General features: G+C 65.6%; 107 protein-coding genes, 2 tRNA genes and 3 pseudogenes (2 of these 112 running past the window's edge). 66 read left to right on the top strand and 46 right to left on the bottom strand.

Annotation, left to right across the window (positions count from 1 at the left end; all coding sequences use genetic code 11):
* The 3 genes from FQS62_RS14455 to FQS62_RS14445 all read left to right on the top strand — a co-directional run.
* Positions 1 to 2,154: the 3' portion of a S9 family peptidase gene (locus FQS62_RS14455; protein ID WP_099589838.1), read on the top strand. Its footprint begins 309 nt before the window's first position; only the last 2,154 of its 2,463 coding nucleotides appear in the window; its start codon lies off the left edge, out of view; the stop codon is at positions 2,152 to 2,154.
* A gap of 121 nt (positions 2,155 to 2,275) precedes the next feature.
* Entirely contained in the window at positions 2,276 to 3,031 is a 756-nt protein-coding gene (locus FQS62_RS14450) for a hypothetical protein (RefSeq protein WP_226053543.1), read from the top strand.
* Positions 3,032 to 3,149: 118 nt separating this feature from the next.
* Positions 3,150 to 3,470 carry a hypothetical protein gene (locus tag FQS62_RS14445; RefSeq protein ID WP_049445591.1) on the top strand — a complete coding sequence of 107 codons (321 nt, stop codon included), beginning with the start codon at positions 3,150 to 3,152 and terminating at the stop codon, positions 3,468 to 3,470.
* 13 nt (positions 3,471 to 3,483) lie between these two features.
* Here the strand turns inward: FQS62_RS14445 and FQS62_RS14440 are convergent.
* Positions 3,484 to 4,468, bottom strand: a pseudogene (locus tag FQS62_RS14440) (hypothetical protein).
* A gap of 138 nt (positions 4,469 to 4,606) precedes the next feature.
* Between FQS62_RS14440 and FQS62_RS14435 the strand changes: the two are divergent.
* Positions 4,607 to 5,572, top strand: a complete 966-nt coding sequence (locus tag FQS62_RS14435; RefSeq protein ID WP_208042945.1) for a DUF2268 domain-containing putative Zn-dependent protease — start codon at positions 4,607 to 4,609, stop codon at positions 5,570 to 5,572.
* Between the two features lie 49 nt (positions 5,573 to 5,621).
* Complete coding sequence (locus tag FQS62_RS14430; RefSeq protein ID WP_208042944.1) at positions 5,622 to 6,410, top strand: SGNH/GDSL hydrolase family protein; 789 nt, start codon at positions 5,622 to 5,624, stop codon at positions 6,408 to 6,410.
* A gap of 42 nt (positions 6,411 to 6,452) precedes the next feature.
* On the opposite strand, the gene FQS62_RS14425 is transcribed toward FQS62_RS14430, so the two are convergent.
* Positions 6,453 to 7,268, bottom strand: a complete 816-nt coding sequence (locus tag FQS62_RS14425; protein ID WP_226053541.1) for a LysR family transcriptional regulator — start codon at positions 7,266 to 7,268, stop codon at positions 6,453 to 6,455.
* 103 nt (positions 7,269 to 7,371) lie between these two features.
* On the opposite strand from FQS62_RS14425, the gene FQS62_RS14420 reads away from it, so the two are divergent.
* Positions 7,372 to 8,505, top strand: a complete 1,134-nt coding sequence (locus FQS62_RS14420) for an agmatine deiminase family protein (protein ID WP_208042942.1) — start codon at positions 7,372 to 7,374, stop codon at positions 8,503 to 8,505.
* 6 nt (positions 8,506 to 8,511) lie between these two features.
* Here FQS62_RS14420 and FQS62_RS14415 read toward each other — a convergent pair whose 3' ends face one another.
* Positions 8,512 to 9,057, bottom strand: coding sequence for a thioesterase family protein (locus FQS62_RS14415; RefSeq protein WP_049445578.1), 546 nt, complete (start codon positions 9,055 to 9,057; stop codon positions 8,512 to 8,514).
* Positions 9,058 to 9,126: 69 nt separating this feature from the next.
* Between FQS62_RS14415 and FQS62_RS14410 the strand changes: the two genes are divergently transcribed.
* The 3 genes from FQS62_RS14410 (at position 9,127) to FQS62_RS14400 (ending at position 10,911) form a co-directional block, all read left to right on the top strand.
* Positions 9,127 to 9,702 (top strand): TetR/AcrR family transcriptional regulator, encoded by a 576-nt coding sequence (locus FQS62_RS14410; RefSeq protein ID WP_208042941.1) that lies wholly within the window; start codon positions 9,127 to 9,129, stop codon positions 9,700 to 9,702.
* Between the two features lie 52 nt (positions 9,703 to 9,754).
* A complete protein-coding gene (locus FQS62_RS14405; RefSeq protein ID WP_088479845.1) occupies positions 9,755 to 10,138 on the top strand; it encodes a nuclear transport factor 2 family protein in 384 nt (127 codons plus the stop codon).
* A gap of 254 nt (positions 10,139 to 10,392) precedes the next feature.
* Entirely contained in the window at positions 10,393 to 10,911 is a 519-nt protein-coding gene (locus FQS62_RS14400; protein ID WP_088479867.1) for a hypothetical protein, read from the top strand.
* Between the two features lie 45 nt (positions 10,912 to 10,956).
* Here FQS62_RS14400 and FQS62_RS14395 read toward each other — a convergent pair whose 3' ends face one another.
* From FQS62_RS14395 to hutI, 6 genes are all read right to left on the bottom strand, one after another.
* Positions 10,957 to 13,068 carry a TonB-dependent receptor family protein gene (locus FQS62_RS14395; protein WP_208042940.1) on the bottom strand — a complete coding sequence of 704 codons (2,112 nt, stop codon included), beginning with the start codon at positions 13,066 to 13,068 and terminating at the stop codon, positions 10,957 to 10,959.
* A gap of 189 nt (positions 13,069 to 13,257) precedes the next feature.
* Entirely contained in the window at positions 13,258 to 14,694 is a 1,437-nt protein-coding gene (locus FQS62_RS14390) for a serine hydrolase domain-containing protein (protein ID WP_208042939.1), read from the bottom strand.
* 188 nt (positions 14,695 to 14,882) lie between these two features.
* Complete coding sequence (hutU, locus tag FQS62_RS14385; protein ID WP_049448568.1) at positions 14,883 to 16,550, bottom strand: urocanate hydratase; 1,668 nt, start codon at positions 16,548 to 16,550, stop codon at positions 14,883 to 14,885.
* Positions 16,547 to 17,401 carry an N-formylglutamate deformylase gene (gene hutG, locus FQS62_RS14380; RefSeq protein ID WP_208043231.1) on the bottom strand — a complete coding sequence of 285 codons (855 nt, stop codon included), beginning with the start codon at positions 17,399 to 17,401 and terminating at the stop codon, positions 16,547 to 16,549. The genes hutU and hutG overlap by 4 nt, the downstream gene beginning before the upstream one ends.
* Positions 17,398 to 18,939, bottom strand: coding sequence for a histidine ammonia-lyase (gene hutH, locus FQS62_RS14375; protein WP_208043230.1), 1,542 nt, complete (start codon positions 18,937 to 18,939; stop codon positions 17,398 to 17,400). Before hutH ends, hutG begins: the two co-directional genes overlap by 4 nt.
* Positions 18,936 to 20,159, bottom strand: coding sequence for an imidazolonepropionase (gene hutI / locus FQS62_RS14370; protein ID WP_208043229.1), 1,224 nt, complete (start codon positions 20,157 to 20,159; stop codon positions 18,936 to 18,938). The genes hutH and hutI overlap by 4 nt, the downstream gene beginning before the upstream one ends.
* Positions 20,160 to 20,226: 67 nt before the next feature.
* On the opposite strand from hutI, the gene FQS62_RS14365 reads away from it, so the two are divergent.
* A complete protein-coding gene (locus FQS62_RS14365; protein WP_208043228.1) occupies positions 20,227 to 21,597 on the top strand; it encodes a formimidoylglutamate deiminase in 1,371 nt (456 codons plus the stop codon).
* A 28-nt stretch (positions 21,598 to 21,625) separates the two neighbouring features.
* Complete coding sequence (hutC, locus tag FQS62_RS14360) at positions 21,626 to 22,354, top strand: histidine utilization transcriptional repressor HutC (RefSeq protein WP_088481130.1); 729 nt, start codon at positions 21,626 to 21,628, stop codon at positions 22,352 to 22,354.
* Between the two features lie 102 nt (positions 22,355 to 22,456).
* Here hutC and FQS62_RS14355 read toward each other — a convergent pair whose 3' ends face one another.
* From FQS62_RS14355 to FQS62_RS14345, 3 genes are all read right to left on the bottom strand, one after another.
* The gene (locus tag FQS62_RS14355; RefSeq protein WP_208043227.1) at positions 22,457 to 23,467 is read right to left on the bottom strand and encodes a restriction endonuclease; all 1,011 of its coding nucleotides are present in this window, start codon (positions 23,465 to 23,467) and stop codon (positions 22,457 to 22,459) included.
* A 238-nt stretch (positions 23,468 to 23,705) separates the two neighbouring features.
* Positions 23,706 to 24,197 carry a phasin family protein gene (locus FQS62_RS14350; RefSeq protein WP_208043226.1) on the bottom strand — a complete coding sequence of 164 codons (492 nt, stop codon included), beginning with the start codon at positions 24,195 to 24,197 and terminating at the stop codon, positions 23,706 to 23,708.
* Positions 24,198 to 24,277: 80 nt separating this feature from the next.
* The gene (locus FQS62_RS14345) at positions 24,278 to 24,553 is read right to left on the bottom strand and encodes a polyhydroxyalkanoic acid system family protein (RefSeq protein WP_005417302.1); all 276 of its coding nucleotides are present in this window, start codon (positions 24,551 to 24,553) and stop codon (positions 24,278 to 24,280) included.
* A 125-nt stretch (positions 24,554 to 24,678) separates the two neighbouring features.
* On the opposite strand from FQS62_RS14345, the gene FQS62_RS14340 reads away from it, so the two are divergent.
* The 4 genes from FQS62_RS14340 (at position 24,679) to aroA (ending at position 29,488) form a co-directional block, all read left to right on the top strand.
* Positions 24,679 to 25,485: an FHA domain-containing protein gene (locus FQS62_RS14340; RefSeq protein WP_049448556.1), complete on the top strand. Its 807-nt coding sequence runs from the start codon at positions 24,679 to 24,681 to the stop codon at positions 25,483 to 25,485.
* Between the two features lie 282 nt (positions 25,486 to 25,767).
* Positions 25,768 to 26,853 carry a 3-phosphoserine/phosphohydroxythreonine transaminase gene (serC, locus tag FQS62_RS14335; protein ID WP_208043225.1) on the top strand — a complete coding sequence of 362 codons (1,086 nt, stop codon included), beginning with the start codon at positions 25,768 to 25,770 and terminating at the stop codon, positions 26,851 to 26,853.
* A 45-nt stretch (positions 26,854 to 26,898) separates the two neighbouring features.
* On the top strand, positions 26,899 to 28,104 hold the full coding sequence (gene pheA / locus FQS62_RS14330; RefSeq protein WP_170935769.1) for a prephenate dehydratase: 1,206 nt from the start codon (positions 26,899 to 26,901) through the stop codon (positions 28,102 to 28,104).
* A gap of 76 nt (positions 28,105 to 28,180) precedes the next feature.
* A complete protein-coding gene (aroA, locus tag FQS62_RS14325; RefSeq protein WP_208043224.1) occupies positions 28,181 to 29,488 on the top strand; it encodes a 3-phosphoshikimate 1-carboxyvinyltransferase in 1,308 nt (435 codons plus the stop codon).
* 174 nt (positions 29,489 to 29,662) lie between these two features.
* Here aroA and FQS62_RS14320 read toward each other — a convergent pair whose 3' ends face one another.
* Positions 29,663 to 30,235 carry an energy transducer TonB gene (locus FQS62_RS14320; RefSeq protein WP_208043223.1) on the bottom strand — a complete coding sequence of 191 codons (573 nt, stop codon included), beginning with the start codon at positions 30,233 to 30,235 and terminating at the stop codon, positions 29,663 to 29,665.
* Between the two features lie 119 nt (positions 30,236 to 30,354).
* The gene (locus tag FQS62_RS14315) at positions 30,355 to 30,993 is read right to left on the bottom strand and encodes an energy transducer TonB (RefSeq protein ID WP_049448545.1); all 639 of its coding nucleotides are present in this window, start codon (positions 30,991 to 30,993) and stop codon (positions 30,355 to 30,357) included.
* Between the two features lie 113 nt (positions 30,994 to 31,106).
* Between FQS62_RS14315 and serS the strand changes: the two genes are divergently transcribed.
* The gene (gene serS / locus FQS62_RS14310) at positions 31,107 to 32,387 is read left to right on the top strand and encodes a serine--tRNA ligase (protein WP_208043222.1); all 1,281 of its coding nucleotides are present in this window, start codon (positions 31,107 to 31,109) and stop codon (positions 32,385 to 32,387) included.
* A gap of 87 nt (positions 32,388 to 32,474) precedes the next feature.
* On the opposite strand, the gene FQS62_RS14305 is transcribed toward serS, so the two are convergent.
* Both FQS62_RS14305 and FQS62_RS14300 read right to left on the bottom strand, forming a co-directional pair.
* Complete coding sequence (locus FQS62_RS14305; protein WP_208043221.1) at positions 32,475 to 32,825, bottom strand: ligand-binding protein SH3; 351 nt, start codon at positions 32,823 to 32,825, stop codon at positions 32,475 to 32,477.
* A 216-nt stretch (positions 32,826 to 33,041) separates the two neighbouring features.
* Positions 33,042 to 33,629, bottom strand: a complete 588-nt coding sequence (locus FQS62_RS14300; RefSeq protein ID WP_049448540.1) for an FMN-dependent NADH-azoreductase — start codon at positions 33,627 to 33,629, stop codon at positions 33,042 to 33,044.
* Between the two features lie 126 nt (positions 33,630 to 33,755).
* Between FQS62_RS14300 and FQS62_RS14295 the strand changes: the two genes are divergently transcribed.
* Entirely contained in the window at positions 33,756 to 34,748 is a 993-nt protein-coding gene (locus FQS62_RS14295; protein WP_005410175.1) for a LysR family transcriptional regulator, read from the top strand.
* Between the two features lie 55 nt (positions 34,749 to 34,803).
* On the opposite strand, the gene FQS62_RS14290 is transcribed toward FQS62_RS14295, so the two are convergent.
* Positions 34,804 to 35,874 (bottom strand): DUF4241 domain-containing protein, encoded by a 1,071-nt coding sequence (locus FQS62_RS14290; RefSeq protein ID WP_208043220.1) that lies wholly within the window; start codon positions 35,872 to 35,874, stop codon positions 34,804 to 34,806.
* Positions 35,875 to 35,998: 124 nt separating this feature from the next.
* Here FQS62_RS14290 and FQS62_RS14285 point away from each other — a divergent pair.
* Both FQS62_RS14285 and FQS62_RS14280 read left to right on the top strand, forming a co-directional pair.
* Positions 35,999 to 36,088 (top strand) — tRNA-Ser (locus tag FQS62_RS14285).
* A gap of 347 nt (positions 36,089 to 36,435) precedes the next feature.
* A complete protein-coding gene (locus tag FQS62_RS14280) occupies positions 36,436 to 36,687 on the top strand; it encodes a hypothetical protein (RefSeq protein WP_135274248.1) in 252 nt (83 codons plus the stop codon).
* Between the two features lie 153 nt (positions 36,688 to 36,840).
* Here FQS62_RS14280 and FQS62_RS14275 read toward each other — a convergent pair whose 3' ends face one another.
* On the bottom strand, positions 36,841 to 39,594 hold the full coding sequence (locus FQS62_RS14275; protein WP_208043232.1) for a UvrD-helicase domain-containing protein: 2,754 nt from the start codon (positions 39,592 to 39,594) through the stop codon (positions 36,841 to 36,843).
* A 178-nt stretch (positions 39,595 to 39,772) separates the two neighbouring features.
* On the opposite strand from FQS62_RS14275, the gene FQS62_RS14270 reads away from it, so the two are divergent.
* Entirely contained in the window at positions 39,773 to 39,982 is a 210-nt protein-coding gene (locus FQS62_RS14270) for a hypothetical protein (RefSeq protein ID WP_088479769.1), read from the top strand.
* A gap of 69 nt (positions 39,983 to 40,051) precedes the next feature.
* On the opposite strand, the gene FQS62_RS14265 is transcribed toward FQS62_RS14270, so the two are convergent.
* Positions 40,052 to 40,372, bottom strand: coding sequence for a hypothetical protein (locus tag FQS62_RS14265; protein WP_208043219.1), 321 nt, complete (start codon positions 40,370 to 40,372; stop codon positions 40,052 to 40,054).
* A 128-nt stretch (positions 40,373 to 40,500) separates the two neighbouring features.
* Entirely contained in the window at positions 40,501 to 41,490 is a 990-nt protein-coding gene (locus FQS62_RS14260; protein WP_208043218.1) for an acrylyl-CoA reductase (NADPH), read from the bottom strand.
* A gap of 102 nt (positions 41,491 to 41,592) precedes the next feature.
* Between FQS62_RS14260 and FQS62_RS14255 the strand changes: the two genes are divergently transcribed.
* The 3 genes from FQS62_RS14255 (at position 41,593) to FQS62_RS14245 (ending at position 44,309) form a co-directional block, all read left to right on the top strand.
* Entirely contained in the window at positions 41,593 to 41,940 is a 348-nt protein-coding gene (locus FQS62_RS14255) for a winged helix-turn-helix transcriptional regulator (RefSeq protein ID WP_049448529.1), read from the top strand.
* Positions 41,941 to 42,088: 148 nt separating this feature from the next.
* On the top strand, positions 42,089 to 42,952 hold the full coding sequence (locus FQS62_RS14250; protein ID WP_208043217.1) for a Smlt3025 familytype IV secretion system inhibitor: 864 nt from the start codon (positions 42,089 to 42,091) through the stop codon (positions 42,950 to 42,952).
* 31 nt (positions 42,953 to 42,983) lie between these two features.
* On the top strand, positions 42,984 to 44,309 hold the full coding sequence (locus FQS62_RS14245) for a Smlt3024 family type IV secretion system effector (protein WP_208043216.1): 1,326 nt from the start codon (positions 42,984 to 42,986) through the stop codon (positions 44,307 to 44,309).
* 197 nt (positions 44,310 to 44,506) lie between these two features.
* On the opposite strand, the gene FQS62_RS14240 is transcribed toward FQS62_RS14245, so the two are convergent.
* From FQS62_RS14240 to FQS62_RS14220, 5 genes are all read right to left on the bottom strand, one after another.
* The gene (locus FQS62_RS14240; RefSeq protein ID WP_258012699.1) at positions 44,507 to 44,629 is read right to left on the bottom strand and encodes a hypothetical protein; all 123 of its coding nucleotides are present in this window, start codon (positions 44,627 to 44,629) and stop codon (positions 44,507 to 44,509) included.
* Positions 44,630 to 44,702: 73 nt separating this feature from the next.
* Positions 44,703 to 45,173 carry an outer membrane lipoprotein gene (locus FQS62_RS14235; protein WP_057500574.1) on the bottom strand — a complete coding sequence of 157 codons (471 nt, stop codon included), beginning with the start codon at positions 45,171 to 45,173 and terminating at the stop codon, positions 44,703 to 44,705.
* Positions 45,170 to 45,736, bottom strand: a complete 567-nt coding sequence (locus tag FQS62_RS14230) for a UDP-N-acetylglucosamine acyltransferase (protein ID WP_049458660.1) — start codon at positions 45,734 to 45,736, stop codon at positions 45,170 to 45,172. Before FQS62_RS14230 ends, FQS62_RS14235 begins: the two co-directional genes overlap by 4 nt.
* Before the next feature lie 491 nt (positions 45,737 to 46,227).
* Positions 46,228 to 48,369 carry a TonB-dependent siderophore receptor gene (locus FQS62_RS14225; protein ID WP_208043215.1) on the bottom strand — a complete coding sequence of 714 codons (2,142 nt, stop codon included), beginning with the start codon at positions 48,367 to 48,369 and terminating at the stop codon, positions 46,228 to 46,230.
* Between the two features lie 74 nt (positions 48,370 to 48,443).
* Complete coding sequence (locus FQS62_RS14220; protein ID WP_049448517.1) at positions 48,444 to 49,088, bottom strand: TetR/AcrR family transcriptional regulator; 645 nt, start codon at positions 49,086 to 49,088, stop codon at positions 48,444 to 48,446.
* An 82-nt stretch (positions 49,089 to 49,170) separates the two neighbouring features.
* Between FQS62_RS14220 and FQS62_RS14215 the strand changes: the two genes are divergently transcribed.
* The gene (locus FQS62_RS14215; protein WP_208043214.1) at positions 49,171 to 50,694 is read left to right on the top strand and encodes an FAD-dependent monooxygenase; all 1,524 of its coding nucleotides are present in this window, start codon (positions 49,171 to 49,173) and stop codon (positions 50,692 to 50,694) included.
* 8 nt (positions 50,695 to 50,702) lie between these two features.
* Here FQS62_RS14215 and FQS62_RS14210 read toward each other — a convergent pair whose 3' ends face one another.
* The 6 genes from FQS62_RS14210 to FQS62_RS14185 form a co-directional block, all read right to left on the bottom strand.
* Positions 50,703 to 52,406 (bottom strand): ATP-binding protein, encoded by a 1,704-nt coding sequence (locus FQS62_RS14210; RefSeq protein ID WP_208043213.1) that lies wholly within the window; start codon positions 52,404 to 52,406, stop codon positions 50,703 to 50,705.
* A 182-nt stretch (positions 52,407 to 52,588) separates the two neighbouring features.
* A complete protein-coding gene (locus tag FQS62_RS14205; protein WP_005410137.1) occupies positions 52,589 to 52,837 on the bottom strand; it encodes a hypothetical protein in 249 nt (82 codons plus the stop codon).
* Positions 52,838 to 52,934: 97 nt separating this feature from the next.
* Positions 52,935 to 53,180: a hypothetical protein gene (locus tag FQS62_RS14200; RefSeq protein ID WP_049448510.1), complete on the bottom strand. Its 246-nt coding sequence runs from the start codon at positions 53,178 to 53,180 to the stop codon at positions 52,935 to 52,937.
* Positions 53,181 to 53,303: 123 nt separating this feature from the next.
* The gene (locus tag FQS62_RS14195; protein ID WP_049448508.1) at positions 53,304 to 53,573 is read right to left on the bottom strand and encodes a hypothetical protein; all 270 of its coding nucleotides are present in this window, start codon (positions 53,571 to 53,573) and stop codon (positions 53,304 to 53,306) included.
* Between the two features lie 103 nt (positions 53,574 to 53,676).
* Positions 53,677 to 54,153: a hypothetical protein gene (locus tag FQS62_RS14190; RefSeq protein ID WP_208043212.1), complete on the bottom strand. Its 477-nt coding sequence runs from the start codon at positions 54,151 to 54,153 to the stop codon at positions 53,677 to 53,679.
* 94 nt (positions 54,154 to 54,247) lie between these two features.
* Positions 54,248 to 55,486: an NADH:flavin oxidoreductase/NADH oxidase family protein gene (locus tag FQS62_RS14185; protein WP_107379807.1), complete on the bottom strand. Its 1,239-nt coding sequence runs from the start codon at positions 55,484 to 55,486 to the stop codon at positions 54,248 to 54,250.
* An 89-nt stretch (positions 55,487 to 55,575) separates the two neighbouring features.
* On the opposite strand from FQS62_RS14185, the gene FQS62_RS14180 reads away from it, so the two are divergent.
* The gene (locus FQS62_RS14180; RefSeq protein WP_088479778.1) at positions 55,576 to 56,055 is read left to right on the top strand and encodes a MerR family transcriptional regulator; all 480 of its coding nucleotides are present in this window, start codon (positions 55,576 to 55,578) and stop codon (positions 56,053 to 56,055) included.
* 16 nt (positions 56,056 to 56,071) lie between these two features.
* On the opposite strand, the gene FQS62_RS14175 is transcribed toward FQS62_RS14180, so the two are convergent.
* Both FQS62_RS14175 and FQS62_RS14170 read right to left on the bottom strand, forming a co-directional pair.
* The gene (locus tag FQS62_RS14175) at positions 56,072 to 57,283 is read right to left on the bottom strand and encodes an MFS transporter (RefSeq protein ID WP_049448503.1); all 1,212 of its coding nucleotides are present in this window, start codon (positions 57,281 to 57,283) and stop codon (positions 56,072 to 56,074) included.
* Between the two features lie 126 nt (positions 57,284 to 57,409).
* Positions 57,410 to 57,829 (bottom strand): phosphohydrolase, encoded by a 420-nt coding sequence (locus tag FQS62_RS14170; RefSeq protein WP_208043211.1) that lies wholly within the window; start codon positions 57,827 to 57,829, stop codon positions 57,410 to 57,412.
* A gap of 130 nt (positions 57,830 to 57,959) precedes the next feature.
* Between FQS62_RS14170 and FQS62_RS14165 the strand changes: the two genes are divergently transcribed.
* From FQS62_RS14165 to FQS62_RS14085, 17 genes and pseudogenes are all read left to right on the top strand, one after another.
* Positions 57,960 to 58,217 carry a hypothetical protein gene (locus FQS62_RS14165; protein ID WP_005410128.1) on the top strand — a complete coding sequence of 86 codons (258 nt, stop codon included), beginning with the start codon at positions 57,960 to 57,962 and terminating at the stop codon, positions 58,215 to 58,217.
* A 36-nt stretch (positions 58,218 to 58,253) separates the two neighbouring features.
* Entirely contained in the window at positions 58,254 to 59,933 is a 1,680-nt protein-coding gene (locus tag FQS62_RS14160) for a type IV secretory system conjugative DNA transfer family protein (RefSeq protein ID WP_208043210.1), read from the top strand.
* A gap of 427 nt (positions 59,934 to 60,360) precedes the next feature.
* Positions 60,361 to 60,807: a hypothetical protein gene (locus FQS62_RS14155; RefSeq protein ID WP_012480646.1), complete on the top strand. Its 447-nt coding sequence runs from the start codon at positions 60,361 to 60,363 to the stop codon at positions 60,805 to 60,807.
* Positions 60,808 to 60,896: 89 nt separating this feature from the next.
* A complete protein-coding gene (locus FQS62_RS14150; RefSeq protein WP_208043209.1) occupies positions 60,897 to 61,955 on the top strand; it encodes a VirB8 family type IV secretion system protein in 1,059 nt (352 codons plus the stop codon).
* Positions 61,952 to 62,731, top strand: coding sequence for a TrbG/VirB9 family P-type conjugative transfer protein (locus FQS62_RS14145; RefSeq protein WP_057499284.1), 780 nt, complete (start codon positions 61,952 to 61,954; stop codon positions 62,729 to 62,731). The genes FQS62_RS14150 and FQS62_RS14145 overlap by 4 nt, the downstream gene beginning before the upstream one ends.
* Complete coding sequence (locus tag FQS62_RS14140; RefSeq protein WP_208043208.1) at positions 62,728 to 63,981, top strand: TrbI/VirB10 family protein; 1,254 nt, start codon at positions 62,728 to 62,730, stop codon at positions 63,979 to 63,981. Before FQS62_RS14145 ends, FQS62_RS14140 begins: the two co-directional genes overlap by 4 nt.
* 14 nt (positions 63,982 to 63,995) lie before the next feature.
* Positions 63,996 to 65,039 (top strand): P-type DNA transfer ATPase VirB11, encoded by a 1,044-nt coding sequence (gene virB11, locus FQS62_RS14135; RefSeq protein ID WP_088479781.1) that lies wholly within the window; start codon positions 63,996 to 63,998, stop codon positions 65,037 to 65,039.
* 15 nt (positions 65,040 to 65,054) lie between these two features.
* A pseudogene (locus FQS62_RS22290) lies at positions 65,055 to 65,519 on the top strand (lytic transglycosylase domain-containing protein); the annotation flags it as partial.
* Between the two features lie 637 nt (positions 65,520 to 66,156).
* Positions 66,157 to 66,504 (top strand): TrbC/VirB2 family protein, encoded by a 348-nt coding sequence (locus FQS62_RS14125; protein WP_229302304.1) that lies wholly within the window; start codon positions 66,157 to 66,159, stop codon positions 66,502 to 66,504.
* The gene (locus tag FQS62_RS14120; protein ID WP_080392955.1) at positions 66,497 to 66,805 is read left to right on the top strand and encodes a VirB3 family type IV secretion system protein; all 309 of its coding nucleotides are present in this window, start codon (positions 66,497 to 66,499) and stop codon (positions 66,803 to 66,805) included. Before FQS62_RS14125 ends, FQS62_RS14120 begins: the two co-directional genes overlap by 8 nt.
* A gap of 82 nt (positions 66,806 to 66,887) precedes the next feature.
* A complete protein-coding gene (locus FQS62_RS14115) occupies positions 66,888 to 69,335 on the top strand; it encodes a VirB4 family type IV secretion/conjugal transfer ATPase (RefSeq protein WP_049455396.1) in 2,448 nt (815 codons plus the stop codon).
* Positions 69,332 to 70,156, top strand: a complete 825-nt coding sequence (locus FQS62_RS14110; RefSeq protein WP_224328282.1) for a TrbJ/VirB5 family protein — start codon at positions 69,332 to 69,334, stop codon at positions 70,154 to 70,156. The genes FQS62_RS14115 and FQS62_RS14110 overlap by 4 nt, the downstream gene beginning before the upstream one ends.
* A gap of 76 nt (positions 70,157 to 70,232) precedes the next feature.
* Positions 70,233 to 71,342 carry a TrbL/VirB6 family protein gene (locus FQS62_RS14105; RefSeq protein ID WP_226053539.1) on the top strand — a complete coding sequence of 370 codons (1,110 nt, stop codon included), beginning with the start codon at positions 70,233 to 70,235 and terminating at the stop codon, positions 71,340 to 71,342.
* 44 nt (positions 71,343 to 71,386) lie between these two features.
* Positions 71,387 to 71,935, top strand: a complete 549-nt coding sequence (locus FQS62_RS14100; RefSeq protein WP_088479783.1) for a DUF4189 domain-containing protein — start codon at positions 71,387 to 71,389, stop codon at positions 71,933 to 71,935.
* Between the two features lie 1,698 nt (positions 71,936 to 73,633).
* Positions 73,634 to 74,170, top strand: coding sequence for a hypothetical protein (locus FQS62_RS14095; protein WP_049455020.1), 537 nt, complete (start codon positions 73,634 to 73,636; stop codon positions 74,168 to 74,170).
* Between the two features lie 57 nt (positions 74,171 to 74,227).
* Positions 74,228 to 75,235, top strand: a complete 1,008-nt coding sequence (locus FQS62_RS14090) for an XVIPCD domain-containing protein (protein WP_154349303.1) — start codon at positions 74,228 to 74,230, stop codon at positions 75,233 to 75,235.
* 99 nt (positions 75,236 to 75,334) lie between these two features.
* A complete protein-coding gene (locus FQS62_RS14085; protein ID WP_226053538.1) occupies positions 75,335 to 76,591 on the top strand; it encodes a hypothetical protein in 1,257 nt (418 codons plus the stop codon).
* 53 nt (positions 76,592 to 76,644) lie between these two features.
* Here the strand turns inward: FQS62_RS14085 and FQS62_RS14080 are convergent, their stop codons facing one another.
* The 3 genes from FQS62_RS14080 to FQS62_RS14070 are packed head-to-tail and all read right to left on the bottom strand — an operon-like array spanning position 76,645 to position 79,335.
* On the bottom strand, positions 76,645 to 77,979 hold the full coding sequence (locus FQS62_RS14080) for an XVIPCD domain-containing protein (protein WP_208043131.1): 1,335 nt from the start codon (positions 77,977 to 77,979) through the stop codon (positions 76,645 to 76,647).
* Entirely contained in the window at positions 77,976 to 78,629 is a 654-nt protein-coding gene (locus tag FQS62_RS14075) for a hypothetical protein (RefSeq protein WP_005413833.1), read from the bottom strand. The genes FQS62_RS14080 and FQS62_RS14075 overlap by 4 nt, the downstream gene beginning before the upstream one ends.
* 34 nt (positions 78,630 to 78,663) lie before the next feature.
* Positions 78,664 to 79,335 (bottom strand): hypothetical protein, encoded by a 672-nt coding sequence (locus FQS62_RS14070; protein ID WP_088479788.1) that lies wholly within the window; start codon positions 79,333 to 79,335, stop codon positions 78,664 to 78,666.
* Positions 79,336 to 79,595: 260 nt separating this feature from the next.
* On the opposite strand from FQS62_RS14070, the gene FQS62_RS14065 reads away from it, so the two are divergent.
* Positions 79,596 to 80,102, top strand: a complete 507-nt coding sequence (locus tag FQS62_RS14065; RefSeq protein ID WP_154349300.1) for a GNAT family N-acetyltransferase — start codon at positions 79,596 to 79,598, stop codon at positions 80,100 to 80,102.
* Positions 80,103 to 80,228: 126 nt separating this feature from the next.
* On the opposite strand, the gene FQS62_RS14060 is transcribed toward FQS62_RS14065, so the two are convergent.
* Positions 80,229 to 80,666, bottom strand: coding sequence for an acetyltransferase (locus tag FQS62_RS14060; RefSeq protein WP_208043130.1), 438 nt, complete (start codon positions 80,664 to 80,666; stop codon positions 80,229 to 80,231).
* Between the two features lie 68 nt (positions 80,667 to 80,734).
* Positions 80,735 to 81,502, bottom strand: a complete 768-nt coding sequence (locus tag FQS62_RS14055; protein ID WP_208043129.1) for an NAD(P)H-dependent oxidoreductase — start codon at positions 81,500 to 81,502, stop codon at positions 80,735 to 80,737.
* Positions 81,503 to 81,579: 77 nt separating this feature from the next.
* Here FQS62_RS14055 and FQS62_RS14050 point away from each other — a divergent pair, with 77 nt between their 5' ends.
* The 5 genes from FQS62_RS14050 (at position 81,580) to FQS62_RS14030 (ending at position 85,443) form a co-directional block, all read left to right on the top strand.
* On the top strand, positions 81,580 to 81,939 hold the full coding sequence (locus tag FQS62_RS14050) for a winged helix-turn-helix transcriptional regulator (protein ID WP_088479791.1): 360 nt from the start codon (positions 81,580 to 81,582) through the stop codon (positions 81,937 to 81,939).
* A gap of 75 nt (positions 81,940 to 82,014) precedes the next feature.
* A complete protein-coding gene (gene tadA, locus FQS62_RS14045; RefSeq protein WP_154349298.1) occupies positions 82,015 to 82,539 on the top strand; it encodes a tRNA adenosine(34) deaminase TadA in 525 nt (174 codons plus the stop codon).
* Between the two features lie 75 nt (positions 82,540 to 82,614).
* Positions 82,615 to 83,187, top strand: coding sequence for an oligoribonuclease (gene orn / locus FQS62_RS14040; protein ID WP_043402905.1), 573 nt, complete (start codon positions 82,615 to 82,617; stop codon positions 83,185 to 83,187).
* 125 nt (positions 83,188 to 83,312) lie between these two features.
* Complete coding sequence (locus tag FQS62_RS14035; protein ID WP_057501870.1) at positions 83,313 to 84,188, top strand: EcsC family protein; 876 nt, start codon at positions 83,313 to 83,315, stop codon at positions 84,186 to 84,188.
* A gap of 139 nt (positions 84,189 to 84,327) precedes the next feature.
* Positions 84,328 to 85,443 carry an alkene reductase gene (locus FQS62_RS14030; protein WP_088479794.1) on the top strand — a complete coding sequence of 372 codons (1,116 nt, stop codon included), beginning with the start codon at positions 84,328 to 84,330 and terminating at the stop codon, positions 85,441 to 85,443.
* A 134-nt stretch (positions 85,444 to 85,577) separates the two neighbouring features.
* Here the strand turns inward: FQS62_RS14030 and FQS62_RS14025 are convergent, their stop codons facing one another.
* Entirely contained in the window at positions 85,578 to 86,471 is an 894-nt protein-coding gene (locus FQS62_RS14025) for a mechanosensitive ion channel family protein (RefSeq protein WP_049444642.1), read from the bottom strand.
* A gap of 154 nt (positions 86,472 to 86,625) precedes the next feature.
* Positions 86,626 to 89,004: a phosphoenolpyruvate synthase gene (gene ppsA / locus FQS62_RS14020; RefSeq protein ID WP_049444640.1), complete on the bottom strand. Its 2,379-nt coding sequence runs from the start codon at positions 89,002 to 89,004 to the stop codon at positions 86,626 to 86,628.
* 144 nt (positions 89,005 to 89,148) lie between these two features.
* Between ppsA and FQS62_RS14015 the strand changes: the two genes are divergently transcribed.
* The 5 genes from FQS62_RS14015 (at position 89,149) to FQS62_RS13995 (ending at position 93,412) form a co-directional block, all read left to right on the top strand.
* The gene (locus tag FQS62_RS14015; protein WP_049444639.1) at positions 89,149 to 89,970 is read left to right on the top strand and encodes a posphoenolpyruvate synthetase regulatory kinase/phosphorylase PpsR; all 822 of its coding nucleotides are present in this window, start codon (positions 89,149 to 89,151) and stop codon (positions 89,968 to 89,970) included.
* 168 nt (positions 89,971 to 90,138) lie between these two features.
* A complete protein-coding gene (locus tag FQS62_RS14010; RefSeq protein WP_049444638.1) occupies positions 90,139 to 90,648 on the top strand; it encodes a DUF1249 domain-containing protein in 510 nt (169 codons plus the stop codon).
* 42 nt (positions 90,649 to 90,690) lie between these two features.
* The gene (locus FQS62_RS14005) at positions 90,691 to 91,179 is read left to right on the top strand and encodes an NUDIX hydrolase (protein WP_208043640.1); all 489 of its coding nucleotides are present in this window, start codon (positions 90,691 to 90,693) and stop codon (positions 91,177 to 91,179) included.
* Positions 91,180 to 91,303: 124 nt separating this feature from the next.
* Positions 91,304 to 91,933, top strand: coding sequence for a DUF2239 family protein (locus FQS62_RS14000; RefSeq protein WP_049444651.1), 630 nt, complete (start codon positions 91,304 to 91,306; stop codon positions 91,931 to 91,933).
* Positions 91,934 to 92,050: 117 nt separating this feature from the next.
* Positions 92,051 to 93,412, top strand: a complete 1,362-nt coding sequence (locus FQS62_RS13995) for an MATE family efflux transporter (protein WP_208043641.1) — start codon at positions 92,051 to 92,053, stop codon at positions 93,410 to 93,412.
* A 64-nt stretch (positions 93,413 to 93,476) separates the two neighbouring features.
* On the opposite strand, the gene FQS62_RS13990 is transcribed toward FQS62_RS13995, so the two are convergent.
* Entirely contained in the window at positions 93,477 to 94,127 is a 651-nt protein-coding gene (locus FQS62_RS13990) for a class I SAM-dependent methyltransferase (RefSeq protein ID WP_088480957.1), read from the bottom strand.
* Positions 94,128 to 94,471: 344 nt separating this feature from the next.
* Here FQS62_RS13990 and FQS62_RS13985 point away from each other — a divergent pair, with 344 nt between their 5' ends.
* The 10 genes from FQS62_RS13985 (at position 94,472) to FQS62_RS13940 (ending at position 104,633) form a co-directional block, all read left to right on the top strand.
* On the top strand, positions 94,472 to 95,086 hold the full coding sequence (locus FQS62_RS13985) for a CDP-alcohol phosphatidyltransferase family protein (protein ID WP_049444631.1): 615 nt from the start codon (positions 94,472 to 94,474) through the stop codon (positions 95,084 to 95,086).
* 22 nt (positions 95,087 to 95,108) lie between these two features.
* The gene (phaE, locus tag FQS62_RS13980; RefSeq protein WP_049444630.1) at positions 95,109 to 96,173 is read left to right on the top strand and encodes a class III poly(R)-hydroxyalkanoic acid synthase subunit PhaE; all 1,065 of its coding nucleotides are present in this window, start codon (positions 95,109 to 95,111) and stop codon (positions 96,171 to 96,173) included.
* Complete coding sequence (locus FQS62_RS13975; RefSeq protein ID WP_049444628.1) at positions 96,170 to 97,237, top strand: class III poly(R)-hydroxyalkanoic acid synthase subunit PhaC; 1,068 nt, start codon at positions 96,170 to 96,172, stop codon at positions 97,235 to 97,237. Before phaE ends, FQS62_RS13975 begins: the two co-directional genes overlap by 4 nt.
* A gap of 51 nt (positions 97,238 to 97,288) precedes the next feature.
* Positions 97,289 to 97,663: a YfeK family protein gene (locus FQS62_RS13970; RefSeq protein WP_049444649.1), complete on the top strand. Its 375-nt coding sequence runs from the start codon at positions 97,289 to 97,291 to the stop codon at positions 97,661 to 97,663.
* Between the two features lie 65 nt (positions 97,664 to 97,728).
* Complete coding sequence (locus FQS62_RS13965; protein ID WP_010484929.1) at positions 97,729 to 97,932, top strand: PspC domain-containing protein; 204 nt, start codon at positions 97,729 to 97,731, stop codon at positions 97,930 to 97,932.
* Positions 97,929 to 98,381 (top strand): hypothetical protein, encoded by a 453-nt coding sequence (locus FQS62_RS13960; protein WP_049444626.1) that lies wholly within the window; start codon positions 97,929 to 97,931, stop codon positions 98,379 to 98,381. The genes FQS62_RS13965 and FQS62_RS13960 overlap by 4 nt, the downstream gene beginning before the upstream one ends.
* 751 nt (positions 98,382 to 99,132) lie before the next feature.
* Positions 99,133 to 99,348 carry a hypothetical protein gene (locus FQS62_RS13955; protein WP_005410085.1) on the top strand — a complete coding sequence of 72 codons (216 nt, stop codon included), beginning with the start codon at positions 99,133 to 99,135 and terminating at the stop codon, positions 99,346 to 99,348.
* A gap of 207 nt (positions 99,349 to 99,555) precedes the next feature.
* Positions 99,556 to 101,943: a Tex family protein gene (locus FQS62_RS13950; protein ID WP_208042857.1), complete on the top strand. Its 2,388-nt coding sequence runs from the start codon at positions 99,556 to 99,558 to the stop codon at positions 101,941 to 101,943.
* 207 nt (positions 101,944 to 102,150) lie between these two features.
* Positions 102,151 to 104,340 carry a PAS domain S-box protein gene (locus FQS62_RS13945; protein ID WP_088480923.1) on the top strand — a complete coding sequence of 730 codons (2,190 nt, stop codon included), beginning with the start codon at positions 102,151 to 102,153 and terminating at the stop codon, positions 104,338 to 104,340.
* Positions 104,341 to 104,402: 62 nt separating this feature from the next.
* Positions 104,403 to 104,633, top strand: coding sequence for a hypothetical protein (locus tag FQS62_RS13940; RefSeq protein WP_049443534.1), 231 nt, complete (start codon positions 104,403 to 104,405; stop codon positions 104,631 to 104,633).
* A gap of 38 nt (positions 104,634 to 104,671) precedes the next feature.
* Here the strand turns inward: FQS62_RS13940 and FQS62_RS13935 are convergent.
* Positions 104,672 to 105,759, bottom strand: a pseudogene (locus tag FQS62_RS13935) (DUF5694 domain-containing protein).
* A gap of 111 nt (positions 105,760 to 105,870) precedes the next feature.
* Here FQS62_RS13935 and FQS62_RS13930 point away from each other — a divergent pair.
* Together FQS62_RS13930 and FQS62_RS13925 are read left to right on the top strand one after the other, a co-directional pair.
* The gene (locus FQS62_RS13930; RefSeq protein WP_226053633.1) at positions 105,871 to 106,455 is read left to right on the top strand and encodes a GNAT family N-acetyltransferase; all 585 of its coding nucleotides are present in this window, start codon (positions 105,871 to 105,873) and stop codon (positions 106,453 to 106,455) included.
* Between the two features lie 254 nt (positions 106,456 to 106,709).
* On the top strand, positions 106,710 to 108,536 hold the full coding sequence (locus tag FQS62_RS13925) for a methyl-accepting chemotaxis protein (RefSeq protein WP_208042858.1): 1,827 nt from the start codon (positions 106,710 to 106,712) through the stop codon (positions 108,534 to 108,536).
* On the opposite strand, the gene FQS62_RS13920 is transcribed toward FQS62_RS13925, so the two are convergent.
* The 3 genes from FQS62_RS13920 to FQS62_RS13910 form a co-directional block, all read right to left on the bottom strand.
* Positions 108,533 to 109,972 carry a GGDEF domain-containing protein gene (locus tag FQS62_RS13920; protein ID WP_099589147.1) on the bottom strand — a complete coding sequence of 480 codons (1,440 nt, stop codon included), beginning with the start codon at positions 109,970 to 109,972 and terminating at the stop codon, positions 108,533 to 108,535. The two genes, FQS62_RS13925 and FQS62_RS13920, sit on opposite strands and share 4 nt — an antisense overlap.
* 197 nt (positions 109,973 to 110,169) lie before the next feature.
* The gene (locus FQS62_RS13915; protein ID WP_226053634.1) at positions 110,170 to 110,631 is read right to left on the bottom strand and encodes a GNAT family N-acetyltransferase; all 462 of its coding nucleotides are present in this window, start codon (positions 110,629 to 110,631) and stop codon (positions 110,170 to 110,172) included.
* A 70-nt stretch (positions 110,632 to 110,701) separates the two neighbouring features.
* Positions 110,702 to 110,787 (bottom strand) — tRNA-Leu (locus tag FQS62_RS13910).
* 132 nt (positions 110,788 to 110,919) lie between these two features.
* On the opposite strand from FQS62_RS13910, the gene FQS62_RS13905 reads away from it, so the two are divergent.
* Positions 110,920 to 111,300 (top strand): response regulator, encoded by a 381-nt coding sequence (locus FQS62_RS13905; RefSeq protein ID WP_049443545.1) that lies wholly within the window; start codon positions 110,920 to 110,922, stop codon positions 111,298 to 111,300.
* Positions 111,301 to 111,310: 10 nt separating this feature from the next.
* On the opposite strand, the gene FQS62_RS13900 is transcribed toward FQS62_RS13905, so the two are convergent.
* Positions 111,311 to 111,892 carry the 3' portion of an SOS response-associated peptidase family protein gene (locus tag FQS62_RS13900; RefSeq protein ID WP_049443547.1) on the bottom strand. Its footprint extends 375 nt past the window's final position, so 582 of the gene's 957 nt are visible here — the last part of the coding sequence; its start codon lies beyond the right edge, outside the window — the gene reads right to left on this strand; its stop codon occupies positions 111,311 to 111,313.

Genomic DNA, 111,892 nt, shown 5'->3' with positions numbered 1-111,892 from the left:
GCCGACTTCACCCTGGTCGACATCGGCAGTGGCAAGGAGACCAAGGTCAACCTGCCGCAGGGCTGCGCCACCGGTGCGCTGTGGTCGGCCGATGGCAGCCACTTCGCCTTCCAGAATGCGGTCGATACCAGCGTGCAGCTGTGGGTGGGCGATGCGGCCACCGGGCAGGTGAAGCAGATTCCGAACGTGCAGTTGAACCCGATCTTCGGCAACACCGTGCAGTGGCTGGGCGGCAGCCAGAACCTGCTGGTGAAACTGGTGCCAGCCAACCAGGGCCCGGCGCCGTCCAATGGCGGTGTGCCAACCGGCCCGGATGCGCAGGAGTCGCTGGGCAGCAGCGGCGAGAGCAGCACCTACGAAGCCCGCGACACGCTGACCAGCGCGCATGACGAGAAGCTGTTCGCTTATTACGGCGCCTCGCAGCTGGCCGTGGTCGATACTGCCGCCGGCAGCGTGCGTCCGGTGGGACAGCCGGCGTTGTTCAACGACGTCAGCGCTGCACCCGATGGCGTGCATGTACTGACCGAGTCGATCAAAGCACCGTATTCGCATGCGGTGACCTACCAGCGCTTCGCCAACGACGTGGCCGTGCTGGACATCAGCAATGGCCGCAGCACGCCGATCGCCAGCCTGCCGCTGGCCGACCGCGTGCCGGTGCACGGCGTACCGGAAGGCCCGCGCGGTTTCGACTGGCGTGCCACCGATCCGGCCACCCTGGTCTATGCCGAAGCGCTGGACAAGGGCGACTGGAAGGTGAGCGTGCCGCATCGTGATCGCGTGCTGATGCTGAAGGCGCCGTTCAACGGCAAGCCGACCGAAATCACCCGCACCGCGCAGCGCTTCGAAGGCTTCGCGTGGACCTCCGATCCGGCCGTGGCGTTCCAGTACGAGAATGACGAGAACCGCCACTGGATGCAGACCCGCATCGTCGATGTGGACCAGCCGAAGAAGGAAGGTCGCCTGCTGTGGGACATGTCCAGCGATGAGTTGTACGGCAACCCCGGCAACCTGGTCTTTACCCGCCTGCCGAATGGCGCGCAGGTCGTGCGCCGTGAGGGCGACCATGTGTTCCTCAGCGGCCGTGGCGCCTCGCCGCAGGGCGACCGTCCGTTCCTGGACCGCCTGGATCTGGGCACGCTGAAGAGCGAGCGCCTGTTCCGCAGCAGCGCCGACGCCTACGAGCAGTTCCTCGGTTTCAGCAGCACGCCGGGCCGCTACCTGACCTGGCACCAGTCGGTGATCGATCCGCCGAATGCCTTCATCCGCCAGCAGGGTGAGGCGGTGGCTGACGCGAAGACCGGCGAGGCACAGTTCGCCTCCACCACGACCGCGTTGACCAAGCTGGTCGACCCGACCCCGGAAGTGCGCCAGATCAAGAAGCAGCTGGTGACCTACAAGCGTGCCGACGGCGTGGACCTGTCGTTCACCCTGTACACGCCGCCGGGCTACAAGGAAGGCCAGCGTGTGCCGGCGATCCTGTATGCGTACCCGGCCGACTTCGCCAACGCCGCGCAGGCCGGTCAGGTGTCCGGTTCGCAGCAGACCTTCACCCGTCTGCAGCCGTACCGCCTGATGCTGCTGGCCGGCTACGCGATCATCGACAACGCGTCGTTCCCGATCGTGGGCGACCCGAAGAACGCCTATGACACCTACCTGGAGCAACTGGAAGCCGATGCCAAGGCAGCGGTGGACAAGGCGGTGGACATGGGTGTGGTCGACCGCAACCGCATCGGCGTGACCGGTCACAGCCACGGTGGCCTGATGACCGCCAACCTGATCGCGCACACGAAGCTGTTCAAGGCCGGCGTGGCGACCAGCGGTTCGTACAACAAGACCTTTACCCCGTTCGGCTTCCAGAACGAACGCCGCTCGGTGTGGCAGGCGCAGGATGTGTACCTGAAGGCGTCGCCGTTCTTCTATGCCGACAAGATCAAGCTGCCGCTGCTGCTGGTCCACGGCGAGGACGATGCCAACCCGGGCACCGAGCCGTTCCAGTCGCGCAAGCTGTACCAGGCGATCCGCGGTAACGGCGGCACCACCCGCCTGGTGATGCTGCCGAACGAACCGCACTGGTACACCGCGCTGGAGTCCAACGAGCAGCTGGTGGCGGAAATGCTGAACTGGTTCGACACCTACGTGAAGAACGCCAAGTAGCGTCGAGCTTGCTCGACTGCTTTGCACAAGGCCGCCTTCGGGCGGCCTTCCTGCATCCTGCGGAGCCGGGCCATGTTCGGCTGCTGTTCGACAGAGATAGGAAAGTCTCATGAAGGCAAGGATGTTGGCGCTGGCCATGTTGTTGATTTCTCCCGTGGCAATGGCGGTCCAGCCACGGATGAGCGTGCACGTGACGTACGATTGGTCTGGCTGGGGTTCTGTATCTGAGCGCTGGGTCATCCGGCGCGATGCCTATGGGTTGACCACCCGTGTACAGGTGGTTGACACGCCCGACGTCCAGCCGCGCTTGCCGGAGCTTCTGCCGATCGGTGCGCTGTCAGCGTTCGAGGCCGCGCTGCAGGCAGCACCGTTGACCAGGGACGCCACGGTGGATCTGATCACTTCGCGGCTGGACCGGCCCGCGATACTGAAGCTGGATCCGGAGCTGCGCAGCATGCCGGCGGCCACATGCTCGTTTGCCCAGCAGCAGGCTTGGGCACGGCAAGCTCTGGCCGGGCAGGGTCTGCAGGAGCGCGTTGCAAAACACTTCAACGGTCTCTGGACCGATGACTATCCCATCATGACCGTGGTCGTATCCCGGCCGGGCCGCCCGGATACCGTCCTGGTCTCCACCTCCCAGTACACGATGATGCTGCCATGGAAGCGCCTGTCGTCGGCGGACTTCGATCAGCAGGATCTGGAAGGTGCTCAGGAAGAGTGGCGTCCGGCGTTGAGCGATGCATTGATGGGGCTGCTACCTGCGGGAGAACCCACACGCGAACGCTTCAAGATCGCTTGGTTTCAGAACAGATTACGCGGCGATCTTGCCTCGGAGGCGCTGCGTTGTGGAACCCAGCGCAATGAAACGGCAGATTGATCATCCGTGGATGCTCTGCAATCAACTGTGGAGACTCGGTAACGACGTGTTACCGGCACATTCGCACGCCGCGCAAATGATCTAGGCTGGACCCGATCGCTCGTTCCAGGTCGGTGCAATGAAAGCCATTCTCCTTGCTGCAACGTTGTCGTTGGCCCTGGTTTCAACGGCATATGCTCAGTCGTTTCCTGCCGAGCTGACCCGATTGGGCATTGTCGCCGGCATGCCTTACGCCAAGGCCAAGCGCCTGCTGGATGCGGCAGGTTGGCAGGCGAGTCCGGCACAGGGCGCCCCCGAGTCACTTGAGGGCTTTCCGGAAGTCGGATGCCAGAAGGGCGGAAAGCAGTGCGCGACAACCTTCGAGAAGGGCGGGCAGCAGGTCGCGGTGCGGCTGGGCACTACCCTGGCAGGGCAGCCGTTCGTGCAGGGCGCTGACTGAGCGTCTGCTGCACTCACGCCAGCGGTAGGCGATCCAGCGCGTGCGACAGCCGGTCATGCAGGTCGCGCACATGCTCGGCCTTGGCATGCACCCGGGAGGTATCACCGAAACTGCGCAGATAGGCACACGCGGCGAAGCCGGCACTCTTTTTTTTCGTACTCGGCAATCCAGGCCAGTCGATCCGGATTGTTGGCCTGTTCGGCTGACCAGGCGGCCACCGGCGGGCGGATGCGATAACGCAGTCCGACGCGCCACGGCTTCGGTGTCAGCCGCGCACGGAAGCAGTGCTGCAGCCGGCACATGCGCGCGTACAGGGAATCGGTGCCGAGTGCCTTGAAGAACGCCTGCAGCTGCTCGTCCTCGGGCGAGAACGTGGCATGCATGGCCAGCACGCGCAGTCCGGCTGGCGTGCGGTAGGCGCGCAGATGCCAGTCGGGATGCTGTTCGCTGAAGGTCGCGATCCGCTGCAGCGCCACACCTTCGGCGCCACCGGCGGCGGCCAGCCGCCGCTTGCGCTGCATCAGCATCGCGCCATTCACCAGCACGACGGCCGCCACGCCCAGTACCAGTCCCACCAGCCAGTGCCACAGCAGGGTGCCGACGATGGCACCAGCGAACAGCAGCGCTGCGGCGATGACTGCAGGCATCACGCAGCCAGCCGGCGGCTGCGCATGGTCGATGTCGGCGAACAGCACGTCGGGGCTGTTGAGGCACAGCGCGCCATAGCTGTTGCGGGTAATGACGACGTCGCCGTCGCGCTGCACGATCTGCTCGCGGATCGGCACCCCCTCCACGCCGTAGTTGCTGCGCACTTCGCGGCGCGGCAGCGCCTGTCCGGCGAGGATGGCATTGAGCGCTTCGTTGGCGCGGCGGTCGGCATGCACCTGCGCCTCGGCAGAGCCCTCGTCGGACCAGCCGAAGCGGCGCACCACCACCGGCCGGCCACGGAAACGGGCCTGCAGGCGGGCTTCGGCCCAGTAGGCGGGAACGATCATCATCGCAGGGTGCTCCATCTTCCGTGGCAGGTGCCGAAGCGAGTCTGGCACAGCGCCGGGGCGCCCGCATCCGCCTGCTGCGGTGGGCCGGGCGGAGTGATAGATTGCGCGCTTCGCATGCACTCCACCAAGGACGGAGCGATGTCCATGATTCTGCGCGGCCTGTTGGCCCTGGCCTGTGCCGGGGCGGCAAGCGTGGCCACGGCAGCGGTTCCGGCCGGGCCACAGATCGTCACCGAGGATGTCAGTCGTTTCTACGCGCTTTATGACAGCGCTGGCAGTAAACCCAGCGTTGCGCAGTTGCGGGGATACATGGCCGAGGGTTCGACGGGCCTGGCCGAGCTGGCGAAGGCACGCCGGGTCACCCCCGAGCGCATTGCCGAGTCCATCGCCAACCAGCCGGAACTGTATGCGCAGGGACGACGCTGCCTGGCCGAACTGCCGGCGGTGAAACAACGCCTGACGCAGGTGTTTTCCAACCTGCAGGCCATCTACCCGCAGGCCGCGTTTCCGCCGGTGACCATCGCGGTCGGCCGTGGCCGTCCGGTCGGGCTGACCTCGAAAAGCGGCGTGATCATCGGCCTGGAAGCGCTGTGCGCAGCCGATTTCATGAATCCCAATGTGCAGGATCGCTTCGTCCACGTGATCGCGCACGAGTACGTGCATATCCAGCAGACCGGCCTGACCGACTTCGAGCCGGGCGACCCGCATGCGACGGTGCTGCGTGTATCGCTGGGCGAGGGCATCGCCGAGTTCATCGCCGAGCTGATCTCCGGCAACGTCGGCAACGGTCGCCACGCGGCCTGGACCCGTGGCCGGGAAGTGCATATCGAAAGCGCCTTCGCGCTGGATCTGGACAGCACCGATCTGTCGCCGTGGCTGTACAACTACAAGCCGGGCTCGCAGGAACCTTACGACCTGGGCTACTGGGTGGGTTACCGCATCGCCAAGGCCTATTACCTGCAGGCCAAGGACAAGCGTGATGCGGTGCGTGCGCTGATCCAGCAGGACAACCCGAAGACGATCCTGGCCGCCAGCGGTTGGACGCCGGGCATGTGGATGCCGGCGAAAGTCACGGGTGTGGCGGCGCGTACGGCAGCACGCTGAGCACTGGGCATGGCGTTAGACTGCGGAAGATGATTTCAGGAGTACTCGCATGCGTGGATCTGTTGAGCTTGCCGCTGCCATCGTCGTGACGCTGGGCCTCGCGTTGGCTTTTCCGCTGGGCGCTGCGGAAGCCGTCGCAGTCAATCCGCTGCTGCAGACGCCGATCGACCAGCTGCGCCTCGACGAAGTTCGTTTCATGCAGCAGCGCCTGGCCGATTGGCCGCAGCTGCAACGCTATCGTGACGCGAACGCGCGACTGCCTGCGGCAGTGCCGGGCCAGCCACGCGTAGTGTTCTTCGGTGACTCGATCACCGAAGGCTGGGGCAGAGAAGGCAGTGCCGGTTTCTTCCCCGGCAAGGGCTGGCTCAACCGTGGCATCAGCGGCCAGACCACGGCGCAGATGCTGGTGCGCTTCCCGCAGGACGTGCTGGCACTGGAGCCACAGGTGGTGGTGATCCTGGCCGGCACCAACGACATCGCCGGCAACACCGGCCCGTCCACGCAGGCGATGATCGAAGACAATCTGCAGGCGATGGTGGACCTGGCCCGTGCACATGGCATCGCCGTGGTGCTGGCATCGGTGCTGCCGGTCAGCGATTACCCGTGGCTGCCGGGCACGGCACCTGCGCCCAAGGTGCGCGCATTAAACACGGCATTGAAGCGCTATGCCGATGCGCAGCAGCTGGTCTATCTGGACTACTACACGCCGATGGCCAATGCCGCTGGAGGGCTGGATCCGCAGCTGGCCGACGACGGCGTGCATCCAACGGCAAAGGGCTATGCGGTGATGGCGCCGTTGGCCGAAGCGGCGGTCAAGCGCGCGCTGCAGCAGAAGTAGCTCCCGCGGGCAGGCTCGCCAGCAGCCACTCACAGAAGCTGATCACCAGCGGATCGGCTGCGCTGTCTTCATGCACCAGCCAGCTCCAGCGCGGGCCGCGCACGCGTGCCTCATCCAGCGGCTGCAGCAGGCCCTTTTCGCAGGCGCTTGCCGCCAGCAGCTCGCTGACCAGCGCGATGCCCAGGCCTCGCACGCGGCATCCAGCAGTTGGCCGGGCTCGGAGAAATTCATGCCCTCGGGGCGCTGGCCGACATCGGCGCCACCCTGTACCTGCCACTGGCTCCAGTCCATCTCGCGCTCGCCGTGCAGGGTCAGGCGTTCGTGCACCGGCGTGGCGAGCAGGGCTGGATGGCAGGCCGGAAAGAGGCGATCCTGCAGCAGCACGCGATGCTGGCACTGCGCCTGTGAGTCGAGGTCATCGCGTACCGCCACGTCCAGCGTCTGCGTGGTCATATCCGGTGCCTCCTCGCTGGTCAGCAACCACAGGTCGGCGTCGGGATGCAGGCGGTGGAAGCTGGCCAGGCGCGGTACCAGCCAATGCCGGGCAAAGGCTGGACTGGTGTTGACGATCAGTTGATTTGGCTTGCGGTACTGATCGAGCCGGCGGATGCCACTGGCCAGCTGCCGCAGCAGCGACTGGGTGGTTTCCAGCAGGTCGATGCCGGCGTCGGTAAGGGTGACGCTGCGGCCCTGCCGGAAAAACAACGGCTGCTGCGGCGAGGCTTCCAGGCCCCGGATCTGCTGGCTGATGGCCGACTGGGTCAGGTGCAGTTCCTCGGCCGCCCGGTGGAAGCTGCCCAGGCGGGCGGCGGCTTCGAAACCCCGCAGCGCGTTCAGCGGTGGCCAATGCTTGAGCATTTCGGATTAGTAAATCTGTTCAATTGATCGCTGAATCTATCGTTTGTTCTTATGGATCGGCAAGCGCAGCATGGCCTCCATCCCACCGGCCCTGGAGCCCGTCATGAGCAGCCGTCGTCATTTCCTCACCCAACTGGCAGGCGCCGCTGGCCTTGGCGGGCTGGCCGCCCTCGGCCTGGCGGGGTTGCCGGCTCGCGTCTCCGCAGCGGGGCCGGGCGCGGGTGTCTGGCGTATGCCGGACGAGCACGGTCCGCAGGAACGCGTTTTCCTGGCCTTCGCCGCGCAGCCTCGGGTCTGGGGCGCGCAGGCCGATGCGGTGAACACCGCCGTGGCCCGGCTGGCCCGCACCATCGCCCGCCACCAGCCGGTCAGCGTGCTGTGCCGGCCGGCGCAGCGGAAGCAGGCGCAGGACCGCTGCGGCCGCGACAACATCGAGTTCCTCGAAGTGCCGCTGGATGACATCTGGGTGCGCGATTACGGCGGTTGCTTCGTCACCGATGGCCAGGGCGGACTGGGCCTGGTCGACTTCAACTTCAATGGCTGGGGCGGCAAGCAGAGCGCGCGCAACGATGGTGCCGTGGCACCGTGGCTGGCGCAGGTGACCGGCGCAACGCTGCTGGAAAGCGATCTGGTGGGCGAGGGCGGTGGCATCGAAGTCGATGGCCATGGCACCGCGATCCTCACCGAAAGCTGCTGGGTGAACCGCAACCGCAATCTGGACGGGTCGCGCGCGGATATCGAGGCCGAGCTGAAGCACCACCTCGGCCTGCGCAAGGTGATCTGGCTGCCCGGCATTGCCGGCGAAGACATCACCGACGCGCATGTGGATTTCTATGCGCGCTTCGTTCGCCCCGGCGTGGTGATCGCCAACCTGGACAACGATCCGGAGTCCTACGACTACGATCTGACCCGCGAGCATCTGGACATTCTGCGCGGGGCCACCGATGCCGATGGCCGCCGCCTGCAGGTGCACACGCTGCCGCCGCCACTGGACGGGCGCGACAACGTGCATACCCGCGGCAACGATGATCTGGCGACGGGCTATATCAACTACCTGCCGATCAACGGCGCGGTGGTCGCGCCGCAGTTTGGTGACAACGCAGCCGATGGCTACTGCCGTGAACTGCTGGAAGACCTGTATCCCGGTCGCATGATCGAACAGGTGGACATCGATGCGATCGCCGGCGGCGGTGGCGGCATCCATTGCGTGACCAAGAACATGCCAAAGGTAGGCTGAGGTGCCTCAGGCATCGTCCTGCTTCAATGCCGCATCGGCGGCCAGCAGCGCCTCGGCGGCTGCACTGAGCGGTGGCGAGGGTGGGGCGACCACGTCGATCGCTTCCATCATCTTCGGCATGCCCAGGAACTGACGTGCGCGACGGTCGTAGATGCCGGTGACCAGCAGCGCACGGGTGGCGATCTTCTGCTCTGACCCGATCAGCACGCGCTGCTCCATGATGCCGCGCGAGCCGACCCAGCCCACCAGGCGCGTTTCCAGGGTGAAGCGCTGGAACGGCTTCAGCTCGCGGCGGAACTGGATGGTGCCGGCGCCGACGATCGGTGCCCACTTCTCGCGCAGCGCCACCCGGCCCAGGCCCATGCGCAGGATCAGGTCCAGCCGGCCCAGATCGAAGATGTTCCAGTAGCGGCCGTTGGTCATGTGCAGGTTGCTGTCCAGGTCGTTGGGCAGCACCCGGAACTGCAGGCGCGAGACCCCGAACGGGGCCTCCAGCTTTGGCCGGAACAGACTGCACAGCAGCAGGTGGAGCAGGCGGAACCAGAGATTCATGGTTATGACGACTGTTATAGAATCGCCGGCACGCTAATCTATGACGACTGTCCTGGCAAGGAGCCGGCCGTGAGCCCGCGACCCTCTGATGCGCCTCAACGCGTGATTGATGCTGCTGCACAGATGCTGGCACGCGTGGGCCTCAATGCCACCAGCATCCGTGAGGTGACCAAGCTGGCCGAGGCGCCGCTGGGATCCACTTACCATCACTTTCCCGGCGGCAAGCAGGAGCTGCTGGCGCGCGCCACCTGCATGGCTGGCGACAAGGTGGAGGCGCTGCTGGTGGAGCTGTTGAACGGCGGCGCAGTGCAGGGCCTGCAGCAGTTCCTGGCGATGTGGCGCGAGCGCTTGCTGCGCTCCGGGTTCCGTGCCGGCTGCCCGGTGCTGGCTGCTGCCGTGGAGGAACCGGTGGAGGCGGTGCCCAGCCAACCGCGGGCGGCCGCTGCGGAGGTGTTCGCGCGTTGGCAGGGCCATCTGGCCGCAGCGTTCGTCGCCGACGGCCACGACCCGGCCGCCGCGGGCGGGCTGGCCAGTCTGGTGATTGCCAGCGTGGAGGGTGCGGTGGCGATGAGCCGCGCACTGCAGGACATCGCTCCGTTCGACCAGGTGGCCGCGCAGTTGCTGAAGGCCACCGCGCCTCCTTGATCCGGCGGCACGCTCGCGGGAGACTCGGCGCAGGCCCTGACCGGACGCCGCCATGGACGAATCGCACTGCCGCTACCTGATCGAGCACTACCTGCAGGCCTACAACCGCTTCGACATCGAGGCCATGCTGGCGGTGCTGGCGCATAACGTGCGTTTCGAGAACCACAGCGGCAGCCAGCTGACGGTGGTCACCGAAGGCATCGATGCCTTCGGCGAACTGGCACGGCAATCGGCGCCGTTGTTCCGCGAGCGCGAGCAGCGGTTGCTCGAGCTGACCTTCAAGGATGGCGTGGCGCTGGCTAGCATCGGCTGGCGTGGCGTGTTCGCGCAGGACATTCCCGATGGTCCCAGCGCGGGCACGGAACTGGCACTGCAGGGACACAGCGAGTTCGCTTTTGAGGATGGTCGCATCGTGCGGATCGTCGACCGCAGCTGATGATCGATGGCCTCGGCCCGGCGTCTGGACAGCGGCCCCGACCGCGGTAGAATCCGCGCAACACCGCCCACGCGTGCCCGGCAAGGATGTCCGCATGCTGTATCAGGTTCTTGAGCTTCCAGGCTCCACGGGCTGTAGCGGCGCATGTGGATGGCCGAGCTCGGTTTTTCGTTCCTGGCCTGCCCTGCGCTATGATCCGCGCCAAGGCCAAGGTATGTGGCCGGCTGTCAACCACCACGAATGAGGAAAAGCGCATGGACGTCGCTACACACCGCAACAGGACGTTGTTTCGTTGGATCATGGTGACGCTGCTGGCGGTGTTGTTGCCGTTTGCAGCGCTGGCACAGCCCGCAGCCGGGCAGGCCGATGGCGCCGAAGCCGCCACTGCCGCGGAAGAGGCGCAGTGCCGCGCCTGCAGCTATGAGCGTATCGGGCACAAGGTCGATATCGGCCTGGTTGCACTGGTGTCGCTGCTGGTGGTGGGGCTGCTGGTAGCGGTGTCCCGCGAGTGGGGTACCACCTCGCAGCGCTGGACCTGCCGCACGCTGGCCCTGCTGCTGGTGGGCATCGGCCTGGCGTTGCTGTGGTGGGCTGGCAGCGTCGTCTACCTGGGCTACAACCCGTGGCAGGAAATGGCCGCCCCTGTCGATGGCTCGCTCACCTCGACATTGCTCAATACTTCACCGAAGTGGCTGGCGGCGCTGACGTTGATTGGGTTCGCGCCTTCCATCTGGAAGCGCAGCGAACGCCTGCCGGCCTGGCGTATCGGCTGACCCTGGAACGACGGCGCCGGGCCACACCGGCGCCGCCCGTGGCAATCAGTCAAAGCGCCAGCGCACGCCCGCATAGACGCCACGGCCCTCGCCCGGGGTCGAGCGCGCGACATCCTTGCCGGCGTCGTCGTAGCCCGGCGTGACCGTGGCGGCGTAGTGGCGGTTGCCGATGTTGCGCAGCTCGGCCCAGGCCTGCCAGCGGCCACCGGGTGCGTCGTAGCCGATGCGGCTGCCGAAGATCACATGGCTGTCGGCCCAGTAGCTGTTGGCGTAGTCCACGGCGATGCGCGAGGCGTATTCGGTATTGAGCGCGGCGTACAGGCCGGATGCATGATCGAAGCGCAGCTCGGCTTGATACGCGTGGCGCGGCAGGCCGGGCAGGCGGTTGCTGCCGAAACGCGCGTCGTGGCGGTAGCGGAAATCGCTGAAGGTGTACGCCTGGCGCAGCGACAAACGGCCCGGTGCAGCCTGCCACAGCGTGCTGTCCAATCCGGCTTCGATGCCGCGGTGCACGGTGGGGCTGGCGTTGTTCTCGGCGATGAACAGGTTCGGCACCGGTTGCAGTTCGACGCTGAGCAGTTCGTGGTTTAGGTGCGCGTAGTAGCCGGTCAGTTCCCAGCGACCCAGCGCCGCGTCACCGCGCGCACCCAGTTCCAGCGTGGTGGCTGTCTGGTTCTGCATTGGCACCGGCGCGCGCTGTCGGCCGGTGGACGGGCCATTGCCCGGCCCGAAGTACTGGTTCGAGCCCCAGATCATCGACCACGGATGCGGCGCTTCCACCGACCGGCTGAGGTTGCCGAACCACTGCGTCTGCGCGCTGTGCTGCCAGGTGAAACCCAGTCGCGGCGCGTAGTCCCAGACATGGTCGCGCAGGCGGCCGCCGCTGCTCGGCCAGGTCACCTGCACCTCGCGGCGGGTGTTGATCAGTGCCAGCCCGGTCTGCATGCGCAGGCGTTCATTGAAGGCGAGGGTATTGCTGACGTGCAGCGTGCTGTCGGTGCCGTGGTGGCGGAAGTCACGCGTGCGCGTGCCGGCAGCGTAGCCGTTGCTGGCAAAGCGCAGCGACTCGCGCACATCGGCGTCCAGATCGTGGGTGACGCGCAGGCCGACCGTGGTCTCGCTGTCCAGACCGAACAGCCGGTGGCGGCGGCGATAGTCCAGCGTGGCGTTGAGGTTGGCGTAGTCCAGCTGCTGCCGGTACAGGCTCTCGTTCAAGTCCATCGGGTACGTGTGATAGACCAGCCCGGCCTGCAATGAGGAGTCCTCATCGATCTGCAGCGTGGTGACGTTGCCCACCCAGGTGCTGCCCGGCTGCGGGCGACGCGCATCGATGGCCAGGTTGGCCGCGTTCGCGGCACGCGGATCGTTGCGGATCTGATCGCGGGTCAGGCGGCCGGGCGTTTCATGATTCGTTTCGCGATAGCGCACGAAGAAACGCGTCTGCAGGTCGGGGGTGATCTGCCAGCCGATGTTGGCCATCGCACCCTTGCCGTCGCCGCGTGCATGACGCTGGTAACCGTCGAATTCGGTATCGGTGTAGGCCAGGAAGTAGTCGACATCACCACTGACGCCGCCCCAGCTGATGCCGCGTTTCTGGTAGCCACGACTGCCGGCTTCGTAGTGCAGCTGCACGCCCGCCGAATCACGACCGCTGCGGCTGACGTAGTCGATGGCACCGCCCAGCGCCAGCGCGCCGCGCTCGAAGCCGTTGGCGCCGCGCAGCACTTCGACGCGCGACAGCCACAGCGGTTCCAGCAGCTCGTAGGGCGTGCCACCCGGGCCGGTCAGTGGCAGACCGTCGATCGACACAGCGATGCCCGAGGCGTGCGCGCCCGGACCGCGGTTGATGCCCGAGCCACGGATCGAGATCTTGGTGCCTTCGTTGCCCGGAGACTGCGCGCTGATGCCCGGCTGGTAGGCCAGCACATCGGCACTGCTGGACAGTCGGCTGCCGGCCTTGGCCACGTCGATGACGTTGCTGGCGCCGGGCACCCGCTTCAACGCCTCGCGCGCCTGAGCGCTGGCATCGGTGGCAGCGGTGACCTGCACGGCATCCAGCGTGGTGGCCTGCGGGGCCGCAGCGGCGGTGGAAGCTAGGCCGAGGGAAACGGCCAGGAACAACAGTGATCGGGTGGGACGGTACGACGAGAGCGACATGCAGGAGTGCTGTAAACCACGAAAGTGGCGCGCAAGTTAACAGGTCGGTGGCCCCCACGTCACCCTCCACCTGCGTATGGCCACCTGTGGTGGCCCTGTAGAGCCGAGCCCACGCTCGGCTATCGCGCGCAGCGCGGGTTCTCTGCGATCGCCACGAAGAACAGCCGAGCATGGGCTCGGCTCTACGGTTTACCGCGAAGGCTTCGCCAGCGCCTTGGCCTTCGCGTACAGCGCCTTGGCAATATCTGCATCGCCCAGCGCCGCATGGCATTCGGCCAGGCTGTCCCACGCGTTGGCCGAATCCGGATACAGCTCGGCGTTGAGCGCGAACACCTTCAGTGCCTTGCGTGCACCCAGGCTTTCGCGGATGGCGTAGCCATCGGCATTGATCGCGCGTTCCAGTTCGCCGGTGGGAACGCCATTGCTGTCGCGCAGCCAGCTATGCATCAGCGGTTTCGCATCGGCGCTGTCATCCAGCGCGTAGCCGATCAACCGCTCGGACAGCACAGCGTGCGGAAACTCCTGCGGCGCGGCCACCGCCATCGCGCTCTCCACCAGCGTGCTGGACCAGACATTGCGGGCGCTGCCGTTGGTCAGGTACACGAATACCCAGTAGCCACTGGCCAGCGTGCCCTTGTAGGCCAATCGCGCACGTACACGGGTGCCACCATCGTGACCGACCTGGGTGTAGCCGTCGCTTCGGGTGGTGTCCCAGCCGGTGGAGAAGAAATTGCTGCCGCCACCGGCCAGTTTCTGCGGCTGCCAGAGTGTTTCCAGGGTCGCCGTGCGCAGCAGCCTGCCAGTCGCCAGCGCCTGCAGGAAACGGTTCATGTTACCCACGGTGGTCTGCAGATCGGCATGGCCCCAACCGTAGTCCGGCCAGGGATCTTCATTGGCCGGCTGCAGCTGGGCGTCCTTGCCGATGTAAGGCACCGCCGCGCGCGTGGCTGGCACGCTGGTAACGCCCCATGAGGTGCTGGTCATCTTCAGCGGCTGCAGGATGCGTTCGCGCGCGATGGCCGGGTAGGGCTTGCGGTAATGCGCTTCCAGCAACGCGGTCAGCACCAGGTAGTTGGCCTGGGTGTACTGCACGCGGCTGCCGGTGGCGAACTGCATCGGTGTCGCGCCGGCCACCTTCAGTGCAGCGCCAAGGTCAGGCGCTACACCGAGGTAGCCCTTGCTCACCCAGCGGTTGTTCACGCGGTCGTAGTACTCACCGATACCTGAGCTGTGGTTGAGGAAATCGCGCACGTGGATCGCCTGCCATGCTGTGGGCAGGTCCGGCACATAGCGGCTGGCTGGTGCATCCAGATCTACTTTGCCCTGATCCACCAATTGCATCACCAGCGTGCTGGTCAGCAGCTTGGCCATCGACTGCGCGGCGAAGATGGTATCGACGGTGACCGGTGCATGGGTAGCGGGATCACGTTCACCGCTGGCGCCCTGATAGAGCACCTGGCCGTTGTGTGCGACCAGTACCGCCTGGCCGGCGATGCCGTAACGTTCACGGTTGGTCTGCAGCTGGGTGTCGAGCTGGGTAGAGAGAGCGGCGGGGACGTCACGCGCCGAAGCGGGCGGAATCACCAATAGCGTGCAGAGCAATGCGGCAGCGAACGTGAGGTACATCGCGGTGATCCATCAGCGGTGATGGCGCATGTTGGTCAGCGTCGGACACTGGGTCAAGCATGCAGAGCCGAGCCCATGCTCGGCTGCCTTCCGGTCAGGCGTCGTGACCCCGGAAGCATTGAGCCGAGCATGGCTCGGCTCTACAGGTGCCTTGCGGTAGTGCCGGCCGCTGGCCGGCACCCCTGCGATCAGCCCAGAATCCCCGGCAGATCCAGCCCCTTCTCCTTCGCACACTCCACCGCGATCTCATACCCCGCATCGGCATGGCGCATCACGCCGGTGGCCGGGTCGTTCCACAGCACACGCCCAATCCGCTTGGCTGCCGCCTCCGTGCCGTCGCAGACGATCACCATGCCGGCGTGCTGCGAGAAGCCCATGCCCACGCCACCGCCATGGTGCAGCGACACCCAGGTCGCGCCGCTGGCGGTGTTGAGCAGGGCGTTTAGCAGCGGCCAGTCGGACACCGCATCGGAGCCGTCGGCCATCGCTTCGGTTTCGCGGTTCGGCGAAGCGACGCTGCCGCTGTCCAGGTGGTCACGACCGATCACCACCGGCGCCTTCAGTTCGCCGTTGGCGACCATCTCGTTGAAGGCCAAGCCCAGGCGGTCGCGGTCACCCAGGCCGACCCAGCAGATGCGCGCCGGCAGGCCCTGGAACTTGATCTTCTCGGCGGCCATGTCCAGCCAGCGGTGCAGGTGCGGGTTGTCCGGAATCAGTTCCTTCACCTTGGCATCGGTCTTGGCGATGTCTTCCGGATCGCCGCTCAGCGCGGCCCAGCGGAACGGGCCGATGCCGCGGCAGAACAACGGGCGGATGTAGGCCGGCACGAAACCGGGGAAGTCGAAGGCATTGGCCACGCCTTCCTCCAGCGCCATCTGCCGCAGGTTGTTGCCGTAGTCCACGGTCGGCACGCCCAGTGCGTGGAAGCCGAGCATGGCGCGGATGTGGTTGGCCATCGACGCGCGCGCGGCCTTCTCCACTTCCTTGGGGGCGGAAACGCGCTTCTCATCCCACTGCTCGACGGTCCAGCCCTGCGGCAGGTAGCCGTTCACCGGGTCGTGCGCGGAAGTCTGGTCGGTCAGCAGGTCCGGCTTGATGCCGCGCGCCAGCAACTCAGCCAGCACATCGGCGACGTTGCCGAGCAGGCCCACCGACGTCGGTGTACCGGCCTTGCACGACTCGTCGATCAGGCGCAGCGCTTCGTCCAGATTGTCGGTCCAGGTATCCAGGTAACCGGTGCGCAGGCGCATGTCGATGCTGCTCTTGCGGCACTCGACGGCCAGGCAGGAGGCGCCGGCCATCACGGCAGCCAGCGGCTGTGCGCCGCCCATGCCGCCCAGACCGCCGGTGAACAGCCACTTGCCGGTCAGGTTGCCACCGAAGTGCTGGCGGCCCATTTCCACGAAGGTCTCGTAGGTGCCCTGCACGATGCCCTGCGCGCCAATGTAGATCCAGCTGCCGGCGGTCATCTGGCCGTACATGGCCAGGCCCTTCTTATCCAGCTCGTTGAAGTGGTCCCAGTTGGCCCAGCGCGGCACCAGGTTGGAATTGGCGATCAGCACGCGCGGCGCATCGGCGTGGGTGCGGAACACGCCCACCGGCTTGCCCGACTGCACCAGCAGGGTCTGGTCATCGTCCAGGCGCTTGAGCGTTTCGACGATGGCATCGAAGCTTTCCCAGTCGCGTGCGGCGCGGCCGATGCCGCCGTACACCACCAGTTCCTGCGGGCGTTCGGCCACGTCCGGGTGCAGGTTGTTCATCAGCATGCGCAACGGCGCTTCAGTCAGCCAGCTCTTGGCGTTGAGCGTGGTGCCGGTCGGCGCGGCGATGGTGCGGGACGGGTCGTTGCGGGTCATGCGGCGCTCCGGTTCGTAGCGAATTCAAGGCAGGCGTTGAGCACCTGCGCCAGGGTATGGCGCAGCGGTGCGGCGTGGTCGGGGTCGAGCGGGGTGGGCCAGCTGTGTTCGTCCACCTGGTCCGGCAGGGGTTCGTGCATGTAGCCACGGCAGGCCAGCTCCATCTGCAGGCTGTGCACGCCACCGGCGACGTTGCTGTAGTGGCGGGTGATCCAGCCGCCCTTAAAGCGGCCGTTGCGCACCTGGCTCATGCCGCTGATCTTCAGCAGGTTCTCCACCACATCGCTCAGCGCGTTGTCGCAGGAGGTGTCCGGAGCACCGGAGGGACCGGCGGTGCCGAGGTTGAACTGCGGCAGCTCGCCGTCGAACAGGTGCGGGATATGCGAGCGGATCGAATGCGCGTCGTACACCACCACGGTGCCGTGGCGTTCACGCAGGCGCGTGATCTGCGAAGCCAGCGCATCGTGGTAAGGCAGGAAATACGTGTCGCGGCGACGGGCGATTTCCGTTTCATCCGGCTCGCGGCCCGCGTGGTACAGCGGCTGGTTGTCGAAGGTGGTCAGCGGGCACAGGCCGGTGGTGTTCTGGCCTGGGTACAGCGACACACCGCTGGGATCACGATTGAGATCGATCACCGAACGTGAGATCGCCGAGCGCACCGTGGTCGCGCCCATGCCACGCACGAAGTCGTACAGTTCGTGCACCCACCAGTCGGCATCGCGGCGGGCCAGCCACGGCGAGTGGTAGTCGCCGATCAGGTCGTGCGGCAGCTCGCTGCCGGTATGCGGAAAGCTGACGATCAACGGGGCATCACCTTCGTGCACCGTCAGCCATTCAGGGCGGGCATTCATGCCTGGGGCTCCACGGTTGGCAACAGATCGGACAAGCCCTGCGCCAGCGCGCCGCTGCGCACCAGGTTGGTGGCGGTCACCATGTCAGGATGGAAGTAGCGGTCTTCTTCCAGCGTCGGTACCTGCGCACGCAGGGTGGCGCGCACGGTTTCCAGCGCGGCGCTGGAGCGCAGCGGTGCGTGGAAGTCGCAGCCCTGCGCGGCGGCCAGCAGCTCGATGCCGATAACGTTGGCGGCATTTTCGGCCATCTGCATCAGGCGGCGTGCGCCATGCGCGGCCATCGACACGTGGTCTTCCTGGTTGGCCGAGGTCGGAATCGAGTCGACGCTGGCCGGATAGGCGCGCTGCTTGTTCTCCGAGACCAGCGCGGCAGCGGTAACCTGCGGGATCATGAAGCCGGAATTCAGGCCGGGGCGCGGGGTCAGGAACGCAGGCAGGCCCGATAGCGCCGGGTCGACCAGCATCGCCAGGCGGCGCTCGCTGATCGAGCCGATCTCGCATACCGCCATCGCCAGCATGTCGGCGGCGAAGGCCACCGGCTCGGCGTGGAAATTGCCACCGGACAGCGCTTCACCGGTCTCGGTGAATACCAGCGGATTGTCGGAGACGCCGTTGGCTTCGATTTCCAGCGTGGTCGCTGCCTGGCGCAGGATGTCCAGTGCCGCGCCCATCACCTGTGGCTGGCAGCGCAGGCAGTACGGGTCCTGCACGCGCACGTCGTTGTCGCGGTGCGATTCGCGGATGCCCGAGTCCAGCATCAAGCTGCGCAGGGTGGCAGCGGTTGCGATCTGACCGCGCTGCCCACGCAGCGCATGGATACGCGGATCGAACGGCGTATCCGAGCCCTTGGCCGCTTCCACCGACAGCGCGCCGGTGACCAGTGCGGCCTGGAACACGGTTTCGATTTCAAACAGGCCGGCCAGTGCGTACGCAGTGGAGAACTGGGTGCCGTTGAGCAGGGCCAGGCCTTCCTTCGCGCCCAGCTCCACCGGCTGCAGGCCGGCGCGTGCCAGTGCGTCCACGGCGGGCAGGCGTTCGTCTCCGATGAAGGCTTCGCCCACGCCCAGCATCACGCTGGCCAGGTGCGAGAGCGGCGCCAGATCGCCGGAGGCACCGACCGAGCCCTGTGCGGGCACTACCGGCAGCACGTCCTTGACCAGCATCGCTTCCAGCAACAGCAGGGTCTCCTCGCGCACGCCCGAAGCGCCCTGGGCCAGGCTCACCAGCTTCAGCGCCATCATCAGCCGCACCACGTTGGCCGGCATCGGCTCGCCCACGCCGGCGGCATGCGAGAGCACGATGTTCCGCTGCAGGGTGGCCAGGTCTTCGCGCTCGATGCGCACGCTGGCCAGCTTGCCGAAGCCGGTGTTGATGCCATACACCGGCGCGCCCTTGGCGACGATGGCAGCCACGGTCGCGGCACTGGCACGCACGGCCGGCAGCGCGGCCGGGTCCAGTGCAAGCGGTGCACCGCGATAGGCCTGCCGCCACTGGGCGAGGGTGACATGGCCGGGGCGAAGAACCAGGGTGTTGCTCATGTGTTGCTCCAGGAGGCAGGCAGGTCGGGCTGTCCGCGCACCACGCGCGCGTGCAGCGGGTTGAATCCAATGCGATAGACCAGGTCGGCGGGGGCGTCGATGTCCCAGATCGCCAGGTCGCAGTCCAGGCCCACGGCCAGTCGCCCGATGCGCTCGCCATGGCCCAGCGCGCGCGCCGCTTCACGGGTGAAGCCGGCGATGCACTCGTCCACGGTCAGGCGGAACAGCGTAGCGCCCATGTTCATCGCCAGCAGCGGGCTGGTCAGTGGCGAGGTGCCCGGGTTGCTGTCGGTGGCCAGCGCCAGTGGCACGCCGGCCGCACGCAGCGCGGCGATCGGCGGCAGGGAGGTATCGCGGGTGAAATAGAAGGCACCGGGCAGCAGCACGGCGACGGTGCCGGCGGCGGCCATCGCGGCAATGCCGGCGTCGTCCAGATGTTCGATATGGTCAGCCGACAGCGCACCGAAGCCGGCCGCCAGTTCGGCACCATGCTGGTTGCTCAACTGTTCGGCATGGATCTTGATCGCCAGCCCGTGCGCGCGCGCTGCTTCGAAGACCTGACGGGCCTGTGCCGGCGAAAACGCGATGTTCTCGCAGAAGATGTCCACGGCCTCGGCCAGGCCTTCGGCGGCAATGGCCGGAATCATCACCTCGCACACTTCGTCGGTGTATTCCTGCGCCTCGCGGCCCGGCGGAATCGCGTGCGCGCCGAGGAAGGTGGTCACCACGTTGACCCGGCATTCCTCGCCCAGCGCGCGCGCCACCTGCAGCTGCTTGCGTTCGTCTGGCAGGGTCAGGCCGTAGCCGGACTTGATCTCGATCGTGGTCACGCCTTCGGCACGCATCGCCAGCAGGCGCGGCCGGCTTTCGCGGGCCAGCTGTTCCGGGGTGGCAGCACGGGTGGCGCGTACGGTGGAGACGATGCCACCGCCGGCACGGGCGATGTCGGCATAGCTGACGCCCTGCAGGCGCTGCTCGAACTCGTTGGCGCGGTTGCCGGCGTAGACCAGATGGGTGTGGCAATCGATCAGGCCGGGCGAAATCCAGCGGCCTTCGCCATCGATGCGGGTGGTTGGCTGCAGCTGGGCATCGCTGCCGGCTGGACCGACATGGACGATGCGGCCGTCAGCGCAGGCCAGTACGCCATCGCGGATGACACCCAGCCCTTCGCCATCGAGGGTGATCAGGTGAACGTTGGACCATAGGGTATCGACGTGCATGGCATCCACAACGCGGCTGTGCTTATATGTCTATACAATATAGGCGTCCATTTCGGGTTGTCCAGCCATGTCCGATTCGCGTTCCCCGCACTGTTTCCATGCCGCCCACGTCCTGCTGGCCGACGGCTGGGCCCGCGATGTCCGCCTGCAGGTGCAGGACGGCCGCATCACGGCGATCCACCCGGGGCAGGGCGGCCAGCACGGCGACACCCGCGTCGGTATCCTGGTGCCGGGCCTGCCCAACCTGCACAGCCACGCTTTCCAGCGCGGCATGGCCGGCCTGACCGAGATCGGCGGCGGCGACGGTGACAGTTTCTGGAGCTGGCGTGAGCTGATGTACCGCTTCCTGGCCCATCTGCGCCCGGACGCGGTGCAGGCCATCGCCGCCCAGGCCTACATGGAAATGCTGGAAAGCGGCTTCACCCGCGTCGGCGAATTCCACTACCTGCACCACGACGCCGATGGCCATGCCTATGCCAACCGCGCCGAAATGAGTGCGATGATCGCGGCGGCGGCCGACCAGACCGGTATCGGCCTGACCCTGCTGCCAGTGTTCTATGCACATGCCGATTTCGGCGGCGCGCCGCCGAATCCGGCGCAGCGACGCCTGATCCATGATGTAGAGGGATTTGCGCAGTTGCTGGACGCCGCCAAGCCGGCACTGGCCGCGCTGCCCGACGCGATACTCGGCATTGCCCCGCACAGCCTGCGTGCAGTCACCGGCGAGGAATTGAGTGCATTGCTGCCGCTCACCGGCGGTCCGGTACACATCCATATCGCCGAGCAGGTGCGCGAAGTCGAGGCCTGCCTGGCCTGGAGCGGCCAGCGTCCGGTGCAGTGGCTGTACGACCATGCACCGGTCGATGCGCGTTGGTGCCTGGTGCATGCCACCCACATCACCGATGACGAGCGCGCGGCCATTGTGGCCAGCCGGGCGGTGGCCGGCCTGTGCCCGATCACCGAAGCCAACCTGGGTGACGGTCTGTTCCCGATGCAGGCGTTCGCGCGCGAGGGCGGGCGCTTCGGTGTGGGCTCCGATTCCAATGTGCTGATCGACGCGGCCGAAGAACTGCGCCTGCTTGAATACGGTCAGCGCCTGACCCTGCGCGGTCGCAACGTGCTGGCGCCGGATGCCACCCGCAGCACCGGTCGCTTCCTGTTTGAAGGCGCACTGCACGGGGGCGCACAGGCCCTGGGCGTGGCCGCCGGCCTGCAGGTGGGGGCCAGTGCCGACCTGGTCGAGCTGGATGCTGAGCACCCCGCGTTGCAGGCGCGGCAGGATGACGCATGGCTTGACAGCTGGGTGTTCGCCGCACGTAATGGCGCGCTGCGATCGGTCTGGCGCCATGGCCGCCAATGCGTGGCCGAGGGCCGCCACCTGCAACGCGAGGCGATCACCACCGCCTTCGCCGCTGCGCTGAAGGGCGTGCTGGGCTGATCGCCTCCCGCCACAGAGACCCCATTACGTGAAGGCCAGCAAGTCCGCCACGCTCAACCAGCGTATCCGCAGCGATCTGGAAAGCCGCATCCTCAGCGGAGAATGGGCGCCGGGCTTTCGTATTCCGTACGAACACGAGCTGATGGAGCAGTACGGCTGCTCGCGGATGACGGTGAACAAGGTGCTGACCGCACTGGCCGAGAGCGGCATGATCGAGCGTCGCCGCCGCGCAGGTTCGTTCGTGGCGCGGCAGCCGCCGCACCTGGAGCAGGTGGCGCTGGAGATTCCCGATATCGCGATGGAGGTCGGCTCGCGCGGCCATCAGTACGCCTATCGTCTGCTGCAGCGCGAGCTGCGCCTTGCCGATGCCGGCAATGCCGGCGAAGTCGAGCTGGCGGGCCAGGAAAACCTGCTGGCGATGCGCTGCCTGCATCTGGCCGATGGTCGCCCGCTGGCGTTGGAGCATCGCCTGATCAGCCCGGTGGGCGTGCCCGAGGTGCTGGACGTTGATTTCAGCACCACCGCGCCGGGTAGCTGGTTGCTGCAGAACGTATCGTGGACCCGTGCCCAGCACCGCATCAGTGCCTGGGGCGCGGATCCTGCCACCGCCAAGCTGCTGGACGTGAAGCCCGGCACCGCCTGCCTGGTGATCGAGCGCCTGACGTGGCGCGGTGAGCAACCGATCACCCGCGTGCGTCAGGTGTTCCTGGGGGATGCCTGGGACCTGGTGGCGCGCTTCGCGCCGGGCGCGCGATAGGGATTCCATCCACGCATGGCGTGGATCTACCGAATCCCGGTTGGGATTACGCGACGCGTGTGAATCCCCGGTAGATCCACGCCATGCGTGGATGCTGCCCCATCAATACGTAGCGCACTGCCGCCAGCGCACCGGCTCATCCACGCCGGGGCGGGCGTTGAGCTGGATGCGCACGTTGCGCAGGGCGGGGTAGTGCAGCACTTCCTCGCAGACCTGCGGCCACACCGCGTCCAGCTCGCCGGTGCGGTTGATGGCCAGCGTCTGCCGGGTCAGCCAGACGCCGCTGGCGATCCCAGGCTTGCCGGCCAAGGCGCGGGACAGATCGGACTGGAAGCGCTCCAGGGTGGCGGCATCCGGGTTGGGGTTGCTGCGTGCGTCGGTGGAGGGCGTGGCCGGTGCAGGCGCGGCGGCCGTTGGCATGCTGGCGGGCGCCGGCGCCGGTTCGGACGCCACCTCAACCGCAGGCGCGACCGGCGCGGAGGCGACCGCCAGCATGCCAACGGGCGGGGCGTCCTGCACATGCAGCCCTTGCAGGCCCAAGCCGACCAGCAGGCCCAGCGTGGCCGAAGCCAGAGCGGCAATGGCGATCCGGCGCAGGGCTTCATGGCGGGCGCTGGCGCGCACACGGGTTTCGATTTCCGCCGGAAGATAGGGCTGCAGCAACGGCCACAGGCGCGGGCCGTCCAGCACCTCGACCGCCTGCTTCTCGGCGGCGCTGCGGCCGTCGCGTTCCATCCGGCCTTCGGTCAGCAGCACGCCGCCCTTGGCGCCGGCCAGGCGCGCGGCCGCACCCAGTTCGTTCACTGCGGCGGTGCCGATGCGGTACGCAAGGCCGTGCTTGCACGACACCAGCCAGCTGTTGGGGCCGTCACTGAGCAGGAAATCGCTGCTCGGCTCACGGGATTCCTCGCCCGGGTCATTCAGCTCTCGCAGGCCGCGCTGCTCGCGCAGCATGCGCTTGACCAGTACCGAGAATTCGCGCCAGTGCATGCCGGCCAAGGCCTGCAGGCCGAGTTGCATCTCCTTCTGCCGCCGCTTGATCCACCACAGATAGACAACGGCCAGGGAACAGGTAAGCAGGGCCGACAGCAGGGCCAGGATCCAGGGGAGCATGCAGGAGTAGGGCGGAAGGGGCGAAAGCGGAGAGCGACAGTGTAAAGGTCGCGGTGCCCGGCTGGGTCAGGATGTTCCTGACAGGAAGCGTGATGGAGCGCGCAGATCGGTATACGGCGGACACGAAAAACCCGCCAATCCTGAAGCCGTGAGGGGAGGGAACAAACGGCAGCCGAAGCGATTGGCGGGTTGCTCGCGATTGTCAATCAAATTTTATTGCATTGCAACATGCGCCCTGTCAGGGCACGCCGCCGGGTGACTGGTGGCTGCCAGGTGCGGGGGCATCGGCGCCCGAGGCCGCACGGTTTTCCAGCTTGGCCAACCGCGCGTGCAGCGCGTCGATCCGGGCCTCCAGCGCAGTCACCTCGTCGGCAGTGGGTACGTGCAGGCGCTTGAGCACGCCCTGCACCTGGTCATCAAAGGCCTTCTCAACCTTGGTCCAGGTGCCGGAGGCCCTTTCGCGGGCCTCGTCCAGCGAGGTCTCGACGTTGTCGCGCCAGCCCGGGCCCTGTTCGCCGTGGCGTTCACGGCGGCGGGCCTCCCAGGCTTCGCCTTCCTTCACCAGACCCTCAAAGAAGCGGCTGCCTTCAGCCTGTGCACGGCCAAGAGCGCCCAGGCCGGCCAGCCAGACCTGCTGCGCCGAGTCACTCAGCTTGCGCGAGAAGCGCTCGGCCTGGTCACCGAACGAGGCGTCGTCGTTGCGGCGGTCGTCGTTTTCGTAGTGGTTCATCGCACTTCCCGTGGGAGTTGGGCCTGTCCCGAGAGTAGCGCGCGTTGGCGTTGCACGGCCGTGACGGCCGCCGCCGGGGTTCAGCCCAGCTTTTCCTTCAGCACGCGCTGGATCTCGCCTTCGACCATGCCCTTCATTGCCGACAGCAGGAAGCCGAGCTTGGCGGTCACGCGCACGGCGCCCGGCTGCAGTTCGATCGCACCGTCCACGCCGCTGCCGGAGAAATTCAGTACGTCGGCGGTCCAGGACGACTTCAGGCCGAAGCGCTCGGACAACTTGGCGGCAACCTGTTCGATCGCGGCGCGCGCCTGTGCGTCGGGCAGGGCGTGGGCGTGGCGGACATCGATGGTGGACATGCAGGCTCCTGGCGCAGGGCGGGGATGATCAATGAGGGCGAGCATTGTGCGCATCGAGGGCCTCCGCGCCAAGCACTCATCGTGGGTTCTTCTTCGTTGGCGGCCAACCTGCTAGGCTGCGCCGCGTGCAGAACCTGCTTGTTCACTTCAGTCAACAACAACAGCCCGACCAGCCGCTGAGGCCCGGGGTGCAACGCATCGTGCGCCAGGCCAACGGCAGTGTGCGGCTCGGCGATGCCGGCAACGGCGCCCTGCTGCTGGCGCAGTTCTGCATGGACGATCGCGGCCTCTGGTTGCAGGTCGGCAACGGCATCCGCGGCATCCACGTGAACGGCCGCCCGGTGCGGCGCATGGCGCTGCTGCGTGCGGGCGATGCGGTGTACGTGGATGGTGTGGAGATGGTCCTGCAGGGCGAGGTAGAGAGCCTGCTGCAGGCGCCTGCGCCGAAGAACGACGACGGCTCCGATGAGCAGCAGCGCCTGCTGCGCGGCGTCGGCGGCCTGCACCATGGCCGCAGCTTCACCCTGTCGCGAACCCGCTTGGTCGGTCGCGGCGGCGACGCCGACATCGAGATCAATGAGCCGGCCTTCGCCGAACAGCACGCCCGTGTGGAAGTGCATGGCGAGCGCGTGCTGCTGCGCGATCTGGGCAGTGCCGACGGCACCCGGGTCAACGGCGTGGCCGTGCGCCACTGCTGGCTGCAGGCGGGCGACCAGGTGGTGTTCGATGGCCAACACCGGTTCGTGCTGGAAGTACCGCATGACCCACGCCGACGCCCGCTGCCGGATGAAGACGAGTCCAGCCAGGACGCCGAGCAGGCGCCGGTGCTGCCGGCCGTGCCGCGCAGGGTCCGGCGCTGGCCGTGGCTGCTGGTCAGTGCGCTGCTGCTGGCCGCGCTGCTCAGCCTGCTGCTCTGGTTCGGCGCGCGCTGATCTGCTTCCGCTGGGGCTGCTTTGGTAGATGCCGACCTTGGTCGGCACGCTCCATCAGGGCTCATGACGCCTGGCAGCACACGGCTTTGGTAGGTGCCGACCTTGGTCGGCACGCTCCTTCGGTGGCCATGACGCCCGACGGCGTACGCCAACCAAGGTTGGCGGCTACCGGTGCTGTGCGCCCGGCCAATGGATTCCAATGAAACCAAATTTCCCTTGCGCCACAAGGCCGCAAGGCTGGTGCACTGCGGCATACTAGGGATCTTGCCCCACAGGTGTGACATGACGCGCGCGTTCAACTTCAGTGCCGGCCCTGCGACCTTGCCGGAATCGGTCCTGCGCCAGGCGCAGGCGGAAATGCTGGACTGGCACGGTACCGGTGCCTCGATCGTGGAAATGAGCCATCGCGGCGCGGAATTCATGTCCGTGGCCGCCGAGGCCGAGGCCGACCTGCGTCGCCTGCTCGATATCCCCGAAGACTATGCGGTGCTGTTCCTGTCCGGTGGTGCCACCACCCAGCAGGCCTTGATCCCGCTCAACTTCGCCGCCCCCGGCCAGCGCGCTGATTACGTGGTCAGTGGCCACTGGGGCAAGACGGCGGTCAAGCAGGCCGGTGTCTACGTCGACGTCAACATCGCCGCCAGCAGCGAGGCCAACGGCTACCGCGAGCTGCCGGCACGTGCCGACTGGCGGCTGTCACCCGATGCCGCCTACGTGCACATCACCGCCAACGAGACCATCCACGGCGTCGAGTTCCGTGATGTGCCCGACACCGGCAACGTTCCGCTGATCGCTGATTTCAGCTCGTCCATCGCCAGCGAGCCGCTGGACGTGCGCCGTTATGGCGTGATCTATGCTGGCGCGCAGAAGAACCTCGGCCCGGTCGGCATCGCGGTGATGATCATCCGCCGCGACCTGCTCGAGCGCAGTGGCCAGCCGCGTGCGGACATCTTCGATTACCGCTCACACGTCGCCCGCGATTCGATGCTCAACACCCCGCCGACCTGGAACTGGTACCTGGCTGGCCTGGTGTTCAAGTGGATGCTGGCCGAAGGCGGCGTGGCCGAGTTCGCCAAGCGCAACGCCGCAAAGGCCGCGTTGGTTTACGGCGCCATCGACGGCTCTGGCGGCTTCTACCGCAACGAGGTCGCACATGCGGCCCGTTCGCGGATGAACATCCCGTTCTTCCTGCCCGATGCCGAGCTCGATGCCCGCTTCGTCGTCGAAGCCAAGGCCGCTGGCCTGCTGGCGCTGAAGGGGCACAAGGTGGTCGGGGGCATCCGCGCTTCGCTGTACAACGCCATGCCGCTGGCCGGGGCCGAGGCGCTGGTCGCCTTCATGGCCGATTTCCAGCAGCGTCACGGCTGAGCAATGAACGGCGCGCACCGTCGGGTGCGGGCCCCGCAACAAGGAATTCCGATGGCAAGCAGCAAATCCAGCAAGACGACGCCGAAGAAGGCCGAACCGGCCAAGGACAGCGCGCCCGCCAAGGCGAAGGGCAAGGCCAAGTCCGCCTCGAACCCGGCACCCACCCTGGCGCCGCTGGCGCTGGCCGATGTGCGTTCAAAGATCGACCAGATCGACCGCGACATCCAGGGCCTGATCGCCGAGCGCGCGCGCTTCGCCCATCAGGTCGGCAAGGCCAAGGGCAAGCTCGCCGCCGCCGTCGACTACTACCGCCCCGAGCGCGAAGCGCAGGTGCTGCGCATGGTGGTGGATCGCAACGAAGGCCCGCTCAGCGATGAGCTGCTGGTGCACGTCTACCGCGAGATCATGTCGGCCTGCCTGGCCCAGCAGGAGCCGCTGAAAATCGGCTACCTGGGTCCGGAAGGTACCTTCAGCCAGCAGGCCGTGCTCAAGCACTTCGGTCGCTCCGCGCTGGGCCTGCCGATGGCCAGCATCGAAGAAGTGTTCCAGGAAGTGGAAGCAGGCAATGCCGATTTCGGCGTGGTGCCGGTGGAAAATTCGGGGCAGGGCACCATCCAGATCACCCTGGACATGTTCCTGACCTCCAACCTGAAGATCTGTGGCGAAGTGGAACTGCGCGTACAGCAGTACCTGATGTCGCGCAGCGGCCGCATCGAGGACATCGAGCGCATCTACGCGCATCCGCAGTCGTTCATGCAGACCTCGGCGTGGCTGCGCGCCAACCTGCCGAAGGCCGAGAAGATTCCGGTCTCGAGCAATGCCGAAGGTGCGCGCCGTGCGCGCAACGCCGATGATGCGGCGGCCATCGGCGGTGAGAGCGCCGGCCATGTGTACGGCCTGAAGAAGGTGGTCACCAAGCCGATCCAGAACGATGCCGACAACACCACCCGCTTCCTGGTGGTGGGCCGCAACATCTTCCCGACCTCCGGCCACGATCGCACGTCGGTGCTGGTGTTCATCCATGACAAGCCCGGTGCGCTGTTCGACGTGCTCAGCCCGTTCGCCCGCCACGGCATCAGCATGAACCGCATCGAGTCGCGCCCGTCGCACCACGGCAAGTGGGAATACGGCTTCTTCATCGACCTGGCCGGCCACATCGACGACGCGCCGATGCAGGCCGCGCTGGCCGAACTGGAAGCGCACTCGGCGCAGATCAAGGTGCTGGGTTCCTATCCGGTGGCCGTGCCCTGAGAGTTGCTGTGGCGGCCTCGGTCGCCGCCCCCTGATGCATCGCCGGCGCTGCCGGCGTTTACGGAATGATCGAACGATGAGCAACGCGCAACACTGGATCGCCCGCAAGGGCCAGCCGCTGCAGGGCAGCCTGACCATTCCCGGCGACAAGTCGGTCTCGCACCGCTCGGTGATGTTCGCCGCGCTGGCCGATGGTACCTCGCATATCGAAGGCTTCCTGGAAGGCGAAGACACCCGCGCGACCGCGCGCATCTTCAGCCAGCTGGGTGTGCGCATCGAAACGCCCAGCCCGTCGCAGCGCATCGTGCACGGCGTCGGTGTCGACGGCCTGCAGGCCCCGGATGCGCCGCTGGACTGCGGCAACGCCGGCACCGGCATGCGCCTGCTGGCCGGCCTGCTGGCAGGCCAGGCGTTCGACTGCACGCTGATCGGCGATGAGTCGCTGTCCGGCCGCCCGATGCGCCGTGTCACCGGCCCCCTGTCGCAGATGGGCGCGAAGATCGACACCCAGGATGACGGCACGCCGCCGCTGCACGTGCATGGCGGCCAGACGCTGCATGGCATCGACTTCGCCTCGCCGGTGGCCAGCGCGCAGATCAAGTCGGCGGTGTTGCTGGCAGGCCTGTACGCACAGGGCGAAACCAGCGTTGTCGAACCGCACCCGACCCGCGACTACACCGAACGCATGCTGTCCGCGTTCGGCGTGGACATCGAATTCTCGCCGGGCAAGGCGCGCCTGCGCGGTGGTCAGCGCCTGCGCGCCACGGACATCGTGGTGCCGGCTGACTTCTCGTCTGCCGCGTTCTATCTGGTGGCTGCCAGCATCATTCCCGGCTCCGAGCTGCGCTTGAAGCAGGTCGGCCTGAATCCGCGCCGCACCGGCCTGCTGCACGCGCTGCGGCTGATGGGTGCGGACATCACCGAAGAGAATCCGGCCGAGCAGGGCGGTGAACCGGTGGCGGACCTGGTGGTGCGCTACGCCCCTTTGAAGGGCGCGCGCATTCCGGAAGAGCTGGTGCCAGACATGATCGATGAGTTCCCGGCGCTGTTCGTTGCGGCAGCAGCGGCCGAAGGCCAGACCGTGGTGAGCGGTGCAGCCGAGCTGCGGGTGAAGGAGTCGGACCGCCTTGCGGCGATGGCCACCGGCCTGCGCGCGCTGGGCATGCAAGTGGACGAGACCGAAGACGGCGCCACCCTGCACGGCGGCGTGCGCCTGGGCAGCGGCACCATCGAAAGCCACGGTGACCATCGCATTGCCATGGCGTTCGCCATTGCCGGCCAGGTCAGTGACGGCGAAGTGCGCATCAACGACATCGCCAACGTCGCCACATCCTTCCCGGATTTCGATGGCTTGGCGCGCAGCGCCGGGTTCAACCTGGCCTGATCAGCATCGCGACCGCCGGGTCATGCCCGGCGGATCGCACTGCCTGGCAGGTGCCAACCTTGGCCGGCACGCTCACATCAGCCGGTAGGTGCCAACCTTGGTTGGCACGCCTTTCCGCATAAAAGGACGGAGGCCGAAGCCTCCGTCTAAACATCACGAACCCCTCGTCCGCGATCAACGCTGCTCGGTACGGAAATCCACCGGGACCCGCACCACGCTGGCGACGGCACGGCCTTCGTGCATCGCCGGCTGGAACTTCCAGTTCTGCACGGTGTTCAGCACCGCACGATCCAGGTCGCGGCTGCGCTCGCCGCTGCGCGAAACGATCGCGGCATTGGCGACATTGCCGCGGGTATCGACATTCAGGCTGGCGATCACGCTGCCCTGCACGCCACTACGCAGCGCGGCGGCGGGGTAGGTGGGCATGCGGTTGCTGGCCAGCGGGCGGGCCTCACGATTGCGCACCACCGGTGAGGCCTTCCGCGAAGCGGTAGCCGGCGCCGCCTGGCGCGCTGCGGGCACCGCTGCATCGGCTACTGCGGCCTGCTCAGGGGCTGGCAACATGCGCTCGCCGACCGGCGCCGGCGCCACATCTTCCTGGTTGGAATGACGCAGCCACAGCAGGGCGGCTGCAAACATCGCCACGATCAGCGCGATCCACATCCAGGGCGACGTGGGCTTGTGCTGCACGCTTGAATCCTGCTGCAGCTGCGGCGAATGAAGGTCTTCGTGGGTGGTGGCAGTCATCGCAAACTCCTTCCGTCAATGGACGACGTGGGCAGTGTTGCCCGAGCCATGGACGGGAAGTGTCAGCGTTGCGTCAACGTCACCGGCAGGGTTCAGTTTGCCTGCCGGGAAGTGTTCAGTTACTGCGTCTTGAAGTCGAACGGCACTTCAATGCTGCCGGGCACGGCCTGGCCGTTGCTCTGCGCCGGGGTGAAACGCCAGCGGCGCACGGCGTCGGTGGCGGCACGGTCGAGTTCGCGCGAACCGCTTCGCTGGATCACCGTGGCGTTGTTGGGATAGCCGGTGGCGTCCACATCCACGCGTACCACCACGGTGCCGGTTTCACCGGCGCGCAGTGCAGCGGCGGGATAGGACGGTGGCGGCGACTGACCGGCAATCGGCATCGGTTGGCTGTTGCCGGTCGTGGCAGGCGCCGCGCCCGGGGTGGCCGGGGCCGGCTCGGCGATCGGGGCGGGCGGCGGCGGGGCGGTTTCGACCAGCTTCGGCGCTTCCTCCTCCACCGGTGCCGGCTTGGCGTCCGGCATGTCGCTGGAACCGGCCGCAGCGGCCAACGGTTCCGGCAGGGGCTCGACCTGGGCGGTTTCCTGCGGGGTCTGTGCGGCCGGGTCGGCGCGGAAGAACTCCTTGTCACGGCCGGTCAGCCAGACCAGCACGAACAGCAGCACGCCCACGCCGAAGGCGATGCCGGCGATCTTCAGGGCGTTGCGCGGGATATGCACAGTGAACGACTTGGCGGACGACGAGCGGGGTGCAGACATGGACCGGACCAGTACGGAATGGCTCGATTCTGCCACGGCCAGAATGAACCGGGCGGCAGAAATCCGTATAACAAGCGATAATCCCATCCCTGATACCCACCACGACACCTGCCATGCTTGATCCAGCCCTGCTCCGCCACCAGCCCGCCGACCTCGCCGAACGCCTGCGCACCAGCCGTGGCTTCGAGCTCGACGTGTCTGCCCTGGAGTCCCTGGAGGCTGATCGCAAGCGCATCCAGGTGCGGACCCAGGAGCTGCAGAGCCTGCGCAACAGCCGTTCCAAGGCCATCGGCCAGGCCAAGGCCAAGGGCGAAGACGTTTCGGCCATCATGGCCGAGGTCGCTGCCTTCGCCGACGAGCTGAAGGCCTCGGAAGTGGCCCTGGATGAGCTGCGCGAGAAGATCGAAGCGATCTCGATGGGCATTCCGAACCTTCCGGCCGATGACGTGCCGGCCGGTGCCGACGAGAACGAGAACGTGGAGCAGGCGCGCTGGGGTACCCCGCGCCAGTTCGACTTCAAGGTGCTCGACCACGTTGAGCTGGGCGCCCGCAACAAGTGGCTCGACGGCGAGACCGCGGCCAAGCTGTCCGGCTCGCGATTCACTGTGCTGCGCGGCCCGATCGCGCGCCTGCATCGTGCCCTGGCCCAGTTCATGCTCGACCTGCACAGCGGGGAGCATGAGTACCAGGAGACCAACGTGCCGGTGATCGTCAATGCCGACAGCTTGTACGGCACCGGTCAGCTGCCCAAGTTTGAAGAGGACATGTTCATCACCCAACTGGGTGAGCAGAAGCGTTATCTGATCTCGACCTCGGAAATTTCGCTGACCAACATCGCTCGCGACGAGATCCTCGACGCTGAGCGCCTGCCGCTGCGCATGACCGCCCACTCGCTGTGCTTCCGTTCCGAAGCCGGCAGCGGCGGCCGCGACGTGCGCGGCATGATCCGCCAGCACCAGTTCGAGAAGGTCGAGCTGGTCTCGATCTGTCGCCCGGAAGAGAGCGATGCTGAACACCAGCGCATGACCCGTTGCGCCGAAGTGGTGCTGGAAAAGCTGGGCCTGCCGTACCGCAAGGTGCTGCTGTGTACCGGCGACATGGGCTTCTCGGCGGTGAAGACCTACGACCTGGAAGTCTGGCTGCCGTCGCAGGAGACCTATCGCGAGATTTCCTCGTGCTCGAACTGTGGTGATTTCCAGGCCCGCCGCATGCAGGCCCGCTGGCGCAACCCGGCCACCGGCAAGCCGGAACTGGCGCACACGCTGAACGGCTCGGGCGTGGCTGTTGGCCGCGCGATGATCGCAGTGATGGAGAACTACCAGAACGCTGACGGCAGCATCACCGTGCCGGAGGCCCTGCGCCCGTACATGGGCGGCCTGGAAACCATCGCCTGATTCCCTGATCGGGCGGCGCTGCGGCTCTGGTGGGTGCCATGCTTGCATGGCACCGAATCCACGCCATGCGTGGATGAACCGCCGTGATCACTCCACAGCGCGAAACTTCTCCAACGGCACCCATCCCGGGTCGCCGGCCTCCGGCACGCACCACGCCCAGCCATTGAGCGTGCGCTGCCCGCGCAGCAGCTGCCCGGGATCCATATCCAGTTCCCGCGCGCAGTAATCCTCCGTGGCAAACGCGCCACCCTGCGCATCCCGACCGATCACAGGCGCCGGTACGAATCCAGGCCGCTGCCCTCCGGCTTCGCACAGGAACCAGTCGTCCCAGCCCTCCGGGCCTTCATAACGTTCGCCCACCACTAGTGCCTGACCACGGCGCAGGGTGATCGGGTGCGGAAACTCGCTGCGGTGTGCAGTGGTCACGATGTAGTTCATGGCCCCAGCCTAACGTTCTGGTGAGCGCCGTGCATGGCAGCGAATCCACGCACACGTGCAGCAGATCCACGCCATGCGTGGATGGGGCCCTCTGACCAGACACAAAAAAACGGCCCCGCAAAGCGGGGCCGCCAGGGTGGGCCGGGATGGGGGAGGGGATCCCGGCCCGCGTTCAGCGCCCAGACGAGGAGAGAGGGGCGCCGAACGCTGGAACGCTTATGCAGCAGCGGCTTCGGCCGCTTCGTGCGACGGCAGTGCTGCCAGCGCACCGGCAATGGCGTCTTCACGGTGCTGCGGCGAGTAGGCGATGCCTTCGGCGCGCACGAACTCGACGTCATTGATGCCCATGAAGGCGAACACCTGGCGCAGGAATGGCTCCTGGAAGTCGGCCGGCGAGTCGGTGTAGATGCCGCCACGGCTGCTGGCGATGATCACCCGCTTGCCACCGGCCAGGCCCACCGGGCCGTTCTCGGTGTACTTGAAGGTGCGGCCGGCCACGGCCACGCGGTCGATCCAGGCCTTCAGCGTGGACGGGATGCTGAAGTTGTACATCGGTGCGCCGATCACCACGATGTCGGCCTCAAGGAACTGCTGCATCACCTGTTCGGCATCGGTTGCCTCGGCGGCGTCGGTCCTGGCCAGCGAGCTGCTGCGCAGATGCGGTACCGGATCTGCGTCAAGATCGCGATAATCGACCTGCAGGCCGTCGATCTGGCCGGTGAAGCGGGCGACCACGGCGGCCGACAGCTGGCGGGACACGGAGTTGTCGCCAAGCACGCTGGCGTCGAGATGCAGAAGCTTCATGGCAGTCACCTATGTTCTGGGAGGAAGGGGCGGGGTGCCCCGCCGACGGAGAGAACGATAGGTTGTTGCAAAGGCGGGATAAAGGTGGTTGAATGCCACGTATTGTTCTAGATATGGAACTCGGGCATGCATGACCTGAATGATCTGTACTATTTCGCGATGGTGGTCGACCACGGCGGGTTCGCCGCCGCCGAGCGTGCACTGGGTATTCCCAAGTCGCGCCTGAGCCGCCGCATCAGCCAGCTGGAAACCGACCTGGGCGTGCGCTTGCTGCAGCGCTCCACCCGTCGTTTCGCCGTGACCGACGTCGGCACCAGCGTGCACCGCCATGCGCAGACGATGCTGGCCGAGGCCCAGGCCGCCCGCGAAGTGGTGGACCGCCTCAGTGCGGAACCGCGCGGCGTGGTGCGCGCCAGCGTGCCGGTGTCGCTGGCGCAGATGCAGCTGCCCAAACTGCTGCCCAAGTTCCTTGAGCAGTACCCGAAGGTGCGCCTGCAGTTGAACATCAGCAACCGCCGCGTGGACATCATCAACGAAGGCTACGACGTGGCCCTGCGCGTGCGTTCGCGCCTGGATGACGATGGCAGTCTGGTGATGCGCAGCTTCGGCCAGGTGCAGGAACTGCTGGTGGCCAGCCCGAAGTACCTGGATCGCGCCGGCCGCCCGAAGGACCCGGAAGAGTTGACCCAGCACGTCACCCTCAGCATCAGCGAAGACGAAGCGCGTCAGCGCTGGGAGCTGCACGGCCCGGAAGGCGAAGTGCGCCGGGTCGACCTGCAGCCGCGCGTGGCCGGCTTCGACTTCCCGCTGCTGCAGAGCATGGTGAAGGACGGTTTCGGCATCACCATGCTGCCGGAAACCGTCTGCGCCGACGCCGTGCGCAACGGCGAGCTGGAAGTGGTGCTGCCCGACTGGTCGCTGCCGCAGGGCGTGTGCCACGCTGTGTTCGCCTCGCGCCGCGGCCTGCTGCCGGCGGTGCGCGTGTTCATCGACTTTCTGGCCGAGCACCTGCCGCCGCAGCTGGAGGCCTCGCGCCTGGATTGCGGTGGCGCCTGTGAAAAGGCCAAGGAGCGGATCAAGGCCAGTGCGCTGGGTGCGCTGGCGGTGGATGCGGGCTGAGAATGCAGGAAGGTAGCGCCGGGCCATGCCCGGCGTTTCTGTATTCCGGCGCCGATTAGTTCCGGCCGAACAGCCGGTCCCAGAAGCTGCGCCGCGGCGGTGCGGCCGGTGCGGGCTCGGCAATGACCGGTGCTTCCAGCACCGCTATCAGCTCCGCGCTGCGTGGTTTCTTCAGGAAACGCGCATAGTCCAGATAGCTGGTCACCTTGCTCATGTGCAGGCGCTCGGGCATCGCCGGCAATGTGCCGCCCTGCAACAGCACCCGCAATGCCTGCGGACGATCCAGGCGGATCGCCTCGAACAGCGCGGTGCCGCCGCATCCGGGCTCAATCTGGTTGGCGCGCTGTGGCGCATCCTTCAGCAGGTCACGCAGCGCATCCGCGTCATCGCGCTCTACGGCGGCTACCAGCCGTGCCAACGCTTCGGCTTCTTCTGGTGGAAGGCTTTCGCGATAGGCCTGGTCGGCGATCTCGCGCTCATCGCGCCCGTCACCGCCCTGGATGCACAGGAAATCGGTGACCAGAGCGACCGGAATGCCGGAGGTATCCAGTGCCCAGTAGCTCGGATAGACGCCGTCGCCCCAGCCGCTGGTGAATACGACCAGGCCATGCGGTGAGTCCTCGCCCCAAGGGCGGTATTCGGCGCCTTCATCCAGGCCATCGTGATCGATCAGTGCATCCGACCATTCACTCTCTTCGTCGCCATCGGCCTGTTCGATCAGCGCCAGCAGCGCCTGCTGGGTGTCGGTATCCATGAAACAACCGATGCCGGCGTCGACCGGGTAGCCGATGAAGCTGTCCTCATCCAGTCCGGTCAGGTCCTGCGTGGTCCAGTGCGCCATCTGCCAGTGCAGGGCGGTCGCAGTGAGAGCTTCGCGAGGCTTGAACCAGACCACGGCCAACGCCGGGCGGCCGCTGTGCACGATGATCTCGACCGGATGCCGGCCCAGCGGCGCGGTGTAGTCGGCCAGCGCCGGCGCCTCGGCCTGGACCAGCGGATCGCAGACCACCAGATGCCCGCTGCTGACCGGCAGGTGCCCGGCGAAGGCGCGGTGCAGGGCCACTGCGGCCAGCTGGGTGTCGTCCAGCAGGGTGGTGCGCAGGTTGGCCAGGTCGAGGTGGGCCATGGGGGCTCCGATTGCGGTGAAGGCCCCACCGTGCCGGATGCGAAGGGTGGGGGCAAGGGTGGTCTTGGGCAAATGCGCTTCACGTGCGAGAATACGCCGCTGCCCGGGCGACCGGGACCCGATTGGAGAGATGGCCGAGCGGTTTAAGGCACCGGTCTTGAAAACCGGCGAAGGGTTAAACCTTCCGTGGGTTCGAATCCCACTCTCTCCGCCAGGATTCCAGAAGGCCCCTAGAGATAGGGGCCTTTTTGTTTTCTCAGGCTTCTCTACCTGCGCAGCTGTCCTCAGCTGACGAGAGGGGGGCGCAAAAATCTCCCCGCAGAGAATCAAAGAATCGATTCTGGCCGTTGCTGCATTGGAAGTGGTCCCGCTGTTTCGCGCTGAGTCTGCTGTCGATGACCCTGCTGTGGCTCGAACAGGAAGCGGTGCGCCGTACCCCTGTGTCCTTCTGAGTCGGCGGATAAGAAGGGCTCCCATCGGATCGGTGGGATGTTCCAAGAGACATGAGCGCGAAACGCCGTTTACTGAGCTAGTATTCAGGTTTCACGGATAGGACTGATCATGAGTGAAATGGATGCGGTGGACCCGGCTTCGGCAGAACGGTCACGAGTAGAGAGTGAGACGCTGCCGCTTGTCATCCAGACGGTCGGAGGTTTGTCGGCCGCGGTTGGCGTCATCAGCATCGTGTTGGCGCTTACTGGCACTGTTCCCTGGCTTCTGGGATCAGGTGTCTCCGCGCTTCTTGCGGCGCCCTTTCTTTATGGCTTTGCGGACATCGTGCTCAGCTTGAGAAGGCTGTGCTCAAAGCGTTGACGCAGGCGCTGGAGAAAGATCCATAAGCCGGCTCAATGCCGGCTTTCTAATTGTCGGAAAGTGGGAGTCGATGGCCCTGCCGCCGTTACAGTCGGTATCCCACCGCTGAGGTTTAGTGTTGGCGTGTTCGAACGGGTGGCAGATCCTGAACGGCTACCCGCGACGCCCACTCTTCGGCTTGTTGTGGCACAACGGGTAACTGGAGCACGACCGGAAGGCCCCATGCGGCCCATTGCGGTCCACGAACACGCCCACCTTGCACACCGGGCAGCGCTCTTCGTGGATCGCCGCGCCTGAAATCCCGGTCACCTCCACAACACCTTCCTCCACCAGCTCATCCAGGAATGGCGAGTGCTTCCCCTGCAGGGTGAACATCGCAACCGAGCGTCGCGCACGCGTCAGCGCGACATAGAACAACCGCCGTTCTTCGCTCAGCGGATAGGTATCCCCATCCGGCATTGCCAGCGAAAGCACAGGGTCATCCGCGCGCAGGCTCGGGAAGCTGCGGTTGATCATGCCCGGCAGGATCACGTAGTCCGCTTCGCGTCCTTTCGACCGATGGACCGTGAGGAACTCGACGTCCATCGTGCTGCCGAAGGCCGTCTTCCAATCCGAAGGCACTGCACCCCGATCCGCGCGGTAGCGCCCCAGAACAAAGACCGTCACGCGCCCGTTGCGGCCCTGTGGAACGGCACCGGACAGCAGCTGCTGGTGCAACGTGGCGAGGTATTGGCGAACGCCATCCTGCACCTCCTCACGCCGGTGCATCTGGAACGCCTGCAGCACCGGGCCCATCGCCGGTGTAGTAGAGCGAACCTCCTTGACGATCTGCGCGGGGTTCCTGCTGACGAAGTGACTGGAAGCATCGCAGAGCGCCTGAGGGCAGCGGAATGTCTGCTCGAGCTTCAGTACCTGGCCATGCCCCATCCCCTCGCGGAATCCGGTCATCACCGAAACGTCGGCACCGGCGAAGCGATTGATCGATTGCCAGTCATCGCCCACCGCGAACAGATGGCGGCCCGGTTGGCTGACCAAGGCGCGGCAGAGGCGCGCACGGGCGCGCGATGCGTCCTGGAACTCGTCGGCCATCACCAGTTCGTAGGGTGATTCATAGTGGCCCTGTTCCAGCAGCCCGGCGGCCATGTTGAGCATGTCCTCGAAGTCGATGCTGCGCTCGTCAGCCAGTGCGTTGTCCCAGGCCTGGAAAACCGGCCCTGCGATTTCCAGGAAGCGACGGTGTCGTTCCTTGAACTGATCCTCAGGCATCTGCCGCAGGCGCGCGGCCATATCGTCCAGCGTCAGGCAGTTGCTCTTGGCATGGGCAATGAAGGTGCGCATCAGGCCGATCAGGTCCGCGTCCGGCATCGGCTTGGCGCCTTGATCGGGCAGTTCGCGGTCCGGGTTCGGGTCGAGTTCGATGTCAAACTCGCCAAGCTTCTCTGCGAGGTCCAGCAGGGCATGTCCGCTGCGCAGGCCAAACGAGGTCGTCTCGACAAGGGCCGTGCCGCGCGCCACATGCTGCTGGCGCTTCCAGTGCATCCCTTCGCTGTAGTTGGCAAAGTGCTTCGGCGGTTGGCCATCGGCATCCAGTGCAAAGTGCTCGTGATACAGCCCGGCGTCCGGGTAATAGAAGTCGGGGCGATACTGGCGGTGGGTGTCGGTCGCCGTATCAAATTCGTAGCGGCGCTCGTAGTCATACGTCACGCCGTTGTAGAAGAGCCAGTCGGCGATCACGCACTCTTCCAGGCTCTTTACCCGCTCACCCTGCAGCGTGCGGATATAGGGCGAGCCATCGCGGTCGTAACCATCGGCCTCCATTTGCTCACCGAATGGCGGCAGATCGCGCCCGAACACCAGGCGGAACATGTCCCATTGGGTGCGGAAGTGGGTCGAGCGATCCTTCAGGTCGTCCACCAGTTCGGCCAGCTTGTTGAAGCCGAGCGTCGCGTCGATGGTCCAATCCGGGATGTCGGGCTTGCGCCCTGTGGCTTTGGCGATGATTGCCAGGCCCAGGGCGTGGAAGGTCCGGGCCTCCACCACGGTGTTGCCCATGCCGAGCCGGTCGAAGCATCGCTGCGCGCGCTCTTCCAGCTCCTTCGCGGCGTCCTTGTTGAAGGCGAGCATCACGATCCGTTCGGGTTCGACAAAGCCGCGATCGATGGCATAAGCGGCCTTGGCGACCATCGTGGAGGTCTTGCCAGAGCCAGCGGAAGCGACGACCTGCACGCGGTTGTCGAAGCAGATGACGGCGCGGGCTTGTTCCTCGGTCAGGGGCTTGCTCTCGACCCGGTCCAGGAAGTCCCTGGCAAGCTCCAGTTCGCGTGTGGCCATGGCCGCGTTGGCGTCGGCCCACACGGCGGGCCAGTCCAACTGCCAGTCGTGCAGGGCGTCCAGCGCTGCACGGTTGCTGGGCGAATGCAGGTCCTGGTGCACATCCTCATCGAGGAACAGTTGTTCCAGCTCGCGTGGCGGGAGCGGCAGGGCGGGGCGACCGGCCAGCAGTGCCTGCTGTTGTTCGTGCGTGATCCAGCGGCGGGCGGTGCTACCCCGGTCGGTGAGGGCATCTGCTTCGGCCAGCCACGACTGGATCTGCTCCAGAATCGTGTCGAACAGTGCCCTGCGACCTCGCGTGGTACTCGCAAAGCGTACCTGCTGCAGCGCTGCTGCAAGCCGGGAGGCCTGGCCGTTGGGCAGTCCATCCATGGTCAGCACGCCGTCGTCCTGGGTCTGCAGGGCGACCTTGGCCCAGAAGAGTCCAGGGATGACCTGCACGCGCTCGTCGTCAGCCACGTGCTGCCGGTACTGGCGACCTTCAATCAAAAGCTCGACGTGTTCGCCGTCAAGTCGCAGCTGCCAGTCCGGCGAGCGGGTCACACGTAGGCCCCAGCCCGAGGGGCGCCATTCCATAGACATCCAGATACTGCCTTGCATACGTCAACTGGGCTTGCAGAGCCCTTAGCCCTCCATGATAAGGGGCCTTGACGACGCGCGTGGCCTTTCGTTTCATGGTCGGCCGTACCACCGGATTCATTGACGTAAGCGAAGGCCGTTGCCAGCATGAAGCCTCTGGACGTGGACGCCGCTCATGGAAATCGACTGGAACTGTGTGGGTACCTTGAAGCACACCGTCGGCGGCTACGATATCCGCACGGATGCACTGAAGAGTCTGGTGACCGCTGCAATGCAGGGGCACGAGGGTGATGTCTCGCAGATGCGCATCGAGATGGAGGACGGCATCGTCCTTCTGCCAGACGAGATCAGGCGCCTGGCACTGGCGCGGAGTCGCATCCGCTAGCCGCACCGATTGGCGCTGGACCCGGTTACCCTGCGGCAACTCCGGGTGCCAGCACCTGCCAGCACGGAATCACTCGTAGGCGCGGTCCCGCCTTGTGGGAGGCACCTCAACCAGGTCTCCCCGCCGGATCAGCTCATCCAGATCCACGGCCGATGCCGCCAATGCCTCCTGCGTATCGAAATCCCATTTGTTCTTGTACTCACGCCCCAGAAGATCGCAGACCGCCTTGGCGCGCTGGTAGGCATCGTTCTTCGCGTCATCCTGCATCAACTCATCGCGATGGATCTGGCAGAGCATCAGCTGGTGTGCGTCTTCGCTGCGCTCGCGCTCCCAGGCAATGTCGGGCAGGCCGGAGAGAGCGGTCGCAAGTGCGAGTGCAGTCATTGACATGACGGTGTCCACAGTCGGCGGAAAGCTGAGCGTATGCGAGCGGCAGTGGCAAGCGACCACCGCCGCCCGCATGGTTTCATGACGTGTTCACCATTCGTCGCCGGATGGAATGCGCTGGGGAAACTTCCTCAAGCATTCACATCCACGACAATCCGCCCGCGCACCCTGCCCGGAATGATCTGCTCGTAGACCTCAAGCACGTCGGCAAGCCCAATCAGCTGCACCGTGCTTTCCAGCTTCTGCGGATTCAGGTCGGTGGCAAGCCGGTCCCACGCACGTTGGCGAACGTCCTGCGGCGCATTCACCGAATCTACGCCCGCAAGGGTCACGTTGCGAAGAATGAAGGGCAGCACCGAGCCGTGCAGTGCATCGCTTTGCGCCAGTCCACAGGCGGCGACGGCACCGCGGTATTTCGTCTCGGCAATCGCGTTGACAAGGGTAGGGCCACCCGCCACATCCACCACGCCGGCCCAGCGCTCGGCGCTCACCGGCCGGTCGCGCGGCTCTGAAAGCTGTGCGCGATCGATGATCTCGGCCGCGCCCAGGCTGTGCAGGTACTCGGCGTGTTCGAGGCGCCCGGTAGCGGCCACCACGCGATAGCCCAGCTTTGAAAGGATTGCCACCGCGATCGAACCGACGCCACCGTTGGCGCCGGTCACCAGCACATCGCCCTTGTCGGGCGTCACACCGGCATGTTCCAGGGCCAGCACGCACAGCATGGCGGTGTAGCCGGCGGTACCGATGGCCATGGCATCGCGGGTGGTCAGGTTGCCGGGAATCCTGTTGAGCCATTCGCCTCGCACGCGGGCGCGCTGTGCCAGGCCGCCATGGTGGCCCATGCTCAGGTCCCAGCCATTGAGTACAACGCGGTCGCCTGGCTTGAAGTCGGGCGTGCTGGATTCCAGCACCACGCCTGCCAGATCGATGCCGGGAATGAGCGGGAACTTACGGATGACCGGACTCTTGCCGGTGAGGGCAAGCGCATCCTTGTAGTTGAGTGTGGAGTACTCGACCTGCACCAGCACGTCGCCGTCCATCAGGTTGGCATCATCGAAATCGACCAGTTCCGTGGATACGCCGTCGTTCGTTTTGCGGGTCAGCAGTGCCTTGAAACTCATGGTGGGGGCTCACGTTCAGTGGATGCGCCCATGCTAGGCTCGCACCCTTATCGCAACAAGAACGATGATTTTCCGTAGGTACTATGGTTTTCCGGAGTATTCATGCGTAGCAAGCGTTGGGACGGCAAGAGCGGGTGCGCCGTGGAGGTCACGCTGTCGGTGATAGGGGGCGTGTGGAAGCCCGTCATCCTCTTTCATCTGGTGACGGGCAAGCGGCGTTTCATGGAACTGACGCGGCGGGTGCCCAATGCCACCCAGTCCATGCTCACCAGCCAGCTGCGTGAACTGGAAGCCGATGGCGTGGTGATCCGCCACGTGTACCCGGAAGTGCCGCCGAAGGTGGAGTACGAGCTTTCCGAGTTCGGCCGCACGCTGGTGCCGGTGCTGCTGGCGATGCGCGAGTGGGGTGAAACCTATCGCGGCCATGGGAGCACGGACAGCGACGGCTGAGACCTGGAGTGGAGCGCCGAAGCAATAACCGCAGCACCGCAGGCAGCGCATGAGCGCCGCCTGGTTCCATGAAGGGTTGCGATGCGGTTCCTGTTCCGTTGACGCCCGGTTCCCTATAGTGGCGCCGGAACCCTGCAACGGAATGCCCATGCACGTGATGTCCCCCAGCCGTTGCCTGACGCTTGCACTTGCCATCGCAGTGAGTGCCAGCGCGTGTGCGCGGCCACCGTCCACCGAACTCGAAAGGAATCCCGCCATGTCCGGCGCAACGCAGACCGGCCGCACGATCAACGGTCACACCTATACCGATGCCCCCGTGGACGTGAAGCTGGGGCCGAACATTTTCCGCATCCCGGCCAACTACCTGGACAGCCAGATCGCACCGTGGCCGGGCGAGGGCGTGACGCTGGTCATCGAGTGGCCGGACATGACGCCGACGCCGCCGGGCGCCCGGGCGAATCCGCGTACGAATGATTTCCGGAAGGAGATTCCCATTCGGATCAACTACGTCGATCGCGTCCCCGTTGAAACACTGCTTTCAAGGCTGTCGTCAAATGAAGCCATCACGGAGGAGGGTTCTGTGGAAAGGGAGGATCCCAGGGACCGTCTCGATCAACGCGTTGCACAGCCGGAGACCTTGGGCCTGACGCCCTATGCAATCGATGAGGCGAAGATGGTGGTGTACGCGAAGAAGTATGAGGCGCGGTACGGAAAGCCGCCTGTGCGCAATCCCGCCTACGAAAGAGACTGGTATATCGCACGTCAGGGCGACGGCCGGATCAGCTCGTTCATCAAATGTGACGGCGAGGAATTCCGACGCGACGGCGTGCGGCTGGAGGGGCGCGAGGTGATCAGTGAGCCTGGGGAAGTGGCAGCGGGCTGCGTTCATTACTTCGTGGACATCGACAACAAGCTGTCCGTCAGCCTGGACTACAAGAGAGCGTTTCTGAAGGACTGGAAGCGCATGGAAGAGGCCGTCAGGGACGTCATCGCGCGCACCCGGTCCGAGTGATCAGTGATTCAAGGAAGAGAAGGGGCAGGGTATGAGTGGATTGACCGAACGGGATCTGAGCGTCCTTGGCAGCTATGCCAGAGACGGCAACCGCGAGCTTTACTGGAACTACCTGTCGCAACTGCCGGGAGCCGATGGATACGGGACACTGGCACTGGGTGTTGTACGCAATGACAGCCTGCCGGGACGCGTCGCGAACGCGTATGCACAAAGCTACGCGAAGACCCAGCAGGACGAGGGGTCCCGGTTTTCAAATGCACAGTTGACGGAGCGGCAATGGGAGTCCTTTGGGCAGACCCTGCTCGAAAGAGATCTTGAGTTGCGGCAGCAGTGGATGAACGAGCGCCGTCCAGACCTGGCACTGAATCTTCCCGGCAAGGATGTGATGCTGGCTCACGACCGGGCATTTGAACGGCATGAACTTGATCCCAACTGCTGGACGCCGCGCGTGTTGCTGCAGGCGGCTGAACAGAAGAGCGGCCCCGCGAAGCTGGAACAGATCTGGACCAACATGCTCAACAACGACTACGCGGGCGGTCCACGCGTAGGCAACACCAGCGTCGATGCCGTCAGCCAGATGGGATGGACGAAAGGTGGCCAGTACCTGACCCGGTTGAGCGTGCTGGAAGCCACCCAGGCGCTGGAGGGCCGCTCGGCGGTCGATCCGAATGTCATCGGTGGCAACAGCTACTACGCGATGTACTTCGAAGCGGACAGGAAGTGGGCCAGTATCAGTGCGGGCGGCGGCCACATGTCGATGCGCGAGATCACCGATCCGGCCCGTATCGCCGAACTCAACGACGCGCGCGAGGTTCGTCTGGAACGGCAGGAAAAACGTACCCAGTTCCACCCGGACGACCCGTACCGGACCATTACCCGCAGCCCGCTTACCGCAGCCGTGGACGAAGTGCCGGATCCCTCGCAGGCACCGACCCGTCTGGCCGACATTGGTCCTGGCCACCGTGAGTACGCATTGATGCAGCAGGTGCGCGAAGGCGTGGCCGCGATCGATGCCAGCGCGGGACGGACCCACGATGAGAACAGCGAGCGCCTTGTGGCGAGCGTGATGGCATTGGCGCGCCACAACCAGCTCGAACGTGCCGACCATGTGCTGCTGAGCGCGCAGACCGCCGATCAGCCGGCCGGCCGCAACGTATTTGTGGTGCAGGGTGAGTTGAATGATCCGGCGCATCTCCGGGCCTCCATGCCCATGGACAGGGCGGTGCAGACGCCGGTCGAGCAGTCACTGCAGGCCATGCGGACAGTCGGCGCGGATCGTGAACAGGCACACGCGCAGCGCCAGCAACAGGAGATCGATGTGCAGGCACGCGACACCCCGGCCATGCGCATGGGCTAGGGTCCCGGCTTGCCGCAGCCCCGCCTCGCGTGCCCGGACCGCCGCCTCGATGCTCTGCACCCGCCGTGTTCCACGGCCGCGTGGGCGTGTTTGGCTTGAACCCGGAAGTGCCGGCTGCCGCGACGGTGGTCGTGGCGAAGATCGACCGGATGACGCGTAAGGGTGAGTATCCGGACGTCGCATGCGGCACCGGGACGCTACTTCGCCGGGGCGTCTGCTGCCTGCGCGGCCACCATGGCCTGCTGCATTTCCTTCAGCGACAGATAGCCATCGCCATCAGTATCCAGCCCCGCGAAATACTTCGCGATTTCCGGCACCACCGCGGCTTCCTTCCTGCTGCTCCCCCTCGGTGTCCAATACAACGATGCCCCTCGGAAGGGGCATCGCTGGGGCTTACGGCGTTGTCTTCGCTTGGCGCGGATCGGCAATGATGCGCGAGGGCGATCCATACAGCACCAGGACCCGCATGCCGGTGCTGAACACCGGATCGGGGCCCTGCACAACCGTCATCAGGTTGCCGTTCTCCGTCTGCACCACGTACTCCAGACCTTGGGTCTTGGAAAGTGCGCGTTCGGAAGCGGCACCGGCAATCGCGCCCACAACCAGGCCGCCGATGGCGCCAATGGCGGCCGCCTGATCGCTACCACCAATGGTCGAGCCGGCGACGCCGCCAGCAGCTGCGCCTGCGACGGCACCGCCACCTTGGCTGCCGTCGATACTTACCGGGCGAACACTGATGACCGTACCGCCGACAGTCCGATTGACCTGTCCCACCGAACCGATGGAGTAGCTGTCGGTTCGCACGTTGGGCGCGCAGGCCGTCAGCATTGCGGCAACAGACGCACCCAGCAGCAGGCGCTTCACGGCGCTTCCTGCTTGTTCGGGAACATCGGCTTGGTGATGTCCACGGTCTCCAGCGCCTGCAGGAACTGGGCGATGTTGTTCTGCGCCGAGCGGCTGATCGACTCGCGAGCGCGGATGACACCGGCAAAGGCATAGTTGAACGGTACTTCGCCGGAGGCGCTGACATCCTGGGTATATACGATGCTGCCGGTGGCGCGATCGATCAGCTCATACCGGGCGATCGTCTTGGTGGTCATCGAGGCGCCGAAATTCGGAATGTCGATGGCCAGGATCTTCACCGAAAGGCTCAGCTTCACCGGCGCGTCGTCACGGAAGACCGCCATCTTGTTCAACGCTTCGGTCAGCGCGTTCTGCCACATCTGCGGCACTTCGTGCTGGGCCTGCGCCGGAATCTTGCCCTTGGCCTCGTCCGGGCGCGCCAGGGTAACGGTCAGCGACTTCAGCTCACCGTCGATCTTCTTGCTGCTGACCCCGACGTTGGGAACCGAGAAATTGAGCGGAGGATTGGTGGTGCAACCCGCCAGCGACGCAGCGAGGATCGCTGCGAACAGGAACTTCTTCATCCATTTTCCCCTGTGATTACGTTGAAACATCCATGGTGAATCGTGTTTTCGTCCGCAACATCGATGCTGTGCTTCAGCGGTCGCATGACGGCGTGGCTGACTGCGCGCAAGGATACCTGAATTGGGGCGGTCTGCTATCTGGCATCCCCAGCGCTCAAACCGGCCTCCGGGCGGGCGCGTGTTACCAGGGTAATCAGGCGAACGCCTGTGAGAGCGGACGGCTGCAGGTTGCTGCCTGGCACTGACCGCGGCCCAACGGCATCTTGCTGCAAGTGTGTGCAGCTTGCCGGCCCACGGGCTGGAACTCACTGACCTGTTCGTTCTCGCAGGCGGCGAGCAGGGGCAGCAGCACCCATGGCAACGAGCGCTGCAGTAGGGTACGGACCCGTGTCATTGCATCAGGCCTCATCCATGGGACGGGTCATTGGGTCATGCCGGGTGCAGCCAAGCGCGGGCTTGCAAGCGCGCCCTTGGCGCTACGGAACGACGGCTCAGAAACTGTATGCCGCCTGCAGATACACCCGCCGCGGCTCACCGGGGAAATGCCCGTTGCGTTCGATGAAGCCACTGGCCGCGTACACCTTGTCGAACAGGTTCTTGACGTTGGCCTGGAACTGCCACTGCCTCCACGTGGTCTTCCAGCTCATGTCGAATACGGTGTAGGCCTTGACCGTCTGCCCATCCAGGCTGACGCGCTCGCCGACGTGATCGGCGCCAAAGCCAATGGCGGAATTGATCGCCGGCAGGTCATAACGCGTCCACACGCCCAGCGTGTTGCGCGGCGCGTTGGCGAATCGGTCGCCGGAGGCGTTGGTGATGCCACTCGGGCCGGCGTCCTTCACCCGCGCATCGTTGTAGGCATAGGTCAGGTTCAGCACCCAGCGCTCGGTGAGATCGGCCAGAAGGTCCAGCTCCATGCCGGTGCTGCGCACCAGGCCCAGCGCGGCCAGCTGGTTCACGCCACCGATCACCTCGCCGGTGGCCTGCACGATGTTGCTTCGGTCGATCCGGTAGGCCGCCATGTTCAAAGTCACACGGTCGGCCAGCAGCGACTTCATGCCCACTTCCCACTGCTTGCTGCGCTCGGCATCGAACGGTCCGCCAGCGGCCGGGTTCTGGTTGGCGGCACTCTGTGGCACGAAACCACTGGCGACGTTGGCGTAGACATTCAGGCCCTCGCGTACGGTGAACGTGCTGCCCAGCCGCCAGCTGAGATCGTTGCCAGCCACACTGCTGCCACTAATGCGATCCGCATCCTTGAAGCCATCCCAGCGCAGCCCGGCCAGCACATGCCAGCGTGTGCCCAGTGCCAGTTCGTCCTGCAGGTAACCGCCATAGCGCTTGCTGCGGGTTGAGGTGCTGCGCCAGGGCAGGGCGGCCAGGTTGTAGTCGTGCCAGGTACTGGCGCCATACACGGGATTGAACAGGTCGATGCCGCGCACCGGCCCGGCACCACGCGCAAGGTCAGCGCTGTTCGCGGTCTGTGCGGTGAAATCCGCATCCAGCTGGTACACATCGGCGCCGAACAGCACCTTGTGCTCAACCGTGCCGGTGGCCACCCGCCAGACGGCATTGCCGTTGGCAGTGAATGCTTCGTTGTCGCGTATCTGGTTGCGCAGCTGGCGTGTCATCCACTCGGCCACGCCATCGCGGTCACGATCGATCAGACCCATCGGCTCGTGGTACCTCTGGTGTTCGTTGTTGCTGAACCAGCGGGCGGCGAAGTCCAGGTCCAGAGTGTCGCTCGGCGCGAAACGGTACTGCGCCAGCGCCACTTTGGCGCGCATGTCGAGGAAGTCGCTGGCCTCGTTGTGGTTCCAGCGGCGGTCGGTCAGGAACGTGCCTGCATCGTTGACCGGCACGCCACGCAGGCGGTTGCCGCCAAGGTTCTGGGTGATGTCGGTGAACTGCAGCACCAGTTCGCCGGTCTGGCCAACGTCGAAGGCCAGCGAGGCGTCGCCGATCACGCTCTCGCTGTCGGTGTTCCAGCGCACGCCCTCTTCACCGTCAGCATAGAGCCCGGCGCGATAGCGTACGCTGCCGACGGCATTCAACGGCCCGGTACCCTCGATCGATCCGGCACGGAAGTCCTTGTTGCCCAGCTGGACCTCGATGCGGCGTTCGGCGCTGGCTTTCGGCTTGCGGGTCACGTAGTTGATGACACCGCCCGCATCACCACCGCCATACAGCGCACCGGCCGGCCCCTTCAGCACTTCCACGCGCTCGATGTTGAACAGCTGCGGCACCGAAAATCCTGCATACGGGTCGCCACGCAGACCGTCATACAGCACGTTCTCCTGGCGGAAGCCGCGCAGGGTCACCCCGGCATAGCTGAAATAGCTGATACCGCTGATGCTGCGATAGAGGTCGGTCACCTGACGCGCGGCCTGGTCGTCGATCAGTTCGCGCGGGATGACCTGGATCGACTGCGGGACCAGCTCCAGCGGTGTATCCGTGCGGGTGCCGACCGCGGCATCGTCCACCCGGTACAGGGTTTGCGCACGTCCGCGGACCTCGACCTTGTCCAGGTCCTTGGGTGCGGCAGCCGAGGGCTCGGCAGCATGGGCAAGGGTTGCCAGGGGCAGGGTCAGTGCCAGGCACAGGGTGCGTTGCAGGGGCGTGGGGAGGGGCATTGGGAGAGGAGTATGTTTCTGCAAATGAGAAAGATTAGCATTTGCGATACATCGAAGCCTATTCCCCGAATGCGCTATGGACGCGCGCCGGGGTCCGTATAGGGGGTGCCCGCCAGGGCCACCAGTACCCCGGTGGCACCGCGCACGATCAGCTGCAGCATGGCCTCGCGCGGGTCCTCGCCCTGCAGCTGGCTCGCCAGTCCTTTCTCATAGGCCGCCACCATCGATGCCAGCAGCATGGCCGCGCCCAATCGCGCTTCGGCGTCATGTCCGGGCCGGCCGGCAGCGAGGGCCATCAATCCCGCCAGATCGTCAGTCAACTGCGCCTGCAGCCGTCGCGCGTGCGCGACCAGCACCGGGCTCTCCGCCACGGTGCCCCAGAAGGCGGCAGCGCCGGCATTGATGCGCAGCAGCGGATGGCCAGCCTCCAGCAACTCGCGCACGAGTGACTGGAAGGCCGCCAGCGGGGTCAGGCTGCTGCGCGCCATCATGCCCTCGCGAAGCAGTGTGCGCGCCTCCTCATCCCGGTCGAACACCAGGTCTTCCTTGCTGGCGAAGTAGTTGAAGACCGTCTTGCGTGAGACGCCTGCGGCTTCGGCGATCTCGGACATGGAGACGGCCTCGAAGCCACGCCGGATGATCAGCTCGGTGGCGACGTCCGAAATCGCTTGTCGGGTCTCGGCCTTGCGTTGTTCGCGACGGCCTGGTGGCGGGGTCATGGGCGGTTCACATGTCAAAACGTACACCGAGTGTAACATTTGATCCGCCAGAGCGCCGGCCCGGCGCTCACAAGGAATCCCCATGCTGTACGACGTCGTCATTGCCGGTGCCGGCCCGGTTGGCTTGTTCCTGTCCTGCGAACTGGCCCAGGCCGGGTGCTCGGTGCTGGTGCTGGAACAGGCCGGGTCCGCCGGTTCGCCGTTGAAGCGCCTGCCATTCGGACTGCGCGGCCTGAACGCCCCCACGCTGGAGGCGCTGGATCGGCGCGGCCTGTTGGACGCGGTCGCCGCGACACAGGTGCTCAAGCCTGACAAGGGGGCGCCGCCGCCCGGCACCGCCCATTGGCTGGCGCAACCGCGTGCGCTGGGTGGGCACTTTGCGGGTATTCCATTTGCGTTGGACGATGTGGACCAGACGCGCTGGACCTGGCGCCTGCCGACGCCGGTGGGCACCCAGATGGCGGTGGAGCTGCAGGCCCTGGAAGCGGTGTTGGCCGAACGTGCGATTGCGCTGGGCGTGCGCATCGAACGCGGGCGTGCGGTACAGGCGGTGGATGCGCGTGAGGCGCAGGTTGCCGTGCACACCGGCTCCGGCATGGTCCACGGCCGCTGGCTGGTCGGTTGTGATGGGGCCCGCAGCACGGTACGCAAGCAATCGGGCTTCCTCTTTGCTGGAACCGGGCCGGAGTTCACCGGTTACACGCTGCTGGTCGAACTGGCAGATGGGTGTGTACTCACACCGGGCCGACAGTTCACCGATCACGGGATGTGCAATTTCAACCCGCCAGGCATGCTGGCGCTGGCCGACTTCGACGGTGGCGCGGGCCATCGCACGCCACTGGACCGGCACAACGTGCAAGCGTTGCTGCGGCGGGTGTCTGGCCGCGAGGCAACGATCACTGCATTGCACCTGGCCACGACATGGACCGATGCTGCGCGCCAGGCGACGGCCTATCGCAGCGGCCGTGTGCTGTTGGCAGGTGATGCCGCGCACATGCATTCGCCGTTGGGCGGCCAGGGACTGAACCTCGGCATCGGCGATGCGATGAACCTCGGTTGGAAACTGGCCGCCGTGGCGCGGGGCAAGGCCGATGAGGCGCTGCTGGACAGCTATCAGGCTGAGCGCCATCCAGTGGCCGCCAAAGTACTGGACTGGTCGCGCGCACAGGTTACGCTGATGCGTCCCGGCGACGGTTCGCGCGCGTTGGCAGCGATCATGGCCGACCTGGCTGGCACCCGCGATGGGGCCACGTATCTGGCCGAGCGGATCTGGGGTGTTTCGCAGCAGCTGGATCTTGGCGGAGAGCACCCGCTGGTCGGCAGGAGCGCGCCTGACTTCCGGCTGGCCGATGGTCGCCGCATGGGCGAACTGCTGAGAACGGGGCAGGGGGCGCTGCTTGTTTTCGACCCGGCGTCCTGGTCGCCGCAGCATGGCCAACGCTGGCAGCTTCCCATCGCCTGCGCCGCAGATACTGGAGATGCGGCATCGGGTCTGGGGGCGGTGCTTGTACGCCCGGATGGCATCGTGGCCTGGGCCTGCGGCATAGGCGGGGATATGTCCGGCCTCGATTCAGCGCTTGCTTCCTGGACCGGTCCGACGCGGTGATCTGCCGGCTAAAGCGCAGTCACCATCGTCTGCGAGCGACAGCTGGCCTCGGTCATCACAGAGGCCAGCTGCTTCAGTGAATAGGGCTTGCGCAGCAGCGTGAAACCATGGCCTGGATCGCGGGCCAGCAATTCGCTGTAGCCACTGGTGAGAATGATCGGGAGGTCGGGCAGGCGGCTGCGGATGGTGCGGGCCAGATCCAGCCCATTGGTCCCAGGCATGACCACGTCGCTGAACACCACGTGGAAACGCGCAGCGTCGCGCTCCAGCTCCGCCAGTGCTTCGTCGGCATTGCGCGCAAGTACGACGTTGTATTCAAGCTCGCGCAGCGCCCCGACTGCAAACTCGGCCACATCCACGTTGTCTTCCACCACCAGCACGCACAATCCGTGGCCATGCAGCAGTCCCGGTTGCGCGGTCGGCGGCTCGATGGAGGCGTTTGCCTGCGCCAGCGGCAGATACAGCGTGAAGCGCGTACCGACACCGGCCTGACTCTGTACGTCCACTTCGCCCTCGGACTGCTTGACGAAACCGAACACCTGGCTGAGGCCAAGCCCGGTGCCCGCGCCCACTCCCTTGGTGGTGAAGAAGGGCTCAAAGATCCGGTCCACCACGGACGGATCGATACCGGCACCGGTGTCGCTGACGCTGATCGCAGCGAAGTTGCCTTTCATCGGCGCCGCGAACCGCACGGAAGGCACCGATGTCAGCTGTTCCACATCGATCGTCACCTTGCCGTGGCCGTCGATGGCATCGCGCGCGTTCACTGCGATGTTGATCAGTGCGGTGTCGAGTTGGGTCCGGTCCAGCAGTACCGGCAACAGGGCGTCAGGCAGGTTCACCGAAACGGAGATGCGGGCACCCAGCACTGTGGTGATGATGTCTGAAAGCGCGCGTACGCTCTCGCAGAGGTCGAACACCTGCGGCGACAGGCTTTGTCGGCGCGAGAACGCCAGAAGCTGGGCGGTCAGGCGAGTGGCGCGGTCAGCGGCGGTTTCGATGGCCTGTACATAGCGCAGGCGCGCATCTTCGGCCGGCCAGGTATGCAGCAGCATGTCCACGGAACCGGTGATGACCTGCAGCAGATTGTTGAAGTCGTGGGCAACGCCGCCGGTCAGCTGGCCGATGGCCTCCAGCTTCTGCGACTGCCGCAGCTGTTCGCGGGCGCGTACCAGTTCAAGGTGGGCCTCGCGTGCCTGCTCGGTGATGGCTGCTACCTGGCGAGTATGCCGGTCGCGCTCGATCACCCGTTCGGTCTGCTCGCTGACGACACAGATGATGCCGGCCACGCCTCCGCAACCGGCACGCAGCGGCGAGTAGGAGAACGTCCAGAATGTCTCGCGCAACGTGCCATCACGGTCCATCATCAACGGCAGGTTCTTGAAACTGTGGCTTGTGCCGCCGAAGGCATCGTTGACAGCATCCACGACGTCGGCCCAGACATCCGCCCAGACGTCTTCCAATCGGCTGCCCATGGCACCGTGCAGCTTGCCGCCCAGCATCGGAAGATAGGCGTCGTTGAAGAAGAACGCCTTGTTGTCGCGGCCCCATGCGATCCACAGCGGCTCCGGAGAATCCAGGATCATCGCCAGCAGAGCGCGAAGTTCGGGCGGAGCGTTGGTGGCGTCGGCCGAACGGGCCCAGTCGCTGTCCTGCAGCAGTCGGTAGGCGAGTTGATCAGGTGCCGAGACAGGTAGCGGGAAGGGATGCATGGCCGTGCGCGAAGAAAGGTGCCGCAGCTTAGCCGAGGTGATGTCACTGCGCCCTGCACAGGTCCTGCGGCCTGTCTTTGATCGGCCCTTCGCGGCGGTCGAAGGTCCTCGCGCGGCGTCCTCTGGTTGCACCGCCATCTCCGCGCCAACAGCCTGCGTCGCGGCTGCCCGGATCTGCGGCCTCAGACACCCAGAAGCGAATTCACCTGCCAATCGGCAACCCGCGCATGGCTCACCGCCTGATGACTGCCGCATCCGTCGCAGCGGAACAAGGCACCGCCCGGCAGCTGGACCAGGTTGTCTTCGCTGGCCGAGCGGGTTTCCGAGCAATGCCGGCAGATGACAGTGAGCGCCGTAATGCGCTCGACCCCGCCGGACAAATCGAACACAGCTTCAAAGGCATGGATGACAGGGTGACCAGTGGCCGGCATCGGGAGAGTCGTCGTGGTGGGAAGGCCTCATCCTGCCCTCCCGATCGTGACGGACGGGTCATCCGCATGCATTGGAACGATCAAGATGCCAGGCGGCTCAGAGATCCTTCTTCTTGCCGCTCAGGTCGATCGGCCTGTCGCTGCCCTTGCGCTCGCTCGACCACACTTCCATGCTCTTGTTGCAGCGGCTTTCGCGGGCAGCCACTTCGCGCGGCAGGTCCTTCAGGTGCGGCGATTCCTGGCAGGCCTGGTGCATGTTGCTGTCGTCATAGGTGGCACAGGCGCTGAGCGAAGCCAGGCCAACGGCGGTGAGGGAGGCGCGAAGCAGGGGCTGCAGGGTCATGGGGAGGTCTCGGGTGGTGCCGGGCTGGCCATGGAATTCAAATCCGTGACCCGGGCACGCACAATCCGTCCGATCGCACTTGTTATTTTATAACAGATACGCGATAGTCCCGCGCCTGCTGCCTCAGGCGACGCAGATCAACAGGATCATGCTCAGCGCCAGCATCAGCACGAATATGCGCCGGCTCAGTGCCAGGCAGGCCAGGCAGGCGGCCAGTGCCCAGGCAGCCAGCAGCGCGCAGGCCAGCAGCCACAGCCCGATCACGATCAAGGATCCACTGGCCGGTGCGGACAGTGCGATCGCCTTGAACAGCGTCACGCCCAGCACACTGCCGAGTACGCCCGCCTGCAGGGCGATGGCATCGTGACGGGCAGGGGCGGGCGGGTGGTGCATGTCGGCGGTGTTCTTTCGCTGCGAGGAAGGCGCAGCCACTGTGCCCGACCGCATATCCACGCCATGTGTTTTTCGCGCACGCGATGCGCAGCCGGCGCGGGCCTCAGTCGAACTCGCCCTCGGCCGATTCCAGCCGTTGCCGGTAGGCCGCCCGATGCTGGTACAGGCGTTGGCACTCGGCGGACCGGTGGATCCGGCTGGCCGGTTCGTTGGCCACGGCGTCGCACATCCTTGCGATGTGGTTGTTGGACGCCAGTTCGGTCACGAAGAACACGGCGGTGATGCCGGTACCGAGCAGCACGACATAGAGCAGGCGGCTGAGCCAGCGCGTGCGCTTGCGCTCGAAGTGCTGCTGGAGGGTCAGGTCGAAGCGGATGATGCTGAGCACGATCCAGATGATCGCGACCAGGAAGCAGAGCGTGGGCAGCAGGCCTCGCCAGATTCCTGCTTCGTATACCGACTCGCTGTAGTGGACTGCTGCCCCGGCACCGGCGATGGCGATTGCCAGTGCCCAGTTGCGGCCAAGCGAGAGCAGGTCATCGAGCAGCTTCTCGCGGTTCCTGGTCGATCCTCCTGCCACGTGGGTTCCATCTCCATGCTGCGAGCGGCGGCGGAACTGCCGCCGATCCTGCAGATGGTGGAGCATCGCTGCGGTGATGAGAAGACCGCGCGGCTCAATGTGCGATGACGCGGGCGCCGATCCAGCGCCGGTAGCGGCGGGTCCGACACTTCGCGGCCGCCTGTGCCAGCAGCAGTGCCCATACCGGCGAGACCGTGGGTGCGGTGGGGCGGCGCCGGCTCAACCGGCCCAGCTGATACTTCACTGCGGCCATGTGCGCACTGGCCGCCAGCGGCTTGCTGCGCCAGTTGATGTTGCGCAGTGTCGGCACCGGGTCGCGGCCCTGCTGCCAGTGCTGCGGCAGATCCGGCTCGATCGCCAGCGCCGTGGCGATGCCGACCATGGCCACGCCGCTGGCCAGCACCTGCTCTGCCACTTCGCGGCGGCGGATGCCACCGGTGACCATCAGCGGCATCGTTGCCACCGTAGCGATCTCGCGTGCGAATTCGAGGAAGTACGCTTCGCGGGCCACGCTGCGTTCGTCGCGTGCGGCGCCGGTCATGGCCGGTGCTTCATAGCTGCCGCCGGACAGTTCGACCAGATCCACGCCGAGGGGCGACAGCATCTGCACCACTGCGCGCGCGTCCTCGGGCGAAAAACCGCCGCGCTGGAAGTCGGCGGAGTTGAGTTTCACCGCCACCACGAACGTGGGCGCCACGGCCGCGCGCACGCCCTGCACGATCTCCAGCAGCAGGCGCGCACGGTTCTGCAGGCTGCCACCCCAGCGGTCATCGCGGCGGTTCGATAGTGGTGACAGGAACTGGCTGAGCAGGTAGCCGTGCGCGGCATGGATCTCCACCCCGCTGAAACCCGCGCGCTCGGCCAGCTCGGCACTGCGGATGAAGCGCGCGATCACCGAGTCGATGTCGTCCTCGGTCATCGCCTTGGGCGGTGCGAACTGCTTGGACAGCGCGCCCATCTGCAATGCGACGGCTGACGGCGCAAGCGCAGGCTGGCCGAGTGCGGCCGGCATCTGCCGCCCCGGGTGATTGATCTGCATCCACATCTGCGCGCCCCGCGAGCGGGCAGTGTCCGCCCAGGCGGTGAAGCGGTCGAGGTGGCGGTCGTCCTCCAGTACCACGCCACCCGGCCCGGTCATGGCGCGCCCATCGACCATCACATTGCCGGTGATGATCAGTCCGGCGCCACCATCGGCCCAGCGCTGGTACAACTGAAGCAGCGCTTCGGAGGGGGCGTGGTCGGCGTCGGCCATGTTTTCTTCCATCGCCGCCTTGGCGATGCGGTTGCGGATGACGGCACCGGAGGGTAGTGCCAAGGGCGAGAACAGCGACATCGGACAGCTCCAGCACAGGGGAATGGTGCTACGCTAACCTTCAAGTTTTATTGAAGGTCAACAGGTTCCGATGTTGAGGATTCAGGTAGATGAAGATCGGTGAGCTGGCCCGCCGCACGGGCCTGGCAGCGTCGCGCATCCGCTTCTACGAGGAGGCCGGGTTGCTGGTGGCCCAGCGGCAAGCCAACGGCTACCGCGACTATCCCGAGCAGGCGGTCCTGCTGCTGGAGCTGATCACCGGCGCCCAGCGTGCCGGTTTCAGCCTGGAGGAGATACGCGCCTTGCTGCCACCGGACATGGGCCAGTGGCAGCACGACGCATTGATCACGATGCTGCAGCAGAAGGTGGCCGACATCGAGGCGCTGCAGTCGCGGCTGGCACAGAGCCGGGAGCACCTGCTGGCCCTGATCGAGGACATCCAGGCACGGCCGGAGGGCATCGACTGCGCGGCCAACTCGCGGCGGGTGCTGGAGCGCGTCAAGCGCGGTGAGCTGGCGCGACCGACGCTGGCGGCCGGCGACACAGCGTTGCTGCGGCCGGATCGCCGCCGCCGCGCGGGCGGCAGCTGACGATCCGACGCGAAGGTCAGTGGCTGCCCACGCCGGCTGCCTTGCGCTTCTTGTCCAGCATCACCGCCACGCACCACAGCAGCAGGCCGCCGATCGCGGTGGCCGCACCGACATAGCCGGTGCTGGCCGGGCTGAAGCCGGCACTGATCGCCATGCCGCCCAGCCACGGGCCGAGGGCATTGGCGGTATTGAAGGCGGCATGGTTGGAGGCGGCGGCCAGGGTCTGCGCTTCGCCGGCCACGTCCATCAGGCGCGTCTGCAGTACCGCCGCCAGCGCGCCCATCGTGCCCACGGTGATGATCATCGGGCCGATGGTCCACACCGATTGCGCGGCCAGCGGATACAGCAGAAGCATCACGATCGACCACAGCAGCACCACTGCGGCGGCCTTGAAGTGGAACTTGTCGACCAGCCAGCCACCGGCGATGTTGCCGATGATCGCGCCGATGCCGAACACGCCCACTGCCAGCGGCATCCAGGATTCGGCCACGCCGGTGACCTGCACCAGGGTCGGCGCCAGGTAGGTGAACACGCAGAACATGCCGGCGAAGCCAACGGCGCCGATCGCCAGCGCCAGCCACACCTGGGTGGTGTTGAAGGCGCGCAGTTCGCGCATCGGCGAGGTGCGCACTTCGTCCGGATCCGGCAGCAGGAAGCGCGCGATCATCGCCACGGTGGCGATGGCCAGCACGCTGACCAGGGCAAAGGCGGTGCGCCAGCTCAGCTGCTGGCCCAGCCAGGTGGTCAGCGGATTGCCGACCAGGATCGCGATCGACAGGCCCAGCAACACGCGCGACATCGCCTGGCCGCGCTGGCCGGCCGGGCTGATCGCGGCGGCCACCAGCATCGCCACGCCGAAGTAGGCGCCATGCGGCAGGCCGGCGACGAAACGCGCAATGAGCATCGTGCCGTAGTTTGGTGCCAGCGCGCTGGCCAGGTTGCCGACGGCATAGAAGCCCATCAGTGCCAGCAGCAGCTTGCGGCGCGGGAAGCTGGCGCCGACGAAGGCGAGGATCGGGGCGCCGACCACCACGCCGATGGCGTAGGCGCTGATCAGGTGGCCGACCTGGGTTTCGGAGATCGACAGGCCGCGGCTGATCTCCAGCATCAGGCCCATGCTGGCGAATTCGCTGGTGCCGATGGCGAAGCCGCCCAGGGACAGGGCAAGGATGATCAGGGTGCGCTGACGGGGCGTCAGCCGCGCAGCCAGGGAAGAGTTGGGGCTCATGCGGGGCGCGATGGGGGCGGGGAGCCGGTCATTGTACTGCTGCACCGCAGCAAGGGCAGCAGCACTCAGGGTAAATCAGCGTTTGATCGGTGACACGTTCGTCCACCCCGCCACCGCGCTGCGCGATCAGATGCCCAGCGCCGCCCGGGCGTGCGCATACTTGCCGCGCAGGCGCCCGGCCGTCGCCGCGTCGAGCATCGCCAGGCGCTGCGGATCGGCGTTGTCATCCAGATCGGCCTGCTTCACCTTCAGTGCCAGCGGGTGGGCGGCAATGCGCGCGTAGTAGCTGTCCGCGTCGGGGGCCGCGTCGCGGTTGAGCAGTTGCACCGCCTCGCGCAGCGGTGCGGGAAATGCCTCGATCCGTGCGGCCAACGCCGGACAGTCTTCGGCTACGTCATGCAGCCAGGCCACCACTTCGGCGTCATCGTCGCCGCGTACTGCGGCCGCCACCCGCGCCACATGGCAGATGTAAGGCTGGCCAGCCTTGTCGATCTGGCCCGTGTGGGCCTCGGTGGCCAGCGTGCGTGCAAGTGCTACCCAGTCCATCGCAGTCTCCTTGGATATCCGCGGACAGTTTCGCGCAAAAACCGCAGCGCTTGTGCATACGCCGATGACACTGCGATGGGCATGATGGCGGGGCAGGGGACGCAGTGTCGCCCCGACAAGGAGGAATGCGATGCAGGAATTCAGGCATGTGCTGGAAACCCGCGGCCGCTATCAGCTGGTAGCAGTGTCCTACGAGCCGGTGTACGCTCCGGGCGATGTGGTCGGCCATGCGGTCGTCGCCGACGATGGGGATCGTCTGACCGACCTGGTATCACTGGCCGAAGCGCGCCAACTGCTGTTGCAGCGGGTGCGTGAAGAGGGCGAAGAGCCCGGGCTGGAGAACGAAAACAACCTGCGGAAGAAGGCGTCGCGCTGGCGCCGCCGCTAGGCCGTCGCGCCCTCGTGCGCATCATGGAGGATTCGGGTGTTGCCCAGTAAGAAGTATCTGCTCATCGCCATCGTCACGCTGGCGACCCTGCTGCTTGGTTTCGTGTTTTCCGGCTACCTGACCCTGTTGTTCCTGGGCCTGGACACCAAGCTGTTCACCTGGAACACGTACTACCAGTACTACCACGCCATTGGCCAGCCACAGGTCGCGCCCTTCGTGGGCAAGATCAAATGGGCCGGCTACGTGGGCTTCGGCCTGCCGTTGCTGGCACTGGTGGTGACAGGCCTGGTGCTGCTGCTGAAGAAGGACAAGCGCTCGCTGCATGGCGACGCGCGTTTCGCCAACGGCGCCGACCTGTCCAAGCACGGCATGTTCAAGAAGACCGGCCAGAGCATCGTGGTCGGCAGCCATGGCGGCAAGCTGGTGCGGCTGGACGGCCAGCAGTTCGTGATCCTGGCCGCGCCGACCCGCTCGGGCAAGGGCGTGGGCGTGGTCATCCCGAACCTGCTGGAGTACGGCGAATCGCTGGTGGTGCTGGACATCAAGCAGGAGAACTTCGACCTGACCAGCGGCTGGCGCGCCAGCCAGGGCCAGGAGATCTACCTGTTCAATCCCTTCGCAGAAGATCGGCGCACGCACCGCTGGAACCCGCTCAGTTACGTGTCCGATGACCCGGCGTTCCGGGTTTCGGACCTGATGAGCATTGCCGCGATGCTGTATCCGGATGGTGCCGAGGACCAGAAATTCTGGGTCAGCCAGGCGCGCAACGCGTTCATGGCCTTCACCCTCTATCTGTTCGAGAACTGGGACGACGAGCGCAGCAGCGGTTTCCCGGGTGGCTCGGGTACGCCCACGCTGGGCGCTGTCTACCGGTTGTCGTCGGGTGACGGCACCGAGTTGAAGAAGTACCTCAAGGCCTTGTCGGAGCGGCCGTTCCTCAGCGCCAACGCGCGTTCGGCGTTCGCCAACATGCTGTCCCAGGCCGATGAGACCTTCGCCTCGATCCTGGGTACCTTCAAGGAACCGCTCAATCCCTGGATCAACCCGGTGCTGGACAAGGCCACCAGCAGCAACGACTTCCTGTTGACCGACGTCCGCAAGAAGAAGATGACCATCTACATCGGCATCCAGCCGAACAAGCTGGCCGAGAGCCGGCTGATCATCAACCTGTTCTTCAGCCAGCTGATCAACCTCAATACCAAGGAACTGCCCAAGTCCAACCCGGACCTGAAGTACCAGTGCCTGCTGTTGATGGACGAATTCACCTCGATCGGCAAAGTCGAGATCATCGCCTCGGCGGTGTCCTACATGGCCGGTTACAACATACGCCTGCTGCCAATCATCCAGAGCATGTCCCAGCTCGATGCCACCTACGGGCGGGAGGTGTCGCGCACGATCATCACCAACCACGCGCTGCAGATCCTGTATGCGCCGCGGGAGCAGCAGGATGCCAACGACTACTCGGACATGCTGGGCTACACCACCATCCGCAAGAAGAACGTCACCCACGCCCGCGAGAAGACCCACAGCTTCACCGAAGAGCGGCGCGCGCTGATGCTGCCGCAGGAACTGAAAGCAATGGGGCCGGACAAGGAAGTGTTCCTGTACGAGGGCATACCGCATCCAGTGAAGTGCGACAAGATCCGCTATTACAAGGACCGCTACTTCACTTCGAGGCTGCTGCCAAAAGTCGACGTCCCCATGCTTAACGTCTAATTCACGTCGCTAAATTTGTGACGTAGATTCATATTCATCGACGTGAAAACGTGAGCTGAGTCAAGAATTCGGCATCTGTTCATAGATTTTCAGACTTGTCTGACATGGAATTGACGCGTGGTTGTGTAACTCTGTGTTCGTCATCCAGAAGTGTGTGTTGGATGGCAAAAGTTGTAGCGCAGGGTGGCCAGGAGTTTGTGCCATGGAAACAAGGATGGTTTCGACGTTGGTGAGGGTGTGCGGGTGTGTCGTCGACAGTGTCTGGCGGCCCCGCGACTTGGTTGGCAGCTTTCGGGCTGCAGGGGAGCCGGGGCAGGTGTGCTGCATGCCAGCGCGTCTCCCCGATTCCGGCGTGCGCCATGCAGCGCCGGACGACCAGGGAGCCAACGCTCGGGACTGCTTTTTCGTACGTCAAAGTGAAGCCCGTATGAATCAGGCGTTTATCGCGAAAATGTCCATCGCCGCAGTCGCGGCGCTGATGGTGGCAGGTTGTGCCACCAAGTCCGCTCCCGATTTCGGCGGCCGCTGGAAGCCGGTCAACCGCTTTGCGGCGGCGACGACCGAAATCCCGCTGTACTCCAGCTACGTCTACCAGGCCTCGCCGATGGATGGCACGCTCAAAGCCATGCTCGAGCGCTGGGCCAAGGATTCCGGACGCACGCTTGATTACCGCCTCAGCTCGGACTTCACCCTGTACGGCGCGGTCTCGAACATCGACACCACCAACGCTCAGCAGGCCGTGATCGATCTCACGGCGGCCTATGCGGCACAGGGCATCTCCGTCTCCATTGTTGGCAACCAGATCGTTGTGCAGAGCGCTGGCTCGACGCCCACCGCGTCGGCGCAGGGCGCTGATTCCAACAGCGGCACCTGAGTCCACATCGAAATCATCGAACGTGCCGCTCCCCGCGCCTGTCGCAGGGGTGCCACGCCCATTGATGTTTCAGCAGTACGGAAGAATCCATGTTCCGCAAGAAGGATCCCGGCAATAGTCCCAAGGTCGAGCAGTCGGTCGCCAAGGCGGTCAGCTACGAGATCACCGTCGCCGACATGGCGCGTCGCAGCGAGCGACGTGCGTGGTGGGTGGCCACCGGCTCTTTGCTGATGTCGCTCGCCCTGGCGGGCGGCTACTACTACATGCTGCCGCTGAAGGAGAAGGTGCCGTTCCTGGTGATGGCCGATGCGTATACCGGCACGGCAACGGTCGCTCGCCTGCGTGGCACCTTCCAGGGCGAGACGATCACCACCAATGAAGCGATCAACCGCAGCAACGTCGCCCAGTACGTGCTGGCGCGTGAATCCTACGACTCGGCGGTGATGGGCCTGCGCGACTGGGAGCTGGTGTTCGTGATGTCCAACGGCCCGGTGTCGCAGTCGATGCGTCAGCGCTATGCAGGCAACAACCCGCAGAACCCATTCGTGATGTACGGCCGGGAGAAGGCGATCCGGGTCAAGATCCTCAGCATCACGCCGCTGGGGGCCGAGCCTAACGGCAGCTTCCGGGGGGCTTCGGTCCGTATCCAGCGCAGCCTGCTGGACAAGCGCACCGGTGCGTCTACCTACCTGGACAACCAGCTGGTGACGATGCGCTTCGAGTACAACCAGAATCTCGCCTTGTCCGAGCAGGACCGCATCCTCAATCCGTTGGCTTTCCAGGTCACCGAGTACCGCGTCGACAACGATTACTCGCGTGGCGTTCCGGTGCCCGACGACGGCGCCATGCAGGCGCAGGCCCAGCAGGCGGCACAACAGGCAGCGCAGCAGGCGCAGGGCGTGTACGACCCGAACAATCCGGCTGCCGCCACCATCATCGATCCCGCAACTGGCCAGCCCGTTGCCGTTCCGCCCAACGGTCAGGTTCAGGGGCAGCCGATGCAAGCCCAGCCAGTGCCGGGTCAACCGGTGCCGGGTCAACCGGTGCAGGGTCAAGCAATGCCGGGGCAGGCCATGCCCGCACAGCCGGCCATGAGGCCGGCACAGAACAATTCCACCGGAACTGCTGATGGAGCAAGCAACCGATGAGTAGTCGAAATATCAGGGGAAGCGCGCTGGCGCTGCTGTCGATGTTGTCGTTGCTGTTCTGTGCAACGGCGATGGCGCAGGCGGTTGACCACTACGAGTATGAAAAGGATCGCATCTATCCTGTTCGCACCGGCCTGGGCCTGACCACGCAGATCGAGCTGAGTCCGAACGAAAAGATCCTCGACTACAGCACCGGCTTCAGCAATGGCTGGGAGCTGACGCGTCGCGAGAACGTGTTCTATCTCAAGCCGAAGAATGTCGACGTCGACACCAACATGATGGTGCGCACGGAGACCCATTCCTACATCTTCGAACTGAAGGTGGTGGCCACCGACTGGCGTCAGCTGGAACAGGCCCGTCGCGCGGGCGTGCAGTACAAGATCGCTTTCGTCTATCCAAACGACACCGTGTTCGGCGTCGCCCAGGAAGCGGTCGAAGAGGAAGCCAAACCGCTGCTGAGCTCTGAACTGGCCAAGGATCGCCAGTACAACTTCAACTACTCCTATTCGACCAGCAAGGCGAAGAAGATGGGGTGGTTGATTCCCGTCAACGCCTATGACGATGGTCGCTTCACCTATCTGAGGCTGCCGAACTCGCCCGAGTACAAGACCGGCATCTTCCCGGCGGTGTTCGGGCGTGAATCGGAATACGGTGAAGACTTCGTGGTCAACACCACGGTTGAAGGCAACACGCTGATCGTGCACGGGACGTACCCGTACCTGGTCATCCGCCATGGCGACTTCGTCGTCGGCCTGCGAAGGAACGTGAAGAAATGAGCCAGCAGAACACTCCGGGAAATGACCCGAACCCGTCTCCCTATTCCCAGGGCGCCGCTGGCCAGGAGCCGCCGTCCAACCCGTACTTCGGCAACGCCAACGACCAGCAGGCTGCGCCTGATCTGGATGCTGGCGCGCCGCAGTTGCGCTCGGCAGAAGAGCAGCGCCTGAACCGCAAGGCATTGCTGTTCCTGGGGGGTATCGTCCTGCTGCTGATGGCAATGGGGTTCCTGCTTTTCCGCAAGGGGCAGGACGACGCAGCCGAGCAGAAGAAACCACAGGAAGAAGCACGTGCCACCACGCCGCAGCTTCCGAGCGTTGTCGGGGCGCCCGAGCCGGCGCCGCCGGTCGCGGTTGCCGATCCGATCCCGATGCTGCCGCCTCCGCCGCAGCAGGAAGTGCCAATGCCGGGCTTCCCGATGGGCAACGAGGCCAAGGCGGATCATGAGCGTGGACCGACGCTGATGGACCGTCGCATGGGCAGCGGCTCCGGCGTGGGCGGGGGCGAGGCGGGCGGCGCCGCCAACGGCCAGAGCGGCTCCGACTACAACCAGGCGATGATCGCGGCCATGCAGGCGGCGGCCAATCCGCAAGCGCAGCCGCAGAAGGTGCGCCGTGGACCGGATGTGGAAGATGTCTCCAGCGCCACTTATATCCGCAGTCCGGATGCACTGCTGGTGCGGGGCACCTACCTGCGCTGCGTGCTGGAAACCCGCATCATCACCGACATCGCCGGTTACACCTCGTGCCTGCTGACGGAGCCGGTGTATTCGATCAACGGCCGCAATCTGCTGCTGCCCAAGGGCTCCAAGATCTATGGCGCCTACGGCGGTGGTCCCACGGGCAAGCGTGTGGAAGTCATCTGGGATCGCATCACCACCCCGAATGGCATCGACGTGGCCATGTCCAGCCCCGGTACCGATGGTCTGGGCGGCGCGGGCCATCCCGGTCAGTACAGCGCGCATTGGGGCAGCCGTATCGCTTCTGCCCTGATGATCAGCCTGCTGGCCGACGCGTTCAAGTATGCCGCTGCAGAGCACGGTCCGGAGACCACGACCGTGGCCAACAACGGTATGACCATCCAGTCGCCGTATGAAAGCGCTACTGCGCGCACCATGGAGCGCCTGGCCAATGAGGCACTCGGCAGCAGTCGTCGTCCGCCGACCGTCACCATCAACCAGGGCACTGTGGTGAATGTCTACGTTGCCAAGGACGTCGATTTCACCAACGTGCTGAATCCCCGCCGGTAACCCAACGAACGACCATGGACGCTGAAGTGTCACCCCTCGCCCTCGTCTCCAGCGACTTCCTGCGCTATCAGTACGAAGTGCTGGGCATCGCCGAGTACATGACTTCGCCGGAAGTGACGGAAATCTGCATCAACCGTCCCGGCGAGCTGTACCTGGAAACCCGTGCAGGGTGGCAGCGGGTGGACGTGCCGGGCCTGACTTTCGAGCGGGCCCGGCAGTTCTGCACCGCGGTGGTGAACGAGAGCAACACCGGGCAGCGCATCACCGATGCAGATCCGGTGGTCTCGCTCACGTTTCCCACCGGTCAGCGCGCCCAGTTCGTGATTCCACCGGCGTGTGACGCGGGCAAGGTGTCGATCACCATCCGCCTGCCGTCCAAGCACACCAAGTCACTCACGCAGTATCACGAAGATGGATTCTTCAACCAGATCCTGGAGAGCGACGGCAGCATCAGCGAACACGATCGCGAGCTGCTGGAGCTGCGCCATTCGCGTGAGTACGCCGAATTCTTCCGGCGTGCGGTGATGTACCGCAAGAACATCGTGGTATCGGGTGCGACGGGTAGCGGCAAGACCACCTTCATGAAAGCGTTGGTGAATCATATCCCGGACAGTGAACGCCTGGTCACGATCGAGGACGCGCGCGAACTGTTTCTGACCCAACCAAACGTGGTGCATCTGCTGTACTCCAAGGGTGGGCAGAGCGCAAGCAATGTCACCGCCAAGAGCTGCATGGAAGCGTGCCTGCGCATGAAGCCCGAACGCATCATCCTGGCCGAGCTGCGCGGTGACGAGGCGTTCTACTTCATCCGCAACTGCGCATCGGGCCATCCGGGGTCGATCACGAGTTGCCATGCCGGCAGCCCGGAGCAGACCTGGGACCAGCTGGCGCTGATGGTCAAGGCCTCCAGCGAAGGCTCTGGGCTTGAGTTCAACGTGATCAAGCGACTGCTGATGATGACCATCGACATCGTCGTCCACATCAAGGCACATGCCGGTTCCCGCTACATCACCGGTATCGATTTCAACCCTGGGCGCGCCCAGGGGCAGGAGGGCTGAAGGATGCTGCCAGGACTGGAAATGATGGCGTGCCCGGAGATGGCCGTGTCGATGGACGTGATGCAGCACGTCATCAATGTCGAATCGTCGCGCAATCCCTACGCGATCGGCGTGGTGGGAGGAGCGCTGGTGCGCCAGCCCAAGGCGCTGGACGAGGCGTTGGCCACCGTGCGCATGCTGGAAGAGAAGGGCTACAACTTCTCCATCGGCCTGGCCCAGGTCAACCGCTACAACCTGGGCAAGTACGGGCTGGATTCGTACGAGAAAGCGTTCCAGCAGTGCCCGAACCTGCGGGCCGGATCCCGCATCCTCGCCGAGTGCTACAAGCGCTCGGGTGGCGATTGGGGAAAGTCGTTCAGCTGCTACTACTCGGGCAATTTCGAAACCGGCTTCCGTCACGGCTATGTGCAGAAGGTCTACGACTCGATCCGCCGTGGGCAGCAGGTCGCCAGCAACGGCGTCACGCCGATCGACGTGATCAGCCGTGGCGAACGGCGCGCTGTAAAGGTCGAGCATCACCCGCAGCTGGCGTCGCCGGCACAGGCGCGCATTGTCGCCCAGTCGAACGGACCGGTGTACGTTCCTTCGGATGATCCAGCGCGTGCGTACGTGGTGTACCCGTCCACCGGTGCGATGGCGCGCGGCAGTCTGCTGAATATTGCCGATCAGGCGCTGTCCAAGGTCGTCCTGGGGTCGGTGGACCGGATGATGCAGCCCCAGCAGGCAGGTCAGCAGGGCGGGACTGCACAGCCGCAGCAGGCGCAGTTCCCGCAGGGCATGGCCCAACGCCTGCCGTCCCAGAACAGCTTGGCAATGCCGCAACAGCTTCCTGGTGCCGCGGGCGGCACCGACAATGGCCCGGTGATGCTGCGTCCGTGGAGCGAACGCAACCTACCGGTGGCGGAAAGCGCAGATTCGTACAACGCGCCGGCGCAGGGCGCGCCGGTGCAGCAGATTCCCGCAGGGGATGCGGCCTTCGTGTTCTGACGAAGTCGTGGTGCGGCCAGTCCCCCGGCTGGTCGATTCAGTTGTGTTAGTCCATCAACAAGGAAATCAATCCATGAAGCGATCCAATCTCGACCTCGTCCAGGCCCAGCGCACGCTGAAGACCCTGCTGATGGCAACGATCTTCGTCGGCGCATTGTTCGCCCCGCAGGTGTTCGCCACCAACGGCGCCACCAACTACGGCGGTACCGACGGCAAGGTCTGCGGCTTCTTCTCCAACATCAATGGCCTGCTGAACATGGCCTCGATTGCCGTCGTCACCATCGCGGTCATCTTCGCCGGCTATCAGATTGCCTTCGCGCACAAGCGCATCAGCGAGGTCTCGCCGATCCTGATCGGTGGCGTCCTGATCGGTGCCGCCGGCCAGATCGCCCGCATGCTGCTGGGTGACGAGTACGGCACCTGCGAAGGCAAGACCGGCATGCTGATCCAGCAGGCAGTGCTCTACTACAGTGCATAAGAACGTCGTCTTCCGCGGTTGCACTCGCCCGGCAATGTTCCTGGGCGTTCCCTACCTGCCATTCTTCATGGTGGCAGGTGGGTTGCTGCTGCTGAGCGTCTACACCAATTTCTGGTTCCTGCTCACCATTCCGGTAGCAATCTTCATCATGCGGCAGATGGCCAAACGTGACGAGATGATCTTTCGTCTGATGGGCCTGCGCCTGATGTTCAAGCTGCGGGTGCGCAACGTGCAGCAGCACGACGGCATGTGGGTATTCAACCCGAATCATTACCGCAACAAGCCGGCCCGAATGGATTGAGGTCCGGAATGGCCTGGCGGGCGCGTGCTGCCCGCCAGGCCACCTCGAAGTTCCCTGGCAGCAACTCTTTGGAAGCAGTCGTATGTTCAGCCCAGATACCTCCATCAGTGAGTTCATTCCCCTGTCGACGCATGTCGCCCCGAACGTGGTCAAGACCACGGGCGGTGACTACCTGTTGACCTGGTACCTGGAGGGGTTGCCGTTCGTGGGTCGCGAGGAATGGGAACTGGAACATCGGCACAACACCTTCAATCGCCTGCTGCAGACGCTGCGTGCGCCGGACTTCGTCAACGTGGCTTTCTGGGTGCACGATATTCGGCGCCGTCGCACGCTGAAAGGCAAGAGCACCTACCGGCAGCGCTTCAACCAGGACGTGTCCGATCAGTACATGGGCATGCTGTCCTCGCAGCGCATCATGCAGAACGAGCTGTACCTGACCATGATCTACCGCCCGGTGGTATCGGGTAAGCGCTTCGTGGAGAAGTCGGCGAACGTCGATCGCCTGCGTGCCGAGCAGGAACAGGCCATCGAGAAGCTGATGGAGCTGGCCGGCAACGTCGAGGCAGTGATCCGTGATTACGCGCCGTATCGCCTGGGCATGTACGAGGCAAAGAATGGCGTGGTGTTCTCCGAGACGCTGGAGTTGTTCGGATACCTGATCAACCGCATCGACGAGCCGGTGCCGGTGCTGCCGGCGCCGATCAAGGATTACCTGCCGGTCAGCCGGCACATGTTCTCGGCCAAGACCGGCGACTTTGTCATCAACACCCCGAATGGCGCCAACCACTTCGGTGCCATCCTCAACATCAAGGAGTATGCCGAGGGCACCTACCCGGGCATTCTCAACGGCCTGAAGTACCTGGACTACGAGTATGTCATCACCCATTCGTTCAGCCCGATGGGGCGCCAGGACGCGCTGAAGGTGCTCGACCGCACCAAGGGCATGATGATCTCCTCCGGCGACAAGGCGGTCAGCCAGATCGTCGAGCTGGACCAGGCCATGGATCAGTTGTCGTCCGGCAACTTCGTGCTGGGCGAGTACCACTTCATCATGGCGGTGTACGGCGACACGCAGGCCAAGCTCTCGCAGAACGTCGCCTCGACCCGGGCCGAGCTGTCCAACGCCGGATTCGTGTCGACCAAGGAAGACCTGGCGGTTACCTCGTCCTTCTATTCGCAGCTGCCGGGCAACTGGCGCTACCGTACGCGCCTGGCCAATGTCAGCTCGTTGAATTTCCTGGGTCTGTCACCGCTGCACAACTTTGCTACCGGCAAGCAGCACAACAACCCCTGGGGCGACTGCGTCACCACACTGCAGACCACCAACGGCCAGCCGTATTACTTCAACTTCCACGCGACCCATCCGTCGGAGAATTCGCTGGGCGAGAAGGCGATCGCCAACACCATGGTGATCGGTAAGTCAGGTACCGGTAAGACCGCGCTGATCAACTTCCTGCTCAGCCAGGTGCAGAAGTACGAGCCGTCGCCGACCATTTTCTTCTTCGACAAGGATCGTGGTGCGGAGATCTTTGTGCGTGCCTGCGGCGGCAACTACCTGGCCCTGGAGAACGGTGCGCCGACTGGCTTCAACCCGTTCCAGTGCGAGAACAACGAGTCGAACGTGCAGTTCCTGGCCGACCTGATCAAGGTGCTGGCCGGCAAGCGCGAGTACAGTGCCCGTGAGGAAGAGGACATCTACCGCGCAGTGGAGAGCATGCTCGATACGCCGATGCACCTGCGCAACATGACCAACTTCCAGAAGAGCCTGCCCAACATGGGCGATGACGGTCTCTACGCGCGCATGCGCCGCTGGACCTCGGGCAATTCGCTGGGCTGGGTGTTCGACAACCCGGTCGATACCGTTGATCTCAGCAAGGCCAACATCATCGGGTTCGATTACACCGACATCATCGACAACCCTGAAGTGCGCGTGCCGGTCATCAATTACCTGCTGCACCGCTTGGAGTCGCTGATCGACGGCCGTCCGCTGATCTACGTGATGGACGAGTTCTGGAAGATCCTGGACGGCGAGGGTGGCCTGAAGGAGTTCGCGAAGAACAAGCAGAAGACCATCCGTAAGCAGAACGGCCTGGGCATCTTCGCCACGCAGAGCCCGGAAGATGCGCTGAAGAGCGACATCTCCGCGGCCCTGATCGAACAGACCGCCACGCTGATTCTGCTGCCGAACCCGAACGCCAGCAAGAGCGACTACATGGATGGCCTGAAGCTGACCGAGGCCGAGTTCAAGGTGGTTACCGCGCTGGACGAGCGCTCGCGCTGCTTCCTGGTCAAGCAGGGTCATGCCTCGAGCGTCTGCCAGCTCAACCTGCGCGGCATGGACGACATCCTGTCGGTGATCTCGGCCTCGACCGACAACATCGACATCATGCATCGCGTGCTGCAGACGGCAGCGGTCCGCAACCGTGTGACGGTGGACGAGTTGACCCCGGATCAGTGGCTGGACGCGTTCTACAAGAATCGAAAGGGCTCGGGCAAGCGGGCCGAACAGGATCAGGAGGAGACGGCATGAACCTGCCCACTCAAACGAACAAGGAAACTGCCATGACGACCGAAACCCAACGCAAGCCCATTCGCCGGCGTCGCATGGCGCCCCTGATGGCAGCCGTACTGACGCTGGGCCTGACCGTGAGCACGGGCACCAGCCCGGCGCAGGCGATGACCGTCTATGACCCGTTCAACTGGGTCATGAACTTCCTGCAGGAGATGAAGGCCGGCAAGGAGTACTTCGAGACGGCTGCGCGCTGGAGCCAGACGGCCGAACAGTACACCAAGACCATCGACAACTGGCTGTCCAAGCTGCAGAACTGGACCCAGATCATTGCTTCGCCGCTGATGCCGCCGACGCCCACGCTGACGAAGATTCCCGAAAACTGGAACGTGGCAGAAAAGTGCGGTGGCGATTCCATGATCAGCATGAGCGGCCTGATGGCAGTGCTGAACATGAGCCCGGGCGGCGATATCGGCGCGCAGCAGCGAGCGATCTGCTCGTACATCCAGGTGCTTGAGAACAAGAAGTACAACGAGACCGTCGAGGTCGTGCAGATGTCCATGCCGGCGATGGAGCAGATGCTGCAGCAGCTGCGCCGGATCCGCAACGCGTTCAAGAACGAAGGCGCGCTGCAGGAGGATATCTCCAACAATACGGCAACCGCGGTCGAACTCGATAAGGCGTTCAAGAAGTGGGAAACCACCGTCAAGGTCTACGATCAGCAGATTCTTGCCCTTCAGGGGCGGCAGAAGAACCTGGCCGAGCGTGCGTTGCGTGGCGAGCGCAATCCGATTGGCAGCGTCATCAAGGCCGGCGCGCTGAAGGCCGCGCTTTCGAAGTGAATCACGTGCGCAACGCACTCCAGCAGGGCCCCGATGCGGGGCGGGTGATGTGATGAGTCAGGGAATGATGCACGGTATGGTGTTCAATGATCTGTTGCACGGCACGTTGTTCGCCTCGGTGGGCGACTTCGTCTTCTTCCGGCTGATCCTGGATTATCTGCGCGACGAGATCACCAACTTCGGCAACGGCATCCTGAGCCGGATGATGACCTGGGTCGGCACGATGGCGTTGGTGCTGATGACGCTGTGGGTGCTCATCCAGGGCTTCCGCATCGTGACCGGACGGAGCCGTGACTCGATGGCTGCGCTGATGACGAACATGGCGCGCGCCGCCCTGATCGTCACCGTCGCAACGTCGATGGCGATGTTCGGAACCAAGCTGCAGAACTTCCTGACCGGAGATGTGCAGGACCAGATCACCTACATCGTGACCGGCAAGAAGTCGACCGCCTCGGAGCTGATCGACAAGAACCTGGGCTACATGCAGCTGGCACTCACGTCGGTAAGCGTGCTGGATGTGGCCGGCGACGTGGCTCTGGATAGTGCCAAGACCCGCGCGATGTGGTTCATCGGCCTGGGAACGGGCGGTCCCGCCGTGACCGCAGGCGCGATGTTGCTGCTGTACCAGATTGCGCTGGCGCTGTTCATCGGATTCGGACCACTGTTTATCCTGTGCCTGCTGTTCGAGCAGACAAAGTCGCTGTTCCAACGATGGTTGTTCTATGGCATCGGCACCATGTTCTCGATGGCCGTGCTGGCGGCGATGACCGGCATTGCCATGGAAATGGTGGCGCGCGTGGCGGCTTCGTTCTGGGGCGCGTCCGCGCTGGGTGCACTGCTGGGGTCGAACCTGACCGAGGGCATGAGCAGCATGGCGCTGCAGCAGGGCGGCATGGGACTGATCCTGACGACGCTGATCCTGACTGCGCCCCCAATGGCCGCGATGTTCTTCCAGGGCACCCTGGGTACCTTCATGGCATATTCGCAGATAGGTGGTAGCCCGGTAGCGCAGGCGCCCAGCTCAAACGGCCAGCCGCCGGGTAGTTACATGCCGCCTCAGACTTCTAATGCGGAGAAGCATGTTTCACCACCAGTAACCTATGCAACCAGTGGAAGGTCTATAGGTGAAGGCGGGTCTAGCGGAAGTCTTGGGCCTGGTACGCATGGCAAGGCTGCTGGAAGTTAGTTGAGGCTTGCTCAGCGCATGATTCAAGGATTGGAGTAAACACTATGATCAAGTTCTTTCTTGCGGCCGCGCTGCTGATAGCCCCTTTTTCCGCTCTGGCGGAGGGGAGATGTCCCCCTGGGCAGTACCCTGTTGGAGGGCAGGGCGTCGGCGGGTGTGCGCCTATTCCTGGCGGAAGCAGCTCTCCCTCCACTGGATCTTCTGCGCCGGTTCCGGCCGGGAAATGGGAGACGCGCTGGGGAGCCATTGCTGAGGACAAAAAACCAGCAACTGGTGGCTTGATGGCAACCGGTGTTTCCGTATCCCAGAAATCGAAGCGAGCTGCGGAAGCGGCGGCGATCGACGGATGTGTCCGACGAGGAGGGAGCAAGTGTGAGATTCGTTTGAGCTATCACGATCAATGCGCCGCAATCGCCGATCCGTCGCCCCGCTCGGGCGGAAAGGCTGCCGGAAATTCAATCGTTGCCAGCGCTGAAACACTTGACGAAGCTCAATCGCTCGCGTTGAAGGAATGCGCCTCTGTGAATGATGGAGGAGCGTGTGAAGTGGCCTACTCGGCCTGCAGCATGTCGGAGTTCAGGGCGTATCGCTGATCGCCAGTTCTGCGTGAGGGCTGTCAGCAGTTATTCATGCTGCACCGGAAGGTGGCGTTACTTGTGGCCGCATCTGCTATGGCTGTGATGTTGTTCCGAGGCGTCTGGGAGACTTCATGCATGTTCGCAGATGGCTGGAAATTGAGTTCGGGCGTGGCTGTATGATCATGACTGGTCGATTGATGCAAGCGGTCATCGCAGCAATGTTCTCTCTAGCATTCTCATCCGCAAGTGCAGAAGGGAACTGCCCTCCCGGTATGTATCCGATTGGAGGGCAGGGAGTACAGGGCTGCGCGCCAATTCCAGGAGCCAGTTCTGGGGGCAGCGCTACGATTCCTACTCCTCCGCCCAGACCATTGGGTGAATGGGTTAAGACCTGGGGCGCACTCGCTGGCTCATCCAGCGGTTCGGAGGGGGGCGCATCTGTAGGTGAACCCAGTGAGCGTGCTGCGAAGGGGACCGCGATTTCGAATTGCGAGAAGAACGGTGGACGTTGCAGGATCGAGTTCACCTACCAGAATCAATGTGTGGCTGCTGTCACCTCGGAACTGGCATCCACCGGTACACAGTACGCCAGTTCGGGGACCGTGGAGAGCGCCGGGGAGCAGGCCATGCGTGACTGTCAGGCAGCAGGCGGGGCGCATTGCAAAATGATCTACTCGGCATGTTCCGCGCCGATCTTCCGCAAGTATTGAAAGTGTGTCCAGGCGGCGCCCGGATGCCTGGTGGCTTTAGGGGAGCGTATGTTGGCGCAGGCCGGTACACCACCGTCACTACCTTCACGCGAATTGCTCGGCAGTCAGAGGTACATGGCCGCTGCCTCCAATGTCGTCCTGGATGCCGGATGCGATACTTTGTCGGAATGCTGGCAGTGCTGGTTTCCTTCTGGTCCTCGCCGGTAGCGGCTGAGGGCAACTGCCCGTCTGGTTTCTACCCAATTGGTGGGCAGGGTGTCAGCGGGTGCGCACCAATTCCCGGTGCAGTTGCTGGAACGGCTTCACCCTCTGCTCCCCCTCCTGCTCAGCCGTTGGGGGAGTGGTTGACGAGATGGGGAGCCGTGGCTGAATCGCTACGTCGAATCTCGTCGGCACCGCAGCCAATGAGTCCAGCGAGCGGCGTGCGGTGGATGTAGCGATCAAGAAGTGCGCGGCAGAGGGTGCAAAGGACTGCAAGTCTTCGGTCACCTATTACAACCAATGCGTTGCATTCGCTGTACCGTCCTCAGGAAAGGGGCAGGGCTCCTTGGATACGGCGGTGGATGCAGAGACCGTCGCTGGAAATGCAATTGGTCATTGTCGGGATACCGGAGGCGGAAAGTGCGCCGTCGTCTATTCCGAATGCTCCTTGCCCGTCTTCCGGAAGTATTGATAAGGCGTCAGATAGGTCAGCAGAGCCAATCCCGCTTTTATGTGATCAAGTCCGCTTTTCGCTCCGTTCCCCCTTCGACGACTGAAGGCTCCTCGAAGTAAGCTGCGTGCGCGTCAAAATTCCGGCGCATCGGTGCCATCGAACGCAGGAGCTTTCCCGTCCATGAGGACGCTGACGACCCGCGGTGCGGGTGACGCACACCCACAACACCACCGCCGCAGGGCCGGGGCTATCATCCGCTCTGGCGGACACCAGGGCCTGCGGCGCATTGCGCGGTGTCCCGGCCGGCGCACGGGTACTGGCAAGACGGGATTGAAGGAGTGGCAGCGGATGCAGAAGGGGAGCGGCACGAACATGGACAATGCGTTGGCGTTCGTGCCGTCCGGCGCGAACCTGCTGGAAGCCGTGCGCGGTGATCTGACCGGCAATGGCATCGACGACCAGTTGCTGGTGATCGATCAGCCCGCCCCCGATGGCCTGGTGCCGGGCGAGCACGGTCCCAACCGGGTGCTGTTGTTGCTGCTGGGCGATGCTGCCGGCCGATGGCAGCTGGCGGCGCGCAACGACAAGCTGGTGCCATGCTCTACCCGCGGCGGCATTGCCGGTGATCCCTTCGCCTACGTGACGATCGAGGATGGCGCGTTCAGCGTGATCACCAACGGCGGCAGCCGCGAGCGATGGAGCAGCACCTACACGTTCCGCTACGCGCCGTCCGAGCAGGTCTGTTGGGTCCATGGCGTGCAGCGCAGGGTGGTCGACACCGAGACCGAGGCAACCCACACCCGTGACTTCTCGGCGGCCGAGCTGGGCAGGGTACGGTTTGAGGACTTTGACCCGTCCGTGGTTGCCGACGTGAGCTTGCCTTGAGTGCCGCGCCTGTGAGGAGGCAGGAGGACCCCACGATGATCGAGCAGGAGTTTGACCGTGTCGCAGGATAGAGAGTCGCAATTGTTGCGACAGGCCACGGAGGCCGGCATCACCTCGTCCCGGGAACTGGCCAACTTCATGGCGCAGGCCGGGCACGAGTCGCGTGGCCTGAGCCGGCTCAATGAAAGCTTCAACTTCACCCGGGGCATCTCGCAGATCCCGGTCGAGGCCGCGTGGCGTAATGGCAATGGTGCGCTGGAGAGTGCCCGCCAAGAGGCGTTGCGCGGTCGCCCGGAGAACCTGGCCGAGCTGATGTACGGCGGGCGGATGGGCAATGACGCACCGGGCGACGCGCTGAAGTATCACGGCCGCGGTTATCTGCCGCTGGTCGGCAAGGAGAATTACGAGCGTGCCGGCAAGGCGCTGGACCTGGACCTTGTGAACCATCCGGAACTGGCTGCGCAGCCCGAGCACGCCGGCCGCATCGCGGTCTGGCAATGGCAGACACGCGTGCCGGAGGCGGCACGCGAGGATGTGCGCGAGGCCACGCGTGCGATCAATGGCGCACTCAATGGCATCGAGGCCCGCCAGCAGCGCTTCGAGGTCTGGCAGCAGAAGCTGACGCCGGACGTGATGGCGCGGCTGGATAGGGGCGAAGTCGGGGCGCCGGCGCAGCAGGCCGGTGCACGGGACATGTCGCAGCCGGGCGAGCCGGGACACGTCCTGTTCCAGGACGCACGCCAACACCTGCAGCAGATGGGGCCGCAGAGCGGGCTGCGCAGTGCGCAGGAACTGGACAACGCGGCCGGCGCACTGGCGCTGAGCGCACAGAAGGCGGGGATGTCGCGCATTGACCATCTGCTGGCGGGCAACGACGGACGCACGTTGTTTGCAGTGCAGGGCACGTTGGGTGATCCGGCGATGCTGCGCGCGTCCATAGACAGGGAACAGGCCGCCCAGCAGCCGTTGGCGCAAAGCAGCCAGCAGGTGGCGGCCAGTGTTTCGCAACAGGATCAGGCAGCTTCGGTTGCCCGTGAGCAGGAGCAGCGCTCGCGCTCAATATGATTCAAGGGGGCGCTTGCGGGGTGGAGGCCCGCAGGCGCTGGACGCACGACGCGTGGCGCTTATCGGCGCCGATAGGGAAACCCAACGTAAGGACACCACATGCGAACCGTACTTCCAGTGTTCCAGCACGCCGTTGCCAGCTTCACGTCTGTCCGGCCGAGCCCGTCGCCAGTCTGGCTCCTGTCATTGAGTCTGGTGGCTTCATTGGCGCAGGCCCAGGACGCGCCACCATCGCTGCCGCAGGCTCCGCCGTTGACCGAGCTGGCAGCAGCGCCTGCGTTGGCCGCACCGACGGTGGTTGATGCCGCCGGAGTGCCGGATGCACCGGCTCCGGTGGCTCAGGAGTCGGCGATGCGCTCTCCTGCACCCGCTGCGGCGCAGGAACCGGCCCCTGCATCCGAGCCAACCCAGACCCAAGCGGCAGCGCCCACGTCCGCGCCGTCTGCGGCGCCCGAATCACCCGCCGTGGTGGGCGCCCCCAATCCGCCGACGCCTCCCGCACTCGCCATCGTGCCGCTGCCGCCGGAACAGGCCACCGAGCGCGCGCTCGGCGCCCGCTGCCCGGTGGATCTGGCCGGTCGCCTGGCGGCCCAGGGCGACCTGCTGATCGGTGCCTGCGAGGGGCAGATGCCGGCGCATCTGGCGGCCGTGCTGGTGGCACTTCCCGAGCAGGACATTCACCTGCCGCGCAGCTGGCGCGAGCGTGAGGTGCGCCAGAAGGTGTGGTTCAAGGCGGTGCCGGGCTTTGGCCAGCGTTCGGACTTCATTGCGCGGATGGGGGATATCTGGGTGCGTTCGCTGGAGGGCCGTGACGCCGAAAGCACGTTCTATCTGGTCTCGGCGCCTTTCCTCTGCAGCAATCCGGCGGCCGGGACCACAGTGCAGGTGCAGGAGCCGGTGCGCCTGCCGGCCGGTGAGTGCCGCGAAGCTTACATCGCTCAGCGCGTATACCAGGTGCGCGGCGATGCCGCGCCGAGGGATGTAACGGCCGAGGTCATGCCGGCCATGCCACCGTTGACGGAAGCCGATCGTGCGCGTCAGCTGGCTCGCGAAGGCAGGATCACGCTGGATCACAGCAAGCTGCAGTTCGGCCCGGCCATGCGCTGGTTCGTGCAATATCCGGAGACAGCCCAGAAGGGCGGTCCACGCGCGTTCAGTGATTGGAGCCGCGAGCACCTGGCCTTCGTGGTGTGGACCGGGGATCGCTTCGAGCTGCGCGAAAAGATATCGCGCAGCCAGTGGCCCTGCGACCCGGTGGCGCCGGGGGATCGCGCTTGTGGCGGCTTCCCGGATTCCGGGCCGGATCTGTTCGTGACGGCCGGAACATCCGTGCCGATGGCAGCCTCCAGCCCCTGAGCTGGAGTGTCGAGGTAAATCGGGAGTCGGGGTGACCGGCTCCCGCACCGTCATCAGGCCTGCATGCTGCGGGTCTGATGCTGTTGCTGTTGCTGTTCCAGTTGCTGGTCGCGCTCCAGCGCAACGCGCTGACCGGCGGCCTGCTGGTCGATGCGCTGGCTGCTCTGCTCCAGCGGCGTGTTCATCGCCACTGCGGTATCCACCGACACGCGCAGGTGTGCCGGGTCGCCGCCCTGGCCCTGCACGGCGAAGCTGCGCGAGGCATCGGCGTTCATCACCACGTCGTCGATGCGCTTGCCGCCTGCAGCGTGCATCTCCGCCGCCAAGCTGCCCGCCAGCTGCGTGCTCATCACATCCGGCACGCGACCGACCCGCACGTCCTGTGCGTGCACGCCGCGGATCGCGTCGTTGAACAGCGGGTTGCCCAGATGGTTGGCGTCGTCCATGCGCAGCATGCTGGTGTGATGGCCGTTCTTCTCCGCCTCGCGGCGTGCCGGCTCACCGGGCTGCAGCGGGCCACGGATGTGGTCGTACAGATCGATGGCGCCGCCGGGAATACCGCGCGCTGCACGGGTAACGCCACGGCGCAGTGACTCTACGTCGTCGCGGTACTCCTCGATCATCTTGGCGTTGTCTTTGGCCAGCGTCTGCGTTTCCGGGTGCTTCAGCACCGAGCCTTCGTTGAGGAAGTTGCCCAGCTTGTGCGCACCGAAGGAGCTGGTGGCCGCGATGATCGGGCGGTCTGGGATCAGGTCACGCAGGGCGTGATTGCTGAAGCCGTTCGCTGCCAGCGTCTTGATCTCATCGGGCTTGGCATAGACGCGGACCTGGCCGAAGTGCGGCGAGGCAGCGCTGACCGGATCGGAGGCCATGACATGGTTGATCATGGTGTTGCCGCCTTCCGGAATGCGGTAGCTGAGGCTGACCGCGCCATAGGCGTTGAAGGTCTCGCCCTTGACGTTGAAGTGGTGCGAGGTGATCTGGGCAAGAGCGCCGCCGAGGGAGTGACCGGTGACGGTGACCTGGGGCGCGGGCACACCGTTCAAGCGGGATTGAAGCGCGGCGCCTTCGAGCGTCCTCTGTGTCAAAGCAATCGCGTCAGGCGCCTGCACGTTGGTGCGCGCCACCACCATGCCGCCGTCGGTCAGAATCGCATCGCGAGCGATCTGCTCGGTGCCACGATGCGCAATGACGATCTCTTTGGTGTCTACGCGCTGATAGACGGTGCCCTGATAGCCGTTGAGACGATTGTTGACATGCTCAAGTATCTTGTACTCATGGCCGTTTAACGTGACTTTTTCTTCTTGGCCGGGTTCACGTCGGCCGACGGCCCGATCCTTGTAGGCGTCATTGGATAACGCGGCGTAGTCCTGAGAGGTGATGGTCACGGCGCGACCTCACTTGCGGAGAGGGTGATCGTAAACAGCTTGTCCTGCAGATCAGCGGCGTAGTTGCTGCGATCGGGCTCGCCACTGGCTGGGAAGTTGGGAACGCGATCTGCCTTCGGATAGACCAGATCCGGATAGTAGAGCGTATGGGCGCCACCTTCGGTCAGCGGCTTGGCGTCGACGAAGGTGAGGAAGCGGGTCTCTTCTTCGGCACCCGTCGCCTTCAGCATTGCCCCGGCACCGGTGAACTCCCACTTGCAGACGCCACGACCGTAGTAGTCCTCATCCAGCATGCGGTCCACATATAGCGTGCCGCGGTACTCGCCCTCAGCGACCTTGCGCAGCTCCACCGGTTCCTGGCTGGTGATACGTGCAGCTGTGCCGGTGGCCGGCTCGATGTGGCCGCACTGGTCTTCGTTGGTGACGTCGTACTGCGCTACGCCCTTGACCAGTGCGAAGTCGCCGGGTGCATCCTTCAGGCGCAATACCAGTTCATAGGCCTTGCGCGGGCTGGGGTTGAGCTTGGCGAGGCCGCGCCCACCCTGGGCGACATCGGCTTCGGCAGCGGCACGTTCCTGGTTCATGGCGGTCTCCGGGTTGCAGGCGGTCAATAGAAGCAGAGCAAGGCACGGGATCATCTTGTGGCGCAATGTCGGCCTCCTTGGGGGGTGTGGAACTGGCAGCTCATGGCATGAGCTTCTGCACAGTGGTGGTGGTTGAGAACAGCGCATTGCGCAGCTCTTCTTTGTACGCTGAAGGATCTTCCTTGCCACTTGCTCCGTATCCGGTGATCTCTTCGATCCGCGGGTAGTCGGCGCGTGGGTAGTACCGCGTCAACGGGCTCCCCGCGTCCATGCGCTCCCTGTCGACGAACGTCAGGAATCTCGTATCCGCCTCGCCGTTCGTAGCACGCAACATCGCACCGACACCCGTCAGCGTCCAATGGCAGGCGCCACGCCCGTAGTAGTCCTCGTCCTGCATGCGGTCGAGGTAGAACGTGCCGCGGTATTCGTTTTCGCCGACCCGGTGCAGCGTGACGGGTTCCTGGCTGGTGATGCGGCCCGCGGTACCCGTCGCAGGCAGGATCCGACCACAATCTGCGTAGTTGCTGACGTCGTACTGGGCCACACCCTCAACGATCGCGAACGGCCCCGGCGCGTCCCTCAGTGTCAGCACCAGCTCATAGGCCTGCTTCGGTGCGTTATTGAGCTTGGCCAGGCCGCGTCCACCCGCGGCGACATCGCGCTCTGCTTGTGCGTAAGGCGAGCACGCCGCCAGTGCCAACAACAGGGCCGCCGGCAGCCAGCATCGTGCGCTGCGCAATGGTGTTGTCGTGCTCAAGGCGTGTTCCTGCATCGTGCATCCATGTCCATATATCCTTCCCTGGTGACAGGTTTCCCGATTATGGAGTGCCCAGGAAACCCGGCGCCACCCGATAGCGGGCATGAGTGCCAAAAGTTTGACGCATTCAGGATTGGGCGATGTCGCGGAAGCGCTTGCGGCACAACCGATCTGCCGGCATCGGAACGACTGCGCACTGCGTTCGGTATTCTGCAGCCATTCTGTGACATTGATACTCAATTCACGCGACCATCACCCAGCTAAAGTCTTCCACCATGAGCTACACAATCCGCCCGGAAGCCGCTGCCGATCATGCCGTGATCCATGCGCTCACAGAAGCTGCGTTCCGCCAAGCCCCGCACAGCAGCCATACCGAGCAGTTCATCGTCGACGCCCTGCGCGCCCGCGGGGAGCTGAGCGTTTCGCTGGTGGCCGAGATGGTCGGCAAGGTGATCGGCCATGTGGCGGTGTCGCCGGTGACGATCAGCGATGGCAGCATGGGCTGGTTCGGCCTGGGTCCGATTTCGGTATTGCCCGCGTGGCAGGGGCAGGGCATCGGTGCGGCCCTGATGCGCGCCGCACTCGAAGCACTGCGTCAGCAGGGTGCGCATGGCTGCGTGGTGCTGGGTGAGCCGGCCTATTACGGTCGTTTCGGCTTCCGCGCCGAGTCGGGCCTGGTGCTGCCGGGTGTGCCGGCGGAGTACTTCCAGGCGCTGTGCCTCCGGCCGCCGATGGCGCAGGGCGAGGTGAGCTATTCCATGGCCTTCGAAGCCACCGCCTGAGCATGCGGAAGATCAGGGCGCACGCCAGACGGTGGGCTCGGGTTGCGGCTTCGGAATGCGGTAGCCGCCGATGTGCTCAAGTGAACTGACGGCGTCACGCCCGCACCTGGCTCCTACCGAGAGATGTCAGCCGTTGTACCGGAGATGGATCAGCGGATACGGACGTCCCTGCGAATCCAGCGGCGAGCGACCGGTTTCGATGAAACCCATGCGCAGATAGAAGCCCACTGCCTGCGCGTTCTGTGCATTGACGTCGGTGCTCAGCTGCGGATGCAGGGACAGCGCGTGCTGCAGAAGTTGGCGACCAATCCCGGTGCCGCGCACGTCCGGATCGATGAACAGCGCTTCCATGTGCGTGCCATCGATCAGCATGAAGCCCAGCGGCCGATCCTGCGCATCCACAGCAACGGTCAACGGCGCGTGCGGCAGGAAACCGGCGACTTCGGCATCGATCGCCTGGCGGTCTTCAGTGCTGAGGAAGTCGTGGGTGGCGTCGACGGCGCGGCGCCAGAGGTCGACAAGGGCGGCGCCGTCGTCGGCGCGCGAGGGGCGCAGGGTGGTCATATGTTCACCAAGGTGCTTGACAGGAATGCGCAGTATGGAGCTTTCCGGCCGCGCCTGCAGGTGCGGGTTCATCCCGCGTTGCGATGGCGGATGAAGGGACTGTAGGCAGTGGCTTGCGCGCGAAGGACCACGCCATCCTCGAAGTCATCGCTGTCGTTGAAGGGCACGGTCGGCCACTGCCGCCAATGCGTCAGTCGCCCGCGGTAGGAAAGGGTGGCTGCAACCAGCGCTTCGTCGTGGGCCTGTACGCGTTCAGCCGCAAGCCCTGATCGCACGCCGTGCACCACATGCGGCTCCATCACCTCGAAGCCGACGTAGCGCAGGCTGTACATCAACGGCCACAGCAACAGCCGGGTATCGCCTTCGCGGCCATCGACCGCGCACGCCCGTGCCGACGAACCGGTTGTCACGCTCAGCAACGCACGCTTGCCCTGCATCAAGCCATGTTCGTGGCGCTGACGGCTGTTGTACATCGGCCCATAGACCATCACGCGGTCCAGCCAACCCTTGAGGATGGCCGGCGCCGTGAACCACCACAGTGGGAATTGCAGGATCACCAGATCCGCAGCCCGCAGCAGGTGCAGGTGACGTTGCACATCGGCGGGCAGCTGGTCGTGTTCGGCGCTGTAGCGTTGTTCGCGCTGGGCATCGAAGCGCTCGGGCTGCAGGCGCCGTGGATGGTGCCAGGCCGCTTCCAGCGGATCGAAGCCTTCCGCGTACAGGTCGGCCACGTCCACCTGCAGGTTCTCATGCCGCAGCTGCTCGGCGGCCTGCGCGGCCAGGTAGGCGTTGAACGAGCGGGGTTCGGGGTGGGCAAGCAGGATCAGGGCGCGCATGGGCGAGGTGTTCGAGGAGTGTGCGACCATCCTCGCGGCGCCGGCATGCACCGGCAATTACGCACCTTGAGGTAACCATGGCCTTTCCCGGAGATGTCTATGCCGCCGACTGCTCGGCGCGCGATGCGCTGGCGCTGATCTCCGGCAAGTGGGTGATGCTGCTGTTGCCGGCGTTGGCGCAGGGCCCGCAACGCAACGGTGCGCTGCTGCGGAAGATCGAAGGCATCTCGCAGAAGGTGTTGACCCAGACCCTGCGGCAGCTGGAGCGCAATGGCCTGGTCGAGCGGTGTGATCTGGGCAGCAAGCCATTGCATGTGGAATACCGGCTGACCGATGTCGCACGTGGACTGGTTGACACGCTGTCCGCTCTGGATCGTTGGGCCGAGCACAACTTCCCGGCGCTGGATGCCGCCCGCGAGCGCTTCGACGCGCGCTAGCGGCGCCTGCACGGCCGCGGGCGTACAATGCGGCCCCGGCGGCCATCCTGGCCCTGTACTCACGCGAGAACCGCCATGACCGATGCCCTGGGTGTGCCGGTGCACGACATCGATGAACGCTGGATGCGCCACGCGCTGGCGCTGGCCGAGCGCGCGCAGCGCGAGTTCGACGAAATTCCGGTGGGAGCCGTGCTGGTGGGGGCCGATGGGCAGCTGCTGGGCGAGGGCTGGAACCTCAACATCGCCTCGCACGACCCCAGCGCACACGCCGAGATCGTGGCCATGCGGGCCGGCGGAAAGTTGCTGGCCAATCATCGCCTGCTTGGCAGCACGCTGTATGTGACCCTGGAGCCGTGCGCGATGTGCGCGATGGCGATCGTGCATGCGCGCGTTTCGCGCCTGGTCTACGGCGCCAGCGACCCCAAGACCGGTGCGTGCGGCAGCGTGTTCGACCTGCTCGGCGATGCCCGCCACAACCACCGGGTCGAGATCCACGGCGGGGTGCTGGCCAAGGAAGCCAGTACGCGCCTGACCAATTATTTCCGCGCCAAGCGTGGCAAGCCGCCGCTGCTGCTGGAAGACCACGTCGGCGAGGGCTGAGGGGCGAACGGGTATGATGGGCGCCTCTTTCCTTCACCGGTAGGCCGCGCGCCTGCCCAGCAACGAGGCGACACAATGGCGGACACCGGCGCGGCCAACGAACGACTGATCTGGATCGACCTGGAAATGACCGGGTTGGATACCGATAACGATTCGATCATCGAGATCGCCACGGTGGTGACCGATGCCCAGCTCAATGTGCTGGCCGAGGGCCCGGAATTCGCCATCCATCACCCGCTGGAAACGCTGGAAGCGATGGACGAGTGGAACCGCAACCAGCACCGCCGTTCGGGCCTGTGGCAGCGCGTGGTGGACAGCACCACCACGCTGGCCCAGGCCGAGGCGCAGACCGTGAACTTCCTGGCGCAGTGGATCCCGGCTGGCCTGTCGCCGATGTGCGGCAACTCGATCTGCCAGGACCGTCGCTTCCTGCACCGCCAGATGCCGCGTCTGGAGAAGTACTTCCACTACCGCAACCTGGACGTGTCCACGGTGAAGGAACTGGCCAAGCGCTGGGCGCCGACCGTGGCTGCCGGCGTCGGCAAGAACAGCAACCACACCGCACTGAGCGATGTGCACGATTCGATCGCCGAACTGCGCCATTACCGCCAGTTCATGGGCGCGCTTTCGGGGCTTTCGACGCCTTGATCGATAGTGCCGGCCGATGGCCGGCAAGGCGCCGGGGTCGGATCCTTTTCCTGCGGCAAGGGCTCTGACCCTTCTGTCGTGCCCCGCGACGAACCGTTCAACTCCCTGGCGCTAAGATCGGCGCCATGAACGAGCCCATCCTGCTCCCCCGTGACATTGCCCACGACGCCCGCGACTGGTCCGACCTGCAGCGGGCGGTGGCCCTGCTGGAAGCGCCGACCCTGACCGCGCGCATGGCTAATCTGGTCGGCACGCCGCTGGAGTTCGCGGTGAAGGCGCTGCCCAGCTCGGTCTCCAACCGCATCCACGGTGCGGTGCAGGCAGCGCTGAGCAAATCGGCGCAGGCCGCGCTGTGGAGCATGGACAACACCCCCGGCAAGGGGGCGTCCACCCGCTGGCACAAACTGGCGGCGGCCACCTCGGGCGCGGTCGGCGGGGCGTTTGGTTTCGCAGCCTTGTTCATCGAACTGCCGGTGTCGACCACCATCATGATGCGTGCGGTTGCCGACGTGGCCCGCAGCGAGGGGTTCGACCTGTCCGAGTTCAGCACCCGTCAGGCGTGCCTGGAGGTGTTCGCGCTGGGTGGCAACTCGCCGCGCGATGACGCCAGTGAGACCGGCTATTACCTGGCCCGCGGCTTCACCACTGATGTGATGCGCCATCTGTCGGCTGAACTGGCCGGGCGTGTGGTGACCGGCCGTGACCTGACCCTGGGCGTGGCGCCTAAGGAAGCTGGCAAGCTGCTGGCGAAGATGGTGGAGAAGGTGGCGGCGCGCTTCGGCGTGGTGGTCACCGAAAAATTTGCTGCACAGGCGGTACCAATCGTCGGTGCTGCCGCCGGTGCAACACTGAATACCATGTTCACCGACTACTACCAGGACATGGCGCGCGGCCACTTCATCGTGCGCCGGCTGGAGTTGAAGTACGGGGAAGATGTGGTGCGCACCTGCTATGACCGCGTGGCGCATGGCGCGGTCAAGATCGAGCCAAGGCTGGAGTAGCGCCACGCCACGCGTGGATGAGCCCTTGTACCGGGTGATCCTTGCCTTGGGGGAACAATTGTTTTGCCAGTGCATGCCTGTTGCCTGGCAGCCGGCATCCCCATCCTTTGCGGCACTCCCCCCGCAAGAGATTGCCGCCATGATGTTCACCCCCCACCACCTGGGCGCGTTGACGCTGCCCAATCGCATCGTGATGCCGCCGATGACCCGCTCGCGTGCCGCCGATGGCAACGTCGCCACCGCGGAAATGGCCGCCTACTACGCGCAACGTGCCAGTGCCGGCCTGATCGTCAGCGAAGGCACGCAGATCAGCCAACAGGGCCAGGGCTACGCCTGGACGCCGGGCATCCACAGCGCCGAGCAGGTGCAGGGCTGGCGGCAGGTGACCGATGCGGTGCACGCCGCCGGTGGCCGCATCTACGCCCAGCTGTGGCACGTCGGCCGTGTCTCGCATGTGGCCCTGCAGCCCGATGGCGCGGCGCCGGTGTCTTCCTCGGCATTGCTGGCCGAAGGCGTGAAGGTATTCGTCGACCCGACTGGGGCGGGTCCCGAAGCCGGTGTGGGCGAGATGATCCAGCATTCGATGCCGCGCGCGCTGCGTGAGGACGAGATTCCGGGCATCCTCGCCGATTACGCGCAGGCTGCGCGCAATGCGCTGGCCGCAGGATTTGATGGTGTGGAACTGCACGGCGCCAACGGCTACTTGATCAACCAGTTCATCGACTCACAGGCCAACCAGCGCACCGATCGTTACGGTGGTTCGCTGCAGAACCGTCTGCGCTTCCTGCGCGAGGTCGTGCAGGCGGTGGTCGCGGTAGCCGGTGGTGATCGCGTGGGCGTGCGCCTGGCGCCGCTGACCACGCTGCAGGGTGCGGTGGACGATACGCCGCAGGCGACCTATCTGGCCGCAGCGCACCTGCTCGGTGAGATGGGGGTGGGCTACCTGCACATCGCCGAGGCCGACTGGGACGATGCACCACCGATGCCGGTGGCATTCAAGCAGGCGCTGCGCATGGTCTACCCGGGCACGCTGATCTACGCCGGCAAGTACACCGCCGAGCGCGCCGAGCAGGCACTGGCCGAAGGCTGGGCTGACCTGATCGGCTTCGGTCGCCCCTTCATCGCCAACCCGGACCTGCCGGAGCGCCTGCGCCAGGGGGCGGAACTGAATCCGCCGGATCGGGCGACGTTCTTTGGCGGCGGTGCGGTTGGGTTTACCGATTACCCGACGCTGGAAGAGAGCGTCGCGGCCTGATCCTGGAGGCTGCCGGCCAGCGGCCGGCACTACCAGGGTGCGCGGGGCAGGGTAGTGCCGGCCGCTGGCCGGCATTTCAATGTCGTATCGCCGATGGGTGGGTGCCGACCGTTGGTCGGCACTACCGGCATGGATCAGGGCTTGTCGCGCACCAGCGCGTCGGCCTCGACTACGCCGCCATCCTTGCCATGCAGGTACAGGTGCATGTCCTGCTGCGGATACGGAATGTTGATACCGGCCTTGTCATAGCCCAGCTTCAGCTGTTCCAGCAACGTCACCTTGGTGCCGAACCAGTCGGCCGACTTCACGTAGCAGCGGATGCCCAGGTTGATTGCATGCGCACCCAGCTCGTACACCACCACGTCCGGTGCTGGCGTCTGCAGCACGCGTGGGTCGGCCTTCATCAGTGCGAGCGCGGTATCGCGTGCCAGCTGGATGTTGTCCTCGTAGCCGATGCCAATCACCAGTTCGACGCGGCGCGTCGGCTCGGCGGTCAGGTTGATGATCGGCGCGGCGGTGATCAGCGTGTTCGGAATGGTGGTGTGCTGGTTGTCGGCACCGGTCAGAACGGTCTGGAAGATGCGCACTTCGCGCACGGTGCCGGTCTGCCCGGCCACGGTGACCACATCGCCCACGCGGAACGGTCGCAGCGTCACCAGCATCACGCCCGAGGCGATGTTGGACAGCGAATCCTTCAATGCCAGGCCAACAGCGAGGCCAGCGGTGCCGAGCACGGCCAGCAGCGGGGTGATCTGCACGCCCAGCGTCCCAATGGCCAGTACCACCACGATCACCAGCGATGCGGCATAGACCACGTTGCGCAGGAAGCTGCCGAGCATCGGGTCCACACCCATGCGCGCCGTAGCGCGCGGCATCGCGTTGGACAGGCGTCGTGCCACCCACAGGCCCACAAGCAGCACCACGATCGCGGCCAGCAACGGTACGCCATAGGTTTCCAGCAGGCGTTCCCAGTCGAGTGAATGGAGCCAAGGGGTTGCGGCGGGGGCGGGCGTTGCGGCGGCGATCATGCGGGAGTTCCTTTGCTGCTGCGGGACGGGCGCGAGGTGCGCGTGGCGTGTGCGGACGCCAGAAACAGCAAGCCCCGCAGAGGCGGGGCTTGCGTGCAGCAGCAGTATCAGCTGACGTCGATGAACATGACGTCAGCCTGCGGCCATCATGGCATCAGCCGTTGGCCTTCAGCTTGGCCAGGCGCAGCCAGGTATCGACCACGGTGTCCGGGTTCAGCGACACCGACTCGATGCCTTCCTGCATCAGCCATTCGGCCAGATCCGGATGATCGGACGGGCCCTGGCCGCAGATGCCAACGTACTTGCCCTTGGCACGTGCTGCCTTGATCGCCATCGACAGCAGCTTCTTCACCGCCGGGTTACGCTCGTCGAACAGGTGCGCGACGATCGACGAGTCGCGGTCCAGGCCCAGGCTCAGCTGGGTCAGGTCGTTGGAGCCGATCGAGAAGCCGTCGAAGATCTCCAGGAACTCATCGGCGAGCAGTGCGTTGGAGGGCACTTCGCACATCATGATGATCTTCAGGCCGTTCTCGCCCTGCTTCAGGCCATTCTGTTCCAGCACCTCGACGACCTTGCGGCCTTCTTCCAGGGTGCGCACGAACGGAATCATGACCCACAGGTTGTCCAGGCCCATTTCGTTGCGCACGCGCAGCACGGCCTTGCACTCCAGCGCGAAGGCGGCCGAGAAGCTCGGGTCGACGTAACGGCTGGCGCCGCGGAAGCCGATCATCGGGTTCTCTTCGTGCGGCTCGTAGTTGCTGCCGCCGATCAGGTTGGCGTACTCGTTGGACTTGAAATCCGACAGGCGCACGATCACCGGATTCGGCGCGACCGAAGCAGTGAGGGTGGCGATGCCTTCGGCCAGTCGGTCGACGTAGAAGCTGACCGGATCACCGTAGCCGGCGATCTTCTCATCGATCTTCTTCCTAGTCGCCGCGTCCTGGCGGTCGTATTCCAGCAGCGCGTTCGGGTGGATGCCGATGTGGCTGGCGATGATCATTTCCAGGCGGGCCAGGCCGATGCCGGCGTTCGGCAGCTGGCCGAAGTCGAAGGCACGTTCCGGGTTGGCCACGTTCATCATGATCTTCAGCGGCGCCGGCGGCATGTTGCCCAGATCAGTGGTGGTGCGCTCGAAGCCGAGCTTGCCTTCGTAGATGAAGCCGGTATCGCCTTCAGCGCAGCTGACGGTGACCAGCTGGCCATCTTCGATGACCTTGGTGGCGTTGCCCGAACCGACCACGGCCGGCACGCCCAGCTCGCGCGCGATGATCGCGGCGTGGCAGGTACGGCCGCCACGGTTGGTGACGATGGCCGAGGCGCGCTTCATCACCGGCTCCCAATCGGGATCGGTCATGTCGGCGATCAGCACGTCGCCCGGCTGCACGCGGTTCATGTCGTCCAGCGTCTTCACCACGCGGGCCACGCCCGAACCGATCTTGGCACCAACGGCACGGCCTTCGGCCAGCACGTTGCCGCCCTTTTCGGTCAGCGCGAAGCGCTCGATCTGGGTGGCGTGGCTGCGCGACTTCACTGTTTCCGGGCGCGCCTGCACGATGAACAGCTTGCCGCTGACACCGTCCTTGGCCCACTCGATGTCCATCGGGCGGCCGTAGTGCTTCTCGATGACCAGCGCCTGCTTGGACAGCTCCTGCACGTCCTCGTCGCTGATCGAGAAGGTGTTGCGCAGTTCGGCCGGGGTATCTTCGATCCTGACGCGCTCACCCGGGACATCCGAGTACACCATGCGGATCGCCTTGCTGCCGAGCGAGCGGCGCAGGATCGCCGGCTTGCCGGCCTGCAGGGTGGGCTTGTAGACGTAGTACTCGTCGGGGTTGACCGCGCCCTGCACGACCATTTCGCCCAGGCCGAAGGACGAGGTGACGAACACCACGTCACGGAAGCCGGACTCGGTGTCCAGGGTGAACAGCACGCCGGAGGAACCGACGCCCGAACGCACCATCAGCTGCACGCCGGCGGACAGGAACACGTCCTCATGCTTGAAGCCGTGGTGCACGCGGTAGGCGATGGCGCGGTCGTTGTACAGCGAGGCGAACACTTCCTTGACCTTGTGCACGACATCGTCGGCACCGGTGACGTTGAGGAAGGTTTCCTGCTGGCCGGCGAAGGAGGCATCGGGCAGATCCTCGGCGGTGGCCGACGAACGCACGGCCACGGCCACGTCGCCGCCACCATTTTCGGCGCTCAGCTTTGCGTAGGCAGTGCGGATGTCCTGGTCCAACTGCGGCTGCAGCGGAGCATCGATGACCCAGCCGCGGATTTCCTTGCCCGCTGCGGTCAGCGCGTTGACGTCTTCGACGTCCAGCGTGGCCAGCTTGTCGAAGATGCGCTTGGACAGGTCGTTGTGCGCGATGAAGTCCTTGAAGGCTTCAGCGGTGGTGGCATAACCGCCCGGCACCGAAACGCCCAGACCGGCCAAGTTGCCGATCATCTCGCCCAGGGACGAATTCTTGCCGCCTACGCGGGCCAGATCGGCCAGACGCAGTTCGTGCAACCACAGGATGTTCTCGTTCAAGCGCGATGCTCCGTTTGGCCATCGCCCGAGGCGGGCTGAGTGGCCGCGTCCGTAGGAAGAAGCCGATATGATGCCGGGCAGAGCACCGTCGGCACAAGCTTGTGCTGACGGCCTTTTTAAGCTTCGTAGGGGGTAAAAGCGCGCATGTCGACCATCCGTCCGGTGTTCTACGTTTCCGATGGAACCGGTATCACCGCTGAAACCATTGGGCATAGCCTGCTGACCCAGTTCTCCGGATTCAGCTTCATTACCGACCGCATGTCGTTTGTCGACGACCCCGAAAAAGCGCGTGAAGCCTGCGCCCGGATCCAGGCGGCGGGGGAGCGGTACCAGGTCCGGCCGATCGTGGTGAACTCCTGCGTGGACCAGAGCCTGAGCCTGATCCTGGCCGACAGCGGGGCGCTGATGCTGGACGTGTTCGCACCTTTCATCGAGCCGCTGGAGCGTGAACTGGCCAGCCCGCGCCTTGCCCGGGTTGGCCAGGCCCACGGCATGGTGGACTTCGACACCTACCACCGCCGCATCAATGCGATGAACTTCGCCCTGACCCATGACGACGGCATCGCGGTGAATTACGACGATGCCGACGTGATCCTGGTAGCGGTTTCGCGCGCCGGCAAAACGCCCACCTGCATCTACCTGGCCCTGCATTACGGGGTGCGCGCGGCCAATTACCCGCTGACCGATGAGGATCTGGAAAGCGACCGCCTGCCGCCGCGCCTGCGTGCCTACCGGCGCAAGCTGTTCGGCCTGACCATCGACCCGGACCGCCTGCAGCAGATCCGCCAGGAGCGCCGCCCGAACTCGCGCTACGCCAACCTGGACACCTGCAAGCGGGAGGTGGCCGCGGCCGAGGTGATGTTCCAGATGGAGCGGATTCCGACCCTGAGCACCACCCACACCTCGATCGAGGAGATTTCCAGCAAGGTGCTGGCCACGTTGGGGCTGCAGCGCGAGCTGTATTGATCCGTGCGCCACGACCAACGGTCGTGGCCTACCTCCGGGGCGATGACCCTCCTGCGCGGGGGCATCGACCCTCCTGCACGGTGGGTATCGACCGTTGGTCGATACCGAGCCCCTTTGGTCGGGGTGATCCCGCCCCCACGTTGAAGCGCCAACGTGTAGGATCGACCCATGGCCCGAGCCTTGCCCCGCACCGAACGCATTCCCCGCCTGAGCCGGTTGAGCTGGCTCATGGGCCTGTACGCGGAAAACTACCGCCACCTGGTGCGCCTGTTCGAACCGGCCGGGCTGGTGGCGGGCAGCTACATCTCCTCGATCGGCGACGGCCTGGATGTTCGCCTGGACGTGATCGAGTGCCATCGCTACACGGTGGAACTGCGCCTGACCTACGATCTGGCCGACCCGGTCACCGGCGAGCCGGATCCGTCAGCCTATGTGCGCCTGTACCGTGACGCGCGCCAGGCCGAGACCACCCACTGCTACGTGGGCCGTCGCTGGCAGGACACCATGGGCCTGTACCCGCCGCCGGCGGAGCTGATCAGCCACCGCATGCGGATGAATACCTTCCTCGGCAAGTGGCTGGAATATCTGGCCGAGCGCGGCCACGGTGTGGCCACCCTGCGCCGCGATCCCGATGGCGCCGGTGCGGCTGCCGAGCGCCGCCTGTCGCTGGTGCGCTGATCGGCCATAATCCACGGCTGACCTGCCGCTGGATGCCGCCCCATGCCGTATACCCCGATCGTTGCCACCCTGGGCTACGTGCTGTCGCCCGATCGTCGCCAGGTGCTGATGATCCACCGCAACACCCGGCCCGGTGACCACCACCTGGGCAAGTACAACGGGCTGGGCGGCAAGATCGAACCGACCGAAGACGTCGCGGCAGGCATGCGCCGCGAAATCGCCGAGGAAGCCGGCATCGACTGCACCGGCATGCGCCTGCGCGGCACCATCAGCTGGCCGGGTTTCGGCAAGCACGGCGAAGACTGGCTGGGCTTCGTGTTCGTCGTCGATGGATTCGAGGGCACTCCACATGGTGGCAACCACGAAGGCACGCTGGAGTGGGTGGACCTGGACAAGCTGGACACGCTGCCGATGTGGGAGGGCGACCGCAACTTCCTGCCGCTGGTGTTCGACGCCGATCCGCGCCCGTTCCACGGCGTGATGCCGTACAAGGATGGCCGCATGGTGAGCTGGTCCTACAGCCGGCTGTGACTTCGGGGATCTGGTGGGTACCAACCTTGGTTGACGCCCTCTTCTGATCGATTAATACCCGGGCAATATTGACGGAATCAAATTACCCGGGCAATATTTGCGCATCGCCTCTGATGTCAGTGCCATGCCTGCGTCCCGACTCCCTCCCTTCAGCTGCTTCGACGGCCACCGCCTGGTCGCTTCCGGTACCCGGGAAGTGGCTGCGCTGGCGTTGAAGCAGCTGCGCGCCGACAACGCTGCCGGTCCGCTGCTCGTGTTCGACAACGCTACCGGCCGCACCCGTGATTTCGATACGCGCGGTTGCGACGCAGAACTGCTGGCGCGGGTGGCGGAGGCGTTTCCATCGGCCGTGGAAGCGGACGCCGGAATCGCTCTCGAAGACGCACCTGTTGCCCCGCGCGGCCGCGGCCGCCCCAAGCTGGGCGTGGTCGCCCGCGAAGTGACGTTGCTGCCGCGCCACTGGGCATGGCTGGCAGAACAGCCGGGTGGAGCCTCCGTGGTTCTGCGCAGGCTGGTGGAGGCGGCCAGCCGGGCCGGTGCGGACAAGGACCGGCAGCGCCGTCACAGCGAGCGTGCCTATCACTTCCTGCAGACCATCGCCGGTGACCTTCCGGGTTTCGAGGAAGCGATCCGTGTCCTGTTCGCGCACGACCGGGCGGGCCTGGAAATGGCGCTGCGCAGCTGGCCCGAGGATGTGCGCGATCACGCCCTGCGCCTGGCTTTCGATGATTCTTCGGACCACGCCGACAGCTGAGCCATCGAGCCGTCGTTGAGCGGCGGCGCCACCTGATCGCGGGCTACCACCCGCTCCCCTGTGCTTGCTTTGCTGGCGGAAACGCCGGGCAGGGCGGCGCCTTGCCCAGAGAACCCCATGGACACCCCCGCACATCCCATCCCCCCGTTCGCGCCGCCCCTCTGGCGCACCTATCTGACCCTGCTGCTGCCGATGCTGCTGACCAACGCATTGCAGCTGGCCGCAGGCACGCTGGACAATATCTACCTCGGCCATCTGCTGGGTACGCAGGCGGTGGCCGCCGCCGCGGCGTTCTTCCCTGTCTTCTTCCTGCTGCTGGCCCTGGTAATGGGCTTGGCGACCGGCGCGATGGTGCTGATCGGCCAGGCCTGGGGCGCGGGCCGGCCGCAACAGGCTCGCGCGGTGGCCGGCAGTGCGGTGGCACTGATTCTGCTGTTGTCAGTGCTGGTGATGGCGGTGGGCGGCGGTTTCGCGCCACAGCTGCTGGCGGCACTGGGCACGCCAGCGCAGATCCTCGACGAATCCATCGTCTATGCCCGTGTTCTGCTGCTGGCGGCACCGGCGTTCTTCCTGCTGTGGCTGGCCACTGCGGTGAGCCGTGCGGTGGGCGACCCGAAGACACCGCTGCATGCGCTGCTGCTGGCCACGGTGGTTGGCCTGCTGTGCACGCCGCTGCTGATCCTGGGCTGGGCCGGCCTGCCACGGCTGGGCTCGGCCAGTGCGGCAGTCTCGGCGGCGCTCGCCTCGCTGCTGGCCCTGGCCTGGCTGATGTGGCGGTGGCAGCGGATGGGGCACCCGCTGGCACCGGGGCATGAGTTGCTGCAAGCCATCCGCTTCGATGGAGCGCTCATCCGTTCGATGCTGCGCATCGGCGTACCGTCTTCGCTGCAGATGCTCAGCCTGGCCATTGCCGAAATCGTGTTGCTGGGCTGGATCAATCGCCACGGATATACCGCCACGGCCGCCTACGGTGCGGTCAACCAGTTGATGAGCTGGGTGCAGCTGCCGGCGATGTCGCTGGGTATTACCGCCGCCATCCTCGCGGCGCATGCGATGGGTGCCAGGCGTACGGAGCGGTTGCCCGCCATCGCCCGCACCGGGGTGATGCTGGGTCTGGCGATGCTGACAGTCGTGGTGCTGCTGGTGATGGCGCTGGCGCCATGGCTGACTGGCTTGATCCTGGCGGCTGCAGAGGCGCGCGATCTGGCCACGCAGCAGTTGCGCACGGTGGTGTGGGGCGTGCTGGCGATGGGAGGCAGTGCGGTGCTGGTCGGAGTGATGCGCGGCAGCGGCACGGTGCTGTTGCCAGCGTTGCTGGGCATGGCTGCCGTGTTGCTGCTGGAGCTGCCGCTGGCGATGTGGCTGCAGGCGCGGCAGGGTCTGCCGGGGCTGTGGTGGGCGTGGCCGTTGGGACTGGTGGCCATGCTGGTGATCCAGGTGCTCTGTTTTGCTCGCTGGCGGCGGGTGCAGGCTGGGTAGTGCCAGCCGCTGGCCGGCAATCCGGAATGGCCGGGGCAGCCGGCCAGCGGCCGGCTCTACCACTTCAGCGCCGATGTGCCAGCAGCAGGTGGAAGTGCTTTTCGCGGGTCTGGCCGTCATTGCCGGCCGTGGATTCCCGGTGGCTCCGCCAGGCCGACACGCGGAAGCCGGACACACGCAGGGCAAGCTCCACCGCGTCCAGCTCATGCAGCTGGAAGTCGGCGGCAAATGGCAGGCTGCGCATGAAGCTGGCATCACCAAAGGCCAGGCACAGGCGGCCACCCCGGCGCAGTACCCGCGCCAGCTCGTCCAGCACCGGGGCCAGGTTCGGCCAGAAGTACAGGGTGTTGATCGCCAGCGCGGCATCCATCGCGGCATCGGCGACCGGCAGCGCATGGGCGTCGCCATGTCGCATCGCCGCACGCTCGGTCAACCCGGCGCTGGCCAGCCGCTGGTTGCCGGCCTCGACCATGGCCGTTGACAGCTCGATGCCCAGATAGTGGCTGCCGGCGGCCTGCAGCATCAGCGGCGCGAAGGCCGCATTGCCCGGGCCGACCTCCAGGATCCGTTCGCCAGCGCCAACGGCCAGCAGCCCGATCGAGGCCAGATTGAGTGCGCCGTTGCTGCGGTTCATCGAGTCGGCGACCGCCAGCGCGGCCTCGCCATGGGGCTGCCGCAGCTGTGCGGCCAGGGTGGGAGCATCCAGCATCATCATCGTCCGTTTCAGAGTTTCGGACGTGGCGGCGGCGGGTCCGCCGGTGACCATAGCGCCGACCTTGTGGCTTGGGAAGTAGGGAAACCCCGCTCCAGGGTGATGAGGAAATGTCCACCGTCGTAGTCGGTGAGATCTGGTTGTCCACAGGGGGTGTGGATTACGCGTGGGCAACTTTGTGGATAAGCCGCGACAGGCGCCACCCCCCTAGGCTGTCAAGATGGGTGGCGAAAAATTCACCGCCGGTGAGGGTGGGTGAGGGAGCGGTGAAGAATCAGTCCCGTCGGCGCTGTCGCCGGCGGTGGCGCTCGCGGTAACCTGTGGGCCTTGATGCCCCGTGAGACTCCATGAAACGTCACTTCTCGATGCTGCGCGAATTCCAGCTGGCCGACTGGTTCACCCTGGCCAATGCGTTCTGCGGCACCGGTGCGGTGTTTGCCGCGATGCGCTTCCTGCAGGATGGCGAGCGTGGCTACCTGCTGTTCGGCATGGCACTGATCCCGCTGGCCTTCATCTTCGACGCCCTCGACGGGCGCATCGCGCGCTGGCGCAAGTCCAGTTCCACCCTGGGCCGCGAGCTGGATTCGCTGTCAGACGTGATCTCCTTCGGCGTGGCCCCGGCGGCGCTGGCGTATGCCTGCGGCATGCAGGGCGGCTGGGACTGGCTGGTGCTGAGCTACTTCGTCTGCTGCGGCGTCAGCCGCCTGGCGCGCTACAACGTCACCGCCGAGGCACTGGCCGGCGACGAGGGCAAGGTCACGTATTTCGAAGGCACCCCGATCCCGACCAGCCTGGTGCTGGTGATCGTGCTGGCGATCGCTGCCGGCACCGGCGCCATCGGTCGGGACATCTGGTTCGGCCAGTGGCAGATCGGTCCGTGGCAGCTGCATCCGATGGTGCTGCTGTTCGCCCTGTCCGGGTCGCTGATGATCAGCAAGACCCTGCGTATCCCCAAGCCATGAGCCAGTCCTGCGGAGGCCTGCGATGACCAGCTCGGCCCATGATGCCGGCAGCAGCGATTTCGAGACGCTGGCCCGGCAGTATTTCGGCGCCTGGGGCGATGCCCTGCGCCATGCGACCACGCCCGGTGCGCCGGCTGGCGACGACCCCGGCAGCTGGAAGCGGCTGTTCGATTGGTGGGGTCAACTGCTGCCCGAACAGGGGCAGGGCGCGCCGGAAGATGCGGTGCGCCGTTTCCGCGAACAGGCGGGCAGCTGGTACGGCACCATGCAGGAGGTCGCTGCGCGCTTCGCCGGCCGCGACGCCAGCAGCGCTGATGTGGCCCAGGCCTGGCGCGAGGCGGTGCAGGGGCAGGGCGACGGCATGCTGCAGTGGATGCTGCAAGGCGCTCGTGGCAGCACCCAGGCCGGCGCCGCCGTGCCCGAATTCGCTGCATGGCTGCAGCAGTTCCAGCTGCAGGCTGGCCCGTGGCTGCAGAGCCCGGCGTTCGGCCCCGGCCGCGAGCACCAGGCGCGCTGGCAGGCGCTGCTGCGGGCGCAGGAGGAGTACCAGCAGCATTCGCGCGCCTACGTCGATCAGATCAAGCAGGCGCTGGACGAGGCCTTCGCGCTGTTCGAGCAGCGCCTCGCCGAGCACGAGCAGCCCGGCAGCCAGTTGACCAGCGCCCGCGCGATGTTCGACCTGTGGATCGAAGTGGCCGAGGAGGCCTACGCCAAGGTCGCCATGTCCGAGCCGTTCCAGCAGGTCTATGCCGCGCTGGGCAACGCACAGATGCGCTTGCGCGCCGGCTTGCAGCGCGAGGTGGAACAGATGAGTGAACGTATCGGCCTGCCGACCCGCAGCGAGATGGACGCCGCGCACCGCCGCATCGCCGAGTTGGAGCGCAGCCTGCGTCGCCTGCAGGCACAGGTGGTGGCCATGGCCGGTACGGGCAACGTCGATCCGGTGGCACAGCCGGCGCCGGCGAAGGTGAAGCCGGTCGCGCGCAAGGCCGCGAAGAAGGCCGCGCCGGTAAAGAAGGCGGCTGCGAAAGAGGCGCCTGCGAAGAAGGCTGCACCTCGCACTTCCACTCGGACGCGTGACCGATGAAGGGACCGCTGGGCTTCAACGCCGATGACCTGATGCAGGAAACCCTGGCCATGCAGCGCAAGCTGATGGAAGGCCTGAAGCTGCTGCCGCAGGTGGAAGACGTGGACTATGGCGTAACCGCCCGCGAGGAAGTCTGGCGCGACGGCAAGGTGGTGCTGTACCGCTTCGTCGGCGAACAGGCACCGACCCGGCGCACGCCGCTGCTGATCGTCTACGCGCTGGTCAACCGGCCGTACATGGTCGACCTTCAGGCCGACCGTTCGCTGGTGCAGAAGCTGCTGGCGCTGGGCCAGGACGTCTACGTGCTGGACTGGGGCTATCCGGACCGCTCGGAGCGCTTCCAGACCCTGGAGGACTATCTGCTGCGCTACATCGATGGCGCGGTCGATGCGCTGCGCGCGCGCAGTGGTGGACCGGTCGACCTGCTCGGCATCTGCCAGGGCGGCGTGTTCGCGCTGTGCTACGCCGCGCTGCGCCGACAGAAGCTGGGCAAGCTGATCACCATGGTCACCCCGGTCGATTTCCACACCGCCGACAACATGCTCTCGCACTGGGCGCAGCAGGTGGACGTGGACCTGCTGGTGGACACGCTGGGCAACATCCCGGCCGACCTGATGAATGCCAGTTACCTGATGCTCAAGCCGTTCCGCCTGAACGTGCAGAAGTACGTGGGCCTGCTCGACATCCTCGATGACAAGGCGGCGCTGGAGGATTTCCTGCGCATGGAGAAGTGGATCTTCGATTCACCGGACCTGGCGGGCGAGGCCTTCCGCGACTTCATCAAGCAGTTCTACCAGGGCAACGGGTTGATGAACGGCACGGTGCGGATCGGCGAGGAAGCGGTGGATCTGTCGCAGGTGACCCTGCCGGTGCTGAACATCTATGCCGAGCAGGACCATCTGGTGCCGCCGGATGCCTCGCGCGCGATGCGTGGACGCCTGGGCACCGAGGACTACACCGAGTCCAGTTTCCGTGGCGGCCATATCGGCATCTACGTGTCCGGCCGCGCGCAGCGCGAAGTGCCGGCCACGATCGATGGCTGGCTGAAGGCGCGCGACGCGTAAGGCCTGCTTCGTTTTTGTAGCGTCGAGCCATGCTCGACTGCATGGAGAATGATGATGTCGCGAAGGATTTCGTTGCTGCTTGCCACGCTGCTGCTGGCTGCCCCTGTTGCGCAGGCCGCACCCAGTGCGGATGCACGGCGGGAGATCGCCCAGCTGATCTCCAGCCTGGACGGCTCCCAATGCCGGTTCCAGCGCAATGGCAGCTGGTACGACGGCAGCGATGCGCGCGCGCACCTGCAGCGCAAGTACGACTACCTGCTGAAGAAGGACATGGTGGACAGCGCCGAGCAGTTCATCGAGCGCGCCGCCAGCCAGAGCAGCATGAGCGGCAAGCCCTATCGCATCCAGTGCCCGGGGCAGCCTGAACAGACCGCAGCCGCCTGGTTCGGCGCACGCCTGCAGGCCCTGCGCCACCGCACGCCGTAGACATGGGGGCGGTGTAGAGTCGAGCCATGCTCGACTGCTTTTTCCCGTAGCCTTGGAGGACTGCCATGAACACCACGCCGCGCACGCTGTCACGTTCATTGAACGACCGCATGATTGCCGGCGTGATGGGCGGCATCGCCCACCGCTTCGGCTGGAACCCCACGCTGGTACGGATCGTGTTTGTGCTGGTCTCGATCGGCTCGGCGGCTTTCCCCGGCATCCTGGTCTACCTGATCCTGTGGCTGCTGATGCCGAACGAGGCCGATTGAAGACCGTTCCAGAGCCCTGGCCGGTCTGGCTGCGCGCGCTGCAGGTGCTGGGCGCGGTGTGGACGTCACCCAATTCACTGTTCGGTGTGATCGGCGGCCTGGCCGGCATGCTGGGTGGCGCAACAGTGCGCTGGAGCGGCCGTGATTGTGCGCTGGTGTTCGACCGCTGGCCGTGGGGACCGGGTGGGGCGATCACGCTGGGCAATGTGATCCTGCACACCGGCCATGACCTGGGCATCTCCTGCCGCACCTATGCGCACCAGGCCGGGTGGGGCGTGGAGCCGCTGATCCGGCTGGATGATCACGAACGCGCACACGTGTACCAGTACATGGTGCTGGGGCCGCTGTACCTGCCGGTGTACCTGCTGTGCGGCGGGGTGAGTGCGCGCAACCCGTTCGAGCGCGCGGCCGATCATTTCGCCCGGTTCGGGCACGGCTGGTGGCCGTAGTTTCCAGCCGACGGCGCAGCCCCTCGTGGCTTGGTCGCGGAATGCCTGCTTCCTGGGGGCTGGCCGGGTGGGTGGGGCTGGCGGGGACGCCGTGAACCCATCCATGGGGGCTTAGCCGCGGCATCCATGCCGCGGATACCCCGCCACCCCCACCCACCCGGCCGCTGACAATTTCCGTGCGCGCCAAGCCACGGAAGAGAATAAAGAACAGCAAAAGCGGGTCGCGCGCTGCGCTTGCTCGTGTAGAGCCGAGCCCGCGCTCGGCTTCGCGGACTGGCCTGAAAGCAGCCGAGCATGGGCTCGGCTCTACAAAAAGCGAGCCGGCCAGGCCGCTTTTGCTTTTGGTCTTCTTTTTTCTTTTCCGTGGCTGGACGTGCCCGAAAACTGTCGGGGGTCGGTCGGGGTGGGTTCGCGGGACCGTTGGCGCCATGGATGGCGCCATCGAGCCCCCATGGACGGGTTTACGGCGTGTCCCGCGAACCCACCCCGACCGACCCAATCACATGAAGCGCATTTCGCGACCAAGCCACGAGGGGCTGCGCCGTTGGCGGGAATCCCCGCGGATTCGTTAGCCGGAAGTTAAAGATCCGTAAGCATTCTGCTGCGATCCCGCAGTCATCTGCATGCAACCGATCGTCATTAGCCTTCGTGACGTTCCAGTCAGGTTCGACGCGGTAAGCTCTCCCTCGATGAGCTCGCAGCATCGCTCATCGAGTGCAGTACGCAGTAGCAATTTGGAGGAATACATCACATGGCAATCGTTCTTTATGTCGGTGGTAGCAAGGATGGCGAGAAGGGCGTGGTGCCCTACGGCTTCAGTAAATCCCGCGCCGACACCGCGCTGGGGCCGGAGTTCTACACGGAGCGGTTCATGGAACTGCAGGGTGTCGGCAAGGTCCGCCTGATGGCCCTGGAAGGCATGCGTGACGAGATCGTCATGCAGCGCGCCGCCCGCCACTACCGCTGACCTCCGCAACACGCGGCAGGGCGCGCCCACCATCGCGCGCCCGCGCCGGCATCCCAGCCCAGGGCCAGTCCGAGCCCTCTCGTTGCCAGGATGCCGGCGTCCAATCCGGCCCCGCCGCTGAACCTCGCCCCCTGTCAATGCCTTGTCCGGCTCCGTCGTGGATTGCCAGAATGGGGTCTTCCCGAACCGCGGCACAGACCTGAAGCAATGCACGACGCCAAGAACGCACAGAGCGCGCTCGCCCAGCAGATCGCCCAGACCATCGCCGACGAGATCGGTGCCCAGTCCGCCCAGGTACGCGCCGCCGTCGGGCTGCTCGACGAGGGCGCCAGCGTTCCGTTCATTGCGCGCTACCGCAAGGAAGTGACCGGTGGCCTGGACGACACCCAGCTGCGCAATCTGGAAGTGCGCCTGACCTACCTGCGCGAGCTGGAGGATCGCCGTGCGGCGGTGCTGGCCAGCATCGGCGAGCAGGGCAAGCTCAGCGACGAACTGCGCAACGACATCCTGGCCGCCGATACAAAGAGCCGCCTGGAAGACCTGTACCTGCCGTACAAGCCCAAGCGCCGCACCCGCGCCCAGATCGCCCGCGAGGCCGGCCTGGAGCCGCTGGCCGATGGCCTGCTGGCCGACCCGACGAAGGACCCGCAGACGTTCGCGGCCACCTTCGTCGACACCGACAAGGGCGTGGCCGATACCAAGGCCGCGCTGGAAGGCGCGCGCGCGATTCTGATGGAGCGCTGGGGCGAAGATGCCGCGCTGGTCGGCGAGCTGCGCACCTGGCTGGGCGAGACCGGCGTGATCCGTGCCCGCGTGGCCGAGGGCAAGGAAACCGAAGGCGCCAAGTACCGCGATTACTTCGAGCATGCCGAGGCGCTGGCGAAGATTCCATCGCACCGCTTGCTGGCACTGTTCCGTGCGCGCCGTGAGGAGATCCTGTTCCTGGAACTGGACCCGGGCAGCGATGCCGAGGCCGGCCACCAGTACGCCGAAGGGCGCGTGGCGCGCAAGGCCGGGATTGCCGACCAGGGCCGTGCCGCCGACCGTTGGCTGCTGGATGCCTGCCGCCTGACCTGGCGCGCCAAGCTGCACACCCATCTGTTGCTGGACCTGTTCAACCAGGCCCGCGAGAAGGCCGAGGCCGAGGCCATCGCCGTGTTCGGTGACAACCTGAAGGACCTGCTGCTGGCGGCTCCGGCCGGCCCGAAGACCGTGCTCGGGCTGGACCCGGGTATCCGCACCGGTTGCAAGATCGCCGTGGTCGATCCCACCGGCAAGCTGGTCGCCACCGACACCATCTACCCCCACGAACCCCGCCGTCAGTGGGAGCAGTCGCTGCAGACGATCAAGCAGCTGTGCGCCAAGCACAACGTCGAGCTGATCGCGATCGGCAACGGCACCGCCAGCCGCGAGACCGACAAGCTGGCCGGCGAAGCGATCAAGGCCGCTGGCAACCCGAAGCTGCAGAAGGTGGTGGTCAGCGAGGCCGGTGCCTCGGTGTACTCGGCCTCCGAGTTCGCGGCCAGGGAATTCCCGGGCCTGGACGTGTCGCTGCGTGGCGCGGTGTCGATCGCGCGCCGCCTGCAGGACCCGCTGGCCGAACTGGTCAAGATCGATCCCAAGGCGATCGGTGTCGGCCAGTACCAGCACGACGTGGATCAGTACCGGCTGGCGCGGGCGCTGGACGCGCGCGTGGAGGACTGCGTGAACGCGGTCGGCGTGTACGTGAACACCGCCTCGGCCGCGCTGCTGTCGCGGGTGTCCGGCCTGTCGGCCACGGTGGCCGAGAACATCGTGCGCCATCGTGACGACAACGGCCCGTTCAAGCGTCGCAAGGACCTGCTCAAGGTCGCGCGCCTGGGCGAGAAGACCTTCGAACAGTGCGCGGGCTTCCTGCGTATCGCCGATGGTGACCAGCCGCTGGACGCCTCGGCGGTGCACCCGGAAGCCTATCCGGTGGTCGAGCGCATCGTGGCCAGCACCGCGCGCCCGATCAAGGCGCTGATCGGTGATGGCAGCTTCCTGCGTGGCCTGAAGGCAGAACAGTTCACCGACGACACCTTCGGCGTGCCGACCGTGCGCGACATCCTGAAGGAACTGGAAAAGCCGGGCCGCGATCCGCGTCCGGAGTTCAAGGCCGCGCGCTTTGCCGAGGGCGTCGAGGACATCAAGGACCTGCGCGAAGGCATGGTGCTGGAAGGCGTCGTGAGCAACGTGGCCGCCTTCGGTGCCTTTGTCGATATCGGCGTGCACCAGGATGGCCTGATCCACATCTCGGCGCTGTCCGATACCTTCGTGAAGGACCCGCGCGACGTGGTCAAGGCCGGCGACATCGTCAAGGTGAAGGTGCTGGAGGTGGACGTGGCGCGCAAGCGCATCGCCCTGACCCGGCGCCTGGACGATACCCCCGGCCAGGCCACGAGCCGCCCTGCCCAGCGCGATGAGCGAGGCCAGGGGCAGGGGCCTCGCCGTGACGCGGGCGGCCAGAACCGTGGGCCGAACCGCGGCCAGGGCGCCACCAGCCGTCCCGCCCAGTCTGCGCCGCCGGCCAACAACGCCCTCGCCGAGGCCTTCGCACGGGCCAGGCGCAGCTGAGGATCGTGCCCCCCGTCACGGTTGATCCGGGGCGGGGGACTTGTCGGTTTTCCCCGTGATTGCGCACACTTGCGCCTGAGGGGGGCGTTCGGCCTCCCCGCTGTCGCTGGGGAGGGCCATGACGCCAGCACGACCCGCCGTCTTCGTCGCAGGCTGCAGCGTTTCGCTGCGGTCGGCGCCTGCCCGTGCCGGCAGGGGACCGGAGTGATGGCAGGCCAGGGAAACAACGGCAACGGGCTGCTTGAGCGGCGCCTGCAGGAGCTGTCCGAAGAGCGCCGCCGGCTGGCGATGATCATCGATGGCACTGCTGCGGGCACCTGGGAATGGAACGTGCAGACCGGCGAGATGCGGGTCAACGCGCGCTGGGCCGAGATCGTCGGCTACCGCCTGGAAGAACTGGAACCGATCTGCCAGAAGACCTTCCTGAAGCTGGTGCACCCGGATGACATCGCGGTGTCCGATGCAGCGCTGGATGAGCATTTTGAAGGGCGCGCCGACAACTACGCCTGCCTGCTGCGCATGCGCCACAAGAACGGCCAGTGGATCTGGATCCAGGACCGCGGCCGGGTCTTTGAGTGGGATGGGCAGGGCAAACCGCTGTGGATGGCCGGTGCCCATGCGGATGTGACCGAGCTGCAGCAGGCCCGCCAGGATGCGGCCGAGACCCGCCAGCGCCTGCAGGCGGTGGTCGATGCCTCTGACGAGGTTGCGGTGATCGCCACCGATACCGACGGCACCATCACCCTGTTCAATACCGGCGCACAGCGCCTGCTCGGTTACACCGCGTCGGAGGTCGTCGGCCAGCGCCGCCTCGATGCCTTCCATGATCCGGCCGAACTGCAGGCCTGGTTGCAGCCGCTGGCCGATGCTGATGGCAATCTGCCCGGCGTGTTCGAGGCGCTGAGCGCGCGTGCTGACGGACAGACCTACTCGCGGCAATGGACGCTGCGGCGCAAGGATGGCCAGTCACGCCAGGTGCGCCTGTCGATCAGCCGCATGGAAGGCGCCAACGGAGCGCGTATTGGCTACGTCGGCATGGCGATCGACATTACCGAGATCCTGCAGGCGCGCGCCGAGGCGCGCCTGTCGGCGGAGAAGTTCGCCGGCGCGTTCACCAGTGCGGCGCTGGGCATGGCGCTGGTGTCGCTGGAAGGCCGCTGGCTGGACGTCAATGACGCACTGTGCCGGATCCTGGGCTACCCCCGCGAAGAGCTGCTGCAGGTCGATTTCCAGCGGCTGACCCATCCCGATGACCTGCAGACCGATCTGGCCCTGGTGCAGGACCTGCTGGCTGGGCGGCGCAGCCACTACCACCTGGAGAAACGCTACCTCGATCGCGATGGACGCGTGATCTGGGCGCGGCTGTCGGTATCGCTGGTGCGCAACGAGCACGGCGAGCCGCTGCATTTCGTGTCGCAGATCCAGGACATCAGCGCCCAGCGCAGCAGCGAGCAGCGCCTGTTCGAGAGCGAGCAGCGCAGCCGTATCACGCTGGATGCGGTGGCCGACCTGGTGCTCAGTGTCAGCCTGGATGGCCGTATCGACTATGCCAATGCCGCCGCGGTGCGCACGTTGGCGGGCGACGGTGCGCTGTCGCTGGCCGGGCACAAGGTGCAGGACGTGCTGGCGTTGACCACCGAGTACGCGCCGGGGTCGGTGCTGGACGTGTCGGTACTGCTGGATCCGGAAAGCAACGCGGTGGACCTGCATGCCGACCTGCTGCTGCGCCTGGGTACTGCCACGGTGCCGGTGGACCTCACCCGCGCCTGGTTGCGCGATGACGAGGGCCACGTTCGCGGCGCGGTCTGGGTGCTGCGCGACGATACCCAGCAGCGTGCCCGCCAGCGCGAGGCACGGCACCTGGCCGAGATCGACCCGCTGACCGAACTGAGCAACCGCCGTGGCTTCGAGGTGCACCTGCAGCAGGCGATCACCCGCGTTGAACGTACCGGCCAGGCCGCGTCGCTGATGTACATCGATCTGGACAGGTTCAAGCCGATCAATGACACCTGGGGCCATCTGGCCGGCGATGCCGTGCTGTGGGCGGTGGCCAGCGTGCTGCGTCACGGGGTGCGCGATTCGGACGTGGTGGCGCGGCTGGGCGGCGACGAGTTCGCGGTGATCCTTTCCGGGTGTACGCCGCGCCGCGCGGCCCGCATCGGCGGTGAACTGCTGCACACCTTGGCATCGCTGTCGATTCCGTGGGACCGGGACCGCCTGCATGTGGGCGCCAGCATCGGTATCGCGCCACTGGCGGGTGGGATGAGCGTGGACCAGGCTGTGGCGGCGGCTGATGCCCAGTGCTACCGGGCCAAGGCAATGGGTCGCAACAACGTGCAGGTGCAGGGCGAGGCCAGTGAGCTGCCGGGCGACGACATCGACCCGACCGACGGCTGATCTCAGCCTGTGAGAGGGCGTGCGCGAATACTCCGCGCACTTCCCCACGTACAGGTGACCCCATGAATGTCTGCAATCCGGTAACGGTGCGTGCCTTCGCCCCGGCTCTGGTTGGCTGGTGCTTGGCCCTGGCCGCCTGCCTGCGTGCGGAACAGCTGCGCGGCGATCTGCACGCGCAGGCCCTGCTGCCGGTACTGCAGGGCGGCGCGGCCGCCCTGCTGGTGTTCACGCTGTCCTGCATCGGTGCCGCCAGCATCGTGTTGTGGCGGGCGGGCAGGAACGCAGTGGAGTGATGCGGTGGAGGGTGACCGCATCCCCATGTCATGTTGCGTCAGCGTAATACTTCATCCGAACTGACCAGCTGCACATCGTGCATCAGGTTGAGGTAAGCCTCGTAGTAGCCCTTGTGCGAGGCGCCGACGATGGTCAGCATGCGGGTGCCTGGGTGCTGGCCCAGCACATCCCGCATGTTGGCGACCATGCGCAGGTTGCGGGTTTCCCAGTAGCCCACATAGTTGCGGCCGAAGCCCTCGGGAGATGGTTCCACCAGGGTCGCACCGAAGTCGCTGTTGTAAGCCATCATCGCGGCGTCCGAGGTGTTGTAGGCGCGATACATCGCGAGCAGCCCCTCGGGTTTGTCGAGGTTGGCTTCGAGCGGCTCGTCAGCGGCCATTCGCGTCTTGACGAATGGATTGTCCCAAGCGGCCCGGATGGCTGCGATGTAGGCTTTCCTTCGCGATTCCGGCGTGGGCGAATCCGCGGTGTGGTCGTCGACCGACCACAGCCGTTCCAGCCCCAGCCGTGCGGCCAGTACCCCTGCGACCATGCCCACTTCGTCCGGCCTGGCCATGCGGGTGTCGAGGTAGCGCACCAGCTCGGGCGTCAGGCTGTCACCGGCACGGCGCTCTTCGCTGGGCAACCGCAGCCATTGCACGACGGCCGAACCGTTCTCGCCCGCAGCGAGGAAAACCGCGGCCAACCGTCGCCGCTGGGCGGCGGTGGGTGTGCCCGGCCATTCCGCAAGCAGACGTTCCATCTCGGCATTGGCGCTGGGAACGTCCAGGCCGGTTGCTGCCTGCGCCGGCGCTGGATCGACGCAGTAGTCCTCGACACTTCCGGCGTAGCGGCCTGGATTGCGACGCATGAAGTCGCACTGCAGGCCGGACAGGTTCTCGACCGCGATCACCGTGGGCTGCCAGGCCTGCAGACGCTGCAGCAGGGGTTCCAGCATGGCTGGCCTGAAGGTCTTCGGCAGGCTGGACAGATGCGGGCTGCCAGCACCAGCACCTCGTTCGGGCGACCCGCAGGTGGACCCTTCAGCTGGTCGGGATGGAAGGACGGCCGATAGGCGGCATCGGCAGCCAGGGCACCGGTACTGCACAGTCCCAGGAAGAGGTAGCTGGCCAAGCGTGCAAGCATGTGATCTCCGTGTCCGCGAACATCCTTCAGGTCACTGCATGCTGGCCGTTTCCCTGCCCCGGGGAATCCCCCGTTGGTCATGGCCCTTTCGGCTTGCGTTGCATGCGTCTCATGAGCGAGGCTGGATTCAATGGAAACGTGGTGCAGGACATGACCCCAGGCAACCGGGTGATCGAAAGTGCGAGGTTGTGCCTGCGGCCTTTCACGGCGGCGGATGCCGATGAGGCGTTCACCGCGATCACGCCGGGACTGACACGCTACATGGCCTTCGAACCGCCGCCGTCTGAGGAGGCCTTCGCTGCGGTCTGGCAGGCGTGGTTGCCCACCATCGCCAAGGGCACGGACATCACCTTTGTCATTCGCCGACGTGACGATGGCGCCTTCCTTGGTCTGGCCGGCCTGCATCGGACCATGGACGCCGAGCCCGAGCTCGGCATCTGGATCGACGAAGCGATGCATGGGCAGGGCTATGGCCGGGAAGCCGTGGCGGCGGTGTGGTCGTGGGCTTCCGGGCGCCTGCGATGCGCAGCATTCCGCTATCCGGTGGCCGAGCAGAACGCACCGAGCCGGCGTCTGGCCGAATCCCTGGGGGGCGTGCCCGTTGCGCGTGAGCAGCAAGTGAAGTACACGGCGATCGTCTATCGCATTCCTGCGCATATGCCTGGAGTTGCGACGGACGTCGCGGAATCCCGCTAAAGCCCCGAACCCGATCGCCGATATCCCCTCTGGATCCCGCTCCAGTCCCCCGCTGCAGGACCCCTGGCTGCCCTGGATGGGCGGTCCGCGCTGTGTGTTCCGCCGTTCCCTATGCCGATCGCACCCGCACCAGACGTTCTTGCCAGCCGCTCGAGGGGTGCCTGCCGGTACCTGTAGTCCCAAGCAACTGAAGTTGCCGCCGGGCATCCCGCCCGTCGGGTCGCAACCGCTTACCGGACACCGAGGATCAGACAATGCTCATTCCAGGCTTCACGGCGGGCGCGCAGGCGCCGGCCGAGCTGCATACCCGCTGGTCGCCGTGGCGCGCGCTGCTGGGCGCCCTTGCGCCGCAGCAGCGCACCCGCACCGAGCCGGCGGCAACCGACCGCGCCGAACTTGAAGCCCAGATCGCGGCGCTGCATCGCGTGCAGGCGGTCATCGAGTTCGCGCTCGACGGCACCATCCTGCAGGCCAATGACAATTTCCTGCAGGCGATGGGCTACCGGCTGGAGGAGATCCAGGGCAAACATCATTCCCTGTTCGTTGACCCCGAACAGGCGCGCAGCGCCGAATACCGCGACTTCTGGGCGCGCTTGGGGCGCGGCGAATATGACGCCGGACAGTACCGCCGCTTCGGCAAGGGGCAGCGCGAGATCTGGATCCAGGCCTCGTACAACCCCGTGCTGGACCGCCAGGGGCGGCCGTACAAGGTGGTCAAGTTCGCCACCGACATCACCGCGCAGAAACTGCAGGCGGCCGATTCGGCCGGGCAGCTGGCCGCGATCGCCAAATCGCAGGCGGTGATCGAATTCAGCATGGATGGGCGCATTCTCTCGGCCAACGAGAACTTCCTCACGGTCACCGGCTACAGCCTGGATGAAGTGCGCGGGCAGCATCATTCGCTGTTTGTCGAGCCGGATCACCGCAGCAGTGATGAGTATCGTCGCTTCTGGGAGAAACTCGGACGCGGCGAATACGATGCCGGCCAATATCGTCGCTTGGGCAAGGGCGGGCGCGAGGTATGGATCCAGGCCTCCTACAACCCCATCCTCGACCTCAACGGGAAGCCGTTCAAGGTCGTCAAATACGCGACCGACATCACCGCGCAGGTGCATCAGAACCAGGCCATGCAGCGCGCGGTGGCGCAGACCCGGGAGGTGGTGGCGGCTGCCAAGCAGGGCGATCTGACCCGGCGCATTGCGATGAAGGACAAGCAGGGTTCGATCGCGGAGCTGTGCGAGGGCGTGAACTCGCTGGTCGAGGCGATGGCGGCGATCATTGGCCAGATCAAGTTTGCTGCCGACACCATTGCGGTGGGCGCGACCGAAATCGCGCAGGGCAACAGCGATCTGTCGCAGCGCACCGAACAGCAGGCCGCCTCGCTGGAGGAGACCGCCGTTTCGATGAAGGGCCTGGCCGAGACCGTGCAGCGCACCGCCACCAACGCCCGCCAGGCCAGCCAGCTGGCCGGTGGCGCGGCCGATGTCGCTGCGCGTGGTGGCAGCGTGGTGCATGAGGTGGTCGAGACAATGGCGGTGATCAATGCGTCGTCGCGGCGCATCGTCGACATCATCGGCGTGATCGACGGCATCGCCTTCCAGACCAATATCCTGGCGCTGAATGCAGCGGTGGAGGCCGCACGTGCCGGTGAACACGGCCGTGGCTTCGCCGTGGTCGCCACCGAGATCCGCGAACTGTCGCAGCGTTCGGCCAGCGCAGCCAAGGAGATCAAGCACCTGATCGACGAGTCGGTTGCCAATGTGGGGGCCGGCACCGCCCAGGTCGAGAGCGCGGGCCGCACCATGGATGAAATCGTGACCAACGTCCGCCGGGTGAGCGACCTGATGACCGAGATCAGTACCGCCTCGCAGCAGCAGAGTGATGACATCCAGCAGATGAACCATGCGGTCGATCTGATCGACCAGGGCACCCAGCAGAACGCGGCGCTGGTCGAGGAGGCCTCGGCGGCGGCACGCAGCATGGAGGAACAGTCGGCACAACTGCTGCACACCGTGGCGAGCTTCCGTGTGCACGGCGGGGCCGGCCATCCGCATGGGGTGGCCGCGTTGCACGCGGTCTAGGCGCGGCGTCCGGCAGTCGCTACCCCGGCCGCCTTGGCCGGGGCGAGCTGCACGCAGTTGCGGCCGGCGTGCTTGGCCCGGTACAGGGCCTGGTCGGCGCGGTCGACCAGATCATCCGGCTCGCGCTCGTCGCTGGCGGACTGCCAGGCGACGCCGACGCTGATGGTCACGTGGCCGTCCGGGGCGGGCAACGCCGCGTATTCGACGGCAGCGCGCAGTCGCTCGCCCAGATCCAGCGCATGCGAGGTGTCGGATGAGGGCAGGGCGGCGATGAACTCCTCGCCACCGTAGCGGGCCAGCAGGTCATCGCCGCGCTGCAGGCAGCCGTCGAGGATCGCGGCAACGGCGCGCAGGCGGCGGTCGCCCTCAGGGTGACCGTAGGTGTCATTGAGCCGCTTGAAGTGATCGATGTCGATCATCAGCACGGCCAGGCCCAAGCCCTGGCGGCGGGCGCGGCGGTGGGCCGCGCCAAGCGATTCATCGAAGCTGCGCCGGTTGCCCAGCCCGGTCAGCGGATCGCGCCGGGCCAGCGTTTCCAGCTCATCGCGCTGGCGCTGGATCTCGGCCTGGCTCAGCACGCTGCGCAGCGCATAGCCGAGCAGGGCGCCGATGAATCCGATCGTGGCCAGGGTCGGCTGCAGGCGTGCGACCAGCAGCGCCACCATCATCAGCAGCAACGGCAGCATCAGCGGCACACCGGCATCGACGATGCGGCGCAGGTTGGGCGATACCGGCGCTGCAGGGCGGCGGCGGTTGCTGCCTGCCATGATCGCCAGCAGTACGAACAGTCCGCTGATCAGCAGGTCCTGCCAGTTGCCGTCCGGCGCCTGCGGCTGGTAGGTGTTGATGTAGAAGGCCAGCAGGAAGTAACCCAGCGCGTAGATCGTCAGCGTCCGGAAAAAATCCCGGCGATCCGCATTGTCCTCGGCCAGGAAGCGGATCAGTGCGAAGCAGAACACCAGGCTGTTCTGCACGTTGCTCATGGTGTTCAGGCATTGCGTCCACAAGGCGGTGTTCAACGGAGCCATTGCCCGCGCATGCATGTAGTACAGCAACCACAGCAGCGCGATGATCCCGAAGTCCACTGCACGGATGTAGCGGTTCCCGCCCCCCGGGCTGGCAGCGACGTAGATGAGTGGAATCCGGTAGAACACGTACAGGATCAACGATGAGGCGGTCATCTGCGCAGGGGAGAGGCCGGCCACGTTCCGGTACAGCAGGGCCAGCAATGCAAGCGCGAACAGGGCGACGGCGGCGCCCAGCGTCCGCCATTGGCAGGCGGCCTGGCTGCAGCGTGCGCGCCGCAGACAGGCCAATGCGGCCAGCAGCGGCGCGGAGATCAGCAGGAGGTAGGAGCCGACCGGGTCCTGGGGGCCGATCAAAGCGATGACAAGCGCGTGCACGACCAGAAAAAACAGTGCAGCACGCAGCGTCATGCATTCCCCCGCCCACAGATACGGCGGGATCACGATAGGCAGATGTACCTGCGGCTGGCAAGAAAAGTGTGATGCGCATCCAGTGCGAACCTTGTCGAAAGTCGCAATTGTGTGTCAGGGGGATGACCTAGCCGTGCCTTCGAGGTGGGCGTACATCCAGAAGCCACGGGGCTGTCCCCGTACCCGCCGGTAGGCGCTCAGGAGCCCTTCGCGCTGCATGCCCAGGCGTTCCAGCACGGCGATCGAGCGGATGTTGCTGTCCAGCACGGTCGCCTGGATACGGACCAGGCGCGTGCGGAATGACCCCATTCAAGCACCGCGCGTGCCGCCTGCGTGGCCAATCCCTGTCCCTGCCAGTGGGGGTCGAGGTCATAGGCGAGCTCGCCGCGGCCATGCAGGAGGTCGATGCCGTTCAGGCCGAAGGTGCCGATCAGCCGGTCGCCTGAATCCACCAGTCCCCAGCGCTGGTCGGGGGACGTGGGCAGGTAACCGGCGATCAGCTGGCGCAATGCGGCTTCCGAGACCTCGTTCCAGCTGGTGTGTTCGATCACGCCCGGTAGAGACAGGTAGCGGGACCATGCGGCCGCATCATCCACCCGCAGGGCGCGCAGGCGTGCGGGCAGGGTGTCTGGAAGTGACGGCAGACGTGAGGCAGGCATGCCGGGCAGTGTGGTCACTCCGTGCCTGGAAAAGCAAAAGGCCAGGTCGGGGACCTGGCCTTTGATGCTGTGGTGCCGGTGAAAGGACTCGAACCTTCATGGGGTCACCCCCGGCTGATTTTGAGTCAGCTGCGTATACCATTCCGCCACACCGGCAGGCAGCGTGCGAGTGTAACCGAGGTCGGCAGGGCTTTCATAGAGGCAAGGCCGATCGGGGCGCTTCCTGTCGGCATCGGCTCTGTGATGGCTATACTGCGGCGGCTTGAATGCCTCCAGGAGCGGTAGCCGATGACAGTGTTGCAGGACCTGAGGGTGCTGGTGGTCGAGAACGACGAGATGAGTGCCGCACTGCTGCAGATGCAGCTGGTGCATGCCGGCGCGACCGTGGTCGGGTTGGCGGCGAGCGTGGATGAGGCACTGCGCCTGTTGAAGGAAAGCTCTCCAGACGTGGCTCTGCTCGATTACCGCTTGGCCCGGAACGAGACCAGTGAGCCGGTGGCTGCCGCGTTGTCGGCACGCGGTGTGCCGTTCGTACTGGCGACCGGGATGCTGGCCGAGCAGTTGCCGGCGTCGATGCTGACCGGCGTGCTGCTGGTCAAGCCGTACCTGTCGGCGGATCTGTGCCAGGCGCTGGTGCGTGCCGTGGGTCGCTCCCGGGTCAAGGCCTGAGGCCTGTGTTTCAGCCTGCTTCCTCGTACACGTAGCGGATGTCCTCACGGTCGTCGAGGATCCGGTACTGCCGGGCCAGGTCATCCGGATCGGGATTGAGCCAGGCGTCCAGGTGCTCCCTGCGGATCGGCACGACGCCGCGGTCGTGGCCTGCAGCGGCGACGTCGTGTGGAGGGGTGTCGGTGATCGTGGCGAATGACAGCAGGCGACCTTCCGGGCCCTCCCATTCCGCCCACAGGCAGGCCAGCAGCAGGTCGCGCTGTGGATCGGGGCGGAACTCCAGCACCACGTCATCCTCCTTCTCGCCGGCGTCGAGCGTGCGCCCGGCGATGGCGTGGCGGGGTACGTGTTCGTAGAACGCCTGCACCACCACCACGCCATGGCGCAGGCCGAACGCGCCGCGCCAATAGCCTTCCAGGCTGTCGCGCCGCGCGTTGTAGGTACCCGGATAAAGCACGTCGTTGCGCGCGGGCTTGTCCGGCAGCCGGCACTGGTAACGCATCGGCTTGATCACGCGCTTGCCGTTCTCGCTGACCATCACCGGTGCGTAGGTGCCTGGGAAGATGCGGTTGTCGCGTGGCAGCAGCTGTAC

It is taken from the genome of Stenotrophomonas sp. SBJS02 (genome assembly GCF_020428325.2).
Classification (GTDB): Bacteria; Pseudomonadota; Gammaproteobacteria; order Xanthomonadales; family Xanthomonadaceae; genus Stenotrophomonas; species Stenotrophomonas africana.
This window is presented reverse-complemented; position numbering and strand designations above follow the sequence as displayed.

Excerpts from the sequence above, each read along its gene's own strand:
- FQS62_RS14145 (WP_057499284.1), top strand. The coding sequence starts at position 61,952 with ATGAGTAGTCGAAATATCAGGGGAAGCGCGCTGGCGCTGCTGTCGATG.
- FQS62_RS13925 (WP_208042858.1), top strand. The coding sequence starts at position 106,710 with ATGCTCATTCCAGGCTTCACGGCGGGCGCGCAGGCGCCGGCCGAGCTG.
- FQS62_RS14175 (WP_049448503.1), bottom strand. The coding sequence starts at position 57,283 with ATGAGCCCCAACTCTTCCCTGGCTGCGCGGCTGACGCCCCGTCAGCGC.
- FQS62_RS14435 (WP_208042945.1), top strand. The coding sequence starts at position 4,607 with ATGTCCATGATTCTGCGCGGCCTGTTGGCCCTGGCCTGTGCCGGGGCG.
- FQS62_RS14060 (WP_208043130.1), bottom strand. The coding sequence starts at position 80,666 with ATGACCACCCTGCGCCCCTCGCGCGCCGACGACGGCGCCGCCCTTGTC.
- FQS62_RS13955 (WP_005410085.1), top strand. The coding sequence starts at position 99,133 with ATGGCAATCGTTCTTTATGTCGGTGGTAGCAAGGATGGCGAGAAGGGC.
- FQS62_RS14085 (WP_226053538.1), top strand. The coding sequence starts at position 75,335 with ATGCGAACCGTACTTCCAGTGTTCCAGCACGCCGTTGCCAGCTTCACG.
- hutI (WP_208043229.1), bottom strand. The coding sequence starts at position 20,159 with ATGCACGTCGATACCCTATGGTCCAACGTTCACCTGATCACCCTCGAT.
- FQS62_RS14200 (WP_049448510.1), bottom strand. The coding sequence starts at position 53,180 with ATGACCCTGCAGCCCCTGCTTCGCGCCTCCCTCACCGCCGTTGGCCTG.
- FQS62_RS14450 (WP_226053543.1), top strand. The coding sequence starts at position 2,276 with ATGTTGGCGCTGGCCATGTTGTTGATTTCTCCCGTGGCAATGGCGGTC.
- FQS62_RS13945 (WP_088480923.1), top strand. The coding sequence starts at position 102,151 with ATGGCAGGCCAGGGAAACAACGGCAACGGGCTGCTTGAGCGGCGCCTG.
- FQS62_RS14170 (WP_208043211.1), bottom strand. The coding sequence starts at position 57,829 with ATGGACTGGGTAGCACTTGCACGCACGCTGGCCACCGAGGCCCACACG.
- FQS62_RS14430 (WP_208042944.1), top strand. The coding sequence starts at position 5,622 with ATGCGTGGATCTGTTGAGCTTGCCGCTGCCATCGTCGTGACGCTGGGC.
- FQS62_RS14270 (WP_088479769.1), top strand. The coding sequence starts at position 39,773 with ATGGAAATCGACTGGAACTGTGTGGGTACCTTGAAGCACACCGTCGGC.
- FQS62_RS14290 (WP_208043220.1), bottom strand. The coding sequence starts at position 35,874 with ATGGCCCACCTCGACCTGGCCAACCTGCGCACCACCCTGCTGGACGAC.
- FQS62_RS14230 (WP_049458660.1), bottom strand. The coding sequence starts at position 45,736 with ATGAAGAAGTTCCTGTTCGCAGCGATCCTCGCTGCGTCGCTGGCGGGT.
- FQS62_RS13905 (WP_049443545.1), top strand. The coding sequence starts at position 110,920 with ATGACAGTGTTGCAGGACCTGAGGGTGCTGGTGGTCGAGAACGACGAG.
- FQS62_RS14185 (WP_107379807.1), bottom strand. The coding sequence starts at position 55,486 with ATGTCGCTGTTCTCGCCCTTGGCACTACCCTCCGGTGCCGTCATCCGC.
- FQS62_RS14390 (WP_208042939.1), bottom strand. The coding sequence starts at position 14,694 with ATGTACCTCACGTTCGCTGCCGCATTGCTCTGCACGCTATTGGTGATT.
- hutU (WP_049448568.1), bottom strand. The coding sequence starts at position 16,550 with ATGACCCGCAACGACCCGTCCCGCACCATCGCCGCGCCGACCGGCACC.
- FQS62_RS13970 (WP_049444649.1), top strand. The coding sequence starts at position 97,289 with ATGATGTCGCGAAGGATTTCGTTGCTGCTTGCCACGCTGCTGCTGGCT.
- FQS62_RS14150 (WP_208043209.1), top strand. The coding sequence starts at position 60,897 with ATGTTCCGCAAGAAGGATCCCGGCAATAGTCCCAAGGTCGAGCAGTCG.
- FQS62_RS14405 (WP_088479845.1), top strand. The coding sequence starts at position 9,755 with ATGGACGAATCGCACTGCCGCTACCTGATCGAGCACTACCTGCAGGCC.
- FQS62_RS14220 (WP_049448517.1), bottom strand. The coding sequence starts at position 49,088 with ATGACCCCGCCACCAGGCCGTCGCGAACAACGCAAGGCCGAGACCCGA.
- FQS62_RS14115 (WP_049455396.1), top strand. The coding sequence starts at position 66,888 with ATGTTCAGCCCAGATACCTCCATCAGTGAGTTCATTCCCCTGTCGACG.
- FQS62_RS14345 (WP_005417302.1), bottom strand. The coding sequence starts at position 24,553 with ATGTCCACCATCGATGTCCGCCACGCCCACGCCCTGCCCGACGCACAG.
- FQS62_RS14245 (WP_208043216.1), top strand. The coding sequence starts at position 42,984 with ATGAGTGGATTGACCGAACGGGATCTGAGCGTCCTTGGCAGCTATGCC.
- hutH (WP_208043230.1), bottom strand. The coding sequence starts at position 18,939 with ATGAGCAACACCCTGGTTCTTCGCCCCGGCCATGTCACCCTCGCCCAG.
- FQS62_RS14300 (WP_049448540.1), bottom strand. The coding sequence starts at position 33,629 with ATGAAGCTTCTGCATCTCGACGCCAGCGTGCTTGGCGACAACTCCGTG.
- FQS62_RS14010 (WP_049444638.1), top strand. The coding sequence starts at position 90,139 with ATGGCCCGAGCCTTGCCCCGCACCGAACGCATTCCCCGCCTGAGCCGG.
- FQS62_RS14365 (WP_208043228.1), top strand. The coding sequence starts at position 20,227 with ATGTCCGATTCGCGTTCCCCGCACTGTTTCCATGCCGCCCACGTCCTG.
- FQS62_RS14275 (WP_208043232.1), bottom strand. The coding sequence starts at position 39,594 with ATGGAATGGCGCCCCTCGGGCTGGGGCCTACGTGTGACCCGCTCGCCG.
- FQS62_RS14165 (WP_005410128.1), top strand. The coding sequence starts at position 57,960 with ATGCAGGAATTCAGGCATGTGCTGGAAACCCGCGGCCGCTATCAGCTG.
- FQS62_RS14295 (WP_005410175.1), top strand. The coding sequence starts at position 33,756 with ATGCATGACCTGAATGATCTGTACTATTTCGCGATGGTGGTCGACCAC.
- FQS62_RS14030 (WP_088479794.1), top strand. The coding sequence starts at position 84,328 with ATGATGTTCACCCCCCACCACCTGGGCGCGTTGACGCTGCCCAATCGC.
- FQS62_RS13975 (WP_049444628.1), top strand. The coding sequence starts at position 96,170 with ATGAAGGGACCGCTGGGCTTCAACGCCGATGACCTGATGCAGGAAACC.
- FQS62_RS14035 (WP_057501870.1), top strand. The coding sequence starts at position 83,313 with ATGAACGAGCCCATCCTGCTCCCCCGTGACATTGCCCACGACGCCCGC.
- FQS62_RS14215 (WP_208043214.1), top strand. The coding sequence starts at position 49,171 with ATGCTGTACGACGTCGTCATTGCCGGTGCCGGCCCGGTTGGCTTGTTC.
- FQS62_RS14100 (WP_088479783.1), top strand. The coding sequence starts at position 71,387 with ATGATCAAGTTCTTTCTTGCGGCCGCGCTGCTGATAGCCCCTTTTTCC.
- FQS62_RS13965 (WP_010484929.1), top strand. The coding sequence starts at position 97,729 with ATGAACACCACGCCGCGCACGCTGTCACGTTCATTGAACGACCGCATG.
- FQS62_RS14105 (WP_226053539.1), top strand. The coding sequence starts at position 70,233 with ATGGTGTTCAATGATCTGTTGCACGGCACGTTGTTCGCCTCGGTGGGC.
- serC (WP_208043225.1), top strand. The coding sequence starts at position 25,768 with ATGACGCGCGCGTTCAACTTCAGTGCCGGCCCTGCGACCTTGCCGGAA.
- FQS62_RS14425 (WP_226053541.1), bottom strand. The coding sequence starts at position 7,268 with ATGCTCAAGCATTGGCCACCGCTGAACGCGCTGCGGGGTTTCGAAGCC.
- FQS62_RS14265 (WP_208043219.1), bottom strand. The coding sequence starts at position 40,372 with ATGTCAATGACTGCACTCGCACTTGCGACCGCTCTCTCCGGCCTGCCC.
- FQS62_RS14025 (WP_049444642.1), bottom strand. The coding sequence starts at position 86,471 with ATGATCGCCGCCGCAACGCCCGCCCCCGCCGCAACCCCTTGGCTCCAT.
- phaE (WP_049444630.1), top strand. The coding sequence starts at position 95,109 with ATGACCAGCTCGGCCCATGATGCCGGCAGCAGCGATTTCGAGACGCTG.
- FQS62_RS14050 (WP_088479791.1), top strand. The coding sequence starts at position 81,580 with ATGGCCTTTCCCGGAGATGTCTATGCCGCCGACTGCTCGGCGCGCGAT.
- FQS62_RS14155 (WP_012480646.1), top strand. The coding sequence starts at position 60,361 with ATGAATCAGGCGTTTATCGCGAAAATGTCCATCGCCGCAGTCGCGGCG.
- FQS62_RS14225 (WP_208043215.1), bottom strand. The coding sequence starts at position 48,369 with ATGCCCCTCCCCACGCCCCTGCAACGCACCCTGTGCCTGGCACTGACC.
- tadA (WP_154349298.1), top strand. The coding sequence starts at position 82,015 with ATGACCGATGCCCTGGGTGTGCCGGTGCACGACATCGATGAACGCTGG.
- FQS62_RS14000 (WP_049444651.1), top strand. The coding sequence starts at position 91,304 with ATGCCTGCGTCCCGACTCCCTCCCTTCAGCTGCTTCGACGGCCACCGC.
- FQS62_RS14395 (WP_208042940.1), bottom strand. The coding sequence starts at position 13,068 with ATGTCGCTCTCGTCGTACCGTCCCACCCGATCACTGTTGTTCCTGGCC.
- FQS62_RS13985 (WP_049444631.1), top strand. The coding sequence starts at position 94,472 with ATGAAACGTCACTTCTCGATGCTGCGCGAATTCCAGCTGGCCGACTGG.
- FQS62_RS14250 (WP_208043217.1), top strand. The coding sequence starts at position 42,089 with ATGCACGTGATGTCCCCCAGCCGTTGCCTGACGCTTGCACTTGCCATC.
- FQS62_RS14015 (WP_049444639.1), top strand. The coding sequence starts at position 89,149 with ATGTCGACCATCCGTCCGGTGTTCTACGTTTCCGATGGAACCGGTATC.
- FQS62_RS14355 (WP_208043227.1), bottom strand. The coding sequence starts at position 23,467 with ATGCTCCCCTGGATCCTGGCCCTGCTGTCGGCCCTGCTTACCTGTTCC.
- FQS62_RS14280 (WP_135274248.1), top strand. The coding sequence starts at position 36,436 with ATGAGTGAAATGGATGCGGTGGACCCGGCTTCGGCAGAACGGTCACGA.
- FQS62_RS14260 (WP_208043218.1), bottom strand. The coding sequence starts at position 41,490 with ATGAGTTTCAAGGCACTGCTGACCCGCAAAACGAACGACGGCGTATCC.
- FQS62_RS13940 (WP_049443534.1), top strand. The coding sequence starts at position 104,403 with ATGAATGTCTGCAATCCGGTAACGGTGCGTGCCTTCGCCCCGGCTCTG.
- FQS62_RS14315 (WP_049448545.1), bottom strand. The coding sequence starts at position 30,993 with ATGTCTGCACCCCGCTCGTCGTCCGCCAAGTCGTTCACTGTGCATATC.
- FQS62_RS14070 (WP_088479788.1), bottom strand. The coding sequence starts at position 79,335 with ATGCAGGAACACGCCTTGAGCACGACAACACCATTGCGCAGCGCACGA.
- FQS62_RS14065 (WP_154349300.1), top strand. The coding sequence starts at position 79,596 with ATGAGCTACACAATCCGCCCGGAAGCCGCTGCCGATCATGCCGTGATC.
- FQS62_RS14255 (WP_049448529.1), top strand. The coding sequence starts at position 41,593 with ATGCGTAGCAAGCGTTGGGACGGCAAGAGCGGGTGCGCCGTGGAGGTC.
- FQS62_RS13995 (WP_208043641.1), top strand. The coding sequence starts at position 92,051 with ATGGACACCCCCGCACATCCCATCCCCCCGTTCGCGCCGCCCCTCTGG.
- FQS62_RS14350 (WP_208043226.1), bottom strand. The coding sequence starts at position 24,197 with ATGAACCACTACGAAAACGACGACCGCCGCAACGACGACGCCTCGTTC.
- FQS62_RS13990 (WP_088480957.1), bottom strand. The coding sequence starts at position 94,127 with ATGATGATGCTGGATGCTCCCACCCTGGCCGCACAGCTGCGGCAGCCC.
- FQS62_RS13920 (WP_099589147.1), bottom strand. The coding sequence starts at position 109,972 with ATGACGCTGCGTGCTGCACTGTTTTTTCTGGTCGTGCACGCGCTTGTC.
- FQS62_RS14320 (WP_208043223.1), bottom strand. The coding sequence starts at position 30,235 with ATGACTGCCACCACCCACGAAGACCTTCATTCGCCGCAGCTGCAGCAG.
- virB11 (WP_088479781.1), top strand. The coding sequence starts at position 63,996 with ATGGACGCTGAAGTGTCACCCCTCGCCCTCGTCTCCAGCGACTTCCTG.
- FQS62_RS14205 (WP_005410137.1), bottom strand. The coding sequence starts at position 52,837 with ATGCCGGCCACTGGTCACCCTGTCATCCATGCCTTTGAAGCTGTGTTC.
- orn (WP_043402905.1), top strand. The coding sequence starts at position 82,615 with ATGGCGGACACCGGCGCGGCCAACGAACGACTGATCTGGATCGACCTG.
- serS (WP_208043222.1), top strand. The coding sequence starts at position 31,107 with ATGCTTGATCCAGCCCTGCTCCGCCACCAGCCCGCCGACCTCGCCGAA.
- FQS62_RS14140 (WP_208043208.1), top strand. The coding sequence starts at position 62,728 with ATGAGCCAGCAGAACACTCCGGGAAATGACCCGAACCCGTCTCCCTAT.
- FQS62_RS14195 (WP_049448508.1), bottom strand. The coding sequence starts at position 53,573 with ATGCACCACCCGCCCGCCCCTGCCCGTCACGATGCCATCGCCCTGCAG.
- FQS62_RS14415 (WP_049445578.1), bottom strand. The coding sequence starts at position 9,057 with ATGAATCTCTGGTTCCGCCTGCTCCACCTGCTGCTGTGCAGTCTGTTC.
- FQS62_RS14210 (WP_208043213.1), bottom strand. The coding sequence starts at position 52,406 with ATGCATCCCTTCCCGCTACCTGTCTCGGCACCTGATCAACTCGCCTAC.
- FQS62_RS13950 (WP_208042857.1), top strand. The coding sequence starts at position 99,556 with ATGCACGACGCCAAGAACGCACAGAGCGCGCTCGCCCAGCAGATCGCC.
- FQS62_RS14125 (WP_229302304.1), top strand. The coding sequence starts at position 66,157 with ATGGCAACGATCTTCGTCGGCGCATTGTTCGCCCCGCAGGTGTTCGCC.
- FQS62_RS14095 (WP_049455020.1), top strand. The coding sequence starts at position 73,634 with ATGCAGAAGGGGAGCGGCACGAACATGGACAATGCGTTGGCGTTCGTG.
- FQS62_RS14005 (WP_208043640.1), top strand. The coding sequence starts at position 90,691 with ATGCCGTATACCCCGATCGTTGCCACCCTGGGCTACGTGCTGTCGCCC.
- aroA (WP_208043224.1), top strand. The coding sequence starts at position 28,181 with ATGAGCAACGCGCAACACTGGATCGCCCGCAAGGGCCAGCCGCTGCAG.
- FQS62_RS14420 (WP_208042942.1), top strand. The coding sequence starts at position 7,372 with ATGAGCAGCCGTCGTCATTTCCTCACCCAACTGGCAGGCGCCGCTGGC.
- FQS62_RS13930 (WP_226053633.1), top strand. The coding sequence starts at position 105,871 with ATGAGCGAGGCTGGATTCAATGGAAACGTGGTGCAGGACATGACCCCA.
- FQS62_RS14400 (WP_088479867.1), top strand. The coding sequence starts at position 10,393 with ATGGACGTCGCTACACACCGCAACAGGACGTTGTTTCGTTGGATCATG.
- FQS62_RS14305 (WP_208043221.1), bottom strand. The coding sequence starts at position 32,825 with ATGAACTACATCGTGACCACTGCACACCGCAGCGAGTTTCCGCACCCG.
- FQS62_RS14110 (WP_224328282.1), top strand. The coding sequence starts at position 69,332 with ATGAACCTGCCCACTCAAACGAACAAGGAAACTGCCATGACGACCGAA.
- FQS62_RS13915 (WP_226053634.1), bottom strand. The coding sequence starts at position 110,631 with ATGCCTGCCTCACGTCTGCCGTCACTTCCAGACACCCTGCCCGCACGC.
- FQS62_RS14180 (WP_088479778.1), top strand. The coding sequence starts at position 55,576 with ATGAAGATCGGTGAGCTGGCCCGCCGCACGGGCCTGGCAGCGTCGCGC.
- hutG (WP_208043231.1), bottom strand. The coding sequence starts at position 17,401 with ATGAATGCCCGCCCTGAATGGCTGACGGTGCACGAAGGTGATGCCCCG.
- FQS62_RS14055 (WP_208043129.1), bottom strand. The coding sequence starts at position 81,502 with ATGCGCGCCCTGATCCTGCTTGCCCACCCCGAACCCCGCTCGTTCAAC.
- FQS62_RS14445 (WP_049445591.1), top strand. The coding sequence starts at position 3,150 with ATGAAAGCCATTCTCCTTGCTGCAACGTTGTCGTTGGCCCTGGTTTCA.